This is a genomic window from Microbacterium paraoxydans, from assembly GCF_900105335.1.
GTDB lineage: Bacteria > Actinomycetota > Actinomycetes > Actinomycetales > Microbacteriaceae > Microbacterium > Microbacterium paraoxydans.
This window is the reverse complement of the sequence record NZ_LT629770.1, coordinates 2,510,469-2,623,102: the sequence shown is the minus strand read 5'-3', so window position 1 is coordinate 2,623,102 and position 112,634 is coordinate 2,510,469. Positions and strand designations below refer to the sequence as shown.

Annotated in this window: 106 protein-coding genes and 5 tRNA genes (2 of these 111 cut by a window edge); 46 read left to right on the top strand and 65 right to left on the bottom strand. The window is 70.1% G+C overall.

From position 1 onward, the window contains the following. Window positions 1–1,496, bottom strand: the 5' portion of a protein-coding gene (locus BLU02_RS12865) for a sodium-dependent transporter (protein ID WP_082749962.1). Its footprint begins 124 nt before the window's first position; the window shows 1,496 of its 1,620 coding nt (coding positions 1–1,496); the start codon lies at window positions 1,494–1,496; the stop codon falls past the left edge of the window. 50 nt (window positions 1,497–1,546) lie between these two features. Continuing rightward, a complete protein-coding gene (locus BLU02_RS12860) occupies window positions 1,547–2,338 on the bottom strand; it encodes an SDR family NAD(P)-dependent oxidoreductase (RefSeq protein WP_060921426.1) in 792 nt (263 codons plus the stop codon). A 116-nt stretch (window positions 2,339–2,454) separates the two neighbouring features. Here BLU02_RS12860 and BLU02_RS12855 point away from each other — a divergent pair, with 116 nt between their 5' ends. Continuing rightward, window positions 2,455–2,946 (top strand): MarR family winged helix-turn-helix transcriptional regulator, encoded by a 492-nt coding sequence (locus BLU02_RS12855; RefSeq protein WP_060921425.1) that lies wholly within the window; start codon window positions 2,455–2,457, stop codon window positions 2,944–2,946. 66 nt (window positions 2,947–3,012) lie between these two features. Here BLU02_RS12855 and BLU02_RS12850 read toward each other — a convergent pair. Next, a tRNA-Ser gene (locus BLU02_RS12850) sits at window positions 3,013–3,101 on the bottom strand. Between the two features lie 162 nt (window positions 3,102–3,263). On the opposite strand from BLU02_RS12850, the gene BLU02_RS12845 reads away from it, so the two are divergent. Beyond that, window positions 3,264–3,971: a potassium channel family protein gene (locus BLU02_RS12845; protein ID WP_082749959.1), complete on the top strand. Its 708-nt coding sequence runs from the start codon at window positions 3,264–3,266 to the stop codon at window positions 3,969–3,971. Between the two features lie 6 nt (window positions 3,972–3,977). Here BLU02_RS12845 and BLU02_RS12840 read toward each other — a convergent pair whose 3' ends face one another. Further along, window positions 3,978–4,982, bottom strand: a complete 1,005-nt coding sequence (locus tag BLU02_RS12840; protein WP_025104562.1) for a LacI family DNA-binding transcriptional regulator — start codon at window positions 4,980–4,982, stop codon at window positions 3,978–3,980. Window positions 4,983–5,130: 148 nt separating this feature from the next. On the opposite strand from BLU02_RS12840, the gene BLU02_RS12835 reads away from it, so the two are divergent. The 9 genes from BLU02_RS12835 to BLU02_RS12795 are packed head-to-tail and all read left to right on the top strand — an operon-like array spanning window position 5,131 to window position 15,768. After that, window positions 5,131–6,648 carry a sugar ABC transporter ATP-binding protein gene (locus BLU02_RS12835; RefSeq protein ID WP_060921424.1) on the top strand — a complete coding sequence of 506 codons (1,518 nt, stop codon included), beginning with the start codon at window positions 5,131–5,133 and terminating at the stop codon, window positions 6,646–6,648. After that, entirely contained in the window at window positions 6,645–7,664 is a 1,020-nt protein-coding gene (locus tag BLU02_RS12830) for an ABC transporter permease (RefSeq protein ID WP_060921423.1), read from the top strand. Before BLU02_RS12835 ends, BLU02_RS12830 begins: the two co-directional genes overlap by 4 nt. Then, a complete protein-coding gene (locus BLU02_RS12825) occupies window positions 7,661–8,764 on the top strand; it encodes an ABC transporter permease (RefSeq protein WP_060921422.1) in 1,104 nt (367 codons plus the stop codon). Before BLU02_RS12830 ends, BLU02_RS12825 begins: the two co-directional genes overlap by 4 nt. Beyond that, window positions 8,761–9,792: a rhamnose ABC transporter substrate-binding protein gene (gene rhaS, locus BLU02_RS12820; protein WP_025104566.1), complete on the top strand. Its 1,032-nt coding sequence runs from the start codon at window positions 8,761–8,763 to the stop codon at window positions 9,790–9,792. The genes BLU02_RS12825 and rhaS overlap by 4 nt, the downstream gene beginning before the upstream one ends. Window positions 9,793–9,848: 56 nt before the next feature. Beyond that, complete coding sequence (locus tag BLU02_RS12815; RefSeq protein ID WP_060921421.1) at window positions 9,849–10,229, top strand: L-rhamnose mutarotase; 381 nt, start codon at window positions 9,849–9,851, stop codon at window positions 10,227–10,229. Further along, on the top strand, window positions 10,226–11,392 hold the full coding sequence (gene rhaI / locus BLU02_RS12810; RefSeq protein WP_060921420.1) for an L-rhamnose isomerase: 1,167 nt from the start codon (window positions 10,226–10,228) through the stop codon (window positions 11,390–11,392). The genes BLU02_RS12815 and rhaI overlap by 4 nt, the downstream gene beginning before the upstream one ends. 4 nt (window positions 11,393–11,396) lie before the next feature. Continuing rightward, window positions 11,397–12,245: an alpha/beta hydrolase fold domain-containing protein gene (locus tag BLU02_RS12805; RefSeq protein WP_060921419.1), complete on the top strand. Its 849-nt coding sequence runs from the start codon at window positions 11,397–11,399 to the stop codon at window positions 12,243–12,245. 47 nt (window positions 12,246–12,292) lie between these two features. Next, entirely contained in the window at window positions 12,293–14,329 is a 2,037-nt protein-coding gene (locus tag BLU02_RS12800; RefSeq protein WP_060921418.1) for a bifunctional rhamnulose-1-phosphate aldolase/short-chain dehydrogenase, read from the top strand. After that, window positions 14,326–15,768: a rhamnulokinase gene (locus BLU02_RS12795; RefSeq protein ID WP_060921417.1), complete on the top strand. Its 1,443-nt coding sequence runs from the start codon at window positions 14,326–14,328 to the stop codon at window positions 15,766–15,768. Before BLU02_RS12800 ends, BLU02_RS12795 begins: the two co-directional genes overlap by 4 nt. 7 nt (window positions 15,769–15,775) lie before the next feature. On the opposite strand, the gene BLU02_RS12790 is transcribed toward BLU02_RS12795, so the two are convergent. The 4 genes from BLU02_RS12790 to serS form a co-directional block, all read right to left on the bottom strand. Beyond that, complete coding sequence (locus BLU02_RS12790; RefSeq protein WP_060921416.1) at window positions 15,776–17,035, bottom strand: LCP family protein; 1,260 nt, start codon at window positions 17,033–17,035, stop codon at window positions 15,776–15,778. A 47-nt stretch (window positions 17,036–17,082) separates the two neighbouring features. Continuing rightward, a tRNA-Ser gene (locus BLU02_RS12785) sits at window positions 17,083–17,167 on the bottom strand. Between the two features lie 42 nt (window positions 17,168–17,209). Then, entirely contained in the window at window positions 17,210–18,031 is an 822-nt protein-coding gene (locus BLU02_RS12780; protein WP_060921415.1) for an HAD family hydrolase, read from the bottom strand. After that, window positions 18,028–19,332 carry a serine--tRNA ligase gene (serS, locus tag BLU02_RS12775; RefSeq protein WP_060921414.1) on the bottom strand — a complete coding sequence of 435 codons (1,305 nt, stop codon included), beginning with the start codon at window positions 19,330–19,332 and terminating at the stop codon, window positions 18,028–18,030. Before serS ends, BLU02_RS12780 begins: the two co-directional genes overlap by 4 nt. A 97-nt stretch (window positions 19,333–19,429) precedes the next feature. Here serS and BLU02_RS12770 point away from each other — a divergent pair, with 97 nt between their 5' ends. Further along, window positions 19,430–20,428, top strand: coding sequence for a diacylglycerol/lipid kinase family protein (locus BLU02_RS12770; protein ID WP_060921413.1), 999 nt, complete (start codon window positions 19,430–19,432; stop codon window positions 20,426–20,428). Window positions 20,429–20,440: 12 nt separating this feature from the next. On the opposite strand, the gene BLU02_RS12765 is transcribed toward BLU02_RS12770, so the two are convergent. The 3 genes from BLU02_RS12765 to BLU02_RS17630 form a co-directional block, all read right to left on the bottom strand. Beyond that, window positions 20,441–21,187 (bottom strand): hypothetical protein, encoded by a 747-nt coding sequence (locus BLU02_RS12765; protein ID WP_060921412.1) that lies wholly within the window; start codon window positions 21,185–21,187, stop codon window positions 20,441–20,443. Window positions 21,188–21,244: 57 nt separating this feature from the next. Continuing rightward, window positions 21,245–22,705, bottom strand: a complete 1,461-nt coding sequence (gene cls, locus BLU02_RS12760; RefSeq protein ID WP_060921411.1) for a cardiolipin synthase — start codon at window positions 22,703–22,705, stop codon at window positions 21,245–21,247. Between the two features lie 89 nt (window positions 22,706–22,794). Further along, a complete protein-coding gene (locus BLU02_RS17630) occupies window positions 22,795–22,968 on the bottom strand; it encodes a hypothetical protein (RefSeq protein WP_167627854.1) in 174 nt (57 codons plus the stop codon). A 112-nt stretch (window positions 22,969–23,080) separates the two neighbouring features. Here BLU02_RS17630 and BLU02_RS12755 point away from each other — a divergent pair, with 112 nt between their 5' ends. Further along, window positions 23,081–24,196, top strand: coding sequence for a DUF4192 domain-containing protein (locus BLU02_RS12755; RefSeq protein ID WP_060921410.1), 1,116 nt, complete (start codon window positions 23,081–23,083; stop codon window positions 24,194–24,196). 11 nt (window positions 24,197–24,207) lie between these two features. Here BLU02_RS12755 and lysS read toward each other — a convergent pair whose 3' ends face one another. Further along, complete coding sequence (gene lysS, locus BLU02_RS12750) at window positions 24,208–25,740, bottom strand: lysine--tRNA ligase (RefSeq protein ID WP_060921409.1); 1,533 nt, start codon at window positions 25,738–25,740, stop codon at window positions 24,208–24,210. Between the two features lie 86 nt (window positions 25,741–25,826). On the opposite strand from lysS, the gene BLU02_RS12745 reads away from it, so the two are divergent. Continuing rightward, entirely contained in the window at window positions 25,827–27,680 is a 1,854-nt protein-coding gene (locus BLU02_RS12745) for a DUF2207 domain-containing protein (protein WP_060921408.1), read from the top strand. 52 nt (window positions 27,681–27,732) lie between these two features. Here the strand turns inward: BLU02_RS12745 and BLU02_RS12740 are convergent, their stop codons facing one another. The 10 genes from BLU02_RS12740 to hpt all read right to left on the bottom strand — a co-directional run bounded on the left by BLU02_RS12740 (window position 27,733) and on the right by hpt (window position 36,568). Then, complete coding sequence (locus tag BLU02_RS12740) at window positions 27,733–28,425, bottom strand: DUF2520 domain-containing protein (protein ID WP_060921443.1); 693 nt, start codon at window positions 28,423–28,425, stop codon at window positions 27,733–27,735. Window positions 28,426–28,427: 2 nt separating this feature from the next. Then, window positions 28,428–30,467 carry a PH domain-containing protein gene (locus tag BLU02_RS12735; protein WP_231919574.1) on the bottom strand — a complete coding sequence of 680 codons (2,040 nt, stop codon included), beginning with the start codon at window positions 30,465–30,467 and terminating at the stop codon, window positions 28,428–28,430. Beyond that, window positions 30,464–31,045, bottom strand: a complete 582-nt coding sequence (locus BLU02_RS12730) for a PH domain-containing protein (protein ID WP_060921542.1) — start codon at window positions 31,043–31,045, stop codon at window positions 30,464–30,466. Before BLU02_RS12730 ends, BLU02_RS12735 begins: the two co-directional genes overlap by 4 nt. Next, complete coding sequence (locus BLU02_RS12725; protein ID WP_025104584.1) at window positions 30,996–31,478, bottom strand: DUF3180 domain-containing protein; 483 nt, start codon at window positions 31,476–31,478, stop codon at window positions 30,996–30,998. Before BLU02_RS12725 ends, BLU02_RS12730 begins: the two co-directional genes overlap by 50 nt. Next, complete coding sequence (gene folK, locus BLU02_RS12720; RefSeq protein ID WP_060921543.1) at window positions 31,475–32,014, bottom strand: 2-amino-4-hydroxy-6-hydroxymethyldihydropteridine diphosphokinase; 540 nt, start codon at window positions 32,012–32,014, stop codon at window positions 31,475–31,477. Before folK ends, BLU02_RS12725 begins: the two co-directional genes overlap by 4 nt. Beyond that, a complete protein-coding gene (folB, locus tag BLU02_RS12715; RefSeq protein WP_060921544.1) occupies window positions 32,011–32,406 on the bottom strand; it encodes a dihydroneopterin aldolase in 396 nt (131 codons plus the stop codon). Before folB ends, folK begins: the two co-directional genes overlap by 4 nt. 34 nt (window positions 32,407–32,440) lie before the next feature. Further along, complete coding sequence (gene folP, locus BLU02_RS12710; protein WP_060921545.1) at window positions 32,441–33,250, bottom strand: dihydropteroate synthase; 810 nt, start codon at window positions 33,248–33,250, stop codon at window positions 32,441–32,443. Beyond that, window positions 33,247–33,858: a GTP cyclohydrolase I gene (folE, locus tag BLU02_RS12705; protein ID WP_025104588.1), complete on the bottom strand. Its 612-nt coding sequence runs from the start codon at window positions 33,856–33,858 to the stop codon at window positions 33,247–33,249. The genes folP and folE overlap by 4 nt, the downstream gene beginning before the upstream one ends. 1 nt (window position 33,859) lies before the next feature. Next, the gene (gene ftsH / locus BLU02_RS12700; RefSeq protein ID WP_025104589.1) at window positions 33,860–35,860 is read right to left on the bottom strand and encodes an ATP-dependent zinc metalloprotease FtsH; all 2,001 of its coding nucleotides are present in this window, start codon (window positions 35,858–35,860) and stop codon (window positions 33,860–33,862) included. A gap of 156 nt (window positions 35,861–36,016) precedes the next feature. Further along, complete coding sequence (gene hpt / locus BLU02_RS12695; protein WP_017204674.1) at window positions 36,017–36,568, bottom strand: hypoxanthine phosphoribosyltransferase; 552 nt, start codon at window positions 36,566–36,568, stop codon at window positions 36,017–36,019. A gap of 121 nt (window positions 36,569–36,689) precedes the next feature. Here hpt and BLU02_RS12690 point away from each other — a divergent pair, with 121 nt between their 5' ends. Continuing rightward, window positions 36,690–37,280, top strand: coding sequence for a DUF937 domain-containing protein (locus tag BLU02_RS12690; RefSeq protein ID WP_060921546.1), 591 nt, complete (start codon window positions 36,690–36,692; stop codon window positions 37,278–37,280). Window positions 37,281–37,306: 26 nt separating this feature from the next. On the opposite strand, the gene tilS is transcribed toward BLU02_RS12690, so the two are convergent. Beyond that, a complete protein-coding gene (tilS, locus tag BLU02_RS12685; protein ID WP_060921547.1) occupies window positions 37,307–38,299 on the bottom strand; it encodes a tRNA lysidine(34) synthetase TilS in 993 nt (330 codons plus the stop codon). Between the two features lie 101 nt (window positions 38,300–38,400). On the opposite strand from tilS, the gene ppa reads away from it, so the two are divergent. Continuing rightward, complete coding sequence (ppa, locus tag BLU02_RS12680) at window positions 38,401–38,892, top strand: inorganic diphosphatase (RefSeq protein WP_025104593.1); 492 nt, start codon at window positions 38,401–38,403, stop codon at window positions 38,890–38,892. A 173-nt stretch (window positions 38,893–39,065) separates the two neighbouring features. Here ppa and BLU02_RS12675 read toward each other — a convergent pair whose 3' ends face one another. Next, window positions 39,066–40,406 (bottom strand): M23 family metallopeptidase, encoded by a 1,341-nt coding sequence (locus tag BLU02_RS12675; RefSeq protein ID WP_060921548.1) that lies wholly within the window; start codon window positions 40,404–40,406, stop codon window positions 39,066–39,068. 211 nt (window positions 40,407–40,617) lie between these two features. Between BLU02_RS12675 and BLU02_RS12670 the strand changes: the two genes are divergently transcribed. The 5 genes from BLU02_RS12670 (at window position 40,618) to BLU02_RS12650 (ending at window position 42,266) form a co-directional block, all read left to right on the top strand. Then, window positions 40,618–40,690, top strand: a tRNA-Glu gene (locus tag BLU02_RS12670). A gap of 31 nt (window positions 40,691–40,721) precedes the next feature. Beyond that, window positions 40,722–40,795, top strand: a tRNA-Asp gene (locus BLU02_RS12665). A gap of 68 nt (window positions 40,796–40,863) precedes the next feature. After that, a tRNA-Phe gene (locus BLU02_RS12660) sits at window positions 40,864–40,936 on the top strand. A 170-nt stretch (window positions 40,937–41,106) separates the two neighbouring features. Further along, window positions 41,107–41,682 carry a helix-turn-helix domain-containing protein gene (locus tag BLU02_RS12655; protein ID WP_158698513.1) on the top strand — a complete coding sequence of 192 codons (576 nt, stop codon included), beginning with the start codon at window positions 41,107–41,109 and terminating at the stop codon, window positions 41,680–41,682. Beyond that, window positions 41,682–42,266 carry a hypothetical protein gene (locus BLU02_RS12650; RefSeq protein ID WP_060921550.1) on the top strand — a complete coding sequence of 195 codons (585 nt, stop codon included), beginning with the start codon at window positions 41,682–41,684 and terminating at the stop codon, window positions 42,264–42,266. The genes BLU02_RS12655 and BLU02_RS12650 overlap by 1 nt, the downstream gene beginning before the upstream one ends. A 53-nt stretch (window positions 42,267–42,319) precedes the next feature. Here BLU02_RS12650 and BLU02_RS12645 read toward each other — a convergent pair whose 3' ends face one another. Both BLU02_RS12645 and BLU02_RS12640 read right to left on the bottom strand, forming a co-directional pair. Then, entirely contained in the window at window positions 42,320–43,375 is a 1,056-nt protein-coding gene (locus tag BLU02_RS12645) for an alpha/beta hydrolase (protein ID WP_083371006.1), read from the bottom strand. A 36-nt stretch (window positions 43,376–43,411) separates the two neighbouring features. Beyond that, window positions 43,412–44,155 carry a phosphotransferase gene (locus BLU02_RS12640; RefSeq protein ID WP_060921552.1) on the bottom strand — a complete coding sequence of 248 codons (744 nt, stop codon included), beginning with the start codon at window positions 44,153–44,155 and terminating at the stop codon, window positions 43,412–43,414. Window positions 44,156–44,262: 107 nt separating this feature from the next. Here BLU02_RS12640 and BLU02_RS12635 point away from each other — a divergent pair, with 107 nt between their 5' ends. Then, window positions 44,263–44,700, top strand: a complete 438-nt coding sequence (locus tag BLU02_RS12635) for a hypothetical protein (protein WP_060921553.1) — start codon at window positions 44,263–44,265, stop codon at window positions 44,698–44,700. A gap of 6 nt (window positions 44,701–44,706) precedes the next feature. On the opposite strand, the gene BLU02_RS12630 is transcribed toward BLU02_RS12635, so the two are convergent. Beyond that, window positions 44,707–45,552, bottom strand: a complete 846-nt coding sequence (locus tag BLU02_RS12630) for a hypothetical protein (protein ID WP_060921554.1) — start codon at window positions 45,550–45,552, stop codon at window positions 44,707–44,709. A 44-nt stretch (window positions 45,553–45,596) separates the two neighbouring features. Next, window positions 45,597–46,922, bottom strand: coding sequence for a VCBS repeat domain-containing M23 family metallopeptidase (locus BLU02_RS12625; protein WP_060921555.1), 1,326 nt, complete (start codon window positions 46,920–46,922; stop codon window positions 45,597–45,599). Window positions 46,923–47,086: 164 nt separating this feature from the next. Here BLU02_RS12625 and BLU02_RS12620 point away from each other — a divergent pair, with 164 nt between their 5' ends. From BLU02_RS12620 to BLU02_RS12610, 3 genes are all read left to right on the top strand, one after another. After that, window positions 47,087–47,392, top strand: coding sequence for a DUF7882 family protein (locus BLU02_RS12620; RefSeq protein WP_060921556.1), 306 nt, complete (start codon window positions 47,087–47,089; stop codon window positions 47,390–47,392). 85 nt (window positions 47,393–47,477) lie between these two features. Then, window positions 47,478–47,951: a hypothetical protein gene (locus BLU02_RS12615; RefSeq protein WP_082749978.1), complete on the top strand. Its 474-nt coding sequence runs from the start codon at window positions 47,478–47,480 to the stop codon at window positions 47,949–47,951. Between the two features lie 197 nt (window positions 47,952–48,148). Then, entirely contained in the window at window positions 48,149–49,552 is a 1,404-nt protein-coding gene (locus tag BLU02_RS12610; RefSeq protein ID WP_060921558.1) for a coiled-coil domain-containing protein, read from the top strand. A 66-nt stretch (window positions 49,553–49,618) separates the two neighbouring features. Here the strand turns inward: BLU02_RS12610 and BLU02_RS12605 are convergent, their stop codons facing one another. The 3 genes from BLU02_RS12605 to BLU02_RS12595 all read right to left on the bottom strand — a co-directional run bounded on the left by BLU02_RS12605 (window position 49,619) and on the right by BLU02_RS12595 (window position 52,256). Then, a complete protein-coding gene (locus BLU02_RS12605) occupies window positions 49,619–50,731 on the bottom strand; it encodes a fatty acid desaturase family protein (RefSeq protein ID WP_060921571.1) in 1,113 nt (370 codons plus the stop codon). A 106-nt stretch (window positions 50,732–50,837) separates the two neighbouring features. After that, the gene (locus tag BLU02_RS12600) at window positions 50,838–51,116 is read right to left on the bottom strand and encodes a hypothetical protein (RefSeq protein WP_157547056.1); all 279 of its coding nucleotides are present in this window, start codon (window positions 51,114–51,116) and stop codon (window positions 50,838–50,840) included. 192 nt (window positions 51,117–51,308) lie between these two features. Next, window positions 51,309–52,256, bottom strand: a complete 948-nt coding sequence (locus BLU02_RS12595) for an intradiol ring-cleavage dioxygenase (protein WP_060921560.1) — start codon at window positions 52,254–52,256, stop codon at window positions 51,309–51,311. 367 nt (window positions 52,257–52,623) lie between these two features. Between BLU02_RS12595 and BLU02_RS12590 the strand changes: the two genes are divergently transcribed. Beyond that, a complete protein-coding gene (locus tag BLU02_RS12590) occupies window positions 52,624–53,238 on the top strand; it encodes a TetR/AcrR family transcriptional regulator (RefSeq protein WP_060921561.1) in 615 nt (204 codons plus the stop codon). A gap of 9 nt (window positions 53,239–53,247) precedes the next feature. Here BLU02_RS12590 and BLU02_RS12585 read toward each other — a convergent pair whose 3' ends face one another. Next, on the bottom strand, window positions 53,248–54,393 hold the full coding sequence (locus BLU02_RS12585; protein WP_060921562.1) for a low temperature requirement protein A: 1,146 nt from the start codon (window positions 54,391–54,393) through the stop codon (window positions 53,248–53,250). 358 nt (window positions 54,394–54,751) lie between these two features. On the opposite strand from BLU02_RS12585, the gene BLU02_RS12580 reads away from it, so the two are divergent. From BLU02_RS12580 to BLU02_RS12570, 3 genes are read left to right on the top strand one after another with little or no spacing between them, the layout of a single operon-like run. Then, window positions 54,752–56,278, top strand: a complete 1,527-nt coding sequence (locus BLU02_RS12580; RefSeq protein ID WP_060921563.1) for a sugar transferase — start codon at window positions 54,752–54,754, stop codon at window positions 56,276–56,278. Between the two features lie 4 nt (window positions 56,279–56,282). After that, window positions 56,283–57,476: a DUF1972 domain-containing protein gene (locus BLU02_RS12575; RefSeq protein WP_060921564.1), complete on the top strand. Its 1,194-nt coding sequence runs from the start codon at window positions 56,283–56,285 to the stop codon at window positions 57,474–57,476. After that, complete coding sequence (locus BLU02_RS12570; protein WP_060921565.1) at window positions 57,473–58,609, top strand: glycosyltransferase; 1,137 nt, start codon at window positions 57,473–57,475, stop codon at window positions 58,607–58,609. Before BLU02_RS12575 ends, BLU02_RS12570 begins: the two co-directional genes overlap by 4 nt. A gap of 21 nt (window positions 58,610–58,630) precedes the next feature. Here BLU02_RS12570 and BLU02_RS12565 read toward each other — a convergent pair whose 3' ends face one another. The 9 genes from BLU02_RS12565 to BLU02_RS12525 form a co-directional block, all read right to left on the bottom strand. Beyond that, complete coding sequence (locus tag BLU02_RS12565) at window positions 58,631–59,941, bottom strand: MATE family efflux transporter (protein ID WP_060921566.1); 1,311 nt, start codon at window positions 59,939–59,941, stop codon at window positions 58,631–58,633. 10 nt (window positions 59,942–59,951) lie between these two features. Continuing rightward, complete coding sequence (locus tag BLU02_RS12560) at window positions 59,952–62,513, bottom strand: right-handed parallel beta-helix repeat-containing protein (protein ID WP_231919572.1); 2,562 nt, start codon at window positions 62,511–62,513, stop codon at window positions 59,952–59,954. Between the two features lie 254 nt (window positions 62,514–62,767). Beyond that, complete coding sequence (locus BLU02_RS12555) at window positions 62,768–64,120, bottom strand: tyrosine-protein kinase domain-containing protein (protein WP_060921567.1); 1,353 nt, start codon at window positions 64,118–64,120, stop codon at window positions 62,768–62,770. 55 nt (window positions 64,121–64,175) lie between these two features. Continuing rightward, window positions 64,176–65,480, bottom strand: a complete 1,305-nt coding sequence (locus tag BLU02_RS12550; RefSeq protein ID WP_060921568.1) for a hypothetical protein — start codon at window positions 65,478–65,480, stop codon at window positions 64,176–64,178. An 11-nt stretch (window positions 65,481–65,491) separates the two neighbouring features. Continuing rightward, complete coding sequence (locus BLU02_RS17870; RefSeq protein WP_060921569.1) at window positions 65,492–70,213, bottom strand: PKD domain-containing protein; 4,722 nt, start codon at window positions 70,211–70,213, stop codon at window positions 65,492–65,494. Between the two features lie 75 nt (window positions 70,214–70,288). After that, window positions 70,289–70,822, bottom strand: coding sequence for a DUF4352 domain-containing protein (locus tag BLU02_RS12540; protein ID WP_060921570.1), 534 nt, complete (start codon window positions 70,820–70,822; stop codon window positions 70,289–70,291). Between the two features lie 197 nt (window positions 70,823–71,019). Next, window positions 71,020–71,637 carry an arsenate reductase/protein-tyrosine-phosphatase family protein gene (locus tag BLU02_RS12535; protein WP_083371005.1) on the bottom strand — a complete coding sequence of 206 codons (618 nt, stop codon included), beginning with the start codon at window positions 71,635–71,637 and terminating at the stop codon, window positions 71,020–71,022. Then, window positions 71,634–72,353, bottom strand: coding sequence for a CDP-alcohol phosphatidyltransferase family protein (locus BLU02_RS12530; RefSeq protein ID WP_060922258.1), 720 nt, complete (start codon window positions 72,351–72,353; stop codon window positions 71,634–71,636). Before BLU02_RS12530 ends, BLU02_RS12535 begins: the two co-directional genes overlap by 4 nt. After that, on the bottom strand, window positions 72,344–73,297 hold the full coding sequence (locus BLU02_RS12525; RefSeq protein ID WP_231919571.1) for a glycosyltransferase family 2 protein: 954 nt from the start codon (window positions 73,295–73,297) through the stop codon (window positions 72,344–72,346). The genes BLU02_RS12530 and BLU02_RS12525 overlap by 10 nt, the downstream gene beginning before the upstream one ends. Before the next feature lie 187 nt (window positions 73,298–73,484). On the opposite strand from BLU02_RS12525, the gene BLU02_RS17780 reads away from it, so the two are divergent. Next, entirely contained in the window at window positions 73,485–75,479 is a 1,995-nt protein-coding gene (locus tag BLU02_RS17780; protein ID WP_231919570.1) for a glycosyltransferase, read from the top strand. A 9-nt stretch (window positions 75,480–75,488) separates the two neighbouring features. Here BLU02_RS17780 and BLU02_RS12510 read toward each other — a convergent pair whose 3' ends face one another. Then, window positions 75,489–76,508 carry a glycosyltransferase family 4 protein gene (locus BLU02_RS12510; protein ID WP_060922261.1) on the bottom strand — a complete coding sequence of 340 codons (1,020 nt, stop codon included), beginning with the start codon at window positions 76,506–76,508 and terminating at the stop codon, window positions 75,489–75,491. Between the two features lie 150 nt (window positions 76,509–76,658). On the opposite strand from BLU02_RS12510, the gene rfbA reads away from it, so the two are divergent. Genes rfbA through BLU02_RS12495 form a run of 3 tightly spaced genes read left to right on the top strand, consistent with a single transcriptional unit; the run spans window position 76,659 to window position 79,941 of the window. After that, window positions 76,659–77,531, top strand: a complete 873-nt coding sequence (gene rfbA / locus BLU02_RS12505; RefSeq protein ID WP_060922257.1) for a glucose-1-phosphate thymidylyltransferase RfbA — start codon at window positions 76,659–76,661, stop codon at window positions 77,529–77,531. Beyond that, complete coding sequence (gene rfbB, locus BLU02_RS12500; protein ID WP_060922256.1) at window positions 77,528–78,526, top strand: dTDP-glucose 4,6-dehydratase; 999 nt, start codon at window positions 77,528–77,530, stop codon at window positions 78,524–78,526. Before rfbA ends, rfbB begins: the two co-directional genes overlap by 4 nt. After that, window positions 78,526–79,941: a sugar nucleotide-binding protein gene (locus tag BLU02_RS12495; protein ID WP_060922255.1), complete on the top strand. Its 1,416-nt coding sequence runs from the start codon at window positions 78,526–78,528 to the stop codon at window positions 79,939–79,941. Before rfbB ends, BLU02_RS12495 begins: the two co-directional genes overlap by 1 nt. On the opposite strand, the gene BLU02_RS12490 is transcribed toward BLU02_RS12495, so the two are convergent. Beyond that, window positions 79,938–81,116 carry a glycosyltransferase gene (locus BLU02_RS12490; RefSeq protein WP_060922254.1) on the bottom strand — a complete coding sequence of 393 codons (1,179 nt, stop codon included), beginning with the start codon at window positions 81,114–81,116 and terminating at the stop codon, window positions 79,938–79,940. The two genes, BLU02_RS12495 and BLU02_RS12490, sit on opposite strands and share 4 nt — an antisense overlap. Window positions 81,117–81,285: 169 nt before the next feature. Here BLU02_RS12490 and BLU02_RS12485 point away from each other — a divergent pair, with 169 nt between their 5' ends. Then, window positions 81,286–81,741 (top strand): FAD synthase family protein, encoded by a 456-nt coding sequence (locus tag BLU02_RS12485; RefSeq protein ID WP_060922253.1) that lies wholly within the window; start codon window positions 81,286–81,288, stop codon window positions 81,739–81,741. Between the two features lie 8 nt (window positions 81,742–81,749). Here the strand turns inward: BLU02_RS12485 and BLU02_RS12480 are convergent, their stop codons facing one another. After that, window positions 81,750–82,142: an SIP domain-containing protein gene (locus BLU02_RS12480; protein WP_060922252.1), complete on the bottom strand. Its 393-nt coding sequence runs from the start codon at window positions 82,140–82,142 to the stop codon at window positions 81,750–81,752. Between the two features lie 107 nt (window positions 82,143–82,249). On the opposite strand from BLU02_RS12480, the gene BLU02_RS12475 reads away from it, so the two are divergent. From BLU02_RS12475 to BLU02_RS12455, 5 genes are all read left to right on the top strand, one after another. Continuing rightward, entirely contained in the window at window positions 82,250–82,750 is a 501-nt protein-coding gene (locus tag BLU02_RS12475; protein ID WP_231919569.1) for a type 2 periplasmic-binding domain-containing protein, read from the top strand. After that, entirely contained in the window at window positions 82,747–83,724 is a 978-nt protein-coding gene (locus BLU02_RS12470) for a cation efflux transmembrane domain-containing protein (RefSeq protein WP_060922251.1), read from the top strand. The genes BLU02_RS12475 and BLU02_RS12470 overlap by 4 nt, the downstream gene beginning before the upstream one ends. Beyond that, entirely contained in the window at window positions 83,721–84,626 is a 906-nt protein-coding gene (locus BLU02_RS12465) for an alpha/beta fold hydrolase (protein ID WP_157547055.1), read from the top strand. The genes BLU02_RS12470 and BLU02_RS12465 overlap by 4 nt, the downstream gene beginning before the upstream one ends. Window positions 84,627–84,635: 9 nt before the next feature. After that, window positions 84,636–84,899, top strand: a complete 264-nt coding sequence (locus BLU02_RS12460) for a glutaredoxin family protein (RefSeq protein ID WP_025104627.1) — start codon at window positions 84,636–84,638, stop codon at window positions 84,897–84,899. Between the two features lie 67 nt (window positions 84,900–84,966). Then, window positions 84,967–86,730, top strand: coding sequence for an aldehyde dehydrogenase family protein (locus tag BLU02_RS12455; protein ID WP_060922250.1), 1,764 nt, complete (start codon window positions 84,967–84,969; stop codon window positions 86,728–86,730). Between the two features lie 10 nt (window positions 86,731–86,740). Here BLU02_RS12455 and pip read toward each other — a convergent pair whose 3' ends face one another. Together pip and ypfJ are read right to left on the bottom strand one after the other, a co-directional pair. Next, window positions 86,741–87,712 (bottom strand): prolyl aminopeptidase, encoded by a 972-nt coding sequence (gene pip, locus BLU02_RS12450; protein ID WP_060922249.1) that lies wholly within the window; start codon window positions 87,710–87,712, stop codon window positions 86,741–86,743. A 70-nt stretch (window positions 87,713–87,782) separates the two neighbouring features. Then, window positions 87,783–88,664 (bottom strand): KPN_02809 family neutral zinc metallopeptidase, encoded by an 882-nt coding sequence (gene ypfJ / locus BLU02_RS12445; RefSeq protein WP_060922248.1) that lies wholly within the window; start codon window positions 88,662–88,664, stop codon window positions 87,783–87,785. A gap of 51 nt (window positions 88,665–88,715) precedes the next feature. Here ypfJ and BLU02_RS12440 point away from each other — a divergent pair, with 51 nt between their 5' ends. The 6 genes from BLU02_RS12440 (at window position 88,716) to BLU02_RS12415 (ending at window position 92,566) form a co-directional block, all read left to right on the top strand. Next, on the top strand, window positions 88,716–89,705 hold the full coding sequence (locus BLU02_RS12440; RefSeq protein ID WP_060922247.1) for a malate dehydrogenase: 990 nt from the start codon (window positions 88,716–88,718) through the stop codon (window positions 89,703–89,705). A 53-nt stretch (window positions 89,706–89,758) separates the two neighbouring features. Further along, on the top strand, window positions 89,759–90,235 hold the full coding sequence (locus tag BLU02_RS12435; protein WP_060922246.1) for a recombinase family protein: 477 nt from the start codon (window positions 89,759–89,761) through the stop codon (window positions 90,233–90,235). Window positions 90,236–90,366: 131 nt separating this feature from the next. After that, window positions 90,367–90,627, top strand: coding sequence for a hypothetical protein (locus BLU02_RS12430; RefSeq protein WP_144880601.1), 261 nt, complete (start codon window positions 90,367–90,369; stop codon window positions 90,625–90,627). Beyond that, a complete protein-coding gene (locus BLU02_RS12425) occupies window positions 90,627–91,736 on the top strand; it encodes a WXG100 family type VII secretion target (protein WP_060922244.1) in 1,110 nt (369 codons plus the stop codon). Before BLU02_RS12430 ends, BLU02_RS12425 begins: the two co-directional genes overlap by 1 nt. Beyond that, window positions 91,733–92,143 (top strand): hypothetical protein, encoded by a 411-nt coding sequence (locus tag BLU02_RS12420; protein ID WP_060922243.1) that lies wholly within the window; start codon window positions 91,733–91,735, stop codon window positions 92,141–92,143. Before BLU02_RS12425 ends, BLU02_RS12420 begins: the two co-directional genes overlap by 4 nt. 69 nt (window positions 92,144–92,212) lie before the next feature. Next, window positions 92,213–92,566, top strand: coding sequence for a hypothetical protein (locus tag BLU02_RS12415; RefSeq protein ID WP_060922242.1), 354 nt, complete (start codon window positions 92,213–92,215; stop codon window positions 92,564–92,566). A 62-nt stretch (window positions 92,567–92,628) separates the two neighbouring features. Here BLU02_RS12415 and BLU02_RS12410 read toward each other — a convergent pair whose 3' ends face one another. The 19 genes from BLU02_RS12410 to BLU02_RS12315 form a co-directional block, all read right to left on the bottom strand. Next, entirely contained in the window at window positions 92,629–93,390 is a 762-nt protein-coding gene (locus BLU02_RS12410; RefSeq protein ID WP_060922241.1) for a hypothetical protein, read from the bottom strand. Next, window positions 93,387–94,598, bottom strand: a complete 1,212-nt coding sequence (locus BLU02_RS12405; RefSeq protein ID WP_025104634.1) for a hypothetical protein — start codon at window positions 94,596–94,598, stop codon at window positions 93,387–93,389. The genes BLU02_RS12410 and BLU02_RS12405 overlap by 4 nt, the downstream gene beginning before the upstream one ends. Beyond that, on the bottom strand, window positions 94,598–94,894 hold the full coding sequence (locus BLU02_RS12400) for a hypothetical protein (RefSeq protein WP_062635420.1): 297 nt from the start codon (window positions 94,892–94,894) through the stop codon (window positions 94,598–94,600). The genes BLU02_RS12405 and BLU02_RS12400 overlap by 1 nt, the downstream gene beginning before the upstream one ends. Next, complete coding sequence (locus BLU02_RS12395; RefSeq protein ID WP_060922239.1) at window positions 94,891–95,193, bottom strand: SAV_915 family protein; 303 nt, start codon at window positions 95,191–95,193, stop codon at window positions 94,891–94,893. Before BLU02_RS12395 ends, BLU02_RS12400 begins: the two co-directional genes overlap by 4 nt. A 19-nt stretch (window positions 95,194–95,212) precedes the next feature. Next, the gene (gene eccCa, locus BLU02_RS12390; protein WP_083371004.1) at window positions 95,213–99,187 is read right to left on the bottom strand and encodes a type VII secretion protein EccCa; all 3,975 of its coding nucleotides are present in this window, start codon (window positions 99,185–99,187) and stop codon (window positions 95,213–95,215) included. Next, window positions 99,184–100,419 (bottom strand): FHA domain-containing protein, encoded by a 1,236-nt coding sequence (locus BLU02_RS12385; protein WP_167627853.1) that lies wholly within the window; start codon window positions 100,417–100,419, stop codon window positions 99,184–99,186. The genes eccCa and BLU02_RS12385 overlap by 4 nt, the downstream gene beginning before the upstream one ends. Next, window positions 100,416–101,780: a hypothetical protein gene (locus BLU02_RS17625; RefSeq protein WP_167627852.1), complete on the bottom strand. Its 1,365-nt coding sequence runs from the start codon at window positions 101,778–101,780 to the stop codon at window positions 100,416–100,418. Before BLU02_RS17625 ends, BLU02_RS12385 begins: the two co-directional genes overlap by 4 nt. A gap of 64 nt (window positions 101,781–101,844) precedes the next feature. Beyond that, on the bottom strand, window positions 101,845–102,273 hold the full coding sequence (locus BLU02_RS12370) for a hypothetical protein (protein ID WP_060923469.1): 429 nt from the start codon (window positions 102,271–102,273) through the stop codon (window positions 101,845–101,847). Between the two features lie 26 nt (window positions 102,274–102,299). After that, entirely contained in the window at window positions 102,300–103,871 is a 1,572-nt protein-coding gene (locus tag BLU02_RS12365) for an alpha/beta hydrolase (RefSeq protein WP_060923470.1), read from the bottom strand. Further along, complete coding sequence (locus BLU02_RS12360) at window positions 103,868–104,200, bottom strand: hypothetical protein (RefSeq protein ID WP_060923471.1); 333 nt, start codon at window positions 104,198–104,200, stop codon at window positions 103,868–103,870. Before BLU02_RS12360 ends, BLU02_RS12365 begins: the two co-directional genes overlap by 4 nt. A 29-nt stretch (window positions 104,201–104,229) precedes the next feature. Continuing rightward, entirely contained in the window at window positions 104,230–104,520 is a 291-nt protein-coding gene (locus BLU02_RS12355; protein WP_060923472.1) for a WXG100 family type VII secretion target, read from the bottom strand. Further along, entirely contained in the window at window positions 104,520–104,924 is a 405-nt protein-coding gene (locus BLU02_RS12350) for a YbaB/EbfC family nucleoid-associated protein (RefSeq protein WP_060923473.1), read from the bottom strand. The genes BLU02_RS12355 and BLU02_RS12350 overlap by 1 nt, the downstream gene beginning before the upstream one ends. A gap of 48 nt (window positions 104,925–104,972) precedes the next feature. Continuing rightward, window positions 104,973–106,667: a S8 family peptidase gene (locus BLU02_RS12345; RefSeq protein WP_231919568.1), complete on the bottom strand. Its 1,695-nt coding sequence runs from the start codon at window positions 106,665–106,667 to the stop codon at window positions 104,973–104,975. 172 nt (window positions 106,668–106,839) lie between these two features. Continuing rightward, window positions 106,840–108,234 (bottom strand): hypothetical protein, encoded by a 1,395-nt coding sequence (locus BLU02_RS12340; protein WP_157547054.1) that lies wholly within the window; start codon window positions 108,232–108,234, stop codon window positions 106,840–106,842. Then, the gene (locus BLU02_RS12335) at window positions 108,224–109,555 is read right to left on the bottom strand and encodes a S8 family peptidase (RefSeq protein ID WP_231919567.1); all 1,332 of its coding nucleotides are present in this window, start codon (window positions 109,553–109,555) and stop codon (window positions 108,224–108,226) included. Before BLU02_RS12335 ends, BLU02_RS12340 begins: the two co-directional genes overlap by 11 nt. 11 nt (window positions 109,556–109,566) lie before the next feature. Then, complete coding sequence (locus tag BLU02_RS12330) at window positions 109,567–109,914, bottom strand: hypothetical protein (protein ID WP_060923659.1); 348 nt, start codon at window positions 109,912–109,914, stop codon at window positions 109,567–109,569. A gap of 124 nt (window positions 109,915–110,038) precedes the next feature. After that, window positions 110,039–110,320 carry a WXG100 family type VII secretion target gene (locus tag BLU02_RS12325; RefSeq protein WP_081811619.1) on the bottom strand — a complete coding sequence of 94 codons (282 nt, stop codon included), beginning with the start codon at window positions 110,318–110,320 and terminating at the stop codon, window positions 110,039–110,041. 41 nt (window positions 110,321–110,361) lie between these two features. Continuing rightward, window positions 110,362–110,676: a WXG100 family type VII secretion target gene (locus BLU02_RS12320; protein WP_025104644.1), complete on the bottom strand. Its 315-nt coding sequence runs from the start codon at window positions 110,674–110,676 to the stop codon at window positions 110,362–110,364. A 219-nt stretch (window positions 110,677–110,895) separates the two neighbouring features. Then, the gene (locus BLU02_RS12315; RefSeq protein ID WP_231919566.1) at window positions 110,896–112,263 is read right to left on the bottom strand and encodes a S8 family peptidase; all 1,368 of its coding nucleotides are present in this window, start codon (window positions 112,261–112,263) and stop codon (window positions 110,896–110,898) included. A gap of 156 nt (window positions 112,264–112,419) precedes the next feature. Between BLU02_RS12315 and eccD the strand changes: the two genes are divergently transcribed. Further along, window positions 112,420–112,634, top strand: the start of a protein-coding gene (eccD, locus tag BLU02_RS12310; RefSeq protein WP_060923226.1) for a type VII secretion integral membrane protein EccD. 1,120 nt of this gene lie beyond the right edge of the window; 215 of the gene's 1,335 nt are visible here — the first part of the coding sequence; the start codon lies at window positions 112,420–112,422; the stop codon falls past the right edge of the window.

The window sequence follows — 112,634 nt, the reverse complement described above, 5'->3', positions numbered from 1 at the left end:
CTGCTCCACGGCACCAGCGACAGCAACACTCCCCCGATGACCAGCGCGATGACCATGCCCCAGCCGAACAGGCCGAGGAACCAGCCGGGGTAGCCGCTGTACGGCTCGGCGATCTTCGTCAGGAGTTCCGTGATCAGCAGGTACCCGAGCACGAGCGGTGCGAGGACACCCACGAGCAGGCGCCAGAGCAGGCCGACGCGGAAGCTCGAACGGCGGTTCAGGTGGTCCTGCAGCTGCGGCAGCTTGTGCAGCACCCAGGCCACGACGATCACTGCGACGAGAGCGACCGCCATGATGCCGAAGGCGTTGACGAAGGCGTCGGTCGTGTCGAGGACCGACAGCGCGGTGGTGGTGGAGAACAGGGCGGCGGAGATGATGGCCAGCGGGATCGAGACGACGAGGGTGGTGCGCACCCGCGCCCAGCCGAGCTTGTCCTGCAGCGCCGCGACGATCACCTCCAAAATCGAGATCATCGAGGTGATCCCGGCGAAGACGAGGGCGCCGAAGAACAGCACGCCGATGATCGAGCCGCCGGTCGCCTGCGACACGATCGTGGGGAACGCGACGAACGCGAGACCGATACCCGAGGTGGCGACACCGGAGACATCCGTGCTCTGCGCCTGAGCCATGAACCCGAGGGCGGCGAACACGCCGATGCCGGCGAGGATCTCGAAGCCGGAGTTGGCGAACGCGACCACGAGACCGGACCCGGTGAGGTCGGTCTTGCGCTTGAGGTAGGACGCGTACGTCACCATGATCCCGAACGCGACGGACAGCGAGAAGAAGATGTGCCCGTAGGCGGAGGCCCACACGGCCGGGTCGGCGAGCGCTTCCCAGTTCGGCGTGAAGAACGCGTTGAGGCCGTCCAAGGCGCCAGGGAGGAAGAGGGCCTGCACGACGAGCACCGCGAACATGAGGGTGAGCAGCGGCATCAGGATCATGTTGGCGCGACCGATGCCGCGCTTGACGCCGAGCGCCATGATGATGATGACGATCAGCCACACCGCGATCAGCGGTAGGCCCACCTGCGGCACGAACTCGCCGGACAGGCCGACCTCCGCGACGTCGGCGGACTGCAGGAAGTCGACGAAGAAGAAGTCGTTCTCGTTGCCCGCGCCCCAGGTCAACTGCGCGGAGAACCAGGTGTACATGCCCGCCCACGCGACGATCACCGCGTAGTACACCGCGATGACGACGCAGATCAGCACCTGCCACCAGCCGAGCGGTTCGGCGGCCCGGTGCAGACGCCGGAACGCGAGGGGCGCGGAGCCCCGGAACCGGTGGCCGATCGCGTAGTCGAGGAACAGCAGCGGGATACCGGCGGTCAGCAGCGCGCACAGGTACGGAATGAGGAACGCACCGCCGCCGCCCTCGTAGGCGACGTAGGGGAAGCGCCAGATGTTCCCGAGACCCACGGCCGAGCCGATCGCCGAGAGGATGAACACGTTCCGCGAGCCGAAGGCCTCGCGCTGCGGCGTCTGGGTGGGTCTAGGCATGCCCGCGAGGATACCGGAAGCCATGGGCCCCGGCGAGTGACGCGCTCGGGTCAGAGCATCGCCGTCAGCACGCCCCCATCCGCCCGCAGCGCGGCGCCGTTCGTCGCGGAGGCCCGGACGCTGGAGAGGTAGACGACGAGGTCGGCGACCTCGGTCGGATCGAGGAAGCGCTCCAGGAGTGTGGTCGTGTTCTGTCCGATGATCGACTTTTTCATCAGGTCCACGGAGACGGACTGGGCTGCTGCGACGGCGGCGACGCTCGCCGCGACGCTCTCCGAGTAGGTCGGGCCACCCAGGACGGTGTTGACCGTCACGCCGGTGCCGCGGGTGAGCTTGGCCAACCCGTTGCCCAGGGCGATCATCGCCGCCTTCGTCACGCCGTAGTGCACCATGTCGGCCGGGACGTTGACGCCGGACTCGCTGCTGACGAAGACGATGCGCCCCCAGCCCCGTTCCCGCATCCCCGGCAGGAGAGAGCGGGAGAGACGCACTCCGCTCATCACGTTCACCTCGAAGTAGCGCGCCCAGTCCTCGTCGGTGATGTCGGCGAAGTCGGCGAGTCCGAAAAGACCGACGTTGTTGACGAGGACGTCGACGTCGCCGAGCTGCTCCGTCAGCCGCGCTACCTGCGACGGGTCGGTGAAGTCCGCGGCGATCCCGGACACGGTCACCTCCGGGTGCGCGAGGGCCAGCACGCGCACCGCCGCGTCGACCCGTCCCTCGTCACGACCGTTGATCACGACATCGACCCCCTCGGCGGCGAGAGTGGACGCGACCGCGTATCCGATCCCCTGGCTCGATCCGCTGATGAACGCCCTCTTGCCGCGCAGCCCCAGTTCCATCCGTCTCCCTCTCACTTCCGCGGACCACCCGCTTCACTTGCCTGAGCAAGTCATCCTAGTCTCCACTTACTTTCCCAAGCAAGCAAAGAGCACGGATCGACCGCTACGGTGGAGGAATGTCGCCATCCTCCCGCGCCCCCTTGAACGCCGACGAGATGGACGTCTGGTCGGCGCTCGCGACGCTCCTCGAACGGCTCCCCGCGGCCCTCGACGCGCAGCTGCAGCACGACAGCGGACTGACCCACTTCGAGCACGGCATCCTGTACGCCCTCGACGCTGCACCGGAGCGCACGCTCCGCCTCAGTGTCCTCGCCGGCTACGCGAACAGCACACTGTCCCGGCTCTCCCGTGCGGTCACCCGCCTGGAGGCGAAAGGCTGGATCCGGCGCGAGGTCGATGCGGAGGACGGGCGCTTCACCCTCGGCATCCTCACCGACGCGGGCCACCGGAAGGTCGAGGAGTCGACCCCCGCGCACCAGGCCCTCATCCGCCGCGTCGTCTTCGACACCCTGACCCCGGCGCAGGCCCGGCAGCTCGGCGCAGCCAGCCGGAAGATCTCAGCCGCGCTCTCCCCCGACCCGACCTGGGCGCCGGGGGCGAAGGCGTGAGGAGGGCCCGCCCGCACGCGAGAACACGAAAGCCCCGGCGAGCGGACTCGTCGGGGCTTCTCTGTGCGGAGACGAGGGGATTTGAACCCCTGGTCCCCGTAAGGGGACTCCACCTTAGCAGGGTGGTGCACTAGGCCGGACTATGCGACGTCTCCAGGCATCCGGCTCGAGAGCACGGATGCACCCCACCATCATAACGGGTCCGACGCGTGGTCACGAACCGCCGGTGTCGGATGCTCCCCGGAGCGGCCCGGTCGCCCTGCGATACTGGCCGCACGTTGCGAGGGTCCGGCCCCGCGGACGCGAGAGGAGTCGCCATGTCCGAGTCATCGGGAGCGCACGTCCGCGCGGGGTTCGCCGCCCCGGCCGACCCGAGGCGCGGCGCCCTGGGCTATGCCGCGGTGCTCGCCCTCCTCATCGTTTCGTACGGGCTGTGTGCGGCCCAGCCCGGCACGGTCCCCAGCCCCTGGGCGTTCCTCGCGATGCTGGTCACGGTCGCGATCGTGTTCCGCGTGACCAGGGCGCACGCCCTCGTGCAGCGGGTGTCGTGGGTCGTGCTCTCGGCCGCGGGCCTGGCCGCCCTTCTCGCGGCGTTCTTCGCCACGGACAGCCCCGCCCTCGCCGTCGCCCTCTCCGCCGCCTCCATGATCGCGCTGCTGGTCGCGCCGTGGGCCATCATCGCGCACCAGGTCACCCGCCGAGGCCTCGACGTCGAGGCGCTCCTGGCCGCGGTGACCGCGTACATCCTCGTCGGCATGTTCTTCGCCTTCGTCTACAACCTGCTGTCGCTGCTACTGCCGACCCCGCTGTTCGGGGATGCGGCGAACGACTCGCTCGGCAATCAGCTCTTCTTCTCGTTCACGGCACTGACCACGACGGGCTACGGGAACCTCGTCCCCGTCGGACCGGGCGTGCAGGCGGTGGCCGTCGCCGAGGGGATCACCGGGCAGCTCTTCCTCATCACCGCCGTCGCCCGCATCATGCGGGGTGCGAGCGCGCAACGCATCACCCCGACGCCGGCCTGATCGCGGTCACTCCCCGGTCGTCGAGCGGCGGGCGACGAGCTCCGGCCGGAACAGCACGTGCTCCGGCGCCGGTGCCACCTCGTCCTGTCCCCGCAGCAGCAGGTCGACGGCGGTCGAGCCGATGAGGGCGGCCGGCTGCCGCACCGAGCTGAGCGGGATCACGGCGGCCGCGGCGAAGTCGATGTCGTCGTAGCCCACGAGTGCGATGTCCTCGGGGACCCGGGCGTCGCCGGTCATCACCAGGCTCTGCAGGAGGCCCAGGGCCAGGAGGTCGTTCGCCGCGAAGACCGCGTCCGGCCGATCCCCCGGGGCACGGTCGAGGATCTGGGCGCCGGCCCGGCGCCCCTCCTCGACGGTGAGCGCGGAGGTCGGGATGAACTCCAGCCCGATCCCCGCCGCGGCTGCCGCGGCCTGCGCGCCGCTCAGGCGGTCGGAGACCTGGCGCAGCGCGACCGGGCCGCCGACGAAGGCGATCCGGCGACGGCCGACCGCCAGCAAGTGCTCGGTCGCGATGCGTCCGCCCTCGACGTCGTCGACGGCGACCGAGGCGAACCGCTCATCCTGCGATTCCCGGTCGACGAGCACCGCGTGCGTCCCGCGCTCGTGCATCCGCACCAACCGCGGCAGGGACTCCGCCACGGGAGTGACGAGCACGCCGGTCACCCGCTGCTCCTCGAAGAGATCGAGATGCATCGCCTCCCGCTCCTGCTTCTCGTCGCTGTTGGCGACGAGAACGGAGAGTCCGTGCTGGTCGGCGCGCTCCTCGGCTCCGCGGATGACCTCGGCGAAGAACGGGTTGCGGATGTCGAGCACGACGAGGCCGATCGTCCGGCTGCGCCCCGCCCGGAGCTGCCGCGCCGCATCGTTGCGCACGAACCCGAGGCGGTCGATGGATGCCTGCACACGCGCGACGGTCTCCGCGGCAACCTTCTCCGGCCGGTTGAGCACGTTCGATACGGTCCCGACGGAGACACCCGCGTCCTCGGCGACCTCCCGCACGCTGACGGCCATCGCGCCCTCCCTCCGGTTCCCGCCGCTGAAACGACTCATCCGCGGGGATCGCCTCAGACTCTCATGTCGTATTGACACGCGTCAACACAGCCCCTAGTCTCATCTGCATCAGGGTTTGAAACGATTCATTCCCTCAATGGAGAGAGAAATGATGTCCTCACCCACGACGGCGCCCGTGCTCGAGCTCGCCGACGTCCAGAAGGCGTTCGGGTCGGTGATCGCCCTGCGCTCCGGCACCATCGCCGTCCACCCCGGCTCCATCCACGCGCTCGTCGGCGAGAACGGGGCCGGCAAGTCCACGCTCGTGAAGATCGTCGCCGGCCTCTATCAGCGCGACGGCGGGGTCTTCCGCCTCCGCGGCGAGGAGGTCGACTTCACCTCGACCGCGCAGTCGAAGGCCGCCGGCGTCGCGGTCATCTACCAGGAGCCGACGCTCTTCCCCGATCTCTCCGTCACCGAGAACATCTTCATGGGGCGCCAGCCGACCGGGCGGTTCGGGCGGATCGACCGCAAGGCCATGCGCCACGAGGTCGAGCGCCTCTTCACCCGCCTCGGCGTCACCATCGACCCCGACCGCCCCGCCGAGGGCCTGTCGATCGCCGATCAGCAGGTCATCGAGATCGCCAAGGCGGTCTCCCTCGACGCCACGCTGCTCATCATGGACGAGCCCACCGCGGCGCTCTCCGGCGTGGAGGTGGAGCGGCTGTTCGCGATCGCCCGGAGCCTGCGCGATGAGGGACGCGGCCTCATCTTCATCTCACACCGGTTCGACGAGGTGTTCGCGCTCTGCGACACCGTGACGGTCATGCGGGACGGCGCGTACATCGCGACCTCCGCCATCGCCGACACCACGGTCGACGAACTCGTGCACCAGATGGTCGGCCGGGAGGTGTCCGAGCTGTTCCCGAAGCAGGAGGCGACGATCGGCGAGCCGCTGCTCGAGGTCGAGGGCCTCACGAGCCCCGGCCTCTTCCACGACATCTCGTTCTCCGTCCGTGCGGGCGAGATCGTCGGGCTCGCCGGCCTCGTCGGCGCCGGGCGCAGCGAGGTCGCCCGCGCGGTCTTCGGCGTGGACGGGTACCGCGAGGGCAGCGTGCGCATGAAGGGCCGCCGCATCCGCGCCCGCCGTCCGGTGGACGCGATGCGCGCCGGTCTCGCCCTCGTCCCCGAGGACCGCCGGAAGCAGGGCCTCGTCATCGAAGCCGGCGTCGGCGGGAACATCACCCTCGCGATCCGCCGGCGTCTCGCCCGCCTCGGCCTGCTCACCACCGCGATGGAGAACCGCGCCGCTCGGGAGTGGGCCTCGCGGCTCGAGGTGAAGACGCACGCCCTGGACACCGTCGCCGCGACGCTCTCCGGCGGCAACCAGCAGAAGGTCGTCCTCGCGAAGTGGCTCGCCACGCAGCCGCAGGTGCTGCTCATCGACGAGCCCACCCGCGGCATCGACGTCGGCACCAAGTCCGAGGTGCACCGCCTGCTGTCCCAGCTCGCCGGTCAGGGCATGGGCATCCTCATGATCTCGTCCGAGCTGCCCGAGGTACTCGGCATGGCCGACCGGGTGCTCGTGATGCGCGAAGGTCGCATCACGGCCGAGATCCCCCGCTCGGAGGCCACCTCCGAGAACGTCATGTTCGCCGCGACGCACGCATCGGAGCTCAGCTCGTGACCACCGCCATCCCCGTCTCCGCGCTCACCAAGCGCATCTCCGGTCTCGGCAGGGCCCGAGAGTTCGGCATCCTCCTCGCCCTCGTGCTCGTGGTCACCGCCGCGACCCTCAACAACCCGAAGTTCCTGTTCAGCGCCGACGGCTGGCGCGACCTGCTGCTGACGCCGTCGATCCTCGTGCTCGTCGCGGTGGGACAGGCCATCGTCCTCATCACGCGCAACGTCGACCTGTCCGTGGGTTCCGTGATGGGTCTGACCGCGTACCTGACCGGTCGGCTCTTCATCGACATCCCCGGCCTCCCGATCGTCCTGGTCGTGGTCGCCGCCGTGGTGCTCGGCGCCCTCCTCGGCCTCGTCAACGGCGCGCTCGTCGCGTACGCCAAGGTGCCGGCGATGGTGATCACCCTCGGCACCCTCTACGCCTACCGCGGCATCAACGTGCTGTGGACCGGCAGCGACCGCGTGAACGCCTCCGACATGCCGCGCGACTTCCTCGCCCTCGGCACAGGGCAGCTCCTCGGCATCCCGATCCTCGCGATCGTCGCGGTCCTCGTACTCGCCGTCGCCGCATGGTACATGAAGAACACCCGCGGCGGCCGGGAGTTCTACGCGATCGGCTCCGACCCCGCGGCGGCCGAGCTCTACGGCCTGCGCGTCACCCGCCGCGTGCTCACCGCGTTCGTCCTGTCGGGAGCTCTCGCCGGACTCGCCGGCGTCTTCTACGCGGCCCGGTACGGCACCATCAACTCCCAGGCGGGAGCGGGATGGGAGCTGGACGCGGTGGGCGCGGCCGTCATCGGCGGCGTCGCGATCACCGGCGGCATCGGCTCGGTGTGGGGCGCCGCGATCGGCGCCGTGCTGCTGCTGACCATCAACCGCGCACTGCCGATCCTCGGCATCCCCGACTTCTGGCAGCGTGCCGTCGTCGGCCTGCTCATCATCGGCGCCATCGTGCTCGACCGCGTGCTCGCGGTGCGGCAGAGACGGCGGCTCATCGAGGCGAGGGACGAATCATGACCACCGCGACCGCCACCGCGACCACCCGCGTCATCCGCGACTACGACAAGCCCCTGTGGCGCCGGCTCCTGCTCACGCGCGAGGCCGCGATCGTCGGCCTGCTCCTGCTCGTCGCGGTCGTCTCGGCCTCCAGCATCCGCGGGTTCGGACAGCCCATCACGCTGACCTACCTGCTGCTCGACATCGCGCCGATCCTCCTGATCGCCCTGCCGATGACCCTCATCATGATCACCGGCGAGATCGACCTCTCGGTGGGCAGCATGGTCGGGCTGTCCAGCGTCGTCACCGGCGCGCTGGTGCAGGCCGGGCTCCCGTTCGAGCTCGCCGCGCTCGCCGCGCTCGTCGTGGGCGTGGTCGGCGGAGCGTTCAACGGCTTCCTCGTGACCGTCGTCGGACTACCCTCGCTCGCCGTCACGATCGGCACGCTCGCCCTCTTCCGCGGCCTCGCCGTCGGGCTGCTGGGCACGGCCGCCGTCACCGACTTCCCGGAGTTCTGGACGGCTCTCGCCAAGGCGAAGATCGCAGGCACCCCGATCCCCGTCATCACGATCCCGTTCCTCCTGCTCGTCGCGGTCTTCGCGATCCTGCTGCACTTCACGCCGTTCGGCCGCGGGGTGTACGCGATCGGTCTGTCGAAGGACGCGGCGCACTTCTCCGGTGTGCACGTCGAGCGCACGAAGCTCATCCTGTTCGTGCTGTCCGGAGCGGTCGCCGCGTTCGCCGGCATCTTCTATACGCTCCGCTACGGCAGCGCCCGCGGCGACAACGCCACCGGCCTCGAGCTCCAGGTCATCGCGGCCGTCGTGCTCGGCGGGGTGTCGGTGTTCGGCGGTCGCGGCAAGATCTACGGCGTCATCGCCGCCGCCTTCCTCATCGGGGCGCTCGCGAGTGCACTCCGCCTGGTGAACGTCACCTCCGACGTCATCAACATCATCACCGGCACGCTCCTCGTGATCTCGGTGGTGGCCGCAAGCTTCCTGGCCTGGCTGCAGAAGGCACGCCGCCGACCGGGCAGACCCCCCGCCGGTGCCGCCACAGCGACGAAGGCACCGATGGACGCCGCGCCCGCGGCATCTCCCGACGAAAGGAACGAACAATGACGTTTGCACGCAAGCGTGTCACCGCCTTCGCCGCCCTCGCGGTGGCGGCGGCGGTCGCACTGACCGGCTGCGCCGGCTCCACCGACGGCGGAGGAGACGGCGGCGGCGACGGGGCGGACGCCTCGATCACCTTCTTGCCCAAGAACCTCGGCAACCCGTACTTCGACACGTCCAGCGAGGGCGGCAAGAAAGCCGTCGAGGAGTTCGGCGGCACGTTCTCCGAGGTCGGCCCTGCCGAGGCCACGCCCGACGCCCAGGTCAGCTACATCAACACGGCCACGCAGCAGGGTGTCGGCGCCCTCGTCGTCTCGGCCAACGACCCGCAGGCCATCTGCGACGCGCTGAACGAGGCCAGGGACGCCGGCGTCAAGGTCGTCACCTTCGACTCCGACACCAACACCGACTGCCGCGACCTGTTCATCAACCAGGCCGACTCCGAGGGCATCGCGAAGGTGCAGATCGACCTCATCGCCGAGCAGATCGGCGGCGCCGGGGAGATCGCCATCCTCTCCGCGTCGGCCAACGCCACGAACCAGAACGCCTGGATCGAGCTGATGGAGGAGTACGTCGCCAGCGAGTACCCCGACATCACGATCGTCGAGACGGTCTACGGCGACGACGACGACCAGACGTCGTTCGACAAGACGGCCGCGCTGCTGCAGACCCATCCGGACCTCAAGGGCATCGTCTCGCCCACCACGGTCGGCATCGCCGCCGCGGCGCGCTACCTGTCGACGTCCGACTTCAAGGGCCAGGTCGCGCTGACCGGACTCGGCACCCCCAACCAGATGCGCGAGTACGTGGAGGACGGCACCGTCACCGCCTTCGCGCTATGGAACCCGGCCGACCTCGGCTACCTGGCCGCTTACGCCGCCCAGGCCCTGATCGCCGGCGACATCACCGGCGAAGAGGGCGACACCTTCGAGGCCGGCGACCTCGGCGAGTACACCGTCGGCGCCGACGGCGTCGTCCTGCTGGGCGACCCGTTCGTGTTCGACGCCGACAACATCGGCGACTTCGACTTCTGAGTCGCCCTCCGGCCGGCGCTCCCTGCGGGCGCCGGCCGGACCCCGAGAGGAATCGCATGACCCGCGTCGCCTTCCAGCTCCAGGTGAAGCCCGAGCTGCTGCCCGAGTACCTCGCCCGTCACACACCGGTGCGCCCGGAGATGCTCCGCGAGATCGCGGCCGCCGGACGACGCGACTACAGCCTCTTCCTCGGAAGCGGTGGCGTGCTCTTCGGCTACTACGAGACCGATGACGACGCGGCCGCGCAGGCGTACCTCGCCGCCTCCCCCGTCGCCGCACGCTGGGAGGCCGAGATGGCCCCCTTCTTCCTCGACCTCGACGGCCGTCCCGATCAGGCCGCAACCCCTCTCACCGAGGTGTTCCACCTCGAAGACCAGCTCGCCGCCGCCGGCGAGAGCGCCACACCCGCCACCGACAACGAAGGCCGTGCATCGTGAGCATCCTCACCCCCGACATCCTCGCCGCGCTCGAGAAGCAGAGCATCGAGCTGCCCAGCTGGGCGTTCGGCAACTCCGGGACCCGGTTCAAGGTGTTCAGCACTCCCGGCACGCCCCGCGACCCGTACGAGAAGATCGCCGACGCCGCGCAGGTCCACGCCCACACGGGGCTCGCCCCGACCGTGGCGCTGCACATCCCGTGGGATCTGGTCGACTCGTTCGACGATCTGCGCCGTCATGCCGAGGACCACGGCGTCGCCCTCGGCACCGTGAACTCCAACACCTTCCAAGACGACGACTACAAGTTCGGCGCCCTCACCCACGAGGATGCGGCCGTGCGCCGCAAGGCCATCGACCACCACCTGGCCTGCATCGACGTCATGGACGCCACCGGCAGCCGCGACCTGAAGATCTGGCTGGCCGAGGGGTCGAACTACCCGGGTCAGGCCGACCTGCGTGGACGCCAGGATCGCCTGCACGACTCGTTGCAGCAGATCTACGCGCGTCTCGGCGACCACCAGCGCCTCGTGCTCGAGTACAAGTTCTTCGAGCCGGCGTTCTACCACACCGACGTCCCGGACTGGGGGACGTCCTACGTGCAGGTGACCGCCCTCGGCGACAAGGCGATGGTCTGCCTCGACACCGGTCACCATGCGCCGGGCACCAACATCGAGTTCATCGTGATGCAGCTGCTGCGCCTCGGCAAGCTCGGCTCGTTCGACTTCAACTCCCGCTTCTATGCGGACGACGACCTCATCGTGGGTGCCGCCGACCCGTTCCAGCTGTTCCGGATCCTGTTCGAGGTGATCCGGGGCGGCGGGCTGAACAACCCCGACGTGGCCTTCATGCTGGACCAGTGCCACAACATCGAGGACAAGATCCCCGGGCAGATCCGCTCCGTCCTGAATGTGCAGGAGATGACCGCGCGCGCCCTGCTCGTCGACCGCGAAGCGCTGGCGACCGCCCAGCGCAGCGGCGACGTGCTCGCGGCGAACGCCGTCTTCATGGACGCCTTCTCCACCGACGTCCGCCCGGCCCTGGCCGCGTGGCGAGAGGAGCGCGGGCTGCCTGTGGACCCGATGGCGGCGTACGCGGCCTCCGGGTACGGGCAGCGGATCGCGGAGGAGCGCGTGGGTGGCGTGCAGGCGGGCTGGGGAGCCTGAGCGTATGAGCGCGCACGACATCCACGATCACGTCTTCGACGGGCCGCACGGGCCGCTGCGCGTGCGCGTCTACTCCCCGGAGTCGCCGAGCGGCCACGGCTTGGTGTGGGCTCACGGCGGCGGATTCGCGGGCGGGGACATCGACATGCCGGAGGCCGACGCCGTCGCACGGGCGTTCGCAGATCGCGGAATCGCGGTCATGAGCGTGGACTACGCCCTCGCCCCGATGACAGCCGAGTGGAGCGCACGCCTCGGCGCGGAGAGGCGCGGCGGCGTGCACTACCCCGTCGCGCACGAGGAGATGGTCTCCGCGTTCCGCTGGGCCGCCATGTCGGACGTCGCGTCGCGAGGTTGGGCGATCGGCGGAGCCAGCGCAGGCGGCAATCTCGCCACCGGCGCGGCGCTCCGCCTCGCGCACGAGGGCGGCGCCGTGCCCGCACTCGCCGTCCTCGCGTACCCGACCCTGCAAGCGGTGCAGGCCGCTCCCGACCCGGAGCTGCGTGCCCTGCTCGACGGAGATCCCTCCGCGGACGTGTTCACCCCCGATTTCGTGCGCGGCATGTACGAGAACTACCTCGGGAGCGACCCCGACACGGCGGACGTCTATGCCGTCCCCGGCACCGCAGAGCCCGCAGCACTCTCCTCCTTCCCGCCCACCATCATGGTCAACGACGAGACCGACGAGCTCCGAGTATCCGGCGAGGCGTTCGCCCGCTCCCTCGCCGCTGCCGGCGTCGAGGTCGAAGTCGTCGTCGAGCCGGGCACCACCCACGGCCACCTCAATCGCCCCGAGGAATCCGCTTTCGCCGCGACGATCGATCGGTTCGCGGCTCGGATCCTGCAACTCCCCTGACTCTCCGGCGTCGACCGGGCATCTTCACTCACGAACCGAGGACTCACATGACGAACCCCACCGCCGCCGAACTGATCGCGCGGAGCAACCGCCTGGGCGCCGACCCGAAGAACACGAACTACGCGGGCGGCAACACCTCCGCCAAGGGCACCGAGATCGACCCGGTGACGGGGCAGCCGGTCGAGCTCCTCTGGGTGAAGGGCTCCGGCGGTGATCTCGGCACCCTGACCGAGGCCGGCCTCGCGGTCCTCCGCCTCGACCGTATGCGCGCGCTCGTCGACGTCTATCCGGGGGTCGAGCGGGAGGACGAGATGGTCGCCGCGTTCGACTACTGCCTGCACGGCAAGGGCGGCGCCGCCCCCTCGATCGACACCGCGATGCACGGCCTGGTCGACGCCCCGCACGTGGATCACCTCCACCCCGACTCGGGCATCGCGATCGCCACCGCGGCCGACGGCGAGGAGCTCACGACGACGATCTTCGGCGATCGGGTCGTCTGGGTGCCGTGGCGCCGCCCCGGCTTCCAGCTCGGACTGGACATCGCGCAGATCAAGGCGGAGAACCCGCAGGCCATCGGCACGATCCTCGGCGGCCACGGCATCACGGCGTGGGGCGACACCTCGGAGGAGGCGGAGGCGAACTCCCGGTGGATGATCGACACCGCCGCCGCCCACATCGCGGAGCACGGCTCCCCCACACCGTTCGGCGGCACGCGATCGGGCTTCGAGGCCCTGCCGGAGCCGGAGCGCCGCGCACGGGCGGCCGCCCTCGCCGGCACCATCCGCGGGCTCGCGTCGACGGACAAGCCGATGGTCGGCCACTTCACGGACAGCGACGTGGTCCTCGACTTCCTGGCCTCCGAGAAGGCTCCGGCCCTCGCCGCTCTCGGCACGAGCTGCCCCGACCACTTCCTGCGCACCAAGGTCAAGCCGCTCCTCCTCGACCTGCCCACCACCGCGACCCTGGAGGAGCAGACGGAACGCCTGCGGGAGCTCCACGCCGCCTACCGCGCCGACTACCAGGCCTACTACGACGCCTACGCGACCGCCGAATCCCCCGCGATCCGAGGTGCGGATCCACTCATCGTCCTCGTGCCCGGCGTCGGGATGTTCTCGTACGGAGCGAACAAGCAGACCGCACGGGTCGCCGGAGAGTTCTACGTCAACGCGATCAACGTCATGCGCGGTGCCGAGGCCTTGTCGGCCTACACCCCCATCTCCGACGCGGAGAAGTTCCGCATCGAGTACTGGGCGCTGGAGGAGGCGAAGCTGCAGCGGATGCCGAAGCCGAAATCCCACCAGGGCCGCATCGCCCTCGTCACCGGTGCCGCGAGCGGGATCGGCAAGGCCATCGCGACGCGCCTCGCCGCGGAGGGCGCCTGCGTCGTCATCGCCGACCTCGACCTGGACAAGGCCAGAGCCGCGGCCGCCGAGCTCGGGAACGAGGACGTCGCCATCGGCGTGGCCGCCGATGTCGCCGACGCCGACGCGGTGCAGGCGGCGATCGACGAGGCGGTGCTCGCGTTCGGCGGCCTCGACCTCGTCGTGAACAACGCGGGTCTCTCGCTGTCGAAGCCGCTGTTGGAGACGACCGAGAAGGACTGGGATCTCCAGCACGACGTGATGGCGAAGGGCTCGTTCCTCGTCTCGAAGGCGGCAGCCCGGGTGCTCATCGATCAGGGACTCGGCGGCGACATCATCTACATCTCCTCCAAGAACTCCGTCTTCGCCGGTCCGAACAACATCGCGTACTCGGCGACGAAGGCCGACCAGGCGCACCAGGTGCGACTGCTCGCGGTGGAACTCGGCGAGCACGGCATCCGGGTCAACGGGATCAACCCCGACGGCGTGGTCCGCGGTTCCGGCATCTTCGCCTCCGGGTGGGGAGCGAACCGGGCGGCCACCTACGGCGTCAAGGAAGAAGACCTGGGCCAGTTCTACGCCAACCGCACCATCCTCAAGCGCGAGGTCGTCCCCGAGAACGTCGCGGACGCCGTCTTCGTGTTGACCGGTCCCGAGCTGAGCCGGACCACCGGTCTGCACATCCCCGTCGATTCCGGCGTCGCCGCGGCGTTCCTGCGATGACCGACGACCGCTCGCCCGCGACCGCACGACACGTCCGTGCGGTCGCGGCGGTGGATCTCGGCGCCACGAGCGGCCGCGTGATGATCGGCCGGGTGGGGCCGGGCGTCCTGGAGCTCGAGCCGGTCTCCCGCTTCCCGAACGGCCCAGTCACCCGCGCCGACGGTCTGCACTGGGACTTCGACGCGCTCGTCGCCCATGTGCTCGACGGCCTGGCCGAAGCGGTCAGCCGGGAACCGGGGATCGAGTCGATCGGGATCGACTCGTGGGCCGTCGACTACGGCCTCCTCCGCGCCGGAGAGCTGCTCGCGGAGCCGTTCCACTACCGTGACGATCGCACCGCTCGAGGGGTGGCCGAGGTGCACGCCCTCGTCCCGTTCGACGACCTCCACGCGCGCAACGGCCTGCAGTTCCTCCCGTTCAACACGCTCTACCAGCTCCGGGCGGACGAACTCCGGCACGACGCCGACACCGCACTCCTCATCCCGGACCTCCTCGCCTTCCTCCTCACCGGCGCCCGCGTCGCCGAACGGACCAACGCCTCGACGACGGGGCTGCTGGATGTGGAGTCCGGCACCTGGGACCGGTCGCTCGCGACCCGCCTCGGCATCGACGCCTCCCTCCTGCCGGACCTCGTCGACCCCGGCATGGTCATCGGTCGGCTGCGCCCCGAGGTCGCGGAGCGCATCGGCGCGGATCTGCCGGTGATCGCCGTGGGTTCGCACGACACCGCCTCGGCGGTGGTCGCCGTCCCGATGACCTCGCCCCGTGCCGCGTACATCTCCTGCGGCACCTGGGGGCTGGTCGGGGTCGAGCGGGTCGAGCCGATCCTCACGGGGGCGGCAAGGGACGCCAACTTCACCAACGAACGCGGCGTGGACGACCGCTTCCGCGTCCTCCACAACGTGACCGGACTCTGGCTCCTCAGCGAGACCGTGCGAGCCTGGGAAGACGAGGACGGAGCGCCCATCGACCTGTCGGGGCTGCTCGCCGAAGCTGCTGCCGCGGCGCCGCCGTCGGGGGTGTTCGATGCGAACGACCCCGCGCTCTCGGCCCCCGGCGATATGCCTGCGCGTATCAGCGATCTCCTGCGTTCCCGCGGCACCACCGTCCCCGCCTCGCGTCCCGCGTTCGTCCGGCTCGTCGTGGAGAGCATCGCCACCGCGTTCGCCGACGCCGTCCGGACGGCGGGCGGTCTCGCCGGGCACCCCGTCGACGTCATCCACCTCGTCGGGGGCGGGTCCCTCAACCGGCTCCTGTGCCAGGCGACGGCGGACCGCACCGGGGTTCCCGTCCTGGCCGGCCCCGTCGAGGCGACGGCCCTCGGCAACGTCCTCATGCAGGCGCGGGCGCTCGGCGCGGCGCCTGCCGAGCTCTCGGAGCTTCGCGCCCTCGTGGCGACGACGCACCCGCCGACGGTCTACCGCCCGCGGAGCGCCTGAGCGCTGATCAGCGCACGTTGCCGTTCGAGCACGTCTGCTGCGCGGCGGAGTTGCCCTTGATCGAATCGGGCAGCGCCACGACGTCCGGAGCGGTCGTCGGGGTCGGCGTCGCCTCCTGCGTCGGGGTGGTGGGCTCGGCGGGCTCGGTGGGTGTCGTCGGCTCCTGCACGACGACACCGTCGTTGCTGGTGTTCTCGTGCGTGATCTGCAGCTGGGCGTTGGCCTCGATCGCGTCCCAGAGCGCCGCGGCGGCCTCGTCGTTCGGCACGACCTTGTTCGGGTCGTCCCAGTCCTCCAGGGTCGGGTACTGCACGAACACGATGTCCTCGAACGGCACCGACTTCACGGCGAGCGCGATCTTCACCATCGTCATCGGATCGGCGAGCGACGTGCTCGTCTCCAGGTTCTGGATGCCCGTGTTGGCGAGCTTCAGCATCACCGGCACGTTGCCCAGCACCTCGCCGCTGATGAGCTTGCGGGCGAGGCTCGACATGTACTGCTGCTGGTTGCCGATGCGGCCCAGGTCGCTGCCGTCGCCGACGCCGTGACGGGTGCGGAGGAACTGCAGAGCCTCGAGCCCCTGGACGGTGTGCGTGCCGGCTGCCATGTCGAGACCCGTGTAGCGGTCGCGGATCGGGTTGGCGAGGCAGACGTCGACGCCGCCGATCGCGTTGGTGATCTCGATGACGCCGCCGAACGTCACGGAGGCGGCGAACTGCACCTCCTGGTCCGTGAGGGCCGATATCGTGCGGACGACGCAGTTCAGTCCGCCGTCGGTGTAAGCGACGTTCAGGGGCTGCTTGCTCATCGCGGCGGTGGCGTTGCCGTCCTCGTCCTCACAGGACGGGATGGGGATCATCAGGTCGCGCGGGAAGCTGACGACCGTGATCCGCCGCGGCTCCTCCGAGACGTGCACGAGCAGATTCACGTCGTTGAGGGTGCCCTCGGCATCCCCGCCGGTGCACCGATCGCCGAAGTACTGCTTGTAGTCGTCCTCGCACGTGTCGACGCCGGTGAGGACGAGGTTGAAGCCGCCCTTGTACTCTCCGATGTCCGGCGGCACGTCTTCCTGCCCGTCGAGGTCGACGGCGTTCGCCGAGACGGTGCTGGAGAAATCGAGGTAGAAGTAGGCCGCGACGCCGATGCCGCTGACGAGGACCACCGCCATGCTGATCGCGAGAAGCCGGAGGAGCTGGCTGACGGCGCCGGGCGAACGCAGCTGACCATGTCGCGCGACGGTGCGGCGGCGGCGGGTGTTGTCGCTCACTCGGGCCCTTTCGGATTCAGCGCGGCGGGGGTACCGCGCTCAGGAAGCGGAGGGTGTGGGATTCGAACCCACGAGACATCTCTGCCCACTGGTTTTCAAGACCAGCTCCATCGGCCGCTCGGACAACCCTCCCGACAGAAGCATCTGTCGACCAGGCGCGAGTCTAGCCGAGTTCTATTCTCCGGCGTCGACCTGGGCGGGCGCTGGAAGCGTGTCCAGGGCGCTGGCGAGCCCTCCCTGCTCCACGTCGGCGGTAATCTCCCCCGCGGCGTCCTTCACCTCGACCGGCGCCTGACCCATCGCCACGGCGCGCCCACCGCCGCTGCGCGCCCAGCCGAACATGCCGATGTCGTTGCGTCCGTCTCCGGCGACGAGCACGCGCGCGGCGTCGAGACCGAGCTCGTCGCGCACGCGTTCCAGGGCCGTGCCCTTGTCCACTCCCTGCGGTGCGATGTCCAGCCAGGCCGTCCAGCCGATCGCATACGAGACCTCGTTGAGCCCGGCATCGGCGACGAGCCGGTGGAAGTCGTCCTCGTCGTGCCCGGGCGAAACGACGACGATCCGGGAGACGGGGAGGGCCCCGAGCTCCTCGAAGTCGACCTGACGGCCGCCGTCGAGCGTCCAGTCGTCGAGCTGCTCGGTGAACAGCCGCTGCCCCGAGCCGAGCTCCACCATGTACCGCGCGTCCGGGAGCCGGTCCCGCAACAGCGCCAGCACGGGTGTCGGGTCGAAGGTCTCGACGTGCCAGCGCTCCCAGTCGTCCCCGTCGCGGCGCATCGTGACGGCGCCGTTGGAGCACACCACGTACTCGGCGGTGAGGCCGAGCTCCTCCACGTAGCGACGGGTCGCCATCCAGCTGCGACCGGTCGCGATGGTCACCACGTGTCCCGCGTCGCGGACGCGGGCGACGGCCTCAGGAACACCGGGGCTCATCGTCTCGTCCTGCAGGAGGATGGTCCCGTCGACGTCGAGGCCGACCAGCCAGGGCGCCGTCACCGGGTGCTCTGCTCGTCGGCGAGCGGGCGGATCACCTCGAGTCCGCCGAGGTAGGGGCGCAGGACCTCGGGAACCCGCACCGAGCCGTCCGCCTGCTGGTGCGTCTCGAGCAGGGCGACGATCCAGCGCGTCGTCGCGAGCGTGCCGTTGAGGGTCGCGACGTGCTGGGTCTTCGGCGCCGTACCGCCCTCCTCCACGGCAGGGCGGTAGCGCACGTCCAGACGACGCGCCTGGAAGGTCGTGCAGTTCGAGGTGGAGGTCAGCTCGCGGAACGCGCCCTGTGTGGGCACCCAGGCCTCGATGTCGTACTTCCGCGCCGCGCTCGACCCGAGGTCTCCCGCGGCGACGTCGATCACCCGGTATGCGAGGCCGAGCGAGGTCAGCATCTCCTCCTGCAGCGCGACGAGGCGCAGGTGCTCGGCCTCGGCGTCCTCAGCCGTGGTGTAGACGAACATCTCCAGCTTGTTGAACTGATGCACGCGGATGATGCCCCGGGTGTCCTTGCCGTGCGAGCCGGCTTCCCGGCGGTAGCACGTGGACCATCCGGCATAACGGAGGGCCCCGCTTGCGAGGTCCACGATCTCGTCCTTGTGATACCCGGCAAGAGCGACCTCGCTGGTGCCGACGAGGTAGAGGTCGTCGTCCTTGTCGAGGTGGTACACCTCATCGGCGTGCTCCCCCAGGAACCCCGTGCCCTGCATGATCTCAGGGCGCACGAGGGTGGGCGTGATGAGGGGGACGAAGCCGTTCTGCAACGCCTTGTCGAGAGCGAGGTTCATGAGCGCGATCTCGAGTCGGGCACCGATCCCGCGCAGGAAGTAGAAGCGCGCACCGGAGACCTTGGCCCCCCGCTCCATGTCGATGGCGCCGAGAAGCTCACCGAGCTCGAGGTGGTCGCGCGGCTCGAAGTCGAACGCCGGGACCTCGCCCACGCGACGGAGCTCGACGAAGTCCTCCTCGCCGCCGGCCGGGACGCCGTCGATCACGACGTTCTCGATCCGCGCGAGTGCCGTGGCAGCGGCCTCGGCCGCTTCGTTCGCCGCGTGCTGGGCCTGCTTGACGCGGTCCGCGAGGTCTTTGGCCTGCGCGACGAGGGCCGCCTTCTCCTCCTTGGGCGCCTTCGCCACCTGCTTGCCGAACGCGTTCTGCTCGGCGCGCAGCTCCTCGAACGCGGCGAGCGCGGCGCGGCGCGATCGGTCGGCCTCGAGTGCGACGTCGACGGTGCTCTGGTCATTGCCACGGGCAGCCTGCGAACGGCGGACGATCTCCGGGTTGTCGCGGAGGAGTGCGAGGTCGATCATGCCGCAAGTCTACGAGGTGTGCGCCCGGGGACCGGGCTGCCGGGTATCCCTCCACCCGTGCTGCTCTCCTCGGACGATGCCGGTCTAGAGTAGCGCCATGACCACGAGTCCTCCCGTTCTGAAGCAGGCGGCGCTCGTGTACAACCCGGTGAAGATCGACGGGAAGCGTCTGCGCGCCCAGGTCCGCGACCTGTCCCGCGAGGCCGGATGGGACCACCCCGCCTTCTACCCCACGACCGTGGAGGACGCGGGGCAGGGAGCGACGGCGGAAGCGCTCGCGCGCGGGGTGGACGTCGTGCTCGTGGCCGGCGGCGACGGCACGGTGCGGGCGGTCGCCGAAGCCATCGCCAATACGGGCGTGCCACTCGCGATCCTCCCGAGCGGCACCGGGAACCTTCTCGCGCGCAACCTCGGTCTCCCGCTGGCCGACCCCGCGGAGATGATCCGTGCCGCCCTCGGCGACTTCCACCACCCCATCGACATCGGCTGGGCCCGGATGACCAGGGAGGACGGCGGCGAGGAGGAGCATGCGTTCGTCGTGCTCGCCGGCATCGGCCTGGACGCCGACATGATCGCGAACACCCGTGCCGATCTGAAGAAGTCCGTCGGCTGGATCGCCTACGTCGACGGCGCCGCCCGGTCACTCCCCCGCGCGAAGCCCTTCCGCGCGGTCTACCAGATCGGCACAGGGCGCCTGCACTCCACGAAGGTGCACAGCATCCTGTTCGCGAACTGCGGCACCCTTCCGGCCGGCATCTCCCTGATCCCCGACGCGTCGATCACCGACGCGACCCTCGACGTCGCGGTCATCCAGCCGACCGGCGTCCTCGGCTGGCTCGGCGTCTGGCGCAAGATCTGGTGGGACAACTCCGTGCTGCGCCGGTTCCGTGCCGGACGGCTCGTGCTCGAGCGCCGTGGCACGGACGCGTCCGTCCATTACTTCCGGGGCGCCCGCGCCGAAGCTGCGGCGCCCGCCCCCACGCCCATCGAGCTCGACGGCGACGAGTTCGGCGAGGCCGTGCGCGTCACCTGCCGTGCCGACCCCGGCGCACTCCTGCTGGCTCTGCCCACCGGGCACCCGGTGCACATCCTCTGAGGAGTCGCCTCCTCAGCGCACGTCGACAGTGCCCTCCAGACCGCCGCCGACCAAGGTCAGCTGGAACGGACCATCATCATCGACCTCGTCCTCGGCGAACTCGATCACCGTGCCCCGCGGCGCCATGTCCATGGTGCACACCTGGTTCTCGTCGGTGACGAACGTGACGGTCCCCGTGGACCCGTCGGCCTCGACGGACTCGACGACCGGAGCACAGCTGGAGGATCCCCAGGTCAGGAGGACGAGCCCACCGTCGTCGAACCAGCCGGCCGAAGGCTGATACTCGGTCGACGATCCCGGTGTCGCCGTGGCGTCGGGATCGGCATCGACGTCGATCTCGTCGAGCAGGTCCCCGTACGTCACGACGAGAGTGATGTCCTTCGTCGGGTCGACCCCCTCGGGCAGCGCGCCCAGGCTCGCGCGCGGTGCGAGGTCGGCCGTGCAGGCCTGTTCCGTCGCACCATCGGCGTCCGGCTCGACGAGGGTGACCGAGACCCGCTGTCCCTCGGCGGTGATGTCGTCGACCTGGGGCAGGCACGTCGAGGATCCCCAGCTCACGATGGCGAACATCCGTCCGTCGTCGAGGAGCGTCGCGTCCATGTCGTCCTGGTCGTCGCTGCTCCCCGCACTCCCGGGACCGCTGGACGGGTCGGACGTCGAGTGCGGTGCCGCTCCGCCGGGACCGACCGTGCAGCCGGCGAGGACGAGAGCGGCGGCGAGCGCGGAGGACACGGCGATCACAAGCCTGCGGGGAGTCATGCCCTCAGGCTAGCGGCGGGTTCCCCCGCCCGAAATGGGGCTTGACGAAATGCGCGGTCACTGCAGCGCGGAGGTCAGCCGTGCCAGGTTGTCGAGCACGGTGGAGCGCAGGGGCTGCTGCATCCATTCCTCGAGGGTCAGCTCCCGGCTCAACGACCGGTACTTGTCCTCGACCTCGCGCATCTCGGCGACGAACTCCTGGCCGCGGACGAGCATCGAGACCTCGAGGTTCAGGCCGAACGAGCGCATGTCCATGTTGCTCGACCCGATGACGGCCACCTCATCGTCGATCGTGAGGCTCTTCGTGTGGAGGATGTAGGGCTTCCGGTACATCCAGATCCGCACCCCCGCGCGCAGCAGCGCTTCGTAGTAGCTCCGCTGGGCGTGGTAGACCATCGCCTGGTCGCCCTCCTCAGAGACGAACAGCTGCACCTCGACACCGCGGTCCACGGCCGCGGTGACCGCCAGCAGCAGAGCCTCGTCCGGGACGAAGTACGGGCTGACGATCATGATCTGCTTCTTCGCCGCGTAGAGGAGCGCGAGGAACAGGCGCAGGTTGTTCTCGACCTCGAAGCCGGGACCGGACGGCACCACCTGGCAGTCCAGGTCCCCCGATCCGATGTTGGCGTGAGAGATGTCGATCTCCTCCAGCACGACATCGGTCTCGCTGTACCAGTCGCTGAGGAAGATCGCGTTGACGCTCAAGACCACCGGTCCGTCGAGCCTCACCATCAGATCGACCCAGTGCAGACCGCGTCGGATGTTCTTCGGCAGGTTGTAGGTGGAGTCGGTGATGTTCTGCGATCCCAGGAAGGCGATGTTGCCGTCCACGACGAGCAGCTTGCGGTGATTGCGCAGATCAGGGCGCTGCATCTTGCCCTTGAGTGGCTGCACCGGGAGCATCAGATGCCACTCGGCGCCCATCTCGTTGAGACGGGCGATGGTCTGGCGGTAGCGCGGCTTGCCGCGGTTCGCCCAGTGGTCGAGGAGCACGCGCACGGCCACACCCCGAGCAGCCACCTCTTCGAGGGCGCGGAAGAAGTTGTCCGTCGAGTCGTCGGACTGCAGGATGTAGAACTCGACGTGCACGTAGTCCTGCGCCGTGCGGATCGCCTCCGCCATCTCGTCCAGTGATTCCTGGTAGTCGGAGATGAGGTGCGCGCCGTTGTCGCCGGAGAGCGGCAGAGCGCCGAGGCGCTGATTCATCTGCACGATCGGCCCGAACCAGGCGGGGGCGTTCGGCCGGAGCGTCCCGAAGTGGAGGTGCTCGCTGGTCTCCGCGATGTACTCGTTGATCTGCTCCTGCTTGCGGCGCCGCGCACGCGGCAGGCGGGGGTTGCCGATCAGCAGGAACAGGAAGACGCCGACCACCGGGATGAAGAACACGGCGAGGAGCCAGGCCATCGCCGCGGTGGGCCGGCGGTTGCGCGGGATGACGATGATCGCGGTGACGCGGATGATGATGTCGAGCACCAGCACGAAGGCGGCGACCCACCAGCCCCAGGACTCCGCGGTCATCACGCCCCCTCACCTACACCGGGGATCGTCGTCACCCCGGGTCGCGCCGGACCCGGCGCGCTCGCTTCACAGTAGCGGATGGGGCGGACTCAGGCCCGCGGAGGCAGTCCGCGCGCGGCGCGTTCCTCGGCCTCGATCTGCGCGTGGACCTTCCGCTCCGTGCGGTCGAACCGGAGGATGCCGCGGAGAACGACGAAGAAGACGATGCTGACGCCGACCGTCGGCAGGAGCGACCATGCCGCGGCGAGCCAGAAGTTGTCCATGCCTCCATCGTACGCGAGCGACTACTCGTGCACAGGCGCCGCTTCACAGGAATCTCGTCCACATCGCGCCGGACCCGCTCCGACGGAGACGGGGGCACGCGAACCTATCCTCATGACAACCGTGCTCCGCGCCTCCGACTCCGCCCAGTTCCTCGGCATCGTGCCCGCCCTCGCAGGGTTCACGCCGCACGAGAGCATCGCCCTCCTCCCGTTCCACGGCAGCCGCAGCGACGGGGCGATGCGCCTCGATCTGCCCGACGCCGCCGTTCCTCCCCTGCATTACGCCGCCGCGGCCGTCGAGTTGCTCGGCCGCGTCCCCGGTACGGATGCGCTGGCCGTCGTCGTGTACACCGATGAACCACCCCAGACGACGCCAGATGGCCTCGTCCTCCCTCAGGCTGTGACGGTGGACACCCTTCTCGGATGTGCCGAGGAAGCGGGGCTGCGTACCGTCGAGGCCCTGTGTGTGACGCCCGAGGGATGGGCCCGGTATGACGACGAGGATCCGACGCTGCATCCCTTGTCGGACATCGTTCCGCCGCCGGATGCCTCCTCCCTCGGCGACGTCTCCGGCGATCAGTTCTCCGGCGCGGGGCTCCCGCCGGTCTCCGCCGCGGAGGAGGACCAGATGGCGCGCATCCTGCGCGGGCTCGACGCCGCCCTCGCGCCAGGGCAGGCCGACCCCTCTCGTTCCGCAGAGCCGGAGGTGATCTCGGCGTGCGCGCTCCTCGACGACATCCCCGCCTTCCTCGAGTCAGTGGTCCATCACCACGACAGTCTGCGGCCGTTCGACACCGCAGCGCTCGTGTGGTGTCTCGGACGTCCGCCGGTGCGCGATGCGGCGATCGCCCAGTGGGCCACCGATCACCGTCGGGGCATTCGCACCATGGAGGCGCAGCTGGCTTTCGCCGCCTCCGGCGCGCCGGTGCCCGACGACATCGGACGAGTGTTCCTCGGCCGCGGCCCGGCGCCGGACGGGGAGCGCCTCCGCGCGGCGCTGCACGCCGTCCGAGACGCCACCGCCCTGGCACCGCGGGCAGCACGCCCCGGCCCGCTCACGGTCGCGGCCTGGCTCTCCTGGGCGCTCGGCCGGGCCACGCACGCAGGTCGCTACCTCGACATGGCGAGGGAGATCGATCCCGGGTACAGCCTCGCGCTGCTGCTGGACACCATGATGTGCGGCGCCGTTCTGCCGGAGTGGGCGTTCCACGGGCGGCGTGGAGCGTGAGCGCGTCGCTTCTACTTGACCAGCGGGAAGAGGATGGTCTCGCGGATCCCGAGGCCGGTGATCGCCATCAGGAGTCGATCGATGCCCATCCCCATGCCCCCGGACGGCGGCATGCCGTGCTCGAGAGCCCGCAGGAACTCCTCGTCGATCGGCATGGCCTCGACATCGCCTCGCGCGGCGAGCTTCGCCTGCTCGACGAAGCGTTCGCGCTGGATGACGGGGTCCACGAGCTCGGAGTAGCCGGTCGCCAGCTCGAAGCCCCGGATGTAGAGGTCCCACTTCTCCACGACGCCCTCGACGGACCGGTGTTCGCGCACGAGGGGAGACGTGTCGACGGGGAAGTCCATGACGAAGGTCGGCCGCACGAGGTCACCCTTCACGAAGTGCTCCCAGAGCTCCTCGACCAGCTTCCCGTGCGTGGCCTGAGGCGGCACGTCGACCCCGTTCGCCTCAGCGAAGGCGATCAGGTCGTCGACGGAGTCCGCGGGCGTGACCGTCCGTCCGGAGGCGGCGGAAAGGGACTCGTACATCGAGATGCGGTCCCACTCGCCGCCCAGGTCGTACTCGGTGCCGTCCGCCCAGGTAACCGTGGTCGACCCGGCGACGGCGACCGCGGCCTGCTGGACGAGTTCCTGCGTGAGGGCCGCCATCTGGTTGTAGTCGCCGTAGGCCTGGTAGGCCTCGAGCATCGCGAACTCCGGGCTGTGCGTCGAGTCGGCGCCCTCGTTGCGGAAGTTCCGGTTGATCTCGAACACCCGCTCGATCCCGCCCACGACCGCGCGCTTCAGGTACAGCTCCGGCGCGATGCGGAGGTAGAGCTCGGTGTCGAACGCATTGGAGTGGGTGACGAAGGGGCGGGCGGATGCACCGCCGTGCTGCACCTGCAGCATCGGCGTCTCCACTTCGAGGTACCCGTGGGCGGCGAAGGTCGCCCGCAGGCTCGCGTTCACCGCCGCGCGCGCACGCACGGTCGTCCGCGCCTGCTCACGCACGATCAGGTCGAGGTAGCGGCTGCGCACACGCCCCTCTTCGCTGAGCTCGGCGTAGGCGTTGGGCAGCGGCAGGATCGCCTTCGACGCGATGGTCCAGTCGTCCGCCATGATCGACAGCTCACCGCGGCGGCTGGAGATGACCTCGCCGTGCACGAAGACATGGTCACCGAGGTCGACGTACTCCTTCCAGTCGGCGAGCGACTCCTCGCCGACATTGGCAAGGGAGATCATCGCCTGGAGGCGGGTGCCGTCGCCGGCCTGGAGCGTGGCGAAGCAGAGCTTGCCGGTGTTGCGGCTGAACACCACGCGCCCCGCGACGCCGACGACCACGCCGGTCTCGGCGCCGGGCTCGAGGTCGCCGTACTCCGCACGCAGTGCGGGGATGCTGTGCGTCACCGGCACCGCGACAGGGAAGGCGCCGCCGCCGGCGTCCGAGCGCTTCTCGATCAGACGCTCGCGCTTGGCGAGGCGGACGGCCTTCTGCTCGTGGATGTCCTCTTCGGTGGAAGGGGCGGCCGAGGCCGTTTCGGGCGCGGCGGGCGCATCAGTCATGTGCGGGGCTCCTTGGAAGTCCTCCCCAGTTTACCGAGATGGCGCGGGACGTCCTCGCCGCGCGGCGTGCTGGGTAGCCTCGAAGCATGGCCCCCACTCGGATCCTCCGTGCGAGCGCCGTCCTCGCTCTCGCCACCGTTCCTGTCCTCGCGCCGGAAGTCGCCGTCGCGGCGACCCCGGCGACCGCGACCACCGTCGTCTCCGCCGCCGATGTGGACGAGTTCTCCTACGCCTCGTGGGACGCGGTGTACGACGTCGGGCTCGACGATGACGGCCGGGCCCACATGCAGGTGAGGGAGACGCTCGTCGCGCGATTCCCCGACGCCGACCAGAACCGCGGCATCGTGCGCGGCCTGGCGACGGCATACAAGAACGCTGACATCGACACCCGGGTGCTCGCGGTCACCGATGAGGACGGAGCCGCCGTCCCGTATGAGACCGACGAGGATGACGGGACGCTCTTCATCCTCACCGGCGACGACGACTTCGTCCACGGCCTCACCACCTACGTCATCGAGTACGAGATGCGCGACATCATCGTCGGGAGCGCACCCGACCCGTCCGGCACCCACGCCGCAGACGAGTTCTACTGGGATCTCCTCCCGCTCGACAGCACGCAACCGATCGAGGCGTTCCAGGCCGACATCCGGTTCGACGCCGTGCTGACCGCCCATCTCACCGGCGCGACGAAGTGCTACATCGGCCCCTCCGGATCCACCGAGCCCTGCGACCTGGAGGGCCCGATCGCGGACGGAGAAGCCGCTTCCTTCCACGTCGAAGCCGGGCCTCTGCCCGCCGCGGACGGTGTGACGGTGGCCGTCGGCTTCGATCCCGGCTCAGTGACTCAGCCCGCTGCCCGCATGCCCGACGCGGTCGCCGATCTCGGGCCTGCCGTCGCCGCCGCCGGCGCCGTGGGTCTGTCCGCGGTCGGATGGGCAGTCGCCGTGGGCGCTGCACGACGTCGGCGTCGCGCCACCGGGATCATCGTGGCGCAGTACGACGTCCCCGACGACCAGCCGCCCCTCCTCGCCGCCGCGATCCTGCCCGGAGCCGAGAACGTGATCCCTGCCGAGATCGTGCACCTCGCCGTCCGCGGCGCGCTGCGCATCGAGGACGGGACGTCGACCGGAGCACCACGGCTTCGACGACGGCCCCACGGCAGCGCGCCGAGTCCCCTCGATCAGGCTGCGCTCGACGCGCTCTTCCTCCACGCGGGTGCGGACGGCGTCGTGGACCTGCCGGCCGAGAGTGAGGCATTCGCAACGCGGATGACGGCGCTGACGACGAACGGACGCGAAGAGGCCGCCCGCCGGGGCCTGACGACCAGGGTGCGCAGCCGCGCGGCCGTCATCCTGCAGTCCGTGGCGATCGCCCTCGCCGTCGCCGGTCTCGTCGTCGCCGTCGTCGCCGTCGCATCCGGACGGTTGTCCGCCGGCCCCGCGCTTCTGGCCATCTCCGTCGGAGCCCTCCTCGTCGCGGCCTCCAGCTTCTTCACCTTCTCGCGGCACACGGTCCTGACTCCGGAGGGAGCACAGGCGTACGAACACCTGCAGGGGGTGCGCGAGTTCATCCGCGTCGCCGAGGAGGACCGGCTGCGGATGCTGCAGTCCTACACCGGGGCGGAACGACGTACCGACGAGGGCGTGGACGTCATCCACATCTACGAGCGCCTCCTCCCCTACGCGATGCTGTTCGGCATGGAGGAGGAGTGGGGCCGCGTGCTCGAGACGGCATACAGCCAGGAGACGCACGGCCCATCCTGGATCGGCGACCCCGCATCCTTCGCGCTTCGCACCTCGCTCGTGGCGTTCATGAGTTCCTCCACGGCGGCGGCGACGTACTCCGCACCGTCCACCGGCACATCATCCAGCAGCGGCGGTTCGTTCGGCGGCGGATTCTCCGGTGGCGGTGGCGGCGGCGGCTTCTCCGGAGGACGCTGAGCCGGGAAGCGGTCGGCTGGCGCTGCGCGCACGATCACACGCCCGCACCCGATCAGACGAGTGGCGGCGGTTCCGAGGCGTCGCGCAGCGCCCGCTCGACGGTCGACTGCACCAGCGCGGAGAGGAACCCGCCCGGATTCTCGACGCCGATCTCACGGAGCCGCGAGGTCGACTGGCCGATGATCGAGCGGGAGAACTCCGTGGCCGTGGCGATCGCATCGGCATAGGCGGGACGGTCGGCCTCGGCGATGACGACCGGTTCGCACCCCATCTCCACAGCCAGCGCCTGGGCGATCGGGAGCACGGCGGCGGGAGCGGTGACCGCCGCGAATCCCGCCTGCAGCTGTCGGAGATCGATCGAGGTCCCGGTGAACGTGATCGCCGGATGCACCGCCAACGGGATGGCACCGCGCTCCGCCGCCGGGCGCAGGACCTCGATGCCCTGCGCCGGATCGGTGTGCAGGACGAGCTGGCCGATCTGCCACCCGCCCAGCTCCGCGATGCCCGAGACGAGGGCCGGAAGCTCGGCGGAGGGGACCGCGAGGACCACCAGTTCGGCGCGCCGCACGACCTCCTGGGTGTCCAGCACCGGGACGCCCGGGAGAACCGCGGACGCACGCTCGTCGTCCGATCCGCTCGTGATCCCGACGATCGCATGTCCGGCTCCGGCCAACGCGGCGCCGACAACAGGGCCCACACGCCCCGCGCCGACGATGCCGACGCCGAGACGGCCGTCACGCACCACGCTCACTCCTCGCGCGGCGCGTCCGGTCGCGCCGGCGGGATCGGTGGCGTCGGAGGCACGACCGAGCCGGGCGGCGCCGGCGGGGCGGACGGGGCCGCCGTCTGCGGCGGTGGCGGCGCCACCGGTGGAACGGAGGGCGGAGCGACCGGAGGCGCCGTGACCGGAGGCGCCGGCGGCGGCGTCACCGGAGGCGTCCGGACGGGCGGGACCGGAGGCGGCGGCGTCGCCGGCCCCGGAACGCCCGCGGGCGGAGCGGGCGGAGCGGGCGGAGCGGACGGAGCGGATGCCGCCCCTCCGAACGCGGGAGACGTCGGCGTCGCAGGACCGCCGAACACCGGCGGAGCGGGCGGTGCGACCGGAACTCCGGCCGCGGCGTGCTCGCTCCAGCGGTGGGTGTGGTCGCGGGACGCCGCCTCGGCCGCGGCGACGCTGACCTCGTTGAGCAGCGCAAGGGCGTCGGCGCGCTCGAGCCCCGAGAGGAGGCCGGTGATCGGCCCGGGCACGGTGTGCACCTGTGCACCGGAGACCCCCTGGGCCCGGTCGATAGGCCCCTGGCTCAGCGAAACGCCCTGGAGACGCGCGAGCGGGAAGACCGCGAGCTTGCGCCACACGATGCCGCGGCGCAGGAGCAGGCCGTCCGTCGTCACCGTATAGCCGTGGCGCTTCCAGGAGAACGGTCGCCGCCACCAGGCCCGGCGCGGCATCGTCCGGTAGGGGTCGGCGTCGGTCGGACCGACGACGCCCTGGTCCCACAGCGCGGGGATGCTCTCAGCCGGCACGTCGGGCAGCACGAGCGACAGCACCCGCTCCACGTCTGCGCGCTTGCCGACCGGAAGCACGACGTTGAACTGCTGACCGCTGCTCGACGACTGCTGCGCGGCACTCTTGCCGCTCATCCGGTTGATCTTGATGGTCCACCAGCCGAACGGCCGCCAGAGCAGGGACTGCGACACCTCGACCGCGAAGATGCGGCCGGGCGGCAGGGTCTCGGTGACGGTGGTGAGCAGCCCGTAGGTGATGCGCACGCCGTCGGGGGTGGGCGCGATGGAGTAGCGCAGCGACTTGGAGATCTGCGCCCACGTGATACCGACCACGGCGATGACCATGGGGACGCCCATGCCGAGACCGATGCCGAGGAGGACGATCCCGCCGTCGGGATCGCCGTCGACGAGGATGCCGATGAGGGTGCTGCCGATCGCGATCGCGAAAATCACGCCGAAGAAGACCAGCCACAGCAGCCCGGAGATGAGCTGCGAGCCGATCAGCCGGCCGGCCGGGATCTTGACGACGCTCTCGGGGACGACGTCCTGCAGGTCCACACCGGCGAGCAGGCCGTTGACGCCCTCGTTCATCGAGCCGACGAGCTGTGCCCGGGTGGAAGCCGGAGCGGTCCCGCCCGGCGTCGCTGCGCCCTGCGGATCCGACGCCGCGTGCCGCGCGGCACGAGCCCCGGAAGCCAGGCGCAGGATCTCGGCGCGCACGCCTTCGGCACGTGGCGTCGCCAGGTACTCGAGCGCGACGTTCGCGTCGGTGCCCGCGCCGACGACCTCGAGCTTCGCGAGGCCGATGATGCGTGCCGGGAACGGCCGCGTGAGGTTCACACCCTGCACGCGGTCGAGGGGAGCACGGCGATGGGAACGGAAGATGATGCCCTTGCGCACCTCGACATGGTCGCCGGTGATGCGGAACTGCTGGAAGCGCCAGATGAACCAGAAGATCGCCACGAGCACCACGACGAGCGCCAGGACACCCAGCAGCGCGATGAGCGCGAAGTTGTTCGCGAGCACCCAGTCCACCGGGTCGCCGCCGGTGTAGTCGTCGTAGTGCGCTTCCTCGGGCGCGAACTGCCCGACGAGCCAGGCGATGACCCGGTCGCGCATGTTCGCGATCACGATGCCACCCACGATGATGAGCGCCAGGCCGCCCTTGAAGAGCGGCGTGAGCGGATGCATCCGGTGCCATTCACCGTCCGCGAGGTGCGTCGACGGTGTGCCCGCGGAGGTCTGCCCCGGCGCGGCGGTGGGGAGCTGCGACTCGCTCACAGGCCGGTCCGGCGGGTCTCGGCGACCTGGATGAGCGTGTCGCGCAGCGCCTCGGCCGCCGCCTGGGTGAGGCCGGGGATCTGCACACCGGTGGTCGCCGCGGCGGTGACCATCTTGAGCTGGGAGATGCCGAACGCCCGGTCGAGCGGCCCCTGGGTGATGTCGACGAGCTGCATGCGGCCATACGGCACCGCGATCATGCGCTGCCACAGGATGCCCTTGCGGAACACGATGTCGTCCGCCCGCAGCATGTAGCCGATCGCCCGCGCCTGACGCGGGAGGATGACCAGCGTCACGAGCGTGATGAGGATGATGACCCCGGCCGGGATCCACACCCAGTCCTGTTCGAGCACGATGTTCAGCACGACGGCCGCCGCCACGACGATCGCCAGGAAGATGACGTTCTGCACGATCTGCGACACCACGTAGCGCGGCGAGATCTGGTGCCAGGTGCCGTCGAGCTCGAGGCGGGCCTCGTTGCGCGCCGTGCGCAGGCCCGTGTAGGTGCCCTGGTCGAGGGCGCCGAGGTCAGTGCCCTCCGCCGGGTTCAGGGGCGCGGTCTCTGGGTTCTGAGTCATCAGGATCCTTCGGCAGGGTGCAGAACTGTTCGGCTACGAGAGCGGCGATGACGAGCACGACCGCACTCGCGATCAGCGCCACCATGGCCACAGTCGACCCTATCGGGGGATCGATGGGGCGCGTGAGGAGGAAGGCCAGCAGTCCTGCCCCGAAGCCCGCCAGGATCGCCCCCAGCAGACTGGACGCCCGCGCGAGGGTCGCGGCCCGGAGGGCACGGAACGGGTCGATGCGCACCCCGGAGCGGACGCTGCGCCGCACCGGCCAGGCCACCCCGAGCGATGCGCCCGCGATGAGGACGAGCAGCACCGGGAGGAAGAGGGACGGCGTGAACGTGGCCCGCCCCGTCGCCGTGAGCATCTGGTCGAGGATGAAGCCGGCCCCGGCGCCGACGAGCGCGAGGACGGCGAGAAGTCCGGCGGAGGTGCGCTTCATCCCTCGCCTCGCGCGCGAAGGTCCGCCGCCAGATCGGCGACCCGGCCGCACCCCACGAGCTCGGCGTCGGGGTCGATGTCGAGCCACGGCTCCAGGACGAACAGCCGCTCCGCCGCCCGCGGATGGGGCAGCTGGATCCGGGGGTCGTCCGAGACGACGTCGCCGTAGGCGATGAGGTCGAGGTCGAGGGTGCGGTCGCCCCACCGCTCGCCGCGCACGCGGCCGTTCTCGTCCTCGATGGCGTGCAGCATGCCGAGGAGGATCTCGGGAGCGAGCCGGGTGGTCACCAGAGCCACCGCGTTCACATACCCGGGGGCGTCCGGATCGGGGCCGTCCACACGGAGCGCCACCGTCTCGAACAGGCGCGACAGGCGCACGTCCGAGACGAGCGGGAGCCGCCCGATGCGCGCGGCCGCGGCGCGGATCGTGTCCTCTCGGTCTCCGAGGTTGGCGCCGAGCGCGACGACCGCCACCGTCTCGGGGCGCGGAGCTCGGGGGCCCGGCACCTCCGGCGGGCGGGTGAGGTTGCGGCTCATGTGGTGATGTCCTCCAGCGACTCCGGAGCCCGCGTCCGATGCACCGTCACGGCCACGTCGTCGAAGGTCAGGGCGATCGGTGCCTGCGGCTTGTGCACCGTCACGGTCACCTGCTGCACGCGGCGGTCGCCGAGGGCGACGTCCGCGATCCGCTCGGCCAGGGTCTCGATGAGGTTCACCGGCTCCCCCGCGACGACGGCGGCCACCCGCTCCGCGAGCTCGCCATAGTGCACGGTGTCGGCCACTTCGTCGGACGCGGCGGCCTGTTCGAGGGAGAGCCGCAACCGGAGGTCGACCGTGAACTCCTGCCCGTTCTCCCGCTCGTGCGGGTAGACGCCGTGGTGGCCGAACACGGTCAGCCCTGTCAGCACGATCTCGTCGAGGAAGTCCATGCCTCTAGGGTACGGCGACGCTCCGACCTCGCACTCAGCCTTCCCAGGCGCGGGTGATCGCGAGGGCGTCGCGGGTGGCCGCGACGTCGTGCACGCGCACCGCCCAGGCGCCGGCGCGCATCGCGAGCGCACTCGTCACCGCGGTCGCCAGGTCCCGGCGCTCCTCGGAGACGCCGTCACCGCCCGGGGCCGCCTCCTGCAGCACGTCGGCGAGGAAGCGCTTGCGCGACGTCCCGACCAGCACGCGGAAACCGAGGCCCACGATCTCGTCGAGGCCCCTCAGCACGTCCCAGTTCTGGGCACCGGCCTTGGCGAACCCGATACCGGGGTCGACGATCAGGCGGGAGGGCGCGATCCCGGCGGCGGCCGCCTCCCCGATGCGCTCGCGCAGCTCGCCGGCCACCTCTCGGGCGACGCGCCGGTAGTCGGCGTTCGCATACATGTCGGCGGAGAAGCCCCGCCAGTGCCCGATCGCGAAGTCGGCACCCGACTCCGCCACCGCGGCGCGCATGTCGGGGTCGGCGAGTCCGCCGGAGACGTCGTTGACGATGCGCGCCCCTGCGCGGACGGCCGCCACGGCGGTCGACGCGTTGAGGGTGTCGATGCTGACGACGGCACCGGCCGCGGCGAGCTGTTCGACGACCGGGAGGACGCGGCGCTGCTCCTCGTCCACCCCGACGCGCTCCGCGCCCGGCCGGGTCGACTCGCCCCCGACGTCGAGGACGGACGCTCCTTCCGCGCGCAGACGGAGGCCGTGGGCGACCGCGCGGTCCGCGTCGAGGTACCGCCCGCCGTCGCTGAACGAGTCGGGGGTGACGTTGACGATGCCCCAGATGCCGGTCATGCGCGCGACGTCCCGGCCCCCGGCACGGTCATGCCGATCAGGGTCACCAACTCCGCGCGTGCCACGGGATCCGTGTAGACCCCGCGCGCTGCGATGGTCAGGGTCGAGGCTTCGGTCTGCCGTCCGCCCCGCATCGTCACGCAGCCGTGGCTGGCATCGAGAACGACGAGCACGCCGCGCGCGTCGAGGTTCTCGGCGATCGTGTCGGCGATCTGCTCCCCCAGCCGCTCCTGCACCTGCGGCCGCGCGGCGAGGATCTCCACGACGCGCACGAGCGCACCGAGACCGACGACCTGCTCGCCCGGAAGGTAGGCGATGTGCGCGTGTCCCGCGAAGGGCAGGAGGTGGTGCTCGCACACCGAGCGGAAGCGGATGTCGCGCAGCAGCACGGCACCGGACGGCAGGGTGTCCGGCGCCGGCCCGCGGGTGACGCTGATCGTGTGGGCGAGCGGTTCGGCGGGATCCTCGCCCACCCCCGCGAAGAACTCCGCGTAGAGCTCGGCCATCCGGGAGGGCGTCTGCTTGATCCCCGGACGATCGGGGTCCTCGCCGATCGCCTCCAGGAGTTCCCTGGTGAGCCGTTCGACGCGCCCCTTGTCGACGGTCACGTCACGCCGTCGCGGGACGAGGGTTGCCCGCTCCGGCGGAGCCCTGCTGCGGACGCGGCGGGGCCGTCGGCGCCTCGACGGAGGCGGCGAGCGAGACGTCCTTCTTCGGGACCTCGATCGGCGGCCGCTCCGAGACCGGGCGGTCCTCGCTGGACAGCCACAGCGGACGCTCGGGGAGCTTCTTCACCTCGGTGAAGATCTCCGCGATGCGGTTATGGTCGAGGGTCTCCTCCTCGAGGAGCGCGAGGGCGAGACGGTCGAGGATGTCCCGGTTCTCGCTGAGCACCGCGTACGCCTCGTTGTGCGCCTGCTCGATGAGCGCCCGCACCTCGGCATCGACACGCTCCGCGACCTTCTCGGAGTACTCGCGGCCACGGCCCATGTCGCGCGCGACGAACATGTCGCCGCCCTCGGTGCCGAGCTTGACCGGACCGACCTGCGTCGTCATGCCGTACTCGATGACCATCTTTCGGGCGATCGAGGTCGCCTTCTCGATGTCGTTGGACGCACCGGTGGTGGGGTCGTGGAAGACGAGCTCCTCGGCGACGCGACCGCCCATGGCGTAGGTGAGCTGGTCCTGCAGCTCGTTGCGGGTCACCGAGTACTTGTCGTCCAGCGGCAGCACCATCGTGTAGCCGAGCGCCTTGCCGCGGGGCAGGATCGTGATCTTCGTCACGGGGTCGGTGTAGTTCATCGCCGCCGCCGCGAGCGCGTGTCCGCCCTCGTGATACGCCGTGATGAGCTTCTCCTTGTCCTTCATCACGCGAGTGCGACGCTGCGGACCGGCGATCACGCGGTCGATGGCCTCGTCGAGGGCACGGTTGTCGATGAGCTGCGCGTTCGAGCGGGCCGTGAGCAGCGCGGCCTCGTTGAGCACGTTCGCCAAATCGGCACCGGTGAAGCCGGGGGTCTTGCGGGCGACGACCTCGAGGTCGACGTTTTTCGACAGCGGCTTGCCCTTGCTGTGCACCTCGAGGATCTTCTGGCGGCCCTTGAGGTCGGGGGCGTCGACACCGATCTGACGGTCGAAGCGGCCGGGGCGCAGCAGCGCGGGGTCGAGGATGTCGGGACGGTTGGTGGCCGCGATCACGATGACGTTCGCGTTCGGGTCGAAGCCGTCCATCTCGACGAGCATCTGGTTCAGCGTCTGCTCGCGCTCGTCGTTGCCGCCGCCCATGCCGGCGCCGCGGTGACGGCCGACGGCGTCGATCTCGTCGATGAAGATGATCGCCGGGGCGTTCTCCTTGGCCTGGCTGAACAGGTCGCGCACGCGGGAGGCACCGACGCCGACGAACATCTCGACGAAGTCGGATCCGGAGATGGAGTAGAACGGGGCACCGGCCTCGCCGGCGACGGCACGGGCGAGGAGGGTCTTTCCGGTTCCGGGAGGGCCGTACAGCAGCACGCCCTTCGGGATGCGGGCGCCGATGGCCTGGAACTTCGCCGGGTCCTGCAGGAACTCCTTGATCTCGTGGAGCTCCTCGATGGCCTCGTCGGCACCGGCGACGTCGGCGAAGGTGACCGTCGGGGTCTCCTTGTTGACGAGCTTGGCCTTGGACTTGCCGAACTGCATGACCTTGCCGCCGCCGCCCTGCATGGACGACAGGAGCCACCAGAACAGCAGGCCGAGCAGCACGAGGGGAAGCAGCAGGGAGAGGAAGCCGTCGAACCAGGTCGCGCGCGGCACGGCGTCGTTGAAGCCGTCCTTCGGCGCGGCCGCATCGATCGCGGAGACCACCTCGTCGGCGCGGGCCTCGACGTAGTAGAACTGGACGTTCTCGGAGCCCTCGAACGGCTTCGACAGCGTCATGTCTACGCGCTGATCGCCGTCGGTGGTGACGACCTCGGTCACGGTCTTGCCGGAGAGCAGCTCGAGCCCCTCCTGCGTCGTGATCTGCTTCGGCGCACCGAGGTTCGAGATCAGCAGGAATCCGCCGAAGAGCAGCACGCCGATCAGAGCGACGTAGATCAGCGGATTGCGGGTGAGCTTCTTCACATCCATGGTCGGATCAGCGTATCGCCTCCGTGCTAGGGGGCCGCTGTGCGTTCACCCACGGCGCAACGCCGTCGGCGCTGCCGCCTCGGTGGCTGAGCCCACCCGGGTCGCTGACCCTGCCCGGCTTCTGAGCCCGCCTGGGTCGCTGAGCCTGTCGAAGCGTCAGCTGTAGACGTGCGGTGCCAGCACGGCGACGTCGCGGAGGTTGCGGTAGCGCTCCGCGTAGTCGAGTCCGTAGCCGACGACGAATTCCACGGGGATGTCGAAGCCGACGTACTTGCAGTCGATCTCGACCTTCGCGGCCTCCGGCTTGCGCAGCAGCGCCAGGACCTCGATCGACTCCGCACCGCGGGACTCGAAGTTCTCCAGGAGCCAGCTCAGGGTGAGGCCGGAGTCGATGATGTCCTCGACGATGAGCACGTGCTTGCCGTGCAGGTCGGTGTCGAGGTCCTTCCGGATCTGCACGACACCGCTCGACTTCGTGCTGGCGCCGTAGCTCGACACCGCCATCCAGTCCATCGGCGCGTGGAACGGCAGCGCTCGCGCGAAGTCCGCCATGACCATGACCGCGCCCTTTAGCACGCCGACGAGGATGAGGTCCTTGCCCTCGTAATCCTTCGCGACCTGCGCCGCGAGCTCGTCGAGCTTGGCGTGGATCTCCTCCTCGGTGACGAGGATCTGTGCAAGGTCGTCCTGGATCTCCGCGGCGCGCATGGATCGATTTTAGGTGACGTGACCGTGTGCTCCGGTCGCGGGCGCGTACCCTCCCCCGCAGGACGACGCCGCACTACTCTGACGGTGACGCGGGCGCACGCCCCGACGGAAGGAGATCCCCATGGCGACTCACGACATCCTCAGCCAGGTCCCCCTCGACGACATCGCGCAGAAGCTCGGAGTGTCGCGCGACGAGGCCAAGGTCGCGGTCGAGCAGGGCGGCGCCGTGCTGCTCGGCGGGCTGGCCAAGAACGCGGAGAGTTCCGAGGGATCGGCGGCCATCGAGAAGGCCCTCGGCAAGCACCGCGGTGCGTCGAGCCCGGCGACGGTCGACGACATCGACCAGGAAGACGGCGAGAAGATCGTCTCCCACATCCTCGGCGGGAAGGAGAAGGAGGTCACGAAGGAGCTGACGGAGTCGAAGGCGACCCCGGGCATCGACTTCGGGAAGCTCCTCCCCATCCTCGCGCCGATCGTGATGGGTCTCATCGCCAACGCGACCAAGGACAAGACGGCGAAGGCGGACGCGGGCGCGGAGGGCTCCGGCGGGATCGGCGACGTCATCGGCGGCATCCTCGGCGGCGGCGACTCGGGCTCCGGCGGCGGGTTGGGTGACGTGCTGGGTGGCCTCCTCGGCGGCGGTAAGAGCGGCTCCGGCGGCGGCATCGACCTCGGAGGCATCCTCGGCGGCCTCTTCGGCGGCAAGAAGTAGAACGCGACGCCGCCGCGGCCTGCGATTCAGCGGGTCGCGGCGGTGAACACGATCCGGCCGCCCTGACGCACGGCGGCGCACCCCGGCAGATCGATCGGGCCCTGACCCGACCAGTCGGTCACGAGGCGGGCGACCTCGATCGTCTGCGCGCGGCTCAGGCTCGCCCCGAACTCGCTGTCGACCACGAGCCGGATGATGCGGTTGCGCAGCGCGGCCGGGTTGGCGGCGAGCGCGGCGACGCTCACGGAGATCCCGGCCTCGGCGTGCTCGACGATGTCCTCGATCGTCTCGTGGATCATCTCGTCGAACGCCTCCGCGTCCTCCCGGAGCTGCTCGGCGGTGCGCGCCAACGCCTCGGCGATACCCGGGCCGAGCTGCGTCTCCAGCACCGGGAGCACGTGGCGACGCACCCGCACCCGCGTGTAGCGGTCGTCGGTGTTGTGCGGGTCTTCCCACGGCTGCAGCTCCGCCGCGCCGCAGAACGCACGGGTGGTCTCGCGGCGCACGCCGAGCAGCGGACGCAGCCACCGGAGGCCGTCGTCGTCCTCCCGGTCCGGCGCCATGCCCTGCAGGCTCGTCGCCCCGGAGCCGCGGGCGAGTCCGAGCAGGACCGTCTCGGCCTGGTCGTCGAGGGTGTGTCCGAGCAGGACCGCCCGCGCGCCGATCTCGCCCGCCGCGTCCCGGAGCACGCGGTAGCGCGCATCCCGCGCGGCCGCCTCCGGACCCCCGTCGCCGTCGACCTCGACGCGGAGGACGAGCGCCTCCAATCCGAGCCGTCCGGCGATGCGTCCCGTCTCGGCGGCGACCTCGGCGGACCCCTGCTGCAGACCGTGGTCGACCGTCACCGCGGTCGCACGCACCCCGACTTTCGCGGCCTCGAACGCGGTGGCCGCCGCCAGTGCGAGCGAGTCGGCACCGCCGGACACCGCGACGACGACGGTCGAGCCCTCGGGCAGGTCGGCGAGCGCGGTGCGCACGGCGAGGCGGATCTCGGCGACGGCGGGGTCGAGGGAAGGCATCCCTCCACGCTAGGGCACCGCCTCCTCCGTCACGGTCGGATCCGCGGCCCCCGAGTAGGCTGGTCCGCGGCATCCAACCGATCTTCCTGAGGAGCACACGCATGGGCGCACACGACGCCGTCATCGAGATCCCGCGCGGCAGCCGCGTGAAGTACGAGGTCGACCACGAGACCGGGCGAGTGCACCTCGACCGCGTGCTCTACACGACCTTCGGCTACCCGGCCGACTACGGCTACTTCGACAACACGCTCGGCGAGGACGGCGACCCGCTCGACGTGCTGGTGCTCCTCGACCACCAGATCTACCCCGGCGTCGTCGTCGAGGTCCGCCCGGTCGCCGTACTGAAGATGAGCGACGAGGCCGGCGGAGACGACAAGCTCGTCGCCGTGCTCTCCAAGGACCCGCGCTGGGCCCACATCCAGGACATCGACGACGTGCCGGAGTACACGAAGAAGGAGATCGCGCACTTCTTCGAGCACTACAAGGACCTCGAGCCCAACAAGTGGGTCAAGGTCGACGAGTGGGGCAACGCCGCCGAGGCGCAGCGCATTCTCGACGAGGCCATCGTCCGCTTCGGCGAGCAGGGCCACTGACCGGACCCATCTGGGTCGCCGACCTCTCTGGGGCGCTGACCTATCTCGGTCGCCGACCTTCTCTGGGTCGCCGACCTCTCTCGGTCGCCGACCTTCTCTGGTTCGCTGAGCCTGTCGAAGCGAAGACCCCCGGACGCCATGCGTCCGGGGGTCTTCCGCTATCCAGCCGTCCGTCAGACGGAGATGCCCTTGCTCGCCATGAAGTCGATGGGGTTCGTGTAGCGGCCGTTGATGTAGACCTCGAAGTGCAGGTGGCAGCCGAAGGAGCCGCCGGTGTTGCCCGCATACGCGATGACCTGGCCGGCGCGCACCCACTGGCCGTTCCGGACCGCGAAGCCGCCGGGCTTGATGTGCGCGTAGCCGGTCGCGATGCCGCCGCGGTGCTGGATCCGGACGTAGTTGCCGTACCCGCCGTTGTAGAACGCGGCATCGACAGTGCCCGAGTGCGCCGCGTAGATCGCCGCGCCGCAGCCGTTCGCGAGGTCGACGCCGTAGTGCCAGCTCGACGAGCAGCCGTTGGCGTTGCACTGCTGGGAGCGCGGGCCGTAGCCGGAGCTGCGGTAACCGCCATGCGGACGCACCCAGCCGCCGCTTCCCGGGGTCCCGCCGCCGCCGCTGTTGCCGCCGGCATTCGCGGCGGCTTCGGCGGCCTCGCGGCGCTTACGCTCCTTCTCGCGCTCCTCGACGCCCTTCTGGTAGCCGGCGACGGTGGTCGCGGTGGTGTCCTTCAGCGCGGCGAGCTGCGCCTGCATCGTGGCGAGGTTCGCCGACTGCTCGTCGAGAGCGGCCTGGGCGGCGTCGGCGGCCTGCTGCGCCGCGACCATCTTCTCCTCGGCGATCTTCTGGAGCCGGTCGCGCTCGTCCCGGGCGACGACCGCCTGATCGCTGAGCGACTGGGCGGAGTTCCGCGCGGCGACCGCGTCGTTGTAGACGGTCTGGTTGTACTCGAGGAGCTTGTCCATCGAGCCGAGGCGGGCGAGGAGCTCGTCGGCGTTGGCTGCGGAGCCCGCGAAGAACAGCTCCAGCGAGGTGTCGTCGCCGCCGTTGCGGTAGAGCTGGGCGGCGACCTGACCGGCCTTGCGGGCGGACTCGTCGGCGACGGCGGCCTGCGCGTCCGCCTTCTCCTGCAGCGAGTCGGCCTCCGCGATCGCGGCGAAGTAGGCCTGCTGCGCGTTGTAGAACTCGGTCGAGGCGACCTCGGCGGCGGCCTGCGTCTCGGAGACCTTCTGCGTGAGCGACTGGATCAGCCCCTCGATGCGCTTCACCTCAGCAGCCTTGGAGGCCTCGTTCTGCTTGGCCTTCTGCACGTCGTCCCAGCTCGGGTACGACGCGGCGTGGGCGGCCGTGACGCCAGACGAGATGCCGAACGCGCTGAGGGCGACGACGCTGAGCGCGCCGAGTCCGAGAGCGCCGCGGCGGCTGATGCCGTCACCGAAGAGGGCACGGCGCTCCGTCGGGGTGGGCGCACACCCGCAGTCCGCGGATGCCGCATCCTGCGTGGTCTTGTCGTTCACACGGCCCCTTCCGCCGGTTTCACAGATGCCACAGTAACAACAACTTTCACACCAGCACCAGACTCCTGGAGCGGCGTGAACGGCATCCCCGGCCCCTCCATGGTCCCGCTCGAACACGCCCGGGGGAAGCGGGTTCCGGCCTCGATTCGCGATTTGCCCGAATGATCCCTTATGCTTGAGCGTCGGCAAGGAAGTCCCCCGGGACTGACTCGGCCCCATCGTTTAGCGGCCTAGGACGCCGCCCTTTCACGGCGGTAGCACGGGTTCGAATCCCGTTGGGGTCACTCCATCCGATACAATTGAAAACACCAGTATGGCCCTGTAGCGCAGTTGGTTAGCGTGCCGCCCTGTCACGGCGGAGGTCGCGGGTTCAAGTCCCGTCAGGGTCGCTCCGTGCGACGAGCTCTTTCTTCGGAGAGGGCTCTTCGTCTAGGACGCGGCAGCATCATCGCCGCGCGGCTCTGTAGCTCAGTTGGTAGAGCGTTCGACTGAAAATCGAAAGGTCACCGGATCGATGCCGGTCGGAGCCACACGGCTGATCATTACAATCAGCCCAGAAACCCTCGCCTAGCTTCTACATGGCGGGGGTTTTGCTTTGCCCTGGAACGAACAGGACGCGGCTTCCCGGATCTGAGGCGTCGCATCCTGATCCCAGCCGACGTAGAATATGGCTCAGAGGACATTTCTACGGGGAGGCGACGTGACCAACGCATCAGTGCTCGTGCGCGCTGCGCGGAAGAGCAGCGGGCTCACGCAGAAGGATCTCGCCGAGCGAACCAACGTCGATCAAGGCCGCGTATCTCGAGTGGAAGGTGGCCGCGAGGCTGAGTTCAGCACAGTCGAACGCTTCCTCCGTGGCGCCGGCTATCGCCTGTACTCCGCACCGACGCGACGGGACGACGCGGCGACCATCGCGGCGGCGATCCGCGGGTACCTGCGAGCGGGCGACAAGCACAGCGCGCTTCGCGAGTTCATCCAGCTGAGCGACAACCTCAACGCCGAGCACGGCCTCGTACGCGGGGTTCTCGGTCTCGCGGAACCCGAGCCGACCGGTGACCGCGTCTGGGATGCCGCCCTGGCAGCGCTCGTGGATCTTCGCCTCCGCGAGGAGGGGCTCCCCACCCCGGCGTGGGTCGACGGCCCGAACAGGAGGGTCCAGGTACCCCGAACCCTGGACGTCGATCCGGCGGATCCGATCCCGGCGCCCGACGACGTGCCCACGGAGTTCCTCGAGCGTGGTGTCCTTGTCTGGCAAGACACGCTGACGAGCGTCTGATGGCTGACGCCCTGAACCGCGACGACATCATCGCCGGCCTCCGCGACCTGGTCGGCGAGCTTCATGCCGCTGGCGAAGTCGCAGGCATCCGACTCGTCGGCGGCGCTGCGCTCGTCATCAGGTACTTCGACCGCCGTACCACCGGAGACCTCGATTCCCTTCACATCAACCCTGGAAGTGACGAAGCCGTTCTCGCCGCGGCCTCGCGCGTCGGAGACCGACGAGGGTGGAGCGTCGGCTGGTTCAACTTCGCTGTGGAGCACGCCGATTCCGTACCGACGTTCGGGCGTCGAACTGTCGAGTGGGAGACGATCTACGACCGAGACGGCGTCATAATCCAGGTCGCCTCGAAGGACGCGCTTCTCGCCATGAAGCTCCGCGCCAACCGGCCAGGACGCGACGTCGACGACATCCGTCAGTTGCTCACCCTCTGCGGCATCACCACGTTGGAAGCGGCGGAGGCTCACTACGAGGACTTCTACCCGGGCGACGGTCTCAGCGACCGCGCTATCGGCATCGTCCAGCGGATCCTCGATAGCGGCCTGCCGACAGCGGTTCCCTCCCCCGGCCCCATTCATCTCTGACGCGATAACGGAGCGGGTGAAGAGAGCAGAACGGGAGGCGGCGACCCGCAGACTCACGCCGGCACAAGTGAGTCCGTCGAGCCGTCCGCCCTCGCGTTCCCCGCCGCGACCGCGTGCGGCAGCGCATGGGCCACGAGGCTCACCAGGAACTTCCCGGGCTCCTCGAACATGCACAGGTGCGCGGAGTTCTCGAACCACACGACGTGCGTCGCGGGCGCCGTCACGGTCTCCAGCCAGCGGGCGACCGGTCCGGTGGGGGTCGTCCAGTCGTGCCGTCCGAGGAACTGGAGCATCGGCACCTCGAACGCCGTCTGGTCGCGGGCGTCGAAGCCGAACAGGGCGGGCAGCACCGCGGGCATGGTCGCCCGCTGCCCGACGCCGATGAGGCCCAGGTCGGCGTCCGTGTAATACGGGGACAGCTCCTGCGACTCGGTGAAGTACGCGAAGTCGGAGCGATACGCCGAGAGGCCGCCGTAGTACTGCGCCCATCTCCGGCAGGTCACGATGCGTTCGACGGTCAACGGCTCCTCACCGGGGTACTCCCCGAGCGCCTGCAACTCGGAGACCGCCTGCTCGTTGCGATCCGCGACGGCACTCCGCATCGCGTGGCGGAAGCTCTCTTCCTCGTTCTCGGGACCGGAGATGACCTGGCCGACGCCGATGTAGGCCCACAGCAGGTCGGGACGCCGCCGGGCGAGGGTGAGCCCGAGGACCGTCCCCCAGCTGTGCCCGAGCACCCCGACCTTCTGCACGCCCAGCTCGCCCTGGAGCCACGCGATCAGCTCCGCGAGATCGTCGACGTACCGGTCGACGCTGAGGTCCATGTCCTCAGACACGGACCCTGCGGACTTGCCACTCGCACGCTGGTCGTAGTTGACGACCGTGAAGTAGTCCTCCACGCCGCGTTGCCAGACCCACGACGAGGGCAGCGACGGCAGGGCCGGGCCGCCGTGGCAGACGACGAGTACGGGGTTCCGTGTGCTGCGCCCGCGGATCGAGACGAACTGGGGGACACCGCCGAGGTCGACGTACGCCGTCCGGTCGATCGACTCCGGGTTCGGGATCCGGCACAGATCCGCGATCACTGCGCGGCCGAGGTCGTCACTCATGTCGATCACCCTAGGAGAAGCGGACCGGCGAAGCGGTCACGCCAGGGCGCGCTGCCACACACCCCGATGCGCGGTGACATAGTCGAGCACCGCCGCCCAGTGCGCCCCGTGACCCGTGCTGTACATGGTCCCCCACGGCTCGCGCCCCGCCTCCGCGGACGAGCGCAGCAGGTCGAGCATCGCCTGCGTGCGCCGGCGCATCATGTCCGGGAGCACCGCGCGCAGTTCCTCGTCGGCGCCGTATCCGTCGACGAACGCTGCGAGGTCGTCGGCGGAGCGCTCCGGGTCGCTGGTCGGATCCGGAAGCGCGAACGTCTGCGCGGAGAAGGCGAGGTCCCACGACCGGGTGCTCGGGGAGGCGCCGTCCCAGTCGATGAAGACCCAGCGGTCGCCGAGCATCAGATTCCACGGCGCCAGGTCGTTGTGGCAGATGAGCTCCTGCGCGGGCGCCGAGAGGGGTGGTTCCCAGATCGCGTCGGCAGCAGGGACGTACCGCGCCGAGACGTCATGGATCCAGCGGACCATGTCGCCCACGCGGCCGAGCTCGGCGGCGGAGAGCGGTGCGGCATCCATCGCGAGCGCGCCGGGGATGAACTCGATGATCTGCCGCCCCTGCGCGTCTCTGCCGAGCGGCTCGGGCGCATCCACTCCGCCGTCCCGCATCGCCCGCACGTAGGCGACGATGTGCGGGGTCGCGGCTGTCCACGCCTTGCGGACGGTGTCCCCGACCCGCACGACGGGTCCGCTCGCGTTGCCGCCCTCGAGGACTTCCTCCCGCATCCCCCGAGGCTATCGGAGGCGCCTGCAGCAGAGATCACTCCTCCGGGTGACGAGGGATACCTCCCCCGACGGACGCCGTCCGCGAGCCTCGCCAGCAGAGTGGAAGTATGACACGACGACACCTCCTCCCCGCCGCCGCCCTGCTCCTCGGCGGCACCCTGCTGCTCGGTGGATGCGCCGCCGTGGAGGGTCTCGTGCACAAGCAGTCGACCAGGACGTTCGACGACGCCGATGCCTTCCGCGCGGACGCGCCGATCGATGCGGACTGGGTTCCGGAAGACGCGACCGCCCTCACGCTGAGGACGTCGACCCTCGAGGACGCGGACGACGCCGTCCTCCTGCTGGCGAGCACGACAGCGCTGCCGGACGACTGCGTGGAGACGGAGCGGACCTCCGCCCCGACGTGGACCCTGGATGACGGCCCGTCCGCATACGAGGCGAAGACCGTCTTCGTCTGCGGCGACTGGAGCGTCATCCCGGCCGACGACGGCTGGTTCGGATGGACGCCGAACTCCCCTGAGGAGAAAGCCGCCGCCCGGGGCTGAGACCGCTCAGAGGTCGGCGAGCGCCGCGCGCGCCGCCTGCACGGCCTCGGCGGCGGCATCCTTCTTCTCCACGGCCGCGGTGCGCCGCTCCTCCGCGGCGGGACGGTCGCGCCCGACGCGGTCGGCTTCCTGATGCAGCTTCTCGATCTGCGCCTCCAGCTCGGCGATGCCGTCGGCCAGCTCCTCCGCGCGATCGCTCAGCGCCTGCATCACCTCGTCCTCCTTCGCGAGGGCCCGCTCCGCCGCCGCGAGGTCCTTCTCCGCAGCCGCCAGCTGACGCTCGGCATCCCGGCGTTTCCGACGCTCGTGCAGTTCGTCCGGAGGACGCGGGGGTTGGGGCTGCAGTGCGGGGAGCGTTCCGGCCACCGCGTCGCGGATGTCGTCCGCCGTGCCCGAAGGCTCCAATGCCCGCACGAGACGCCCCGAGGCCACGGCGGCCGCCGCGTCCGGGTCGAAGAATGCCGCGGAGATCGTCTGCTCGACCGCATCCCGCGTCGCCGCCGTCACTCGTTCGCCTCGGGAGCCCGCAAGGTCCGCGGCGGTCTCGGCGAGCCGCCGGGTCAGCGCGCGCCGCTCCCGGCCGAGCTTCGCCAACGCCGCGGCGTCCAGCTCCGCCTGCGCCTCGCGCAGCTCCGCCGCCAGCGCCAGGGCCTCCCCGAGCTGCGCGGCACGCTCCTGCGCGAAGACGTTGACGACCCAGGCAGCCACTGCCGGCTTGCGCAGCGCCTTCACCTCCGCGGCGAGCGCGCGATCGTCGAGGTCCTTCGCCCGTGCGTTCCGGGCGGTCGTGAACTCCTCGGGCGGCCCTGCGTACAGCGCCGCCGCGATGTCATCGAGGGTCGGAGCGGCCATGCGCCCACGATACGCGTCGGCCGGTGCCCGCTACGCGACCCGCGCTATTCGATCGCGAGGTAGTCCGCCGCATCCGAGGCCATGAGGATCTTGGTGCCGAACCCTCCCGCGCCGTTGCCGGGATAGAGGTAGAGCTGTCCTGCCGCCGTGCGGGCGACCAGGTCCGCACGACCGTCCCCGTTGTAGTCCGCGCCGCCGGTGACCTCGGTGAACTCCTGCCAGCCGGTCCCGGCCTGACGCCAGGTGCGCAGGCCGGACGCGCCGGTGTAGAGCCTCAGCACGCCATCACCGGCGACCCCGATGAGGTCACCCCGTCCGTCGCCGTCGAAGTCTCCGGCGACGAGGTAGTGGAAACCCTCCCAGCCGTTGCCCACGGTGACGTTCGGAGTGCGGAAGCCGCCGGCCCCGTTGCCGGGGAAGATCACGAGAGTCCCGGCCGGGGACACTCCGATGACGTCCTGCCGTCCGTCCCCGGTGAAGTCCGCACCGGAAGTGACGTGACGCATCCCGTACCAGCCGGCTCCCGGGGTGGTCGCTGCACGGAAGCCGCCGGCGCCGTTCCCGGCGTAGTACTCCAGGGCGCCGTCGGAGCGCGCCACGAGGATGTCCGCGTTGCCGTCTCCGTTGAAGTCCGAGTGCGTGATGTGCCGTCGTGAGTTCCCCCACCCGCCTCCGAACAGGGTGGTCGGTCCGGCGAGGCCGCTGCGGCCGTCCCCCGCTCGCAGTCTGAGATCCCCGTTGCCCGCGACGACGAGAAGATCGGCCTTACCGTTACCGGTGAAGTCGGCGGTGTCGATGCCCGCCGAGTCGCTCGCCCCGAGACCGGGGAAGAACAGCGGGATCGTCCCTCCCCGCGTGACGTTCGACAGGCAGGTGAATCCGTCGTTGATCTGGGAGTAGACCTTGCCGTTCAGCCACACCTCGAAATGCAGGTGGTACGCGGCGGAGTTGCCGGTGTTCCCGACGACGCCGATCTGCTGCCCGCGCAGAACCTTCGTCCCCGGTGCGTACCAGCCGGATGCCGCCATGTGGGCGTATCGGGTGACATAGCCGCCCGGGTGCTGCACATCGACGTAGTTGCCGTAGCCGCCGTTCGACGTGCGGCTCTTGATCACGCCGTCATACGCCGCCAGGATCGGCGTCCCGCCGTTCCGCGAGATGTCGATGCCGTCGTGCGCACGATAGTTGCCGAGGCAGCCGTCGCCGACCTTGGACTGGATGTTGCCCGAAGCCGGGTAGACCATGTAGCCGTCGGACGCCGCGCTCGCGGAACCGGTCGTGGTGAGGGCCGGCGTCAGCGATCCCAGCACGATCGCGAGCACGGCGACGATCCCGATGCGACCAAGACGCAAGCGGGACGTGCGCTTCATCTCGAAGTTCTCTCTTGCTCGGCGGCCCCAGGGGACGTGGTGTCCTCCGCGGTCACCGTACCAAGGCCAGGCGCTCCGCCCCGCGAACGCCACCCCCTTCGCCTCGTTCCGCGGGGTCTCACGTCGGTGATCGTGAGACCCCGCAGGGGTGTACCGTCAGCACCATGGGAAGACTCCGGTACGACGGGCACTCGGATCCGATCCTCGTCGAGGACGAGACGCTCGCGCATCTGAAGATCGTCATCGCCACCAAGCTGCGTCGTCAGGAGAGCTTCATGATGACCTGGCAGCCTCCCGAGGGCGGCATCGACCGGCGAGCGAGCGTCTGGATCCATCCCGCGATCCCCCTGCAGTTCGGCTTCGACGAGGCGGAGCCGCCGGCCGTGGACCCGCAACGCATCCAGGAGATCATGCAGGCACTCAACGCCACCGGCGACCTTCAGCTGGACCATCTCACCGGCCCGCGCTGACGCGCACCGACGTTCAGCACGGAAGGTCGCTGCCCTGGACACCGCTCTGATCCTCGTCCTCTTCCTGGTCATCCTCAGCCTCATCGTGGGAGCCGCCTTCCTGCGCGGCTGGGTGCGGCGCAGCGCATCGTCGGCCGGCGAGCGCGCGGGAGCCCGGTACACCGCCGCGCGGATGGAGGAGATCTTCGCCGACCTCGGAGCCACTCTCCTCGTCCACGCCTCCCCGACGGCCACGGCGGAGCTGCTGCGCGTGATCGTCGAGGAGCGAGGCAGGAGCTTCTCGCTACTCCCGGACGGCGCGCTGGGCGTCCGCTTCGTCGAACCGGACGACACCGTCGCGCGATTGGTTCCCGGCAGCGCGGGGACTCTCGTGCGCGTCGAGACCTTCCGCGAGTACCTCGGCTTCCCGCAGACCGCACCCCTCTGGCGGGAGCTGCGCGCCCTGGTGTCCGCCGAGGCCGCGACCCGCGGGATCGAGGTGGCCGACGGGCCCGTCTCCCTGTTCGAGCGCGGGCCGGAGCTCGACGACCGCAACGCGCGCTGGTTCCGCCGGGTCTGATCGTCGCTCGCAGGGCCTGGAATTAGGGGTCACGATTCCCAGGTGACGCAATTAGGCTAGACGCGCGCCGCGCCCCGCAGGGACGGATGACGACCCGGTCGTGGCGCATGCCGGGGGCCTCCTCCCCCGAGCTTGCGATCCCGTCCACGAAACGAAGTCCGCTTCGTGTCGCGGACACGCCAGAAAGGCTTGAACCCATGAGCGATTCCTCGGGCACACCCCGCGACGACGAGCGGTCGCCGGACTTCTTCGATCAGCTGATCGAGACGGCTCCCCGCGACACGTCGTCCACGTCCACGTCGGCGTTCACCATCGGATTCCGCGGCTACGACAAGGGCGAGGTCGACGCCGCGCTCGCATCGATGCGCGCCCAGCTCCAGCAAGCCGCCGATGAGGTCGCCGAGGCGAAGGCCCGCGAGGCCGAATCGGTCGAAGCTCTCAAAGCCGAGGAGCGCGAGGCACGCGAGGCCCTGGAAGCCGAGCTCGCCGCCGCGAACGCCAAGGCCGCGGATGCCGAGCAGCAGGTGGCGACGCTCACCTCCGAGCTCGTCGACATGCCGCAGGCCGATGGGGAGGAAGCGCCCTCCCGCCAGCAGTTCGAGGCGATCCTGCGGGTGGCCGAGGAGCAGGCGAACGTCCTCATCCAGAACGCCGCCGTGCAGGCCGACCGCCTGATGACCTCGGCCCGCGAAGAGGTCGCCGCGCAGCGCGCCGAGGCCGAGGCGGATGCCGAGCGCATCATCTCCCAGGCTCAGCGCGACGCCGATCAGGTGCGGCTGAAGATGGAGACCGAGTACACGGCCCACGAGGCGCGCATCGAGCGCGAGGCCGCCCACGCCGCGGAGAAGGTCAGCCAGGCGTCCCAGGAGGCCACGGCGATCCGCACCGAGGCCGAGAAGGGCGCCGCCGCACTGCGCTCCCTCGTCACGCGTGAGACCACCCAGCTGCGGGCGGACGCCGAGCGCGAGGTGCGTGAGATGAACGCCCGCGTGCTGGAGTTCGAGGAGACCCTCACCCGTCGTCAGGACGACGCGCAGCAGGAGTTCCTCGTGCTGCACAATCAGGCGGTCGCACACGCCGAGCGCATCACGACCGACGCGAACGAGCAGGTCACCGCCTCACTGGAGCACGCCCAGCGCATCTCCGCGAAGGCCGACGGCTACGAGAAGCTCATGCGCTCGCAGGCACAGGCGATCGAGGCCGACGCGCAGGTCCGTGCCAGGGACATCCTCGAGCGCGCCCGCGTGAAGTCTCAGAAGATCGTCGACGCGGTGACCGGCCACACCTCCACCGTCCTCCGCGACGCCGAGGATCGTGCCCGTCAGCTGCGGTGGCAGCAGCAGCAGCTCACCAGCTTCATGGCCGAGGTGCGCGAGCTCATCCGCCCCGACGGCATCTTCAGCGACGACAACCTCCCCGCGGAGATCGCGCTGACGGAGGCCACGATCGACGAGGATGACGACGAGAACGAGGACGACGTCGTCGAGGCGTCCGTCGAGAGCTTCCGAGGCGACGAGGTCCTCGACGACGAGCTCGACGACGACCGTCCGCTGGAGAAGATCACGATCGACGTCATCGAGTCGGACGACTCGAAGCGCTGATCCGGCGCGGACACGACGAAGGGGCGAGCAGCTGTCTGCTCGCCCCTTCGTCGTATCGGTGAGGCTTCAGGCGCGGCGGAGCTGTGCGGCCGCCGGGCAGTCGAACGGGTCGCGCGCCGCCAGACCGACCCGGTTGAGGTAGGCGATGACGATCGCGTACGACTGTCCGAGGCTTGTCTCGGTGTAGGGGATGCTGTTCGCGGCGCAGTAGTCGCGCACGATGCCGCGCGCCTTCGACAGGTGCAGCCGCGACATGTTCGGGAACAGGTGGTGCTCCACCTGGTGGTTGAGGCCGCCCATCAGCCCCGTCACCCACCATCCGCCGCGGATGTTGCGCGACGTGCGCACCTGCTTCGAGAAGAAGTCGAGCTTCGCGTCGGGAGCGATGACCGGCATTCCCTTGTGGTTGGGGGCGAAGGATGCGCCCATGTAGACGCCGAAGACCGCGAGCTGCACACCCAGGAACGCGAAGGCCATGCCGACGGGAAGCAAGAGGAACAGCGGCACGAGGATGACGGCGAACCGGAGGACGATGAGACCGAGTTCGATCCAGCGCCCCTTCACGTTCTTCCTCGTCATCAGGTGCTTCAGACCGAGGTAGTGCAGGTTGAGCCCCTCGAGCGTCAGGAGGGGGAAGAAGAGCCACCCCTGCTTGCGCGTGATGAGCCGGACGATGCCACGCGACTGCGCCGCATCCTCCTCCAGGAAGGAGATGGTATCGACCTGGATGTCGGGGTCCTTGCCGACCTGGTTCGGGTTGCCGTGGTGCCGGGTGTGCTTGGAGTCCCACCAGTGATAGCTCATGCCGATGATGCCGGCGAGCACGCGGGCCAGGCGGAAGTTCGCCGGCCCCGTGGAGAGGATCTGACGGTGCGCCGCCTCATGGGCGAGGAAGGCGACCTGCGTGAAGACGATCCCGAGGGCGGCGGCGATGAGGAGCTGGAACCAGCTGTCACCGAGGAGGAGGAAGCCCGCGACGCAGCCGGCGAAGGCGACGACGAGGGCCGCGCCGATCAGTGTGTAGAACACAGGAGTGCGCTGCAGGAGCCCGGTCTCCTTCACGACCTGCTGCACATCGCGGTAGGCCCGGGTGAGCGGGGGGAACTCGGCGTTCCCGGCGTAGGTCTGACGAACCGGCCCGAGGGTGGCGGTGACGGTCGGGGAGGATGTGCGGGAGATGATGCTCTCCTGTCGATCGGGAGCCCTTGAGCTGAAGAAGCCAAGGGCGGTTGCCGATCGCTGTGGCCACACTAACCGCGCTCGCATACGCGAGGCGGCATACGACTCAGGCCCGCGCTCGACGCGGCCGCCGACCGCGCGTCCGAGGGAGGGCCGGTGATGCCGCCGGCCGGGCGGGCTGCTGCGCGGCGGCGAGCGCACGGAAGGCGTCGTCGAGCGACGGGAACGACCCGAGGTCGGTGCCGCGCTCGTCGCGCAGCCGGTGCGCGGATCCGTCGAACTCGACGAATCCGGCGAACTCACCGCTGCGGGTGGCGACGTGCACGTCGACGTCGGCCTGTTTCCAGGTGAGAGGGATGGAGGAAGGGACGGTGGTGGTACTCATGTTCATGCTCATTGCTGTGGGGCGGGCGCGCTCGCGCTCCGCACGTGAAGAGACCGAGGGCGGATTCCGCGCGCGTCGATGTGCGTGGTCCGTGGATGGCCCTGATCAGTGGCGACGAGGCGGCCGAGAGGGGGCGAAACGCACACGTTGCACGATCAGCTTAGCAGATCCACGAACCACGCGCCGAGAGCCTCAGCTGCCGGGCGGACGACCGCCGCCGCTTCCGGGCGCGGATCCGGCGCTCGGGGTGGTCGTCGTGTCGACGCCGACCACGAGGGTCGCGGTGTATCCGCCGGTGACGCTCCCCGTCGTCGTGGCGAGCTGCGACACCCCGCCGTCGTCGCCGAAGACGTTGTCGGAGGTCAGGGAGATTCGCGCCAGGTTGTCCGCCGATCCGGAGTACGCCGTCTCCGCATAGACCGCACGGCAGGCGTCCTCGGGCAGCGCGAGCTGGGACGTGGCGATCGCGTTCGACGCGTCGGTGATCGCGGTCGCATCCGGATAGACCTCGAAGTGAATGTGCGGCCAGCGCCCGGAGTAGCACCCGGGGAAGACGGAGGTGAAGGACACCTTCCCGTCGTCGTCGGCGACCTGCACCCCGCGCAGATAGGAGACGTCCTCGAGCCCGGACGAGTACAGGGAGTACTCCCCCTGCGCGTTGCAGTGCCACGCGTAGACCGCCACGCCGGCGAACGGCACCCCGCCGTTCGCCAGGTCGAGGATCTGGAGCTCGAAGGAGAGCGGGACGCCGTCGGCCGTGGCCCCGCCGTCGATGGACGAACGGATGTCCTGGCGGATGATCCCGGCCTCGTCGAGGACGTCCGGGCCGTTCGAGCCGTCGCCCGGGTAGGGGCCGGCGGTCTCGTCGGGGATCTCCGAGACCGCATCCGACGCCGTGCCGGTGGCGCTGGGCGTGGGGGTGGCGGTCGTCGACGATCCTGTGGCGGCGGGCGCGCAGGCGGCGAGAACGACAGCGCCGAGGCCGAGCCCGCCACCGATGAGGAGCCCGCGGCGGCTCATCAGCGTCCGGAGATCGAAGGCCACGCCCTGGTCGACCACCTCCTCGTCCGCGCGATCCAGCAGTCGTCCTTCGTACATGGGCCCCTGTGGCGTGGGGGTCGGTTCGGGGATGCGGCTCATGATGTGCTCCTCTCGAGCGTCGGCGGCGTTGCCCCCATGCTCGCGGGGCGATCAATCAGGGAGCTATGCGTGACCGATGAGAATTCTTCGGGAGGAGGGCAGAGCGGAGGATGCGGGGACATCGCTCCGCTCTGCAGCGCTGGCGCTCGAAGAACTCGGCGGACAACGCAGGGCCGGGGCGATGGGGGAATCGCTCGGACGGCCACGAAGACGGCCGGCACGCAGGGGACATGCGCGGCCGTGGCGCATCCAGTGCAGCACGCGACTTGGCACCTGTCAAGTTTTCCCCGGACACCTGTCCAGATCCGCCCACATGCCATAGCATTACCCGCACCGATCCCGACGGGGACGAGACCGGGGGCACAGCATGACGACGGCGACCAAGCGGGCCGAACGCGCAGGGGTGGACAGGTTCGCGCTCCGCCGACGAGCACTGGCCGAGGCAGCCCTGGAGGCGATCGCCGAGCGCGGGTTCGCCCGGACGGGGCTTCGCGAGATCGCCCAGCACTCAGAGCTCTCCCACGGTTCCCTCCATTACTACTTCACCGACAAGAACGATCTCATCGCGGAGGCGGTGCGGATCTCGAAGGGCGGACTCGGCGACCGCTACCTCGCCGTTCTGCAGAACGCGGAGACCGCGGAGGACCTCGCGGCAGGGGCCGCGGCGGAGCTCGCCCGGAGCGTGGAGCAGGACTCCCGGCTGCACCGGCTCTGGTACGACCTCCGCAATCAGTCCCTGTTCGAGTCGGGCTTCGGCGACACCATCGCGGAGGTGGAGGCCGACCTCCAGGAGGCGATCTGGCGGGTGGTCGAACGCTACTCCGAGCTGCGAGGACGGCCCTGCCGCTTCACACCGCTCTTCGCGTATGCGCTCACGGACGGCATGATGCAGCATGCTCTCATCCGTCACCTCCGCGGCGACACCGAGGCGATCGCCCGCCTGCGCACCGAATGCCTGGACCTCTTCGCCGCGAGCGTCTGACCGAGGCGCTCAGGCATCCGTCGCCCCGGCACCGCGAGGGATCGGCGGCCGCATCACGAGCACGACCACGATCGCGACCATCACCGCTGCCGTCAGCGCCACCGGCACGGGCACGAACGGGTCGAGCAGGACGAGCAGCGCCCCCACCGGGATGACGGTGTTGACGACCCTGTCGGCGTTGTCCCGGATGGCGACCCACCAGATGCCGATGAGGAACACCGCGATCGGCACGGACACCGTGAACGTGGCGGCCATCGGAGCGAGGTGGCTCTCCCCCGTCAGCACGTCCAGCTCCACCTCGATGCCGGCGGAGAAGGCGGCAGCCGCCGCGAACACGAAGTAGTGGGTGTAGCCGTAGCGCAGGGAACGGCCGAGGGTGGTGATGGACCGGTGGTGGGGCGGCCAGAAGTAGATCCACCACAGGGCCGCCGTCACGACGAATGCGAGGGCCGAGATCGCCAGGAGCGGCCCCAGGGCCTCGACCTCATCCACCGCGTCGATGATCGCGTTGGCAGAGGCGAGAAGGCTCTCACCGAGCACGATGAGGGTGAACAGACCGTAGCGCTCGGTGATGTGGTGCGGGTGCCACGGCGTCTGGTGGCGGCGCTCGGCGACCACCGGGACGGCGATCTCGATGAGGGCGAAGACGATGAAGGCCGCGAGCTGGACCGGCCCCGAGGGGACGAGCAGGAACAGGATCCACAGCACCTGCACGGCGGCGATGCCGCCGGCGTATCGCAGCGCGACGGAACGGAGCGGCCCCGCGGTCCGGGACGCGCGCAGCCACTGCGCGACCACGGCGACGCGCATCACGACGTAGCCGATCACCGGGAGTGTGAAGTCTCCCTCGTTGAAGGCCCCGGGGATCCCTGCGGCCAGGACGAGGACGCCCGCCATCTGGACGAAGGTGGCGATCCGGTACGGCCAGTCGTCGGTGTCGAAGGACGTGGCGAACCAGGTGAAGTTCATCCACGCCCACCAGATCGCGAAGAAGAGCATCGCATACGAGGTGATCCCGTGGAGGAAGTCGCCGTGACTCAGGGCGTGATGCAGCTGCGCCGACGCGATGCTCACCGCTACCACGAAGACGAGATCGAAGAAGAGCTCCAGCGGACTCGCGGCGCGGTGCGGCTGACCGGGGTCGCGCGGCCGCATGGGCTGCAGACGGAAGCGAGGAGTCGAAGTCGGGTGCGCAGTCACCGCGACAGACTAGCTCCCGGCTCCCTCTCCCCGGGCGGTATGCCGGAACGGATCTCCCTCCGGCGCGGGATGCGCTTCCGTCCGGCGGCCGAATCCGCTACAGTGATGACCGTCTGCAGTGCCTGCTGCACGCCTCGTCGGTTTGGGACGACGAGGACACCTTCTCGATGTGGGATCGGGAAGCACCAGCAGGACCCGAGGGGTCGGGACGCAGACGTGTCCGTGAACGTGGGGTTCATGGTCTGGGGAAAACTGGGGAAACGATGGCGCACTGGGGTTATCTGCGTACATTCACGGCTCAAGGGGCCTCGGCATGACTTCCGTCGAGGATGCTCTGAGCATCGCTCGCACGGGTTTCACGCCGATCACGGCACCGCGAGCGACCGCGTCGGTGACGCCTGCGGCGAGCACGCCGCGTGTGTCGGCGACGCTCGAACGACGCCGCCAGTGGGAGCGTCGCTATCGGATGCGGCTGCGGATCACGGATGCGGCTGTCATCCTGATTGCGGTCGCACTGACGGCGACGGTCCAGCTGGTCTCCGGCGTCTCGGTGATCGAGGCCGTGCGCAACGCCGCATTGCTGGGTCTCGCCTGGTACCTGATGCTGTCGGCGCTCAACAGCCGAGCCGCCGCCATCTTCGGGTCCGGGGCCACGGAGTACCGTCGCGTCGCGCACGCGGCGGGACTCGCCTTCGGCATCACCGCCATCGCGGGCGTGCTCCTGGAGTGGGAAGGACTGCAGCCGCTGTTCTTCATCGCCCTCCCGGTCGGCATGCTCGGTCTCCTCTTCGCCCGCTGGACCTGGCGCCGCTGGCTGCAGCGGCAGCGCCTGTCCGGGCGGTTCGCGTCGAGGACACTGGTGGTCGGCGCCACCGAGGACGTCGAGTATGTGATCGACTCCCTGCAGAAGGGCGGGGAGAACGGCTATCACGTCGTGGGGACGACGCTGCTGGATCGCACTGCCGGCGCGCTCAGGATCGGGGAGAGCATCTACCCGGTCGTGGGCGATCTGGACACCGTCGCCGCGGCGGCGGCACAACTCGGGGCGGACACCATCATCGTGGCGAGCCGCCCCGAGGGGTCCCCCGACTTCGTCAAGCAGCTCAGCTGGCAGCTCGAGGGCACCGCCGCCGAGCTCGTCCTCTCCAGCCGCCTGACGGACGTCGCGGGCCCGCGCATCTCGCTGCGCCAGGTCGACGGCCTGCCGCTGATCCAGGTGAAGATCCCGACATACGAGGGCGGGGTCCACCTTCTCAAGCGCGCCCTCGATGTCGTCGTGGCCACCGTCGCGCTCATCCCGATCGCGCTGCTCACCCCCGTGCTCAGCGCACTCATCAAGCTCGACTCGCCCGGCCCGGTGTTCTTCTTCCAGGAGCGCGTGGGACGGGACGGCCGCCGGTTCAAGATGGTGAAGTTCCGCTCGATGCGCACCGACGCCGAGAAGCAGCTCGCGGCGCTCAAGGAGCAGAACGAGGGCGCCGGCCTGCTGTTCAAGATGAAGGACGACCCGCGCGTGACCCGCGTCGGGAAGGTGCTGCGCAAGCTGTCGCTGGACGAGCTCCCGCAGTTCTGGAACGTGCTCGTCGGCGACATGAGCGTCGTCGGCCCTCGTCCGCCGCTGCCCAGCGAGGTCACCGCCTACGACGGCACCGTGTTCCGCCGTCTCTACATCAAGCCCGGCATCACGGGCCTGTGGCAGGTCTCCGGACGCAGCGACCTCTCGTGGGACGAGAGCGTGCGGCTCGACCTGCGGTACGTGGAGAACTGGTCGGTCATGAACGATCTGCAGATCATGTGGCGCACCGCGAAGGTCATGGCGCAGCCGAGCGGGGCATACTGAGCGGATGAGCACTACGACACCCCTCACGATCGCGATGGTGGGGACCCGCGGCGTGCCTGCCGCGTACGGCGGGTTCGAGACGGCCATCGAGGAGGTCGGCCGCCGCCTGGCCGACCGCGGGCACGACGTCGTCGTGTACACCCGCGGTTCCGAGCACCGGGAGAAGGAGTACCTCGGCATGCGCGTGGTGCACCTCCCCGCCGTCCCCGTGAAGCAGGTCGAGACGCTCAGCCACACCGGGCTCTCGGCCCTGCACCTGCTCTTCCACCGCCGCCCCGACGCGACCTTCGTCTTCAACGCCGCGAACTCGCCGTTCCTGCCGCTGCTCCGGCTGCGCCGGGCGCCCGTCGCCCTGCACATGGACGGTCTCGAGTGGCGTCGCTCGAAGTGGGGGCCGCGCGGCAAGGCCTACTACCGCTGGGCCGAGCAGTTCGGCGTCCGCACCGCAGACGCGCTCATCGCCGATGCCCCCGGCATCTCCGACTACTACCGCCACCAGTTCGACGTCCCGACGGAGCTGATCCGTTATGGCGCGCCGATCCTCGACGAGCCGCCGACGCATCATCTGGCCGAGATGGAACTCGCCCCCGGCGGCTACCACCTCGTCGTCGCGCGGTTCGAGCCGGAGAACCATGTGCTCGAGATCGTCCGCGGCTACCGGGCCAGCGCCGCGCGCCTCCCGCTCGTGGTCGTCGGGTCCGCGCCGTACGCCGCCGGGTACATCCAGGAGATCCGGAACGCCGCCGAGGGCGACGAGCGCATCCGCCTCGTCGGCGGCGTCTACGACCAGGAGCTCCTCGACGCGCTCTACGCTCACGCCGCCACCTACCTGCACGGTCACTCCGTCGGCGGCACCAACCCGTCGCTCCTCCGCGCCATGGGAGCGGGCACGGCCGTGATCGGCTACGAGGTGCCCTTCAACCGCGAGGTCCTCGACGGCAACGGGTGGTTCTTCGCCGATGCGGACGACGTCGCCGCGCATGTGACCGCCGCCGAGGGCGATGCGGCCACGCGCGATGCGCATGCCGCAGCAGTGCAGGAGATCGCCCGGACACGATTCCGGTGGGACGACGTGGCCGACGAATACGAAGACCTCGCTCGCCGCCTCGCCGAGGGCTCCAGCGTCCATTCCTCCGCCCGGCGCGCACGCCGACGGAGCGCGGACTGGGCCCCCACCCCCGCGGACGCCGCCCGATGACCGCGAGGGAGAACCGTAAGACCGTCCTCCTGGTGCATCCCGGCGCGGAGATGTTCGGGTCCGACCGCATGCTCCTCGAGAGCGCGACCGGTCTCGTCGAGGCGGGCGCCCGCGTCGTGGTCGCCCTGCCGAGCACGGGTCTCCTCGTCGCGCCGCTGCGAGAGGCCGGCGCGGAGGTCGTCATCCTGCCGATGCTCGTGCTGCGCAAGGTCCTGCTCACCCCGCGGGGACTGCCGCGCCTCTTCCGCGACACGTTCCGCGGTCTCGGCTCCGCGTGGCGGCTGATCGGACGCCTCCGCCCCGACGCGGTCTACGTGTCGACCATCATCATTCCGCAGTGGCCTCTCATCGCCCGGCTCCGGGGCACGCGCGCGGTCAGCCACGTGCATGAGGCCGAGGCCTCCGGCAACACGCTGGTGAACCGGCTTCTCTATGCGCCGCACCTCGCCTCCGCCCGGACCCTGGTGAACAGTCGGTTCAGCCTGGACACGATCCGGCGCGCGCTCCCCGCCCTCGCCGACCGGACCCGCGTGGTCGCCAACGGCGTCGCATCACCCGAGCACCCGGCTCCGCCGCGCTCCCGCCTCGATGGTCCCCTCCGTGTGCTCTACGTGGGCCGGCTCTCGCCGCGGAAGGGCCCCGACCTCGTCATCGACGCCGCCGCCGCGCTTCAAGCGGCGGGCCGTCCGGTCGAGGTCACGCTGCTCGGCGCGGTCTTCGAGGGGTACGAGTGGTTCGAGCGCGATCTGCGCGCGCGCGCCGACGAGACCGGCGTCCCTGTCACCTTCGCCGGTTTCCACCCCGACATCTGGCCCTTCCTCGCCGAGGCCGACGTCCTGGTCGTGCCGTCCCGGGTGGACGAGCCGTTCGGCAACACGGCCGTCGAGGGCGTGCTCGGACTCCGCCCGGTCATCGCGAGCGACAGCAGCGGCCTGCGGGAGGCCGCGGGCGGATACGCCACTGCGCAACTGGTCGCTCCGGACGATGCTGACGCGATCGCGACCGCGCTCGAGGAGGTCCGCGAGCGCTGGGACGACCATGTGGCCGGCGTCACCGCGAGTCGGGACGAGGCCCTGCGTCGGCACGCTCCCGCGGTCTACCGCGCCGGCGTCACCGCAGGCGTCCTGGACTGACCCGCGAGGAGCGCCCGCGGATCACACCGATGCGCGGGTGTCGGCGGTCAGCCGCGCCCGGTTGCGCACGATGTAGATCGAGAACGGGATCAGCTGGCAGACCAGCAGCGCGAACGCGACCCCGATCAGCGGTCCGACGATGCCGAGGATCGGCGTGAGCACGAACGCGAGGACGATCCCGACCGCGGCCATGCTGAGCGTCGGGATCACCTGGAAACGGATCCCGGGCTTGTCCATGATGAACATGCCCAGTGGATACACGGCCGCCGTGAGCATGATCATGAGCCCGAACGCGAAGATCGTGGTCGGCCGCACCTCCAGCTCCCCCTGGGTGATGAATCCGAACAGCCACGGACCGACGAGCCACACCACGACCGTCGCGAGGGCGACCGCCGTGGCGAACAGGGCGGAGAGCAGGAAGGGCCCGCGGCGCAGGTCACCCTGGTGCCGCATCCGCGCGAAGTGCGGCCAGAGGGCGAGTCCACCGGCCATCACGAGACCGTTGAGCGCGAAGAACACCTGGCCGGCCACCCCGTACTCCGCGACGTCGGTCGGGCCGCCGAGCTGGGCGATCACATAGCGCTGCGACCCCACCGCGATGGGATAGGTCACCATCTGCGCCAGCATCGGCCAGCCGACATCCATGACCCGGACGCCGGGGAACCGTCGCGGCCGCAGCACCATGCGTGCGGCCTCGGGGATCAGCGGAGAGGTGGTGCGCGCCGTGATGAGCACGCCCAGGATCGAGACGATGAGAGACGCCGCGAAGGAGGCCATCGCCGCATAGGAGTGGAGGTCGTCGCCGCCGAACGTGAGGAGCAACCAGACGCCGGCAAGGGTGAGGGGCGAGATGAGACCCTGCAGCAGGATCACGATGTGGTTCTTTCGCTGCCCGAGCATGATCCGCGCCCAGATCCCGAGCGGGATCCCGAGGCAGAAGATTGTGACGCAGAAGAACGCCGCGAGCGACGCCCCGGGCTGCTGCCCGGCGTCACCGAAGATGAGCTCCCAGGCTCCGGTGGCGAGGAGCACGGTGTTGATCGCCATCGCGGAGGCGGCGAACAGCAGCAGCACACGCCCGACGGAGGTCAGCTGGTAGCGCAGCTTCTCGTCCGTCCGGACGTCGTCGCTCGTGGCCACGGCGTTCACGAGCACGGCGCCGCTGCCGAGATCGGTGAACGTCAGCAGCGACGGGATCGTGGTGAGCAGCGTATAGAGGGCGAAGCTGCCGACGCCCGCGTCCCCGATGATCATCCGTGTCGTGAGAACGCCGCAGACCAGCGCGATGACCATCGTCAGCGCGCGGGCGCCGACAGCGAGAAGAGAACCCATACCTAGATCGTCACCGCGGCAGGGCTCCCAGCGTCGCGCTGTTGCCGGGGAGTCGCGATACCGAGGCGATATCCGCGGGAACCGGCACTGCCACTGCGGCCTGCCGCTGCGCCTGCGCGGGGATCAGTGCGTATGTCGCGGACACCACGGAGGCTCCCTGCACGAACTGCGAGCGGCGGTCCTGGCCCGTCGCCGCCGTGAAGGCCGCGAGGGTGTCGGCCACCGCCGGATCCCGCGAGACGGATCCCTTCGACCACGCCGAGAACCACCGGGGTGTGCCCGGGGCGGTGCGGTGGTACAGGTTGCCGTTCACGCTCGACATCATCTGCGCACCCGTGAAGGTGGTCGAGTAGTCCTGCACGCAGACGAGGCAGTTGCCGGCGCTCTCCGCCATGACGTTGTTCGACATCACGGTGTTGCGCACGATCCATGGCGCCAGCGGCGCGTACCGCGTGCGTGGATCATGGCCGGCCGCGTTCGGGTCGGAGGCTCGGCGAGCGTCCTGACCGATGCTGACATTCCGGTTGGCATTGCCCACGAAGGTGTTGTTCCAGATCTTCACGTTCCCGGAGTTCAGGACGAAGAGTCCGAAATCGCCGTTGCGCGCGATGATGTTGTCCGCGACGACCGCCCGCTCGGAGAGTTCGACCATGACGCCGTGACCGGTGTTGCCGATCACGTCGTTGCCCGTGAAGACGATGTCGATCACCGACTCGTCGAACCAGGGACCACGCCCGGCGTTCCCGGTGAAGGCGCTGTCGGACACGGTCACGCCCCGCGTCCGGGTGACCTTGAACGCGCCGGATACCGGGGAGTGGTTGAAGCGCTCGGCGTTGTTGCCGACGGAGAGCATCTGCTTCACCTTCAAGCCGTCGGCCTGGCTGGCTCCACCGCCGAGAAGCCCGTTGCCGATCAACGAGACCCGCGTCAGCGTCGTCCGGGGCGCCCAGGAGTAGAAGCCGGTCGTCGAGTTGTCCCGGATGGTCACGTCGGCCAGGGTGATGTCGCTCGCCGCGGCGATGACCGTCCCCATCTGGGGCACGCTGGTGGCGTATCGCCGCACGCCGATGCCACGCACCTCGGATCCGGCGGAGCGGATCGAGAGCGCCTGAGTCAGAACGCTCGCCTCCACGGACTTGCCCGTGGGATCCGTGCCGATCACGAGCCGCTTCGCCCTGTCGTCGACGAAGAACGTCCCGGCGACCACCTGTGCCGCGGAACCGACCTCCCGGAGCTGCACGCCCGCGACCCACACCTGATCCGGATGCGCAGCCATGGGATACGCGGGATCGACGAAGCGCCACTCCGCCTGGGCGTTGTCGGGCGCGCCCTTCGTGTAGGTGGGGCTCGAGTCGAGCGCCGTCCCCCACCCGTCCACCGTCCAGGTGTTCCCTGCGGCCTTCCAGCCGGTGACGGCCTTCGCCCCGTCCATCCAGACCGCCTCGTTCGGAGCCGGCTGGATCGTGACCCGCTTCTGCGGCGGCACGATGACCTCTTCGTGGTAGGTCCCGCCCCGGAGCACGATGGTGCCTCCGTTCGGCACGAGCCGCAGCGCCGCCGCGATCGTGCGCACCGGCGCCTTCTGCGTGCCGGCGGCATTGTCGGATCCGCCCGGCGCCGCGTAGATCGCGGTCGCGGGAGCCGGGTACGACAGCGCGCCGGGGGCAGCAGCACCTGGCTTTCCGCGAACACCGGCCGGAGTCGCCGGCGGGGCGGGCGTGACCGGGTTCGTCGGGTTCGCCGGCGGAGCCGGAGCCGGGTTCGGTGCGGGCGCAGGGGTCGGCGTCGGAGTCGGCGTCGGAGTCGGTGCAGGAGTCGGTACAGGAGTCGGCGACGGCGCGGTGACCAGGAGGTCGTCGAGCGCCAGCGGAGCGGCTGCCTTCGCCCCGGACGAGGTGTACAGCGCGAAGCCGTAACCCCCCGCGGCGGTGATCCGGGCCGCCGAGGAATCGGTGTGCGTCACCTGCCACGCGGAGGGCTCGGCCGCCCCTGCCACCCAGGCCTTGGCCGCGAGCGTCACCGGGCTGGTCCCCGTCACATCAAGCGCGACGCGCAGCGACATGCCCTTCGTCACTGCGAACGGGAGTCGCCGCTCACTCAAGTTCTGCACCGTCGTGAGATCGGTCATCCGGACGACGGAGACGTAGGCGGAGCCGTCGGGGTGCACCCGCAGCCGCACGCCGTACGAGTCCTTGCCGACGATGCGGACGGCTTGGGCGAGGTACAGGGGGCCACCGACGGGGAGGGCGGGGACGGTCACCGTGTAACGGCTGGACACGTCCGCCGCGGACACCCCGGCCACGGTCGCCCGCGCCGTGATCCCGGGCTTCCGGCTGGCGAGCATCCCCCGCCCGTTCGTGACGCTCGACGTGCCCTCGACCACGCGCCAGGCGCCGACGGGAGCCGCGCCCCAGCCGGAGGCGACGGTGCGGTTCATGTCGTCCGAGAGCAGAGGCGCCGCAGACGTGGCTGCCGGCCGGACGGACGGTGAGGCGGCGACCGCCGCGGACGCCGGTGCGGCGACCAGCGCTCCGGAGAGCGCGACGGCGATGCCGAGGACGCCAGCGAGCATGCGATGGCGACGCCGCAGCGCGGCGGGCGCTACGGAAGACGAGGGACGAACAGGGAACGGAAAGGACACGATGTCACCGTTTCTGGGGCAGACTGCACGATCAACCCACGCTTCGCCGCAGTTTCAACCCCGGCGACAAAGAGCGAGCCCCCCTCGCAACCCATGAAGAATAACCGCCTCTCCAGGCGATGGCAAACGTTTCGAGCCCCTCCGCCGATATGCTGCGTGCCCGCGCACAGCGGACCGCGAGCTGGTCACTCGCTGTAGTACTCGCTGCGGTGACGATCGGGACGTGCGCGGTTGAGGACCGTGCCGAGGATGCGTGCGCCGCCCGATTCCAGCGATTTGATGCTCTTCTCCAACGCTGCGCGCCTCGTCTTCGTGGCGTCGACGACGAGGATCACGCCGTCCGTCTGGGTGGCCAGGAGATTGGCGTCCGCGACGCTGAGCGTCGGGGGCGAGTCGATCACGACGTAGTCGTAGTCCGCGGCCGCGAAGTCGAGAAGCTGCGCCATGCGGGCCGACGTGAGCAGCTCGGCAGGGTTCGGCGGGATGGTGCCGGCCGGGAGGATGTCGAGCGTGGTGTCCGCGACACGATGCTTCGCCACCTCGAACTCGACCTCGTCGAGCAGCACACTGGTGAGTCCGACCGAACCGTCGATGCCGGCGTGCTCGTGGGCGCGCGGGCGCCGCATGTCCGCGTCGATCAGGAGGACGGAGTTGCGGAGCGCCGCGAGGGTCATCGCGAGGTTCACCGACACGGTCGACTTGCCCTCGGCTGGCATGCCGGAAGTCACCAGCAGCACCTTCACCCGGGACGAGACGTTCGCATACGCGAGCGCCGACCGGATGCGCCGGAACTCCTCGGACGTGTGGCCGAGCGGCTCCTGGGCGACGGCGATTCCCCGCGCCTCCAGCAACGGCGACTTGGAGACGACGCCGAGCACGGGATCTCCCCCGGCCTGCGTCAGCGCCTCCTCGTTGCGGACCCGCGTGTCCAGCACTCCGATGAGCACAGCGGCCGCGAGGCCCAGCACGCCACCGAGGAACCCGCCGAGCGCTGCATCCCTCGGCTTGCTCGGGGTGAACTGGAACTCCGGGACCACCGCGTCGTCGATGACCTCGGCCGTGATCGTGGACTCGCCCTGCGGGTCCTTCGGGGCGACGTCCTTCACGACCGTGATGAGCTGCTCGGCGACCGCGTTCGCGAGCTCGGCAGCGGACTCAGGGTCGTCGGTGATGCCGGTGACGCGCAGCGTGACCGTGCTCTGCGGGATGGTGACCTCGATGTCTCTGGCGAGCGCGCGAGGTGTCGTGTCGAGACCGAGCTCCTCGATCACCGGGTCGAGCACCCGCGAGCTCGTCGCCAGCTGGGCGAAGGAGAGCATCTGGCTCTGGGTGTACACGGACCCCTGGTTGAGATCGGAGGCACTCGTACCCTGGTTGAGCGCGAAGTAGAGCGAGGTGGTCGCCTGGAACAACGGCGTCTGCAGCGACGCGTATCCGTATGACCCGGCGGCGCCCACCACGCCGCACAGCACGATCAACCACCAGAACTTACGCAGTGAGCCCGCGATGACACGCAGGCTGACCCGGCTCTCGGCCATGACTCCCCATTCCCCCTGAGGTCTCGATTCTAGAGGAGCCATCTGCACGTCTCCCTCACGTCTGCCGCACCTGTGGAGCGGCTCGGGCCGGCGGCGGCGCCGACGTGTCAAGATCGCGCAGGAATGCCGTGTCGGCCGCGGTGGATCGTGTCCCCGCGTCTCGGGCCCAGGTCACCGCGAGCCCCACGCAGAACCACAGGAACATGCTGTACTGCGTGATGAGGGCGACGACGACCAGGCTCGGAAGCTGCCCGACGACAGCGAGGGCGGCAGGACTCCGCGTCGACCGCCGCACGGCCAGGAGCGCCGCGCAGACGACGGCCGCCATGATGAGCAGCGTCGGCACGTAGCCGTACCGGAGGAGCGTGAGCACGAGGGCGTTGTCCACCGAGCGCGCGAAGTACCCCAGGTAGTAGTCGCCGGAGACGAGGGAGTGCCAGTCGCCGGGGTTGCCGAACAGCTGCACCTGCTCCAGGAGGACCAGGAGGTCGGTGCGGTAGTCGGCGCTGCCTCCGGCCTCATCCCCCGCCGCACCGAACACGGAATCGATGACGGGGATGACGATCGCGGCGCCGATCACGCCGGCGACCGCCACCGTCACCCGGAAGCGGGTCGAGACGCCGACGATGAGGAAGGTGGACAGGACCAGGGTGAGCACCAGCGTGAGCAGGCCGGCACGACTGAAAGTGAAGACCGTGGCGGTGGCGATGAGCACGATGCCGGTGATCTTCGGGAACAGCCGCCACCGCGTCGCCACGACGAACGCGGAGGACATCGCGAGCGCGGCGCCGAGCGCGATCGAGTGCCCCCAGGCGCCTTCCGCACGCAGCACCCCACCGCGCTCCTGCAGCGGACTCCACGTCTCGTACACCACACCCGACCCGGGGATGAGGACGAAGGGGTTGAAGGACGTGAGGAACTCCACCACAGCGAGCGCCGCAGCCACGATGGCCACGACCGCGATCGTGGACGTGATCCAGTCGGTCGTCACACGCGCGAGCACCACGCGCCCCCAGATGTACGGGATCACCCACTCCAGGAGCGAGGCGACGAGGGAGGCGAGGTCGACAGTGCCGAACCCGTACAGGCCGACCACGACGAGGACGAACGCCGCGACCCAGGCGTCGGCGGCGCGCAGCGGCACGACCGACCAGTTCACGATGATCAGCAGGACGGTGAGCAGGGTGATCCCCGCCCAGTAGAACCCGAGGTTGACACCCACCCAGAGCGGCACGAAGAACAGCACGACGGCCCACACCGCGAAGGCGGCGCGCGGAAGCAGCCGGAGGGCGAACACGACGATGGCCACTGCCGCGATTCCGCCGAAGGCGAGGAGCGCGATCGGGACAGCAGTGGCCATGCGTCAGGATCTTACTGCGGTGCGGTGACGCGGAACGAATCGAACGACACGCCCAACGGCGCGGTCGCGCTGCCGGAGCGGTTGCCGCTCAGACCCACCGCGCCGGCGCCCAGGGGCGCCGCGTCGGTCGTGGTGATCTGCCAGGCTGCCGGCTTCGTGTTGTCCGTCGGCCAGAACTTGGCGGACAGCGTCGCCGACGTCGTCCCGGTCACGGACACCTCGAGGTTGTAGGAGGTGTCCGCCGCCCAGACCAGCCCGGGTACGGCCTGCGTGCGCAGGACGGTCCCTTCACGGTGCACGACGAGCCAGACCGTGCCGTCAGGACGCAGCCAGGCGCGGACGAAGTACTTCCCGGCCGCCGACTGCCGCGCGATCACGCCGATGTAGGCGCCACCCGCCGCGGGGGCCTGGTCGACCCGGAACTGCGTCTCGAGCACCGTGTCGGCGGCCGACGTGGTGTTGAGCGTCGCGTGGCGGGTGTCCCCGGCGATGAGGTTCAGCTTGGCCTGACCGTCGGCCACCGTCGCCGCCGCCTGCGAACCGCCCGCGATCGTCCACGCCCCGCCGACCGTGGCGGTGCCCCAGCCGGGTCCCGCCGTGCGATCGAAGCCGTCGTCCGCCACCGGAGCCGGCTGCGGCTCGGGCTCGGGCTCGGGCTCCGGCTCGACGGGAGGCGCAGTCACGGTCACCGGCTTGGTGGTGGTGTGCGTGGCACCCTTGTCGTCCTTCACCGTGAGGGTGACGGTGTAGGTCCCCGCCGCGGTGTAGGTGCGGCTGCTCGTCGCACTCGTCCCGGTCGTCCCGTCGCCGAAGTTCCAGGCGTACGAGGCGATCGTGCCGTCGGAGTCGGTCGAGGCGCTGCCGTCCACGGCGACCGTGAGGTTGGTCGCGGTCGCGGTGAAGGCAGCCACCGGAGCGACATTCGCGGGCTCCGGTTCGGGCTGCGGCTCGGGCTCAGGGGCCGGCGTGCCGAGGTTCTTCAGCGTGAAGTCGTCGAAGCTGGCGAGGTTGGTGCCGGTGGCGCTGCCCGCGCGGTAGGAGAACACGGTCGGGGCGCCGGCGACCTGGAGGGCCGGAGTCGCATCCGTCGTGGTGAGCTGCCAGTTCGCGGGCTCCGCCGACCCCGACGCCCACAGCTTGGCGCGGATGGTCGTCGTGGACGACCCGGTCGTCTCCATCAGGAGCGTGAACGAGCTGCCCGCGCTCCAGGTGAGCCCGGAGACGGCGGTGCTGGCGATCGCGGTGCCGTTGCGGTGGATCACGAGCCAGGTCGTGCCGTCGGCCCGGTGCCAGGCGAGCGCTCGGTAGCCGGAGGACCCGGAACGGCGGGCGCCCAGTCCTTCGTATGCCACCCCGGTGGAGGGACCGGACGCGAGGGTGTAGCTGATGCGCGCGGAGGAGTCGAGGACCGACGTGCCCTGCAGCAGCATCTCCCTCGTCTCACCCGGCGTCAGGTTCACCTTGCCCACGCCGTCGCCGACGGAGAGCACCGCGGCGGAGCCGCTCACCGGCGCCCAGGTGCCTCCCTTGTCGGCGGCACCCCAGCCGCTCGAGACGACACGGCCGAAGGCATCGGATGCCGCGAACACCTGAGCGGTCAGCGTCACCGTCTTGGTGGCCGTCGCCGTCGACCCGAGGCTGTCGGTCACCGTCAGGGTGATCTCGCGCGCCCCGGCGCTCGCGTACGTGTGGCCGGCGGAGGCTCCGGAGCCCGCAGGGGATCCGTCACCCCAGTTCCACGAGTAGGTCAAAGTCGCGCCGTCGGACGCGCTCGAACCCGCGGCGGAGACGTTGACGTTCAGCCCCGAGGCCGTCGCCGTGAAGGCCGCCACCGGGTCGGCATGCGTGGTCGTCACCTGTCGAGTGGTGGACGCGCTGCCGCCGCGATCGTCGGTGACGGTCAGAGTCACCGTGCGGGTGCCGGCGGTGGCGTACACGTGCGTGGCGACCTGCCCGGTCGACGTCGTGCCGTCCCCCCAGTTCCAGGCGTAGGAGGCGAGGGAGCCGTCCGAGTCCGCCGAGGCGGACGCGTCGGCCGAGACCGTCAGGCCGTTCGCGGTCGTCTCGAAGGCAGCCGTCGGAAGGACGTTCGGTGCCTGCACCACGACCTGCTTCTGCGCCGTGCTGGCGAGCCCGTTGCTGTCCGTCACCGTCAGCGTCACCGTGTAGGTGCCGGACTTCTCGTACGTGTGGCTCGTCGTCTTGCCGGTCGCCGTGGCCGAGTCGTCGCCGAAGTCCCACCGGTAGCCGGCGATCGTCGCCGACCCCGCGGGCGCCGAGGCCTCCGCGTCGAACGCGACGGCGAGGTCGGTCGGGGTGGCGGAGAAGGCCGCCGTCGGGGCCTGGAAGCCCTTGCCGATGCCGTAGTGCGTCTTCACCTGCGTCGGGGTGAGAGCGAATGGATAGACCGCGACCTCGTCCAGGGACCCCTTGAAGTACTTGGAACTGGGCTCGGACGGCCAGCCGGCGAGGTTGTCCCCGCCGATACGCCAATATCCCGTGTAGTTCTCCGCGGTCGTGGCCCCGGCGAGCGACGACACGAGCTGGCCGTCGACGTAGAGCTTCATCCCGTCCGCGCTCTGCGTCGCGACGGCATGGTGCCACTGGTTGTCGTTGAGCGCCGCGCCGTTCTGCACCGTCTGCGTGCTGCCGTTGTAGGTACCGAAGACGAGGCGGCCGTTGTTGGTCATGTAGATGTGACGGTCGTAGCTGGTCGACTCACCCGACGCCGCAGCGCCGTAGCCCATCAGCTTGCCACCGCTGGTCGTGTTGGTCTTGAACCACAGTTCGGTCGAGAACTCGGAAGGCGCGGCGATCTTGCTTCCGGAGGCCACACGGCCCGTGTTCGTCCCGGTGAAGGTCGAGGCGCCGGTCGCGGTGTTCTCCACACCGGACGTCGATGCGGTAACTCCCGTGCCGAACACGGGGGTGTTGGATCCGGCCCAGTCCTGCGCGGCGGTGCCGAGCGGGTAGTAGAGCTGCGGTCCGTCCGCCGTGACGGCGTTGACGTAGTTCGACACCGCACCGGCCGCGATGGTCACGCTCATCGCCTGGCTGGAGACGGAGTTGCCCGCGCTGTCCTTCGCGACGACGGTGTACTCCTGCGTCGACCCGGGAGCTGCGGCCTTGTCCTCGAGGTTCACCGAGGGGCGGTCCCACCAGGTGCCGCGGGCGGTGGCGGTGGCCACCGGTGCGGTGGTCCCCGTCCGACGCAGCTCATAGGTCAGCGTGAGGTCGTCACGATCCCAGTTCGCGGGGATCGAGATCCGCGCACGCCCGGGGATGAACGACTGCGCCGTGCCGGTCCAATTGGCACCCGACAGCCGAGGGCCGTCCTTCGCGCCGCCGGGCGGGTTGGTGGAGAAGCGCACGAGCCCCTCGAATCGGCCGTTGTTCACGGAGCGGAACTCACCGCCGATCGAGATCATGTTCCCGGCACCGGTGATCGAGAGTCCGGCCTGACCCATCCCCGTGGTCACGCCCACGGCCCAGTCCGGCGTCCAGGCGTAGGCCGAGGGCGCCGGCGTCCCGGCCCAGTTCTTGTACGTGCCACCGGCCGCGGGCTGGTTGCCCAGCAGACCGCGGGCGTCCGCCGTGTACGCCTCCGAGTACCGGTGCGTACGCGGGTTCTGCTCCGGGTGCATACCCATGGTGCTGCAGGCATGGGTGTGGCTGGTCGTGTAGACCGTCTTGCCGGTCGAGTAGACGCCGTAGTGGTCGCCGAGGCAGTCCGCGATCCAGCGGACCTGGCCGCTTCCGGCCTCTGCCGCGAAGGTACCCTCGAGGTTGCCCGTGGCCGCGTCCGCGTACACCCACCCGGTGCCGTACACGGCGCCGGCGTCGGCCGCGAGTCCGAAGATCCCCGCCTTGCCCGAGTTCGCCCCGGTGTTCGAGCCGTTCTTCACCGTCTGCGGCAGCGCCCATCCGCTGTCCACCGCGCCGGTCGTCTTGTCGAGCGCGACGGTGCCGCGCATCGTCAGGTCGCCGTTGACCTGCGAGAAACGACCGGCGGCGATGACGTTCTGACCCGCCGGGTCCATCACCATGGCGTCGACCTGAAGGTCCGTCTGCGGCGCCCAGCTGAGCAGCGCGCCGTTCGTCGAGGAGAAGGCCGCGAGGTTCTTGCGCGGGGTCGCGTTGCCCTGCGTGAAGAGACCTCCGACGTAGACGCTCGAGCCCGAGGTGGCGAGGGCATACACGCCGCTGCCGCCGATCGAGGGCGAGAAGCCGGGCACGAGCTGTCCGGTCACGGCGTCCAGCGCGGCGAAGTTCCAGCGCGTCTGACCATTGACGGCGTTGAAGGAGCCGCCGATGTAGATGCGGCTGCCGTCCGGCGAAGCGGCCACGGCCTTGATCACGCCGTTCACCTGCGGTGCGAAGGAGAGCAGCTGACCCGTGTTGATGTCATACGCGAGGACGTTGGAACGGGCGGTCAGGCTCGTCCCCGGCGCGGCGAGCGGTGCGCGGGCGTTGTCGAACTTGCCCACCGCGTAGACGGTCGAGCCGATCGTCGTCTGCGCCCACACATACCCGTTGTCTATCTGCACGGTCGGGATCGGGTCCGACGTCACCACGTCGTCGTTCCGCTGCAGAAGCGGCGGTGGCGTCGGCGGTGTATCGGCCGCTGCCGCCCCGGTCGCCCCCAGCGTGGTCATGCCCGTGATCAGCAGCGCCGCCGTCACGACCGACGCGAGTGCGCTCAGCGCCCGCCTCGAAGTGGATGTCTTACCCATGTTGCTCCCCAGCCCCAGATTTCTTCTTCGAAAGTGTCACGTACGAGACGCGGCGGAAGTCGTCGCGTCCACAGCTCAGGAGAGCTCGCCCGCGAAGGTCGCCACCGGCTCACCGGCGGCATAGTTCACACTGATCTTCACGGCGCGACCCTTCGTGGGGTCGAGCATGAAGACGTAGGTGCCCGTGGCGTCGTCGCCGGCGGCCAGCTCCCCGTGGAGCGGCTCGTTCGGACCCGCGGTGGTGGCCACCCCCACGTCGCCGTCGTCGGTGACGAGGCTGACGACGGCGGAGTCGATGCTCTGCGCCCGCTTCGACTCGTTCGCGACCTTCACGGTCACCACCACGGCGGAGCCGGCATACTCGCCCGGCGTCTCGGGGGTGATCTCGGTGGTCGAGATGTCGTCGACGGTCACGACCATGTCGGTGGACAGGGCGATCTCCGCGTCCAGCGCGCCGCTCTCCTCGGTCAACGCGGGGGCCTCGGTGGGCCCTTGGGCCTCGGGATCGGCCGGCGGCGTCCAGTCGGTCGTGCTGATGCCCTCGGGCTCCGGCGACGCCGCGGTATCCGGTGCCGCCGTGCAGCCGGCGAAGGCGAGCGCGAGCGCCACGACTGGCGCGATGAACAGCGCACGTCGTGCGCGAGATGAGCCGTCCCCAGAACGGCATGCTGAAACAGTGAACACTGCAGCTCCCCAGAACCCAGATTCCCCAGCCAGAGCCCCCTCGGCTCCGGTTTCCCCCCAGCCGTGCAGAACACGGCGTCGGCTAATGGTAGTGCGGACCGTGGAAAACCACAACCCTCGGCTCAGGAGGAATGTCGGCGGTGCCCGCCGAGCTGCCCGGCGATCGCATCGACGGCCTGCTCGACCTCGGTGATGGTGTCGGTGTGTCCCCGACTCCCGTGCCGATCGGCGATGGACGCCGGGTCCTGGGCGGAGCGCCGGTCGAGGAGACGACGGAGCGCACCGCCGCGACGCGGCGGGCCGCCGAGCGGCACGGCGCGTGTCCGCGCCCGATCGAGGTGCGCGAGGTAGTCGGCGACCACGTCGGACCCCCCGGACGGGAAGCCGATCCCGAGGTGCGCCGCCTCGCGCAGCGTGAACATCCGGTCGCGGTACTCGGGCGCGGCCCGCACCAGGTCCCCCCGGACATCGCGCGAGGCGGTCAGCACGAGGTCCGCCTCGGCGAGCATCTCAGTCGTGACCTCCTGGGCTCGATGCGCCCGCGATTGCGCCTGCCAGCCTTCGTCGGTGTGCCGCGCGGCGACCTCAGCGCAGATCGGGTCGCCGTCGTGGGCGCGCACGCCGGCGCTGCGCACCACGAGCGCGGACCCCTCCCCCAGCCCGCGCCGCAGCGCCAGCTCGGCCAGGGGGGAGCGGCAGACGTTGGCCGCGCACACGATGAGGATCGAGCCGCCGGTCATGCCGCGTCACCCAGCCTTCCGATCTCGCGGAACCACTTCACCGCGGCGAGCACGAGGAACAGCACCGCAGCGGCACAGAGCGCGCTGTAGGCGACGAGGAACACCGGCGTCCAGCCCCAGAGGACGAAGACGAGGCAGACCAGCCCGAAGTCGGTCGGCAGCAGCACGAGCGAGCGTCGGAGGGTGCCTCCGCCACGCTCGTGCGTGGACGCCACGGAATGCTTGCCCTTGAGGAGGTCGTTCAGGAGCATGCCCGAGAACGTGGTCGTGGCGACGATGCTGAACACGATGGGGATCAGCAGCAGCGACGGCGTCTCCGGGAGGACCCGGTACAGGCCGATCAGCACGGCCAGATGCAGGGACGCGATCTTGAGCGTGTCGATGAAGTGGTCCAGCCACTCGCCCTGCGGGCTCCCGCCGCCGCGGAGCCGGGCGACCTGACCGTCCGCGGAGTCCCACGCGTAGCCGAGGACGAGGAGGAGCGCGATGAGCAGCCCCAACGGCACGGTGACCGGGGCGAAGGCGATGAGACCGATCGCCGCGAACGAATGGACGGCGCTGATGATCGACACCTGGTTCGGCGTGAGGCCGAGCCGGAACGCCACCGCGGCGAGCACGCGTCCGAGCCGGCGGTTCACGTAGACCGAATAGGCCGGTGCGCCACGCGCGTGCCCCTTCTGCGCCCGTGCGAGCTGTCGGTAGGCGTCTACGACCATGTCGTTCCCTTCGGGTCCGTGCCGGAGAGTCGCGCGATCCGCCGGGCCTCGCGCACCCCGCGGACGTAGGCGCGGAGCGGAGCGGCGGAGTGCAGCAGCTGTCGGCGGCCGCCGCGGAGGATCACCTCGCGGGCGGTACGGGGTATCGACCGGCGCCAGCGATGCACGGCCTCGTCGTCGAGGTGCCGGACCGCGTACAGCATCCGGTTGCGGATGTTGTAGAAGTAGTAGCCCTCCGACTTCGCCCTCGCGAGCTGGGGCTCGGCGCGTTGCGTGCCGCCCTCGTCGTGCACGGCCGTCGCCTCCTCGACGAGGACGAGGGTGCCTCCGGCCGAGACCACGCGGCGGGAGAAGTCGACGTCCTCCCAGTAGAGGAAGTACTCGTCGTCGAAGCCTCCCGAGAGCGCCCACACCTCGCGGGTGATCCACAGGCAGGCGCCGCTCAGCCACGGCTCATAGGGGCGCACGTCGTCCGCCCGGCGTTTGCGGCGCGCGCGCATCGTGCCGTCGTCGAGCAGGAGGTCGATGCCGGCGAACCAGGTGCGTCCGTCGGAGTCGGTGATCACCGGCGAGGCGAGGGTCGTGCGCGAGGCCGCGGTGACCGCGGCCAGGCGCGCCAGCGACGCTCGGTCGATATGGGCGTCCGGGTTGATCACGAGGACGTCGGTCGCGCCGTCGGCGAGCGCTCGGGCGACCCCGATGTTGACGCCGCCGCCGAATCCGCTGTTCGTCTCAGGGGTGATGAGAGTCCATCCGTGCGCCTGTGCGGCGGCGACGGCGGCCTCGCGCTCCGCGGTACCCGCCCAGTTGTCGACGACGACGATCAGCGTCTCCTCGTCGACGGCGCGGGCCTCGCGCTCCACGAGCACCAGGTTGCGCTCGAGCAGCCGCGCCGAGGCGTAGTTCACGACGACGACGGCCAGCCGTCCGTGCACGATTGACACGCGATCCTCCCCCCGGATCCGCCCACACGGTCCGCTCGGGTCGCCGGTCGAATTCCCCAGAGTCGCGACCGGCGTCGACTCCCAGGACACCGACTATACGCCAGAGCCGGCTCGGCGCACCCGCCGTTCACGGTACGATGAGCCGGCGCGGGGACACAGGCGCACGACTGCCATGGGGATGAGGCGGATGAAGAGGGGACCGGGGACGGGCGACGCGATCGCCGTGACGATCGGCGTGCCCACCTACCGACGGCCGGAGCTGCTGGCGGCGCTGCTGCGCGCACTCCCCGACCGGATCGCGGAGTGTGCGGACCTCGGCGTGGACGTGGAGGTGCTGGTCGTCGACAACGACGCCGCGGGCTCCGCGCGCGAGGTGGCCGCGAGCGCCGCCCTGCCTGTCCGCTACGTCGTCGAGCCGACGCCGGGCATCGTCGCGGCCCGGAACCGGCTGCTCGACGAGTGCGCCGGCCGCGATCTGCTGGCCTTCATCGATGACGACGAGGTTCCTCGCGCCGGCTGGCTCGCAGAGCTGATCACGACGTGGCGGGCCTTCGACGCCGATGCCGTCATGGGCCGCGTCATCTCCGTGTTCGACGACGACGTCGATCCGTGGCTGCTCGCCTCGGGAACGTTCCGTCGTCCACCGCGTCCGACCGGCACCGTGCTCCCGGTCGCCGCCGCGGGAAACCTCCTTCTCGATCTCCGCGCGGTGCGCCGCTTCGGTGTGCGATTCGACCCGTCCCTCGGGCTCGGCGGCGGCGAGGACACGCTCTTCACCCGCGAGCTCGTCGATCGCGGCGGCCGCATCGTCTGGTGCAACGAGTCCGAGACGGAAGACCTCGTCGTCGCCGCCCGACTCACCCGAGCGTGGGCAGCGCAGCGGGCGTTCAGCTCGGCGAACGCCGGCACCCGCATCGCGGTGAAGCTCGCGCACGGGAGGATGCGCCGCGGGGCGCTCCGCGTGCGCGCCGCCCTCGGCGGCATCGCCCGGATCGTCGTCGGTGCGGCGCGCCGGGCCCTCGGCGCCGTCACCTCGAACATCTCCCATCACGCCCGCGGCACCCGCCTGATCCATCGCGGTCGCGGCACCATCGCGGCCGCCTTCGGGCGCCGCTACGACGAGTACCGTCGCCCCTCGGAGGACAACACGATGACCGAATCCGCGTCGAGCATCCGCGTGATGCAGTCCCTGGGCGCGCCGCGCCCCACGACGAATCCGTACAACAAGATGCTCGACGAGGCTCTCGGGACGACGGAGGGCCTGGAACACCTCCGGTTCTCCTGGAAGACCGCGCTCTTCGGCCGCTACGACGCCTTCCACTGGCACTGGCCCGAGGCGAAGCTCCACGGATCCACCTGGTGGAAGTCCGCGGGGAAGTTCGCGCTCACGACGGCGCTCGCCTTCCGGCACCGGTTGTCGCGGCGGATAGCCGTGGTGCGGACCGTGCACAACCTGGAGCTCCCCGACGACAACGCCCCGCGGCTCTGGCTGCTGCGCTTCATCGATCGGCACACCGACTACCGGATCGTCATCAACGAGACCACACCGCTGCCGGCCGGGACCCCGCACAGTCTCATCCTGCACGGGCACTACCGCGACTGGTACGCGGTCTACCCGTCCGCGGAGCGCGTGCACGGACGGCTGGGGTCGTTCGGCGGAATCCGAAGGTACAAGGGCCTCGACGGGTTCATCGACGCCTACGGCGAGGCCGTCGCTATCGAGCCGGCGCTGAGCCTGCGCATCGGCGGGCGTCCGTCCACGCCGGAGCTCGCCGACGACCTCCGCGCACGCACCGCCACGCTCCCCGGAGTCGACCTGCACCTCGACTTCCTCAGTGACGCCGAGCTCGTGGAGCTCGCGACGTCGTCCGAGCTGATCGTGCTCGCGTACCGCTTCATGCACAACTCGGGCAGCGTCCTGGCCGCCCTGTCGATGGGCCGCCCGGTGCTGGTGCCGCGGAACCAGGCGAACGAAGCCCTCGCCCGCGAGGTGGGCGCCGAGTGGGTGCACATGTACGACGGGGACGACCTCGATGCCGAGACGCTCGTCTCGTCCTGGCGGGCGGCGTCCGCCCTCGCGGGGACCCCCGGCCTCTCCCGTCGCGAGTGGGCCGATGCGGGTCGCGCGCACCGCGACGCCTTCCGAGCCGCCGTGCGCGTCAAGCGCCGGGGACGGGACTGATCCGCCCCCTCAGACGTCGGCTCGGAGACCCCGGACGAGCGCGTCGACCATCGTCCTCGTCGTGAACCGCTGCTCGACCTCGATCCGTCCCTGCTGCCCGAGCGCGGCCGCGCGGTCAGGATCGTCGAGCATCCCGATCAGCGCCTCCGCCAGAGCCTCCGGCTCCCCCGGCGGGACGAGGGCGCCGGTGCGGGTGCTGACGTAGTCACGCATGCCCGGGGTGTCCGAGACGACCACGGGACGCGCGGTGGCGAGCGCTTCGAGGGCGACCGTCATCCCGGATGCGTGCAGGTTCGGGCGGGTCGCGGTCACCACGACACTCGCTGTCGCGTAGAGATCGCGGAGTTCGGTGTGCGGCAGTCGGCGCACGAGCCGGACGCCCTCCGGAGGCGGCAACGCGGAGGGCGACTGGACGACGACGTCGACGCCCGGGCGCGCGGCGAGGACCAGGGCGAGCGCGGCGTACAACGTCGCGGGATCCCGGTCCCTGTCGTTGCCCGCGCTGACGATCCGGGGGGTGGCCGTCGGCGGGTGCGCGGAGAAGAACTCGTGGTCGATCCCGAACGGGACGACGAAGACCCGCGGCCCGCCGGACCCGAGGAGCCGCTGCAGCGGGACCACCTGCGCCTCGCTGAGCACCCAGAGCGCCGTGGCCGCCCGCAGCATCGTCACCAATCGACCGGGTGCGGCACCGGCCGCCGCCATGTCGGTGAGCCAGATGACCCCCGCGGCGTACCGCGTCCGCGGCCGCAGGATCTGGAGGCGGTAGGCGGTGTTCTCATCCCAGGCGATGGCGAGCCCCGCGCGGGGTCGGGGGCCGAGGCCGGCGCGTGCGCGGAGCCGTGCGATCCGACCGGGATCGGGGAGTTCGTCCACCTCCACCACGGCATGGTCGCGGAGAGCGTCCAGCCCATACGGCCAGACGCTCGGAACCTCTCCCCTGGCGTGTGCGCGCGCCCAGACGGAGGCCGACTGCTCGGCACGATGCGCCCAGGTGACGGACAGCGCCGGGCTGTCCTCGGATACCACGAGGCCCACTATGGCCCTCGGCCCGGGCGGTGTAAAGGGCGACTTCTCCGCTAGAGTCGAGCGTACGACTGTGGGGGTCGTCGGACGGCAGGGGATGGCCGTCCTCTCAGTGACGCCGCCACGAGCATCGATGTTTCACGAGGGGGATACATGAAGGGCATCATTCTGGCGGGCGGCTCGGGGACGCGGCTGCACCCCATCACGCTGGGGGTCTCGAAGCAGCTGATCCCGGTCTACGACAAGCCGATGGTGTACTACCCGCTGTCGACGCTGATGCTTGCCGGGATCCGCGAGATCCTGGTCATCACGACGCCACACGACGCCGCGCACTTCGAGCGGCTGCTCGGGGACGGCTCGCAGTTCGGCGTCTCCCTCTCGTTCGCTCAGCAGGAGTCGCCGGACGGCCTTGCACAGGCTTTCACGATCGGCGCGGACTTCATCGGGGACGACAGCGTCGCCCTCGTCCTGGGGGACAACCTCCTCTACGGGCCGGGCCTGGGCACGCAGCTCAAGCGCTTCGCCGACATCGACGGCGGCGCGGTCTTCGCCTACTGGGTGGCGGAGCCGGAGGCGTACGGGGTCGTGGCGTTCGACGCCGACGGCCAGGCCGTCTCCCTGGAGGAGAAGCCCACCGCGCCGCAGAGCAACTACGCGGTGCCCGGCCTGTACTTCTACGACAACGATGTCATCGAGATCGCCCGCAACCTCGCGCCGAGCGCCCGCGGGGAGTACGAGATCACGGACGTGAACCGGGCCTACCTCGAGCGCGGCAAGCTCCAGGTCGAGGTGCTTCCGCGCGGGACCGCATGGCTGGACACCGGGACATTCGACCAGATGACCGACGCCGCCGACTATGTGCGCACGATGGAGCGACGCACGGGGATGAAGATCGGCGTGCCGGAGGAGGTCGCCTGGCGTCAGGGCTTCCTCGACGACGAGGCCCTGCGCACGCGCGCGGATGCCCTCGTCAAGTCGGGCTACGGAACCTATCTCCTCGGATTGCTCGAAAGGGGCGCTCGATGACCCGCCTGCTCGTGACCGGCGGCGCCGGCTTCATCGGATCGAACTTCGTCCACCACGTCGTCGCGCACACGGACGCACAGGTGACGGTGCTGGACAAGCTCACCTATGCCGGCAACCGCGCCTCGCTCGCGGGTCTGCCCGCCGACCGGGTCGAGCTCGTGGAGGGGGACATCGCCGACGCGGCGCTCGTCGACAGCCTGTTCGCCCGGACCGACGCCGTCGTCCACTACGCCGCCGAGTCCCACAACGACAACTCGCTGCACGACCCGCGGCCGTTCCTCGACACGAACATCATCGGCACCTACACGCTGTTGGAGGCCGCCCGCCGACACGATCGCCGGTTCCACCACATCTCCACCGACGAGGTCTACGGAGATCTGGAGCTGGACGACCCGGCACGGTTCACGGAGCAGACTCCGTACAACCCCTCGTCGCCGTACTCGTCCACGAAGGCCGGCAGCGACCTGCTGGTGCGCGCCTGGGTGCGCTCGTTCGGGGTGCAGGCGACGATCTCGAACTGCTCGAACAACTACGGCCCCTACCAGCACGTGGAGAAGTTCATCCCGCGCCAGATCACGAACGTGCTGCGCGGGATCCGGCCCAAGCTGTACGGCGCCGGGCAGAACGTGCGCGACTGGATCCACGCCGACGACCACTCCTCGGCCGTCCTCACGATCCTGGAGAAGGGCGAGATCGGCCAGACGTACCTGATCGGCGCCGACGGCGAGAAGGACAACAAGTCGGTCGTCGAGCTGATCCTCACGCAGATGGGCCAGCCCGCCGACGCCTACGACCATGTCACCGACCGCGCCGGTCACGACCTGCGCTACGCGATCGACTCCACGAAGCTGCGCACCGAGCTCGGCTGGGCGCCGCGATTCTCCGACTTCGAGTCGGGCCTGGCCTCGACCATCGAGTGGTATCGCGAGAACGAGGACTGGTGGGCGCCGGCCAAGGACGCCACGGAATCGTTCTACGCCGCCAGGGGGCAGTGATGACCGCGTTCGGCAAGGCGCTCACGATCACGGAGACGCCGATCCCCGGCCTGCTCCTCGTCGACCTCCCCGTGCACGGCGACACCCGCGGCTGGTTCAAGGAGAACTGGCAGCGCGAGAAGATGGTCGCCGCCGGTCTTCCGGACTTCGGCCCCGTGCAGAACAACATCTCGTTCAACGACGCGATTGGCACCACCCGCGGCATCCACGCCGAGCCGTGGGACAAGTGGGTCTCCGTCGCCACCGGCCGGATCTTCGGCGCCTGGGTCGACCTGCGGGCGGGCGAGACCTTCGGGCGCGTCTTCACGACGGAGATCGACCCGTCGCGCGCCATCCTCGTGCCGCGCGGCGTCGGCAACTCGTACCAGACGCTCGAAGCGGACACCGCCTACACCTACCTGGTGAACGACCATTGGTCGCCCGACGCGGCGTACTCCTTCCTGAACCTGGCCGACGAGACGGCGGCCATCGCGTGGCCGATCCCCCTCGACCGGGTCGAGATCTCTCCGAAGGACCGGGCGCATCCTCGACTGGCCGAGGTGACTCCGATCGGCCCGCGGAAGATCCTCGTCGTCGGGGCATCCGGTCAGCTCGGCCTGGCGCTGCGCAGGTCCTTCGGCGATGCGGATCACGTCGAGTACACGACCCGCGAGACGCTGGACCTCCGCGACCCCGGGCTGACCGGCGCACGGCGCTGGCGCGACTACGGAGCGATCATCAATGCGGCCGCTTACACGGCCGTCGACCGCGCCGAGACGGAGGGGGGCCGCGCGGAAGCCTGGGCGGCGAACGTCACCGGCGTGTCCGCGCTCGCCCGGGTCGCGACCGAGAACGGCCTCACGCTCGTGCACGTGTCCAGCGACTACGTGTTCGACGGCACGAAGGACGAGCCGTACACGGAGACGGACGGGGTGCGCCCGCTGGGGGTGTACGGCCAGACGAAGGCGGCTGGAGACGCGATCGTGGCGACCGTGCCCCGCCACTACATCCTGCGCACCTCCTGGGTGATCGGCGACGGTCACAACTTCGTGCGCACGATGGCCTCGCTGGCCGGGCGGGGCGTCGCCCCGCGTGTGGTGGGCGACCAGATCGGACGACTCACCTTCACGACCGACCTCGCGGAGGCCATCCGGCATCTGCTCGACGTGTCGGCGCCGTTCGGGCTCTACAACGTGACCGGGGGCGGCGAACCGCGCTCCTGGGCCGACATCGCACGCGCGGTCTACCGGCTGACCGGGCACGACCCGGCCGCGGTCACCTCGGTGACGACGGAGGAGTACTTCGCCGACCAGGCCGGACCGATCGCGCCGCGTCCGCGCAACAGCGTTCTGGACCTCGCCCGGATCACGGCCACCGCCTGGACGCCGCGGGACGCGGATGCGGCCCTCGCCGACTACCTGTCCGCAGACGCCTAGAGCTCGCCCGGCTTCATCGCCTCCGCGTCGATGGCGCGGATGATGCGCAGGGTCGCGGTGTCCGGCTCCGGCTCGCCCGCGGCCTGCCGCTCCTCCCGACGCCGACGGGGCGCGTACACGACGAGCGAGTGGAACAGGAACCGGGCGAAGAAGGCCACGACGAGGGAGAGGGCCGTCGCGAGCACGCTGGAGATGTGCCAGGTCTCGACCATGAGCGCCATCACCGGGATGCGCAGCGCCGCCTCGACGTTGTTGAACGTGAACGAGGCCGCGAAGCGCACGGCGGCGCTGCGGGCATCGGTGCGCATGTCGGCGAAGACGAAACGCTCCTGCAGCAGGAAGTTGCCGATGATCGTGACCTCGGCGCCGATGATCGCCGCCCACACGTAGGGCACGCCCGCGGCGGTCAGCGCCCACATGATCGCGAGGTTCGCTATGGCCCCGAGGACGCCGATCGCGGCGAACAACGACATCTTGCCGAAGCGCAGCCGCGCCAGGTGGGCGATGAACGTGGCCCCCTGCCGGAGGCTCGCCTTCGAGGTGCCGTGTCGACGCTCGGCGAACTCCATCGGGACCTCCGCGATCCGCAGATCCGTCCGCGCGAGGATCTCCAGGAGGATCTTGAACCCTTGCGGCCGGAGGGCGGCCAGGTCGAGCCGGCGCCGGTCGACGAGGAAGAACCCGGTCATCGGATCGGTGCTCCGGGCGAGCCGTCGGGGGAACATCGCGCGGGTCAGCCAGGTGGCGGCGCGGGACACCCCGAAGCGCATGGCCGTGCCGAGGCCGCTGGTGTCGCCGCCGCCGATGTAGCGGGAGGCGCCGACGACGTCCGCGTCCCCCGCCGCATAGCGGTCGAGCAGGGCCGGCAGGAGCTCGGGCGGATGCTGGAGGTCGCCGTCCATCACGATGCAGACATCGGCGTCCGCGGCTCCCAGGCCGACGACGACCGCCCCGCCGAGGCCTCCGACGTTGTCCGAGCGATGGATCACCCGCACCGGGATCGGGGCGTCGACCGCGACGCGCTCCACCTCGGCCGTGGTGTCGTCGCTGCTGTCGTCGACGAAGAGGACCTCGGCGTCCCTTCCCGCCAACGCCGTGGCCGTGCGCTCCACGAGCTCGGCGACGTTGTCGCGCTCGTTGTAGGTCGGCACGATGACCGTGACCCCTGCCCCCAACGTGGTCCCCTTCGTCGTTCCGCAGCCCCATCGGCTCCGACATCCATCGTTCCATGGGTTCCTATGGGCTGCAGGACACGTTCCTGCTAGAGTGTCGTCTGCGGCTGTGGGAGTCGCGCCGAACGGGTGGGGATCCGTTCGACTGGGGAATGATCGATCTGGGGAGATCATGGGGACGCGTATCGGCTATGCCGTCGGAGCTTTCGACCTGTTTCACGTCGGGCACCTCAATCTGCTGCGACACGCCAAACAGCACTGCGACATCCTGATCGCCGGTGTCGTGAGCGACGAGATGCTGCGTCAGGTCAAGGGGATCGAGCCGGTCATCCCGACCGCCGAGCGTGCCGAGATCGTCCGGCACATCTCCTTCGTCGACGACGTGTACGTCGAGACGACGCCGTCGAAGATGGACTCGTGGCGCGACGTGCGCTTCACGCACTTCTTCAAGGGCGATGACTGGCGCGGCACCGAGAAGGGCCTGCGGCTGGAGAGCGAGTTCGCGGAGGTGGGTGTCGAGGTCGTCTACTTCCCGTACACCGCACACACGTCGAGCTCGGCGCTCCGCCGCGCGCTCGACGCGATCACCGCCAACGCCACGGCATCCGCCGTCGGCGCGACGCGCTGAGCCGGGACTCAGTTCGCGACGCCGAGGAGGCTGCGCGCCATCCGCGCCACGTGCGGCGGAGTGTGCGGGCCGAGCCACACCGTCCAGTGCTCCGGGGGCTCGCTGCACGTCCACTCCAGGCACCACGCATAGACGGCGTTCGCCAACCGCTCGCCCCGCGTGTGAGCATGCGCGCCCTCCGCGCGAACCAGCCAGCGGACCGACACCCCCTGCGGCACGTCGATGTGGCGGAACTGGATGCGGGCGGCGGCCTCGATGAGGATGACGCCCTGCGCATCCCACGGGAGCCGGGACGCGACGCGAGCGATGGCTCCGACGTCGGCCGCATCCCCGGCGATGAGCACCGCTCCTTCCATCGCTTCCCAGTCCGGATCCTCCAGGTGCTCACACGCGCTGCTCATGCATCCACTATAGGAAAGGCTATCCTTACCCTCAAGGGTGGTTAGTCCTCTTCCATAGCACCGTCAACGCCGTTGCCCGCGTCGCGGCTGTGCGCCATCCTGAGGCCGTGAGCAGTGACAGGATTCGACGGACATCCGCCGGACGACGCCTGATCGGCGCCCTGGCCGGCCTCCTCGTGGCCACGGCCCTCGGCGGATGCGGGATGACGGTCCCCGCGGACCCGGACGGCACCCTGGACCGGGTCACGGGCGGGGAGCTGCGGGTCGGCACCTCGCCCGAGCCCGGCCTCGTCGAGATCGACCGCGGCGAGCCGCGCGGGCCGGTCGTGGATCTCGTCGACGACTTCGCCGCGAGCATCGACGCGAACGTCACCTGGACGGTCGCGACCGAGGAGAGCCTGGTGGGCATGCTGGAGACGGGCGACCTCGACCTCGTGGCCGGCGGACTGACGCCGGACACCCCGTGGATCGACAAGGCGGGCGTGACCCGCGGCTATCCGGGGATCGAGGGCGCGGGCGATCGGGAACTCGTCATGCTCGTCCCCCTCGGAGAGAATGCCTTTCTCTCGGCCCTCGAGGCCTCCCTCGACGAGGAGGTCGCTCGATGACCGGGACGAAGCAGTTCGGGCGCACCGAGCTCCCCGACGAACAGCAGCGGGCCACGCGCAAGGCCGTGCGCTGGGAGATCTTCACGATCGTCTACACCTCGATCACGATCACCGTGATCGCCCTCGTCGTGGGCGAGTCCCAGGCGATGCGCACGGCGTGGATCGAGGACATGCTGTCGCTCATCCCGCAGTTCGCCTTCCTCCTCGCGCTCCTGTTCGTGCGGCGACGCCCCACCCGGAAGCACCCCTACGGCCTGCACCGGGCGATGGGCGTCGGCCACCTCGTCGCCGGTGTCGCGCTCCTCGCGGTCGGCCTGAACCTCGCCGCCGAGGCCGTGGCCGGGCTCATCCGCGGGGAGCATCCGACCATCGGCACCGTGCAGGTTTTCGGCCAGACGATCTGGCTCGGCTGGCTGATGGTCGCCGTCATGGCCGTCGTGATCGTCGGGCCGGTGTTCTTCTACGGTCCGGCCAAGGCCAAGCTCGCCCCCGTCCTGCACAACAAGCTGCTCTACGCCGACGCCGACATGGCGAAGGCGGACTGGCAGACGACGGTCGCCTCCATCGTCGGCGTGCTGGGCGTGGGCGCCGGCGTCTGGTGGCTCGACGGTGCTGCGGCACTCTTCATCTCGCTCGGCATCATCTGGGACGGCTTCCGCAACACGAAGACCGCGATCGTCGACCTCATGGACCAGCGGGCACGCACCTTCGACAGCGCGGAGCCGCACCCGCTGGCCCGCGATGTCGTCTCCTACCTGCGCAGCCGCCCCTGGGTGGATCAGGCTGCCGTGCGCATGCGGGATCAGGGCCAGGTTTTCCACATCGAGGCGTTCGTGGTGCCGCATCATCGTGGCGTCCGTACGGCCGACCTGACCGCCGCGTCCGAGGGGATCGCCGACCTGGACTGGAAGGTGCAGGACGTGGTGATCGTCCCGGTCGAGAAGCTGCCGGACGAAGCGGACCCCGGTCGATGAGCAGCTCCGACGAGGCACTGTTCCCCGGCTTCACGACCACGCGGATCCCGACCGCCGAGGCGGACATCCTCGTGCGCCACGGCGGCTCGGGGCCGCCCATGGTGCTGCTGCACGGCCACCCCCGCACCTCGGCGACCTGGCATCGGGTGGCCCCGCTTCTCGTCGACCGCGGCTTCACGGTGATCTGCCCCGATCTGCGGGGCTACGGACGCTCCCGCGGCCCGGCGCCCACCGCCGATCATTCCGCCCATTCCAAACGCGCCGTCGCCCGAGACATCCGCACCGTCGCCGAGCGACTCGGCCATGAGCGCTTCCGCCTGGTCGGGCATGACCGCGGCAGCTACGTCGCGCTCCGACTCGCCCTCGATCACCCGGAGGCCGTCGAACAGGTCGCCCTGCTGGACTGCCTGCCGATCTCGGAGCACCTCCGTCGCTGCGACGCGACCTTCGCCGCGCACTGGTGGCACTGGTTCTTCTTCGCCCAGCCGGACGTCCCGGAGCGCGTCATCGGCGCGGACCCGGAGGCCTGGTACACCCCCAAGGCCGACCCGGCGACGATGGGCGCGGCCAACCATGCCGAGTTCCTGCGCGCGGTGCGCCAGCCGTCGGTCGTCCGGGCGATGCTCGAGGACTACCGCGCCGGCCTCACGATCGACCGCGCGCACGAGGAGGCGGATCGCGCCGCCGGGCGTCGGCTCCAAATGCCGACGCTCGTGCTGTGGTCCCGACGCGACGATCTCGAAGAGCTCTACGGCGACCCCCTCCGCATCTGGCGGGACTGGGCCGACGATGTGCGCGGCCACGGCATCGACAGCGGGCACCACATGGCGGAGGAGGCGCCGGAGGCCCTCGCCGCCGCCCTCACGGGCTTCTTCGGAGCCACCCGTCCCTCGCAGACGTAGGCTGGAGCCATGACCAACCCCGCTTCCGACACCATCACGATGTTCGGCGCCGACTGGTGCCGCGACTGCATCCGCACGAAGAAGCAGCTCGACGAGCTCGGCGTCGCGTACACGTACGTCGACCTGGTCGCCGACCCCGCCGCCGCGGACATCGCGAAGGACATCTCCGGCCGCACGAACATCCCCGTCGTGGTCTACCCCGACGCCTCGCACCACGTCGAGCCGTCGAATGCCGACGTGGAGTCGAAGCTGCGCGAACTCTCGATCATCTGATCGTCCTCGCACTCGGCGGATCTCCGCGCGGACGCCTAAGCTGAAAGCCCGTTCGAAGGAGACGCCGATGACTTCTGCGCCCACGACCGCGCCCGCCACCCCCGCCCTCGGCGAGGGCGAAACGGAACGGCTCGACGCCGCCGTCGCCGATCTGCAGACGGGGACCGCGGTGTGGACCGCGCTCACCGTGGCGCAGCGCGCGACGCTGCTCCGGCAGGTCCGCACGAGCGTCGCCGCGACCGCGGAGGACTGGGCGACGATCGCCGCCGCCTCCAAGGGCCTGGACGCGCGGCATCCGCTCCGCGGCGAGGAGTGGCTGAGCGGCCCGTACAGCGTCCTCGGAGCACTCGACGCCTCGATCACCACGCTCACCCGCATCGCGAACGGCGCGAATCCGCTCGACGGCATCCGGGTCGACCGCGCACCCGGGGGCCGCGCGCGCGTGCACGCCTTCCCCCTCACCGGCATCGACCGGTTCCTGCTGTCCGGCTTCACCGGCGAGGTCTGGCTCGAACCGGGGACCACGCCGAACACCGCCCGCGCAACCGCCGGTCTGGCACAGCGCACGCCGACGGTGTCCGGGGGCGTCGGACTCGTGCTCGGCGCCGGGAACGTGACCTCCATCCCCGTGCTGGACGTGCTGTACGAACTGCTCGCCCATAACCGCACCGTCCTGCTGAAGGTGAACCCCACGCAGGATGCGCTGGTCCCCGTCTACAAGCGCGCGCTCGCCCCGCTCATCGAGCCGGGACTGCTGCGGATCGTGCGCGGGGGCCCGGCCGCCGGCGCCTACCTCACCCAGCACCCCGGCCTCGCCCACGTGCACATCACCGGCTCTGCGGCGACCTTCGACACCATCGTCTGGGGACCGTCGACCGGCGAGGGGGCCTCCGCGACGAAGCGCCGCCGCCGCGAGAACCGGCCGCTGCTGAAGAAGCCCATCACCGCGGAGCTCGGCGGAGTCTCCCCCATCATCGTCGTTCCGGGGAAGTGGACGGCCGCCGACCTCACGTATCAGGCCGAGCACATCGCGACCATGCGCCTGCAGAACAGCGGCCACAACTGCATCGCGGGGCAGGTCGTCATCCTCTCCGCGGACTGGGACCAGGCCGACGCCTTCCGCGCCGAACTGCGCCGCGCCTACGCCACCGCTCCGGAGCGCCCCATCTGGTATCCCGGTGCCCCCTCCCGCATGCAGACCGCCGCGGACGACTACCCGGACGCCCTCGTGCTCGGCGACCGGCTCCTCGTCGAGGTCGATGCCGACGACGACCCCTCAGCCCTGGAGAACACCGAGTACTTCGCGCCGGTCCTCGGCGTGGTGAGCCTGCCCGGCACGGGCCAGGAGTTCCTCGACGCCGCGGTCACCCACGCGAATGAGAAGCTGCAGGGCACACTCGGCGCCAACCTGCTCATCGACCCGGCGACCGAGAAGGCGCTCGGCAGCGGGTTCGAGCGCGCTCTCACCGCCCTGCACTACGGCTCGATCGCGATCAACGGCTGGACCGCCTTCGGGTTCATCACGCCGACGCTCACGTGGGGCGCGTTCCCCGGCGGCACGATCGATGACGTCGGCAGCGGCATCGGCGTCGTCCACAACGCCCTGCTCCTGGATCGGGTGGAGCGCTCCGTGCTGCGCGGCCCCTTCCGGCCGTTCCCGCGCTCGCTTCCCGTCGCGAACGGCGGCGGACGGATGACGATCCTCCCGAAGCCGCCGTGGTTCGCCTCCTCCCGCACCGGCGCCGCCGTGAGCGAGGGCCTCACCCGTCATCGCGCGGACGGCGGCACCGTCGGCCTCGCGAAGACACTGCTGCGCGCGCTCCGCGCCTGACGGGAACGCGTCAGGCCTCGGGGCGGAACCGATCGGTCGCGGCGCGGAGAGCCGCACGGATGCCGGGTTCAGCGGCGGAGTGCCCCGCGTCGTCGATCACCTGGAAGTCGGCTTCCGGCCAGGCACGGTGCAGGTCCCACGCCGTCATCATCGGCGTGACCACGTCGTGGCGGCCCTGCACGATCACGGTCGGGATGTGCCGGATGGCGTCGATCCCCGCGAGCAGCTGCCCCTCGGCCCACCAGCCGCGGTGCACGAAGAAGTGGTTCTCGATGCGTGCGAAAGCGACGGCCCGGCGGGGATCGGCCATCGCCGCGATCTGCTCCGGGTCGGGGCGCAGCGTGACGGTCGCCGCCTCCCACGCCGCCCACGCGAGGGCCGCCGGTTCATGGACCGCCGGGTCCGGGTCGAACAGCCGCCGGTGGTACGCCTCGATCATCCGGGAGCGCTCCAGGACCGGGATCGGCGCGATGAAGTCCTCCCACAGGTCCGGGAAGAGCGCCGCCGCCCCGCCCTCGTAGAACCACTCGAGCTCGGCGCGACGGAGCGTGAAGATCCCGCGCAGGATCAGCTCGGAGACCACGTCGGGGTGGGCCTGGGCGTAGGCGAGCGCGAGGGCGCTGCCCCAGGATCCGCCGAACACCTGCCACGCCTCGATGCCGAGATTCTTGCGCAGCAGCTCGAGGTCGGCGATGAGGTGCGCGGTGGTGATGTGCCGGAGATCGGCCTCCGGCTCCGCGGCGGACGGCGTGCTCCGACCGCATCCGCGCTGATCGAGGAGGACGATCCGGTAGACGTCAGGGTCGAAGAACTGCCGCTGCCACGGGGAGGTGCCGCTGCCGGGGCCTCCGTGGAGGAACACGACGGGTTTGCCGTCGGGGTTGCCGCTGATCTCCCAGGCCACGCGGTGCCCGTCGCCGACGAGCAGCACTCCGGTCTCGTGCGGCTCGATGGGCGGATAGAGCCCCTCGGTGTTCGTCATGTTCGGTCCCCCAACCGGTCGTGCGGTCCTGCCGAGTCCACGTTATCTGATACCGGCGGGACCACCGGGCCTACGGGTCGAGCTGATCGGCGGGGAGGGTGAACACCTGCCCGCACGCATCGAGCCCGTTCTGGTATCCCTCCGCGAACCAGCGCTGACGCTGCTCGCTGGAGCCGTGGGTCCAGGTCTCCGGGTTCACCTGCCCGGACTGCTCCTGGATGTGATCGTCGCCGACGGTCGACGCTGCGTTCAGGGCGTCGCGGATCTGCTCCTCCGTCGGCTTCTCGAGGTACGGATCGCCGTCGGCGTCGGTCTGCTCGGTCGCGCGGCCGAGCCAGCCGCCGGCATAGCAGTCGGCCTGCAGCTCCATGCGCACGCCGTTGCTGCCGGGGCCCGTCCCGTTGTTCGGGTACTCCTCCATCGCCCCGAGGAGGTTCTGGATGTGGTGACCCCACTCGTGCCCGACGATGTAGAGCTGCGCGAGGTTCCCGGCCGAGGCCCCGAACTGCTGCTGCATGAGCTGGAAGAACGTGGGGTCGATGTAGACGGTCTCCTCCGGGGGGCAGTAGAACGGGCCGACCGCGTTGGAGGCGGTACCGCACTGCGTGGAGGTCGCTCCGTCGACGACGATGAGCTGCGGAGCCTGGTACCCCTCCACGTTGTCCTCCCAGAAGGCGTCGAGCGCGAGCTGCGCCCCCGCCATGCGGCAGTCGACGTTCGCGTTCGCGTCCGCGCCGCTGTCGCAGTTCTCGATGGCCGAACCGGCGCCGGGCTCGCTCCCGCCCCCGGGCGCGCCGCCGACGAGTCCGCTCAGGTCGATGCCCAGCAGCGGGCCGGCGATGAGGGCGAGGAGGGCGAGCACGCCGACGCCGGAGCCGCCCGCGATCGCCGCCGTGCGTCCGCGGCGACGCGTGGTGTTGCGGGAGAGGTCGGCGTCGGGATTGAACGTCATGCGTCGAGGGTACTCCGCGCGCCGACACCGCGACGGACGTAGGCTCGTGACATGGCCACCACGATCACCATCACCGGCGCGGGCGGACAGATCGGCTACGCGCTCCTCTTCCGCATCGCCGCCGGCGACATGCTCGGTCCGGATGAGAAGGTGCGGCTGCGGCTGCTGGAGATCCCGCAGGGGCTCGGCGCGGCAGAGGGTGCGGCGCTGGAGCTCCAGGACGGCGCATTCGACCTGCTCGAGCACGTGGAGGTGACCGATGACGCCGCGGTCGGCTTCGACGGCTGCGACCTCGCCCTGCTCGTGGGCGCCCGCCCCCGCGGTCCCGGCATGGAGCGCGGCGACCTGCTGGCCGCGAACGGCGGTATCTTCGGGCCGCAGGGCGCCGCCATCGCCGCGAACGCCGCCCCCGGCGTCCGCGTGACCGTGGTGGGCAACCCCGCCAACACGAACGCCCTGATCGCCTCGGCGGCGGCCGACGGCGTGCCCGCCGACCGCTTCACCGCCCTCACGCGGCTGGACGAGAACCGCGCACGGGCTCAGCTCGCCCAGACGCTCGGCGCCCCCGTGCACACGGTGCGGCGGGTGCCCATCTGGGGCAACCACTCGGCCACGCAGTTCCCCGACGTGTCGCACGCGACCGTCGGCGGGAAGCCCGTGCAGGACGCGCTGGAACAGATCGTCGGCGACGTCCCGGCGTGGCTGGACCAGACGTTCATCCCCCGCGTGGCCAAGCGCGGCGCGGAGATCATCGAGGTCCGCGGGTCGTCCTCCGTCGCCTCCGCGGCGAGCGCGACGATCGACCATGTGCGCGACTGGGTCCGCGGGACCGAGGACTGGACATCCGCCGCCGTCGTCTCGCGCGGGGAGTACGGTGTCCCGGAGGGCCTCGTCTCGTCGTTCCCCGTGCAGTCCGTCGACGGCGAGTGGCACATCGTGGAGGGCCTGGAGATCGACGACCGTGCCCGCGCACGCATCGACGCCTCGGTCGCGGAGCTCGTGGAGGAGCGGGACGCGGTCCGAGCCCTCGGACTGCTCTGATCCGGTCGCCGCGGGACACCTGGGCAGGGCAGAATAGAGGGCGGAGGTGCGGGATGAGCGACACGATTGACCCGGCGGGAACGACGCCGTCTCTCGACGATGCGCTGACGAGCCCGCTCCACCTCCCGCACGACGCAGCGAAGTGCCCGAAGTGCTTCACGGAGCTGCAGCAGAACCGCAACTTCTGGACCGCGCGTCCCGCGGGCTCCCGCCTGGTCGGCCTCGTCGTCGCCCGCGAGGGCATGCCGTCGGTCGTCGAGCAGCGCGCCGACCTCACCCGCTTCGGCGTGCCCATCGAGGGCTTCCGTCACCCGGCGCCGGACATCCTGGAGAGCTGGAACGACCGCCTCGCGCGGCTCATCTCGACGCTCCGGACCGGAGACGTGGTCGTGGTGGCGAACATCCGGGCTCTGGGGCTCGACGCCGAGGAGGGCGCGCGCACGGTCGCCGAGCTCCGGCGCCACGGCATCATCGTGAAGGTCCTCGGCCACGAGGCGCGTCATCTCGCCGACGCCGCCGTCGCCCGCTGAGCCACCGGTATACAGCGTCCCCGTTCTCTTCACCGTCGTCCTCTCTCCTCGTTAGCCTGGATCCGGGGCGGGGGTCTCCGGGGGAAACAGTGCGCAACGCTCTTCACATCGACGTCAGAGGCATGCGCGGAGTGGCGCGCTCGCTCCATGACATCTCTCACGGCAAAGCACGTCTCGATGGCGGATTTGACCTCACGGAAGCGCTCAGCGACCTGGTCTCGTCCGGTGCGGAGATGTTCGTGTCTACGTGGTTCGAAGCGCATGGTGTCCTCATGCTCTCCAGTCGAGGCCTGGCGAGCGGAGTGGACGACACGGCGCAGGATTTTCTCGCCACGGAGCAGGCGCACGTCGATGCCGTGACGGCCTTCATCGAGGCGCTGGAAGTCCGGTAGTGCCGAACTGGACGAGGTTCGACCCTGGCGCCGGCGACCTGACCGCGTGCGACAGGGCGAAGCAGTGGACGGACTCGCAGGCGTCGGGCCTCGCGGACGCGAGATCGGCCGTGTCCGCCATTCTCCGCGACCTCGACGACATCTGGGCCGGGGAGAGCGCCGACGCGTTCCGCGCCCGCATCCTCGAGTTCCACGACCGTCTGGAGGCCTCCGAGGAGGCGATGCGGATCGCCGGCAAAGGGATCCTCGCCTACGCTGATACGGTGGCCGAGATCGCTCGCCGAGCCGCACCTCTGAAGCACCGACTCGAAGCTGCCGAGCACATCCTCAACGGTGTCCACAGCGAGACCCTCTTCGGCACAGACCCCGAGGGACTCGCGCGGCGGTTCGCTGCCGAGCAGCAGGCGACGATCGATGCGCAGGATGCAGCCGACGAACTCGCCCGCCTCGCCGATGCCCGTGAGAAGGCGGACCAGGTCCTCGCCGCCCTGCTTGCCAGAACCGCGTCGGAAGCCTGGGGAGCTCTCGACTGCACCGCCAGCCCGTCTGGCAAAAGCCCGCGGGAGCTCGCCAACGGACGTGTAGGGGATCTGCTCAGTGACTTCCTCAGTGGCCGTGACGGTGCGAGCGGGGTCGTCCTCGGCCCAGACGATCCGTTTGTTGCAACCCTGATGCACAGCGACCACATCAACGGTGCCCGCACCGAGGTGGTTGATGCGCTCCGCAGTGGGAGATTAGTCGAGGGTGGGATACCCCTTTATTACGATCGGGTCATCAGCGACAACCCCTGGGTTCTCGTTCAGGACGGTTTCAACGTCTTCACGAGCGGGGTTCCCAGCTCCCTACTCGGAGGCCAAAACCTGCCCGAGTCCTTTCTCGGCTCATATGAGCTGGAGGTGCACGCCGGAGAGTCCCAGCCAGACGGAGGCGTGGCAGTCACGTACATCATTAACAACGACACGACCATCGACTCCGCAACGCGCATCCCCGGCACGGGTGGCGCGCACGTGCCCCTCGTGGAGGCCGCCATGACGTCGGCCTACGCTAGTCACGGAGAGTTCGCGCCCCAGCATCAGACCATCGTCTGGACCGAAACGGTGTACTCATGACTTTCATCCTCCGCGCCCGCTCAGCAATCGCGGCGGTTGCTCTTCCCCTTCTCACGATACTCACCCTCGCCAGCTGTGCCCCCGCCCCCGCCGTCACCTCTCCCATCGGCGTCTGGGAAGCGGTCGGCGACGACAACGGCACCCTCACAATCAACCGCGACGGCACATTCACGATGACCGATGCCTCCTTTGACCCCATCTGGCGCACTGATTCGGCCGATTTCCACGGACGAGGAACCTGGCAGACGTTCTCTGACGACCCACCGCTTGTCCTACGATTCGACGAAGCCACCAACGACGGCTTCGCCGTTGACCCCGCGGGACTGCAAGTCGACTTCACGTCGGGCACGATCCGGTTCGAGGACCCGGAACAAACCGTGAACATCGAATTCCGTCTCGCGAACTGACACCTCATGGCTCACCTCCGAGGCTCATTTCCGAATGCCGTATTGTCGCCCGTACTCGTCCTTGCCACCATGCTCGGCCTCGCCAGCTGCACCCCCGCCCCACATGTCACCTCTCCCGTCGGCGTGTGGGAAGCGGTTGGCGACGACAACGGCACCCTCACGATCAACCGCGACGGCACATTCACGATGAGCGACGCCTCCTTTAATCCCCTCCAGTACCGAGACACGCAAGACAACTTCCGCGGCTCCGGTGTCTGGGAAACCTTCTCCGACGACCCCCCGCTTGTTCTACGGTTCGACGAGGCCACGAACGACGGCTTCCCTGTCGACCCCGCAGACTTACAAGTCGATTTCACCTCCGGCTCGATCCGGTTCGAGGATCCGGAGCTGACGGCGAGCATCGAGTTCCGCCTCACGGACTGACGCCCTGGCGACGATCCCTGAGGATCACACCGTCGAACCCTCGCGTGTACGGAAACGTCTTGCTAGAACTCCCCGGACCGCAGACGGGCCAGCGTGCCCGCGCCGATCTCGGCACGGGCGTCGGGACGGTTCGCGTAGAAGGTGACCAGCTCGGCCAGGAGCACAGGGTCGCTGGCGAGGTCGGCCGCCGCCCACGAGGACGGCTGCGCGGTCGCCGTCCGCAGCACCACGCGGTTGCCTTCCAGGCCGGCGCCGACGACCTCGTCCCATGCCACGGCCACGTTGTTGCGCGGGATCCGGAGTTGCAGCCCGTCGGGGCGCAGCGTCAGGCGATGGGCGGAGGGAGCCCGGAACCACGACCGGATGCCGGCGACCGTCATGATCAGCGCGACCACCGGGAGGAGGAGCAGGGTGAGGAGCGGCAGTCGGTCTGCGGGCACCGTGAAGATGCTCCATGCCCACGCCGCGAGGAGCAGGGCCCCCACGGGCGCGAGGGCGCGCAGCGGCCAGACGATTCCCGCGGCCCCGCCGAACGCGATCGCCGGACCGTCGACGACCGGCCGGACGACTCGGACCCGGGAGACGCGGGCGTGCGCCACCATCAGCCAGACGCCCACGGCGACGGCCGCGAGCACACCGATCCCCAGAGCCTTCATCGCCGGAGCCGGATCGGCGAACAGGATCAGGCTGAACAGCAGGACCACGATGGCGAACACGACGCCGAACACGGTGAGTGCCGTGGTCGCCCGCTGCTGCCCCTGCCACCCCGGATGACCGGGCACCCAGATCGTCTCCGGAGACGTCGACTGCTGCTGCCCTGTCACCCGAACAGTCCCTTCCACGCCTTGCCGATGTTGTGCCCCGCGTCGCCCACGAAGTCGGTCGTGTTCTCCCAGGCGTCCTCCGCGAAGTCCGTCGTGGCGTCCCACGCATCCGCCATGCCGGCGTCGATCGACTCCCGGACGTCCTGCGGGACCCAGTTCTCGTAGGCCCACACCGCACCGGCACCGACCGCCACCGCGGCCCCGCCCACGACGACCGCCGTGCCCCACACGGGGAGCGTGACGACACCGGCCGCTGCGAGCGCGGCGACACCGGCAGCCGCAGCGGCGCCACCCGCCGCACCGCCGATGATCTCCACCGCGGTGGACGACGGGTCGTCGCCCGACGACATCGCCGAGCCCAGATTCCAGGCGTCGACGCCCCAGCCGATGAACGGCACCGCCCGACTCGCGCGAGAGAGTCCGCGGGCCAGATCCTCGGCCTCGTCCGCCGCCCACCGCATGCCGGTGGGGTTGGCGGCCTCGGCAGCGGCCTTGACGGCGGGATTGCCGGAGCGCAGCTCGCGAACGAAGTCCGATGCTCCGAGACGCAGATCCTCCGCGTGGGAGGTGAGCTCGGCCGCCGTCTCCGCCCACGCCAGGCCCTGGCCCTCGAGGTAGATCTTCGGGACCTCGCCGCTCGCCTCCCGCAGACCGGACAGGATCTTGTCCGCCGTGGACTGGCTCGGCATGGTCCCGAGGAATCCGTCGAGGTTCTCGCTGATCCAGACCTCGAGCTCGCCCCACCAGGAGCCGACGTCGGCGGCGATCTCGTTGTACAGCTCGATGCGGTCGAGGTGTTCCTGCCACTCGTCCCAGTAGGGGTCGTCCCGCGAGGTGGGGCACACCGGGATCAGGGACACCGGCCGGCCGATGATCATGCCGTTGACCGGGAGCCCCGCCGCCCTCGCATTGTCGCGGTGCGTCGCGAAGTCCTCCTTCATGCGCCGCAGCTGCCCGGCGTACGACCGGAGCTTCTCGGCGGCGTCACGGGCGAGGTCCTTGATCTCCTTCGCGGCGTCGGTCGTGCGCGAGAGGATCGTGACGTAGTCGTCCGCCGACTCGCCGTACCAGTGCCCGCGCACCCCGGTCGGGATGAAGGTCGTGACGTTGGAGGAGACGTCTGCGGCGTCCTTCAGGTCGGGGTCGAGCCAGTCCGCGGCCGCCTGCACCTGGTCGGCGTCGCCGTACGTGGTCGTGTCGATCGTCATCAGAGGTCCTCGACGATGGCCGCGACCGGGTCGAGCTGGTCGATCACGTCCTGCTCGTTCGTCTCCGCGTCGTCGGCGATGGCGCGGACGATCTCTCCGAGGGTGCCGTTGATCCGGTAGAGGGCGTCGACGCCCTCCCCCACCCGCTGCATGATCGCGGCGACCGTGTCGGAGGCGAGTCCGCCGTCGACGGCCGTCGGAATGCCGGAGAGCTTCGTCTCGATGAGCTCGACCGCCTCCTCGTGCATGTCCGCGTGGACGGCCATTACCTCCGGGTCCATCGCGATGCGGCTCATGCGATGGCTCCGTTCCGGCGGTAGGACGCGGGCACGTCGAGGTCGAAGATCACGACATCGTAGGGCTGCGCCTCCTTGATCTGACCGAGGTCCTCGGTGCGCACCAGCACCCAGGGCTGCCGCTCGCCGGCGAGCTCCAGCAGCCGGTCGAGGGCGGTGTAGGCGAGCAGTGCACGCCGCCCGTCCTTCAACTCCCTGATCTCGACGAGCTGCTCCTCGGGCGTCGACGTCACGCCTAGGGGCAGGTACAGCACGGGTGGGACCATCGGCGCTGCGGCCGGCGTCGGTTCGAAGGTCATCTCGGTCTCTCCTCGGTTGTCACTCGTAGCTCGGCGGCACCCACAGCAGCTGCGCGGAGACGAGGCCCCGATCGCGACTGACGATCTGCGCACGGCCCGGGATCGCGGGAACGGCCTTCACCTTGCCGATGAGCTGGCCCTCCTCGGGGCTGCCCGAGAGCAGGATGCCGGTCGCACCCAGGTCGGTCATGCGCTGGATGATGGGATCGTACGCGGCGCGGCTCGCCCCGCCGGTGCGGCGGGTGAGGATCACGTGGAGGCCGAGGTCGGCCGCCTGCGCGAGCAGCGGCGCGAGGACCGCGACCGGGTTGCCCTGCGAGGTCGCCACGAGGTCGTAGTCGTCGATGAGGACGAATCCCTCCGCACCCTTCCACCACGACCGGCTGCGGAGCTGGTCGGGCGTGACGTCGGGTCCGGGGATGCGGCTCCGGAAGAACTGGGCGAGCTCGTTCATCCCGCCCTCGGTCATCTCGTGCGACGTGAGGTAGGCGCCGAGGTATTCCTGCGGGATCTCGCCGAGCAGGGCACGACGGTAGTCGACGACGAAGATCTTCGCCTCGGTCGGCCCGTACAGGCGCGTGATCTCGTGCACGACGCCGCGGAGCATCGATGACTTGCCGGAGTCCGCGTCGCCGTACAGATACAGCAGCGGCTCGGCGACCGGATCGATCGAGAACGGGGCGAGGTTCGCCTCGTCGATGCCCAGCAGGAGTTCGCGGGGCTCCGTGCCGTCCGGCGACTGCGCGGCCGCGACGGCGCGCAGGTCGGCATGGCTGATGCGCGAGGGCAGCAGCCGCAGCTTGGGCCCTGCCGGACCGTGCCACGCCGCCGCGACCCGTGCCACGAGGTCGTCGATCCCGTTCGGCAGGCTCGACGCGTCGTCCACGCCGTCGACACGCGGCAGCGCCGTGAGCATCTGCAGACCGCGGTCGTTGAGACCGCGGCCGGGGATGGCCGTGACGTTCTCCGCCGCCTTGCGGTTGACCTCGGAATCCGTCGGGTCGCCGAGACGCAGCTCGATGCGGGTGCCGATGAGGTCTTTGATGTTGGCCCGGATCTCCATCCAGCGCGCCGCCGTGATCACGACGTGGACGCCGTAGGTGAGACCGCGGGCCGCGATCGCCTGGATCTGCGGCTCGAGCATCTCGAACTCGGCGCGCAGCGTGCCCCATCCGTCCACGATGAGGAAGATGTCGCCGTAGCCGTCGTCGGCCAGTCCCTGCCCGCGGCGCTGCCGGTAGGCGTCGATCGAGTCGATGCCGTGCTGCCGGAAGTACACCTCGCGGGCGTTCAGCAGGCTGGTGACCTCAGCCACCGTGCGGCGGACGACGTCCGGCTCGGACCGCGTCGCGACGCCACTGATGTGCGTGAAGTCCTGCATGCCGGTGAAGCTGCCGCCGCCGAAGTCGATGACGAAGAACTGCACCTCCTGCGGCGTGTGCGTGAGCGCCAGGGCGGCGACCGTCGTCCGCGCGAGCGTGCTCTTACCGCTCAGGGGCGCGCCGACGATGGCCATGTGTCCGGCCGCGCCGCCGAGCGAGACCGCGAGGTTCTCGCGGCGCTGCTCCAGCGGCACGTCGACGATGCCGAGCGGGACCGTGAGCGCTCCCGCCTTCCGCCAGCGCGGGGAGACGAGACCGAGCGACGGGTCCTCGACGAGGTCGCCGAAGAGCTGGTCGAGGGTGGCCGGTGTCACCAGCGGCGGCAGCCACACCTGGTGCGCCGCGGGGCCGCGTCCCTTCATGGACTCGACCGCGATCTCGAAGGTGTTGCGCTTCTCCTCCGGCTCGGCGTCGACCACGACCTCCGGCTCGTCCACCGGTGCCTCCGCCCGCCACACCGGCGCGGCGGTGAACAGCTCGACCGCGGTCGAACCCGTGCTCTGGCCGGAGCAGGACGAGGCCCGACGACGACGACGCGGCGGTGGTCCGGACACGTACGCGGCGCGGAACTGGGTCATGGTCTCGGTGTCGGACTTCAGGATGCCGGCGCCCGGCTGCGTGGGCAGGTGATAGGCGTCCGGCACGCCGAGGACCGTGCGGGACTCGGCCGCCGAGAACGTCCGAAGCCCGATGCGGTAGGAGAGGTGCGTGTCGAGGCCGCGCAGCTTGCCCTCCTCCAGCCGCTGGGAGGACAGCAGCAGGTGCACCTGCAGCGAGCGGCCGAGCCGGCCGATGTTGACGAACGTGTCGACGAACTCCGGCTTGGCCGACAGGAGCTCGGAGAACTCGTCGGCGACGATGAGCAGGGCCGGCAGCGGCGCCAGGTCGGTGCGGCCGCCGCGACGCGCCTTCTCGTAGTCGGCCACGTTGGCGAACGGACCGGTGGCCCGCAGCAGCTCCTGTCGGCGCACCATCTCGCCCTGGAGCGCGTCCTGCATGCGGTCGACGAGGGAGATCTCCTCGCCGAGGTTCGTGATGATGGCCGAGACGTGCGGCATGTCGGCCATGCCGGCGAACGTCGCGCCACCCTTGAAGTCGACGAGCACGAAGTTGAGCTGCTCCGGCGAGTGGGTCATCGCGAGCGCGAGCACGAGCGTGCGGAGCACCTCCGACTTCCCCGAGCCTGTGGCACCGATGATGAGGCCGTGCGGGCCCATACCCTGCTGTGCCGACTCCTTGATGTCGAGGATGAGCGGGCTGCCGTCCTCGGTCTGGCCGATCGGCACGCGGAGCCGGTCGCGCTCCAGGCGCGGTGCCCAGGCGGCGTCGAGGTCGAGGTCGCGCACATCGGGAAGACCGAGGAGCTCGACGAGCTCGGCCTGGCCGGTCGCGCTCTTCTTGCTCGCGATCGCCGTGCCGCCCGAGTACAGGGCGATGAGCCGGCGGGCGGTCGCCTCGGCCTCGACGATGGTGATCGCGTCGGCCTCGAACGGGCGTGCGGGCACCTGCAGGCTGACGAGCTCGGCGCGTGTGCTCGCACCGCCGGTCTCGAACGCGATGCGCAGGGCGTTCGGGTCGTCGAGGTCGCCCCACCGGGCGGGCAGGTCGATCACGGTGACACCCTGGACGCCGTCGCCGGTGACGAGGGCGTCGTTGAACGACGTCGTGGCGCCGTCCGTGACGATGACGATGTGCGGCGTCTTCGGTCCGGAGCCGTCGCGGGCGAAGCGCGAGCGCTCGCGCACCTCGGGCGGCAGCATGTCCTCGAGCTCGGACAGCTGCGAGCCGATCATCCGGGCGGCGCCGAGGCCGTCCCGCACGGTGCGCGAGTGCGTGTGCGGCAGCCACTTCGCCCACTCCCATTGCGGGAGCACTCCGGTGTCCGCGGCGATGACGATCTGCAGCACGTCGGGGTCGTGCATGGTGGCCGCGTGCAGCAGCATGGCCCTGGCCAGCGCCCGGGTCTCGTCCTCGTCACCGGTGATCTCGATGCGGGCGTAGTCGCGGAGGGTGACGCCGAGCGGGAGGTTCTTCTGGACCTCGTGCGTCAGCATGAAGCGGTGCGCGGCCGAGGCGGCGACGGGGTCGAGCTGCGCCAGCGGCGGGAGCTCCGGAGCTTCGAGCGTGACGCACAGCGGCTGATCGGTGACGCCCACGCGGACCGACAGGAAGTCGGGGTCGTTGACGCCGCGCTCCCAGACGCGGGTGCGCTCCTCCGCGAGGTACGGCAGGGTCGACGGCGCCGGCAGGTGCCAGTTCGCGGAGCGGCGCTGCTGCCGGGCGGCGACGCGGACGGTCTGCCGCAGCTCGGTCAGGTACGCCAGGTACTCGCGACGGGCACCGAGCGTGGCCGCCTGCCGCTGAGAGCGCTGCCGCCAGCCGTTGACGGCGACGAAGCCGAGCGAGGACAGCAGGAACATGCCGCCGGTCAGCAGACCCGTGACGGACTGGTTCGACATGGTGACCATGACGATCGCGCCGACGCTGCCGAGCATGGGCAGCAGCGACCCGAGGATCCCGATGCCGCCATCGTTCGGCTGCAGCTCCGGCGGGGCCTGGACCGGGAGCCTCCCGGAGGGGACACGGGGCGGGGCGAGACGGGGTCCTGTCATGCTCTCTCTCCGGCGCTGCTGTCTGTACCTAGCAGGAGGCTGATGGTGAAGCTGCGGTTGCCCATGCGGACGCGGTCGGCGTCGTCGAGGAGCACGCGCTCGCCGGCGACCAGCTCGGTCGTCTGTCCGTCGTCGCTGCGGACGTCGGAGCCGTTCGTGGAACCGAAGTCAGTCACCCACGTGCGGCCGCGGGAGTGCTCGATGCGCAGATGGGTCTTCGAGACCGAAGCATCGGGGTCGGTGACGACGATGAGGCGGTCGTCGTGGGCGCTGGCGACGGGGCCGCGCCCGAGGTTCGCGGCCACGGGGAGGGCGAGCTGCACCCGCTGGCCGGTGTCGAAGATGAGCAGCAGCGCCCCGGTCTCGGGGGCGGGGGCCTCGGCACCCGTCTGCGGCGCCGGGGCGGGGGCGACCGTGAAGAGCGGCCGATCCGATCCGGGTGCTGCCGGTTCCGGGGTCTCGGTACGGCGGGAGGCGGCGCGGGCGTCGGTGGGCTGGGAGTCCTCGTCCACGACGGACGGCGACGCCACCAGCGGCACGACCTGCGGCGGAGCGAGCGGAGCGGCCTCCCCCGGGGCGGGAGCCGGCGGAGCCTCGACGGCCGCCTTCGCGGGCACGGCGACCACGACGGTGCCGGCGACGCGGTCGGCCCAGGACTGCCGTCTGCCGCCGCGATCCCAGGCGCTGGAGGCGACGACGACCCAGCTGCCGACAGCCACGAGGAAGCCGGCGCCGGTGACGATACCGCGGACGAACTGGCGCCCGATCCCCGGCGACCACGGCCGGTCGGCGCGCGCGCTGCGCAGGCGCAGCACGGCGTTGCCGAGGGTGAGGCCGGTGCGCGCTTCCAGCACCCAGAGGAACAGGGCGAGTTCGAAGACGGTGAGGCCGGCGAGCAGCACGCTCTGGGTCAGCACGAGGACGACGGCGGAGGCGAGGAACACGGCGGCCGCGTCGAGGGTGAAGGCCGCGATCCGCTGAACGGTGCCGGCGGGGGCTCCGCGGAAGGCGGGGCCGAGTCCCTCGGCCGGCCGAGGGACGGTGCGCCGCGACGAGGCGATCGGCGTGGGCGGCGCGGGCGTCTGGCGCAGCGGCGTGCCGTCGACACCGGGGGGCGCCGCGATCAGGGCGGGCGGCAGCGCAGGGATCTCCCCCGGACGGTCTCCGCCGGGCGCCATCGGCGGGATCGGACCCCCGCTCGGCCAGGACTGTGATGGGCCGTTCCCGCTCATCCGGCCATCATTCCACGAACCAGGGAGAGCGCATTCGCGTACAGCAGGGCCGACGGCAGGGCGAGCGCGACGGCGAGCCATTCGAACGCGTCTCCGACCCGCGACCAGACCAGCGACTTCGCGCCCTTGGACACCGGGATGACGACGGCGACCGCCGCCAACCCGACGAGGAACAGCAGGGCCGCTCCCAGCAAATGGAAGCCGCTCCCGAGGGCCGCCGCGACCTGGATGCCGGCGACGAGGCAGACCACGGCGGCCGCGGCGCTGGGGAACCATCGGAGGAGGCGGGAGGTGGTGTGCCGCGGCGTGAGCAGCAGGGCGAGCGCGAGGCAGCAGAGCAGGGCGATCCCGCCGGAGACCACGAACGCATCGTCGGGCCAGGGCCGCAGGAACGCGACCGGAGCCATCACCGCGGCCACGATGCTGAGCACGGCGGTGCCCGCGATGAGCCGCGCGGAGGAATCGTCGACGACCGCGGTGATGCGCTCCGGATGCAGCAGCCCGACCGACTCGGGGATGGCTCCGCGCACGGTCCACCGGCTGGTCATGAAGTGCTTGTAGTCGATGAAGTAGCCCTCGGGGAGGTTGACGAGGCTGCTCGGGAGCGCGCGCAGGCCCAGCGGCACGAGCCCGAGCGAGAGGGCGGCGGCCTCCGCCTCCCCCCACCGCAGCAGCAGGGCGAGGCCCCAGACGGCGGCCAGGCCCACGAGCAGCACCGTCGCCGTCCCCGCCGCGGCGCGCATCGGCCGGGCCCTGGCCGTGACGGCGATGATCGCGGTGGTGATGCCGGCCGCGAGGAACCCGGTGGCGGTCGACAGGTGCGACGCGTCCTCCAGCCCGGCCGGGATGAGGAGAGCGCCGGCCGCGAACGACAGCAGCACGGGCGCGAGCACCCCGAGGATGCCGCGCACTCCCGCCGCGGAGTCGCGTCGCGCCCACGCGACGGCGCCGCCGACCGCACCCGCGGCGACGAGGAGGGCGACGAGCAGCCGGATCAGAGGATCGACGGCGCCCTGGGCGAAGACCGCGACGAGCAGCATCCCGCTCACGGCCAGCAGCCACCACCGTGCGCCGTGGTCGGTGCGCGTCGGGCCCGTCGCCTTCTCTGCCGGGCGCGCCTGCGGAGCCAGAGCCGTGCGGTCGATGAGCGCATAGAGGCCGCCGTCGACGAGGTCTTCGCACTCGGTGTCGCCGGGGATCTCGTATCCCCCGGGTCCGATCGTGACGAACCGGTTTGCGTCGGGGATCCCGCTCAGGGTGAGGGCGTCCTCCAGCGTCTCGTCGAGCGGCAGGGAGAGGTCGATGCGGCGGTCTTCGCTCTGGAGGACGATCCGACGCCGCTCTACGATCTCGACTGACACACCTGCACCCTATCCACTGCGCGAGACTCTCGCCGCGCGGCGCCGCCGCCGGAGGTCCGGAGGGTCACGATGACCCCGCTTCGACGGCATCGATGATCTCGCGTGCGCCGTCGGTCGTGAGCGTGACGTGCCCATACACAGACGTGTCAACGACTCCCGGGACCAACCGCTCCATCATCGACTCGAGGTCGATGGCCTCACCGTCGACGTCACGGACCGCAAGCTCGATGTCATCGGTCGGCAGATCGTTCTCATCGATGATGATCTGAAGAACCGACGCGAGGTCCGACTCGGTGAACTCCGCATCATCGAGATAAACGCCGACCGACAGCTCGAAGGAGAGTCCGCTCGTCGCCTTCTCTGCAAACGCCTCGGTGACTCCGACATCGGAGGCCAAGAGCGCCGCGGGGATCTCCTCGACCTCGTCGTCGGCCAGATCGCCAGCTACCAGCGAGCAACCGGTAACGGAAAAGACCGCCCCTGTGAGAAGCACGGCGGTGATGATTTCGCGACGACGCCTCAAAGCTCCACCCCCGAATACACCTGGTGGTCGATGACCTGCCCCCCGAGTCCGGCGAGATCCCAGGGGTCTTCGCCATCGTTCTCTGACCGATAGTGTCGTTCCCACGCGGCGACGGATTCCGCGTACGCATCATTGTCGTGCGCATCGAAGAGGTGTTTCCCTGGCGGGTCGGGGAGCGTGATCTGGTGCATGTTCGGCGGCAGAACCGTGATCGGCGTGTGCGGCACATCGATCGGTGCGATGCCGGGAAGACCCGGCAGCGCGATCGCGCTTCCATCGGTCATCGGCACGATGTCCGACGCGTGCTGGAACGCATAGACGGGGACGTGCGGCGGCACCGCGAAGTTGTCGACGGGCGAGCCGTTCGTCACCACCGCGAGCGGCTTGTAAGGGAAGGTCGGGTCCGCAGCGAGGTTGGCCGCCATGATGCCGCCCTGGCTGAAACCGGTCAGGACGACATCAGCTCCGGCGGGAATCCCCGCCTCCTGCATCGCCTGCAGGACCGCGCGCTCGTACTGGCCACGGAAGACCGGGTTGTCCATCATGAGAGCCAGGTTGCTGTCGCGGTCGTTCATCGCACCGTGCGGCCCGTCGAACTCCCACGGCTGCGTCGAGGGCAGCGACACCACCCAGTGGGTCGAACCGTCCGCCGCCCGCACCTGCTTGATGTCGATGACCGTCGCGTCCTGACCACCCATGGCGTCCGTCGTCGTGTTCACCGCGACGAGATCCGAGAGGGAGCGCAGGTCGGTGACTTCGTGCGCCTCGATCCACGCGAGGAGCGCCCTCCCGCTCAGGTCATCCGGGTCGATCTCCCGCACGTTCACGTCCGTGTCGAGGAAGTCGTCCAGCACGTTCCCGCCCGGGATCCCGAGCGGGCCGCCGAACAGTCCCCCGAGCACCGGCATCATGTCGGCGACCACTCCGCGGAGCCGCTGCAGCGCGTCGCCGACCAGCGGGACGAGCTTGTACAGCAGTTCCGCGAGCGAGACGACGGCGCTGATCAGGTTCTTCACGAGCGCGCCGCCGACCGTGACGAACTCCGCGGCGGAGTTCGCGAACCGCTCGAGGTCCTTGAGCTTCGACAGCGGGTTCACCGACCATCCGAAGAGGTCCTCGGCGAATCGGCTGAGACGGCCGAGGAAGTCGCAGATCAGCACGCGAGTGGACTCGATGATGTGCGAGACCGCACGCACGGCGCTCGCAGTCGCGCCCGTCCACTGCACGCCGTCCTCGCTCACGGAGAGCACATCGGAGAAGCGCTCGCGCAACGCCCTGACCGTGCGGCCGTCCAGGTCGACCAGCCGACGATCAGCGTCGCTGAGCATCGCGTGCGTCCTTCCGAGCGCGCGCTCCGCGTCCTCCCAGCGGGCCGCGAAGGCGCCGACGGTGCCCGGGTCGCCGAGCAGATCGTCGAACCACTCGCGGAGGGGCTGGATGTACTGGATCAGCAGACCGGCGATGCCGGGGATGCTCGCACAATCGGCCTGCGCCGACGTGTAGCCCGCAGCGCCCGCTGCCCAGGACCCGGATCGCACCTGGCCGCTGATCGCGGCGACCGCGGTCACAGCGCCTGTCCTTCGATCGCGCGGAAGGTCGTCACGGCGGTCTCCTCCACCTCGCGGAACTGTCCGACAGTGGCCGCGAGAGCCGCAGACGTCAGTGCCGAGAGCGCGCTCGCCGTCGCGAGCGTCGACCGGGATGCCTCTGCGAGTGCCGACACCGCCGGGCCGAGCAGGGGGGCGCACAGGGCCCCGAACGCCTCTCCGCCCACGCCGCCGGCCGCGTTCGCCGCGGCGCCGCGCAGGATATCCGCGGCATCAGAGAGCGCCCGCACATGAGCCTGCAGCAGATCCGCGTCGACGACGATCTGCTGGTTCGCCGCTCCCGTGGTCATTTCCATCCTCCCGACATCGTCATGTTCAGCTACCCCCCGAGTGCGCGCTGGCCGGCCAGGTCCGTCTCGGAGTACGACGTCGCGAGATCGTCCAGGGTGGTCGCGATGGCGTCGACGAGGGCGCTGCGCTCCCGCATCGACAGGTCGAAGCGCCCGTGCGCGGAGTCGAACGCGGACTGGGCCTCCCCCGACCACGAATCCCGCAGCACGCCGGCGATCCCGACGAGCTGCTCCAGGGCGGCATCGATGTTCGCCGACGCATCGCCGATGGAGCGCGCAGCCGCGGCCAGGCGGGACGGGTTGACCTCGATCGTGGCCATCAGCGGTACCCGAGGGTGTCGTCGCCCGGGGCCGGAAACGCGGCCTGGACGTCGCGCCGGACCGCGTCGACCAGCCCGGAATCCGCGCCGAGCGTCTGCGCCAGGGACTCGACCACGGCGTCGGCCGCCGCGCGCTGAGCCGCGGCGATCGTATCGGTGATCGTCGCGCCGAGCGCGATCGCATCGTCGATGGCGCTCGACAGCCGCACCTCGGCGATCGCCCCGGTCGGCTGCGCCACCACCGTGACCCGACCATCCGACGACGTGACCGTCGCCGTGGTCTGCGTCGCCTCGGCAGACACCCGCGCCGCTTCCTCCGCGAGCACGCGCGAACGCGCGATCTGCGCATCGATCTTCGCGTTCAACGCCTCCATCGACGCGAGAACGTCATTTCCCTCCGGCATCTTCTTCCCCCTCCGTTCGGTCACAACGAGTCGAGTGACCGATTGCGCTTAGTGCTCATGCTTTCCCCCTTGCGCGGCGGTCTGTCGTCGTGACGAGCTGGTCAGCACTACGGCAAGGACGACCCCGCCGATGACGAGGATGGCGAGCACGGCCCCACCGCCGATCAGCAGCGGCGCGAGACCTGTCCCGGCAGTACCCGAGTCAGATCCCGCCTCACTCGTCGGCTGCGGAGAAGCGCTCGCGGCGAGCAGCGCGGCTTCCTCGTCCACGTTGGCCTGCTGGGGAACAGCGTTCTCATCGTCGGCGTCCCAGAGCGGGTTCACATCCGGGTACTTCGTCGGATCGACAGCCAGCATGCCGGAGAGCGATATCGCCCCGTACCCGCCGCTGTTGTTCCACTTCGGTTCGTGCTCGCCCTTCGTCCCGGTGTTGTGGATCATGCTCTGGATGAGCTGATTGGACGTCGCCTCCGGGTACTTCTGCTTCACGACCGCCAGGAAGCCCGCCGCGATCGGCGTCGCCAATGAGGTCCCTGAACGCAGTTGCTGCGCGTCCCACGAGTCCGCGGTGCCCTGCGCGATGATCTCCAGCCCCGGAGACGCCACCTTCACGTCCTCACTCAGGTTCGGCGAGGGCTCGGCGAGCACCGGATCGTACGTCGAGTACTGGATCTTGCCGTCGGGACCGAACGCCTGCACGGCGACGACACCGTTGTAGCTCGAAGGCCAGTCGCCGACCCCGCCCACATTCGGCAGCGAACCCAACACCACGACTCCGGCCGCATGAGCCTTCGCCACCGAATCCGCGGCGTCGACCAGCCCGCCCAGCGAAACCGAGATGATATCCGCACCGTCGTCCACCGCCGCCGAGATCGCCTTTGCCAGGCCGGAGGGGCGGCGCATTCCCTCATCGCTCAGATCGTCGTTGATCAGCTCGCCGTTCTCCTGCAGGCAGGTGGACTCGACGTCGTTCCCCTCCGGCGCGCTGGTGGTGATCATCGAGTTGTAATAGAGCACCGTCGCGCCCGGCGCCACGCCCTTGATGGGGGTGCCGCCGACCGCCTCTCCCGTGCCCAGGATCATCGAGGCGACGTTCGTGCCGTGATTCGCCGCGACATAGTCCGAGGAGATCGCGTCATACCGCTTTCCCGACTCGTCGAAACAGAACGACTCCTCCCGCACCTGGAGGTCAGCGCCCCGCAGACCGGGAGCATCCGGATTCACCTGGGTGTCGATCACGGCGATCGTCACTCCGGAACCGTCGAGGCCGGCGTCCTGTGCGGCCTGCACCTTGCCCCGGTTGAAATACCACAGCCCGCCCTCGGACGCATCCGATGCGGCCGCCTCACCGGAGGCCCGAGGCTCGGTACTCGGCTGGGCGACAGGGCCGTCGCAGGTGATCGATCCGGTCAACGTCGCGGGGTACCGCTCGGCATCATCAGCCGTGACATTCACATCGTCACCGGGTTCCCATCCCTCGACGAGGGATACTTCGCCGCCGGACTCTCCGATGGTGAGCACGGTATCTGAGGCGCTGAGGTGGAGTTCCGTTCCTTCGAAGAGCACCAGCCCCTCATCGCTACCCGCGCCGACCGATCCACGGCGGTCGCTGTCGAGCCGGATCGAAAAGCGTCCCTGTGGATCGTTCGAGATCGCAAGCCCGTGCGCACTGTCCGAGTCGCAGCTGATCTGGTCCGGCTTTAACGTCAGAGTCTGCTCTCCGCCGTCTGTCGCGTAGGTCACAGTGAGCACCGTCGCGCCGCTCGGGGCGCAGGCCGCAAGCCAAGCGCGGTCAACGCCGTAGCAAGGAACGCTGCCGCTGCCCGCCGCATCCCGGAAACGGCGCGCCCACGGGTCAGCTCACTGCGTCCACTCATCCCCCGTACCGCGCCTTCTCGGACCAGAGCGGCGTCATTCAGTTGTTGGGCTCGTCGCGGGATCCGGCGCGGGCGCCCTTGGCGCGGGGGCCAACTTCCTCGTCGTCCTCCAGCTTCGGCGCGATAGGACCACCGAGGCCCGAACGCTTCGCCTTCTCCTCCTCGTCCGCGCCTCCGGCGCCGCCCATCATGCCCATGCCGGGTCGGCCACCGGCACCTGCCGCGCCGGAAGACCCGGTGCCCGAGGCACCCGCCCCGCCGACGCCGCCGGCACCGGCCATACCGCCCGCACCACCGACGCCGCCGACGCCGCCGCCGACCGCGGAATTGCCGAGCAGACCGCCACCGGCCTTGAGTCCGGCACCGGCACCCGGGCCCAGGCCCGCACCGCCGAGTCCGCCCATGCTGCCGAAGCCGGCTATCTTCGAGCTCGCCGCGATCGCCGCCGCACCGGCGCCACCGCCCACGATGCCGCCGAGACCCCCGCTACCGCCGGGGAAGACGCCGCCCGGGAGGGCGCCGCCGGGAAGCGAGCCGGAGCCCGAGCCGCCGGGACCACCGGAACCGCCAGGAAGACCGCCACCGGGCCCGCCCGGAAGGAGACCACCGCCGGGAGAGTCGATCGAGGGATCATCGATACCCACATCGCCCGGACGATCGCCGGGACCCTCCGGAACCCATCCTCCATCGCCCGGCCCGGCGGGGACCGAGGGCACCGCAGGGTTCGTCGGGACCGGGGGATGATACTCGCCGACACCGCCGCCGGGAGGAGTGACACCTCCGACACCGGGTGCGGAGCCGGACGGGCCTCCGATGCCGCTCGGATACGAGATCCGTGGAGCCGTCACCCCGGGATCGGATCCGCCGGGCTGGTCATCCGTGCCGCCAGGCACGGTGACGTCCATGTTGAACGACGCCACCCGCTCTGAGGACTCAAGGAGTTCCTTGGCCGGCTCCTGGAGCGACGCCTCGACCCGCTCGACGATCTTTCGGGCCTCTTCTTCCCGCTTGTTGCCGAGGAAGTTCCCGATGGCATCGAGTGCGGTGTCGGCGGCAAGCGGCCCCAACACGGGGTGGACGACCACCGAACCGACGCGCGCAGCGTTCGCCCAGAAGGAATCGACCTGCGCGCTCGGAAGCTCTGCCGCTGCGGTCTCCCGGCGGATCGAGTTCGCCGTGTCGATGACCCGCGTGATGTGTGAAACGTGCGCTTCTACGTTGCGGAACTGCGCGCGGAGGGTGTTCAGCGACGTCTTGGCGCTCTCGGCAGCGCTCCCCTCCCAGGCGGACGATGCGAGCACAGCAGCAAGCGCACTGTCCAACGACCGCAGCGCGTTCTGAAGCGCAGGAGCCTTCGGGATGCGCCAGTCCTCAACAGCTCGGATGCGATTGAGTTCCGCTTCGTAACCGCCACCAGCCTGCTTACCGGCCATGGGCTCCCCCTTGCTCGTTGTTCCGTCGTCGTGAAGATCGTGTGAGCACCACCGCGAGAATGATGCCGCCCACAAGAAGGACAGCGACCAGGATCCCGCCCCCGACCAGCAGCGGCACCAAGGCGTCCTGCGTGGACGAAGTCTCGCCAGGCTCATCGCTGTCGGCGGTCGGCGCCGGTGTCGCCGAAGCAGCAGCGCGAACGTCGGCCGCCGACGGCCGGGCGTCCGGATCGTCTGCATCGAAGATCGGGTTGACATCCGGGTACGCCGTCGGATCGACAGCGAGCATCCCCGTCAGCGAGACCGCTCCATAACCCACGCTGTCGTTCCACTCCGGCTCGTGCTCACCCTTGGTGCCCGTGTTGCGGATGAGACTCTGCAGCAGCTGACCCGAGGTGGCATCCGGGTACTTCTGTTTCACCACGGCAAGAAAGCCCGCCGCGATCGGCGTCGCATACGACGTGCCGGTGAGGAGGACCTGCTCGTCCCAGGAGTTCTCGCTGCCCTGCCCGAGCACACCCACTCCGGGCGCCGCCACGATCACATGGTCGCTCTGGTTCGGGAAAGGCTCACCCCCTTCAATGGGCGTAGAGCTCTGGATCTTGCCGTCGGCCCCGAACGACTGCACCGCGACGACGCCGTTCCCCCCGGCAGGCTGCACGGCGAACCTGGAGTCGTTCGGGAGCGCCGCCACGACGATCACGCCTGCAGCCTCCGCCTTGGCGAGCGCTTTGGTCACGTCCGTGCCGCCGAGGGAGATCGAGATGATGTCCGCGCCATCCTCCACCGCGTCCTCGATCGCGCGTGACATCCCGTTCGTACCATCAGCCATGACCGTGCTGCCGTCCTCGAGCAGGCACTGCTCATCGGACCTCTCACCCATCGCGGTATCGAACACCCCATCAGTGACGATCGCCGGGTAGTAGAGGATCTTCGCACCAGGCGCGGCCCCGGTGACGGGAACGCCGCCCGCCGGGGCATCTCCGGTCCCCGCGATCATCGAGACGACGTGCGTCCCGTGCGATGCCGCCACATAATCGGTCGACGTCGCCGGCACCGGGTCTCCCGCGGCGTCGCGACAGTAGGAGTCCTTCACCTCGAGATCCGCGCCGCGGAGACCGACGACGTCGGGATTGATCTGACCGTCGATGACCGCGACGGTGACACCCGTCCCGTCGAAGCCCGCATCGTGCGCTGCCTGCACCTTGCCGCGATCGAACCACCACAGACCCGACTCCAGCGTCGCTGCGTGAGCGGAAGCAGGGAGGAGAAGCGCCAGCGCGACGATCGACGCGACCGCGCCGGATGCGCTGGCTGGCACACCGCGTCGCATCAGTAGTCGGCCTCCGGATTCGTTTCTCCATCGCTCTGCGCGACGGCAGAGTCGAGAAGCGACAGGATTAGCTTCGATTCATCAGCGATGGCTGCATCCTGCTCCGCGATCATCATCACGGCCTGGCGGATGGTCTCCTGCGTCGCATTCAACGAATCGACGGCGTTCTGGGTCGCCATGCCCAGGCGCTCGGCCGCGACGGCCACCGCGGTGCGCAGCTCATCCGTCGCCTTCGACGTGCCACCCTCGGACACGGCGACTTCGTTCGCGGCAGGAAAAGCCGCTGCTTCACGGGCCAGCCGCTTGAGCTCAGCCATGATCTGATCGAAGTCGATTCCGATGGTCATCGACGCCCCCTCTTCTTTCCTCCGGCGATCCCGTCACGCCTGCTGTACCGTCCGGTGGCTCACCGAAAAGCACAGCAGACGGCGCGGGCCCGACGCATCTCTGCGCCAGACCCGTGCCCCGGGTTCACGCGCCGAAGCGCCCCGCAGCCGACTTGTCGGTCTGCACGTACTGACCCGAGATCTCCTCGGTCTTCCCGGCGATCTGCGTGAGCAGCTGCTGCATCTCGCTCAGCGAGCGGTTCCACTTGGCCTGCGCCTGGTCGTAGGCCTGCTGCGCGGCACCATCCCACGCCGCACGAAGCTTGCTGACCTCGGACTCGAGGCGGTCCAGCTCGGAACGAATACCCTGCGACCCGCTGCGGATCTGCGCCGCGAGAGCGTTGACCTGCTCCGGGCGAACGGACATCGACTGCATCATGTTCTCCTTGAAATCTCTGCGGACTGCGCTCAGGCGCCCATCATCGAGCCGAGGCCCGCGATGGTCTGCTGGTGGGATTCTTCGGTCGCGGCCTGGTCGCGCTCGGTGCCGGCGAGGGCATCCTCGAGCGTCACGAGGACCTCGTTGAGCTGACGAGCCTGCTCGTCCCACCGCGACATCAGCGTGGTGAACGATGCGGCGGCCGCACCCGTCCAGAACCCGCGCAGCTGCTCGATCTCACCGCGGACCTTCTTGGTCTGCTGATCGATCCCGGACTTCGTCTCCCGCACGGCCTGGGCTCCGCGACGCAGAGCCCCCTCTTCTGCGGAGATGACATCAGCCATTACTCACTCCCTCCGGTCCCCATGAGGACACACGCGGGGGAGCGCCTTCCCGATACGGGACGACTTCGGAACAACCCCCGACAATCTGTTTCCGCACATAGGCTAAAGCAGGTCGGTGCCCATTTCCAACGGCCTGGACAGATCCGTATCGAAATTTCTACGTTCGATCGATGAATGGCCTGAAGCATCGGCACGCCACTTCCGCTGATGCCCGGCGCCCTACCGGTCTTGCGCGCCTCGGTGCTCGTTGTTCCGTCGTCGTGAAGATCGCGCGAGCACGACCGCGAGAATGATGCCGCCCACAAGAAGGACAGCGACCAGGACCCCGCCCCCGATCAGCAGCGGCACCAATGCGCCCTGCGTGGACGAGGCCTCGCCAGGCTCGTCGCTGTCGGCGGTCGGCGCCGGCCGCGCAGCAGCAGCAGCGGCAGCAGCGCGGACGTCGGCCGCCGACGGCCGGGCGTCCGGATCGTCTGCATCGAAGATCGGGTTGACATCCGGGTACGCCGTCGGATCGACAGCGAGCATCCCCGTCAGCGAGACCGCTCCATAACCCACGCTGTCGTTCCACTCCGGCTCGTGCTCACCCTTGGTGCCCGTGTTGCGGATGAGACTCTGCAGCAGCTGACCCGAGGTGGCATCCGGGTACTTCTGTTTCACCACGGCAAGAAAGCCCGCCGCGATCGGCGTCGCATACGACGTGCCGGTGAGGAGGACCTGCTCGTCCCAGGAGTTCTCGCTGCCCTGCCCGAGCACACCCATCCCCGGCGCAGCGACGATCACGTCGTCGCTCTGATTCGGCGAAGGCTCGCCCACGCCCTCGATGGTGGTGGAGCTCTGGATCTTCCCATCGGCACCGAACGACTGCACTGCGACGACGCCGTTGCCCGACGCAGGCTGCGAGGCCACCCCGGAGTTGTTCGGAAGAGCCGCCACCACGATCACGCCGGCGGCCTCCGCCTTGGCGAGGGCGTCGGTCAGATCGAAGCCCCCGAGGGAGATGGAGATGATGTCGGCGCCATCCTCTACCGCATCCTCGATCGCACGCGACACCCCGGTCGTCCCATCAGCCATGACCGTGCTGCCGTCTTCGAGCAGACACTGCTCGTCGAACTTCTCCCCCATCGCGGTGTCGAACACCCCATCGGTGACGATCGCCGGGTAGTAGAGGATCTTCGCACCAGGCGCGGCCCCGGTGACGGGAACGCCGCCTGCCGGGGCATCTCCGGTCCCCGCGATCATCGAGACGACGTGCGTCCCGTGCGATGCCGCCACATAATCGGTCGACGTTGCCGGCACCGGGTCTCCCGCGGCGTCGCGACAGTAGGAGTCCTTCACCTCGAGATCCGCGCCGCGGAGACCGACGATGTCGGGATTGATCTGACCGTCGATGACCGCGACGGTGACACCCGTCCCGTCGAAGCCCGCATCGTGCGCTGCCTGCACCTTGCCGCGATCGAACCACCACAGACCTGACTCCAGCGTCGCTGCGTGAGCTGCCGCGGGCGCGACCAATGCCATCACCGTTCCCAGCGTTCCCATCCACACGAGCAGCCGCCGCACGCCGCGGACACGTCCAACCTGCATGATCCCCTCCGTTACCCTCCGCCGCGCGAGACCGTCGCCCCTGCCCGCGCGTGCGCAACAGATAGTATCTGGCCTGTCAACTAGAGTGAGTCCGGGCCGGACCCCCGCAATGCCTGCGGCGGGAGAGCATCACACACGTGGGGGGACACCACCGATATGAGCCAGAGCGGCACCGTGGCAGGAACCGTGCTGCGGATCTCCGTGGTCAGCGACGACCGCAGGCTCGACGTGGGGGTGCCGTCGCAGGTCCCCCTGGTCGAGATCATCCCCGGCTTCGCCCGCAGTCTCGGCGTGCTGGACCCGACCCTCACGCACGGCGGATACGCGCTGCAGCGGGCGGACGGCACGCCCCTCGACCCCGCTCGTGGCGC

Excerpts from the sequence above, each read along its gene's own strand:
- BLU02_RS12860 (WP_060921426.1), bottom strand. The coding sequence starts at position 2,338 with ATGGAACTGGGGCTGCGCGGCAAGAGGGCGTTCATCAGCGGATCGAGC.
- BLU02_RS12855 (WP_060921425.1), top strand. The coding sequence starts at position 2,455 with ATGTCGCCATCCTCCCGCGCCCCCTTGAACGCCGACGAGATGGACGTC.
- BLU02_RS12845 (WP_082749959.1), top strand. The coding sequence starts at position 3,264 with ATGTCCGAGTCATCGGGAGCGCACGTCCGCGCGGGGTTCGCCGCCCCG.
- BLU02_RS12840 (WP_025104562.1), bottom strand. The coding sequence starts at position 4,982 with ATGGCCGTCAGCGTGCGGGAGGTCGCCGAGGACGCGGGTGTCTCCGTC.
- BLU02_RS12835 (WP_060921424.1), top strand. The coding sequence starts at position 5,131 with ATGATGTCCTCACCCACGACGGCGCCCGTGCTCGAGCTCGCCGACGTC.
- BLU02_RS12825 (WP_060921422.1), top strand. The coding sequence starts at position 7,661 with ATGACCACCGCGACCGCCACCGCGACCACCCGCGTCATCCGCGACTAC.
- rhaS (WP_025104566.1), top strand. The coding sequence starts at position 8,761 with ATGACGTTTGCACGCAAGCGTGTCACCGCCTTCGCCGCCCTCGCGGTG.
- BLU02_RS12815 (WP_060921421.1), top strand. The coding sequence starts at position 9,849 with ATGACCCGCGTCGCCTTCCAGCTCCAGGTGAAGCCCGAGCTGCTGCCC.
- BLU02_RS12805 (WP_060921419.1), top strand. The coding sequence starts at position 11,397 with ATGAGCGCGCACGACATCCACGATCACGTCTTCGACGGGCCGCACGGG.
- BLU02_RS12800 (WP_060921418.1), top strand. The coding sequence starts at position 12,293 with ATGACGAACCCCACCGCCGCCGAACTGATCGCGCGGAGCAACCGCCTG.
- BLU02_RS12795 (WP_060921417.1), top strand. The coding sequence starts at position 14,326 with ATGACCGACGACCGCTCGCCCGCGACCGCACGACACGTCCGTGCGGTC.
- serS (WP_060921414.1), bottom strand. The coding sequence starts at position 19,332 with ATGATCGACCTCGCACTCCTCCGCGACAACCCGGAGATCGTCCGCCGT.
- BLU02_RS12770 (WP_060921413.1), top strand. The coding sequence starts at position 19,430 with ATGACCACGAGTCCTCCCGTTCTGAAGCAGGCGGCGCTCGTGTACAAC.
- BLU02_RS12765 (WP_060921412.1), bottom strand. The coding sequence starts at position 21,187 with ATGACTCCCCGCAGGCTTGTGATCGCCGTGTCCTCCGCGCTCGCCGCC.
- cls (WP_060921411.1), bottom strand. The coding sequence starts at position 22,705 with ATGACCGCGGAGTCCTGGGGCTGGTGGGTCGCCGCCTTCGTGCTGGTG.
- BLU02_RS17630 (WP_167627854.1), bottom strand. The coding sequence starts at position 22,968 with ATGGACAACTTCTGGCTCGCCGCGGCATGGTCGCTCCTGCCGACGGTC.
- BLU02_RS12755 (WP_060921410.1), top strand. The coding sequence starts at position 23,081 with ATGACAACCGTGCTCCGCGCCTCCGACTCCGCCCAGTTCCTCGGCATC.
- lysS (WP_060921409.1), bottom strand. The coding sequence starts at position 25,740 with ATGACTGATGCGCCCGCCGCGCCCGAAACGGCCTCGGCCGCCCCTTCC.
- BLU02_RS12745 (WP_060921408.1), top strand. The coding sequence starts at position 25,827 with ATGGCCCCCACTCGGATCCTCCGTGCGAGCGCCGTCCTCGCTCTCGCC.
- BLU02_RS12730 (WP_060921542.1), bottom strand. The coding sequence starts at position 31,045 with ATGACTCAGAACCCAGAGACCGCGCCCCTGAACCCGGCGGAGGGCACT.
- BLU02_RS12725 (WP_025104584.1), bottom strand. The coding sequence starts at position 31,478 with ATGAAGCGCACCTCCGCCGGACTTCTCGCCGTCCTCGCGCTCGTCGGC.
- folK (WP_060921543.1), bottom strand. The coding sequence starts at position 32,014 with ATGAGCCGCAACCTCACCCGCCCGCCGGAGGTGCCGGGCCCCCGAGCT.
- folB (WP_060921544.1), bottom strand. The coding sequence starts at position 32,406 with ATGGACTTCCTCGACGAGATCGTGCTGACAGGGCTGACCGTGTTCGGC.
- folP (WP_060921545.1), bottom strand. The coding sequence starts at position 33,250 with ATGACCGGCATCTGGGGCATCGTCAACGTCACCCCCGACTCGTTCAGC.
- ftsH (WP_025104589.1), bottom strand. The coding sequence starts at position 35,860 with ATGGATGTGAAGAAGCTCACCCGCAATCCGCTGATCTACGTCGCTCTG.
- hpt (WP_017204674.1), bottom strand. The coding sequence starts at position 36,568 with ATGCGCGCCGCGGAGATCCAGGACGACCTTGCACAGATCCTCGTCACC.
- BLU02_RS12690 (WP_060921546.1), top strand. The coding sequence starts at position 36,690 with ATGGCGACTCACGACATCCTCAGCCAGGTCCCCCTCGACGACATCGCG.
- tilS (WP_060921547.1), bottom strand. The coding sequence starts at position 38,299 with ATGCCTTCCCTCGACCCCGCCGTCGCCGAGATCCGCCTCGCCGTGCGC.
- ppa (WP_025104593.1), top strand. The coding sequence starts at position 38,401 with ATGGGCGCACACGACGCCGTCATCGAGATCCCGCGCGGCAGCCGCGTG.
- BLU02_RS12650 (WP_060921550.1), top strand. The coding sequence starts at position 41,682 with ATGGCTGACGCCCTGAACCGCGACGACATCATCGCCGGCCTCCGCGAC.
- BLU02_RS12645 (WP_083371006.1), bottom strand. The coding sequence starts at position 43,375 with ATGAGTGACGACCTCGGCCGCGCAGTGATCGCGGATCTGTGCCGGATC.
- BLU02_RS12640 (WP_060921552.1), bottom strand. The coding sequence starts at position 44,155 with ATGCGGGAGGAAGTCCTCGAGGGCGGCAACGCGAGCGGACCCGTCGTG.
- BLU02_RS12635 (WP_060921553.1), top strand. The coding sequence starts at position 44,263 with ATGACACGACGACACCTCCTCCCCGCCGCCGCCCTGCTCCTCGGCGGC.
- BLU02_RS12630 (WP_060921554.1), bottom strand. The coding sequence starts at position 45,552 with ATGGCCGCTCCGACCCTCGATGACATCGCGGCGGCGCTGTACGCAGGG.
- BLU02_RS12625 (WP_060921555.1), bottom strand. The coding sequence starts at position 46,922 with ATGAAGCGCACGTCCCGCTTGCGTCTTGGTCGCATCGGGATCGTCGCC.
- BLU02_RS12620 (WP_060921556.1), top strand. The coding sequence starts at position 47,087 with ATGGGAAGACTCCGGTACGACGGGCACTCGGATCCGATCCTCGTCGAG.
- BLU02_RS12610 (WP_060921558.1), top strand. The coding sequence starts at position 48,149 with ATGAGCGATTCCTCGGGCACACCCCGCGACGACGAGCGGTCGCCGGAC.
- BLU02_RS12600 (WP_157547056.1), bottom strand. The coding sequence starts at position 51,116 with ATGAGTACCACCACCGTCCCTTCCTCCATCCCTCTCACCTGGAAACAG.
- BLU02_RS12595 (WP_060921560.1), bottom strand. The coding sequence starts at position 52,256 with ATGAGCCGCATCCCCGAACCGACCCCCACGCCACAGGGGCCCATGTAC.
- BLU02_RS12590 (WP_060921561.1), top strand. The coding sequence starts at position 52,624 with ATGACGACGGCGACCAAGCGGGCCGAACGCGCAGGGGTGGACAGGTTC.
- BLU02_RS12585 (WP_060921562.1), bottom strand. The coding sequence starts at position 54,393 with ATGCGGCCGCGCGACCCCGGTCAGCCGCACCGCGCCGCGAGTCCGCTG.
- BLU02_RS12580 (WP_060921563.1), top strand. The coding sequence starts at position 54,752 with ATGACTTCCGTCGAGGATGCTCTGAGCATCGCTCGCACGGGTTTCACG.
- BLU02_RS12575 (WP_060921564.1), top strand. The coding sequence starts at position 56,283 with ATGAGCACTACGACACCCCTCACGATCGCGATGGTGGGGACCCGCGGC.
- BLU02_RS12570 (WP_060921565.1), top strand. The coding sequence starts at position 57,473 with ATGACCGCGAGGGAGAACCGTAAGACCGTCCTCCTGGTGCATCCCGGC.
- BLU02_RS12565 (WP_060921566.1), bottom strand. The coding sequence starts at position 59,941 with ATGGGTTCTCTTCTCGCTGTCGGCGCCCGCGCGCTGACGATGGTCATC.
- BLU02_RS12560 (WP_231919572.1), bottom strand. The coding sequence starts at position 62,513 with ATGCTCGCTGGCGTCCTCGGCATCGCCGTCGCGCTCTCCGGAGCGCTG.
- BLU02_RS12555 (WP_060921567.1), bottom strand. The coding sequence starts at position 64,120 with ATGGCCGAGAGCCGGGTCAGCCTGCGTGTCATCGCGGGCTCACTGCGT.
- BLU02_RS12550 (WP_060921568.1), bottom strand. The coding sequence starts at position 65,480 with ATGGCCACTGCTGTCCCGATCGCGCTCCTCGCCTTCGGCGGAATCGCG.
- BLU02_RS17870 (WP_060921569.1), bottom strand. The coding sequence starts at position 70,213 with ATGGGTAAGACATCCACTTCGAGGCGGGCGCTGAGCGCACTCGCGTCG.
- BLU02_RS12535 (WP_083371005.1), bottom strand. The coding sequence starts at position 71,637 with ATGACCGGCGGCTCGATCCTCATCGTGTGCGCGGCCAACGTCTGCCGC.
- BLU02_RS12530 (WP_060922258.1), bottom strand. The coding sequence starts at position 72,353 with ATGGTCGTAGACGCCTACCGACAGCTCGCACGGGCGCAGAAGGGGCAC.
- BLU02_RS17780 (WP_231919570.1), top strand. The coding sequence starts at position 73,485 with ATGAAGAGGGGACCGGGGACGGGCGACGCGATCGCCGTGACGATCGGC.
- rfbA (WP_060922257.1), top strand. The coding sequence starts at position 76,659 with ATGAAGGGCATCATTCTGGCGGGCGGCTCGGGGACGCGGCTGCACCCC.
- rfbB (WP_060922256.1), top strand. The coding sequence starts at position 77,528 with ATGACCCGCCTGCTCGTGACCGGCGGCGCCGGCTTCATCGGATCGAAC.
- BLU02_RS12495 (WP_060922255.1), top strand. The coding sequence starts at position 78,526 with ATGACCGCGTTCGGCAAGGCGCTCACGATCACGGAGACGCCGATCCCC.
- BLU02_RS12485 (WP_060922253.1), top strand. The coding sequence starts at position 81,286 with ATGGGGACGCGTATCGGCTATGCCGTCGGAGCTTTCGACCTGTTTCAC.
- BLU02_RS12480 (WP_060922252.1), bottom strand. The coding sequence starts at position 82,142 with ATGAGCAGCGCGTGTGAGCACCTGGAGGATCCGGACTGGGAAGCGATG.
- BLU02_RS12470 (WP_060922251.1), top strand. The coding sequence starts at position 82,747 with ATGACCGGGACGAAGCAGTTCGGGCGCACCGAGCTCCCCGACGAACAG.
- BLU02_RS12465 (WP_157547055.1), top strand. The coding sequence starts at position 83,721 with ATGAGCAGCTCCGACGAGGCACTGTTCCCCGGCTTCACGACCACGCGG.
- BLU02_RS12460 (WP_025104627.1), top strand. The coding sequence starts at position 84,636 with ATGACCAACCCCGCTTCCGACACCATCACGATGTTCGGCGCCGACTGG.
- BLU02_RS12455 (WP_060922250.1), top strand. The coding sequence starts at position 84,967 with ATGACTTCTGCGCCCACGACCGCGCCCGCCACCCCCGCCCTCGGCGAG.
- pip (WP_060922249.1), bottom strand. The coding sequence starts at position 87,712 with ATGACGAACACCGAGGGGCTCTATCCGCCCATCGAGCCGCACGAGACC.
- ypfJ (WP_060922248.1), bottom strand. The coding sequence starts at position 88,664 with ATGACGTTCAATCCCGACGCCGACCTCTCCCGCAACACCACGCGTCGC.
- BLU02_RS12440 (WP_060922247.1), top strand. The coding sequence starts at position 88,716 with ATGGCCACCACGATCACCATCACCGGCGCGGGCGGACAGATCGGCTAC.
- BLU02_RS12435 (WP_060922246.1), top strand. The coding sequence starts at position 89,759 with ATGAGCGACACGATTGACCCGGCGGGAACGACGCCGTCTCTCGACGAT.
- BLU02_RS12420 (WP_060922243.1), top strand. The coding sequence starts at position 91,733 with ATGACTTTCATCCTCCGCGCCCGCTCAGCAATCGCGGCGGTTGCTCTT.
- BLU02_RS12415 (WP_060922242.1), top strand. The coding sequence starts at position 92,213 with ATGCTCGGCCTCGCCAGCTGCACCCCCGCCCCACATGTCACCTCTCCC.
- BLU02_RS12405 (WP_025104634.1), bottom strand. The coding sequence starts at position 94,598 with ATGACGATCGACACGACCACGTACGGCGACGCCGACCAGGTGCAGGCG.
- BLU02_RS12400 (WP_062635420.1), bottom strand. The coding sequence starts at position 94,894 with ATGAGCCGCATCGCGATGGACCCGGAGGTAATGGCCGTCCACGCGGAC.
- BLU02_RS12395 (WP_060922239.1), bottom strand. The coding sequence starts at position 95,193 with ATGACCTTCGAACCGACGCCGGCCGCAGCGCCGATGGTCCCACCCGTG.
- eccCa (WP_083371004.1), bottom strand. The coding sequence starts at position 99,187 with ATGACAGGACCCCGTCTCGCCCCGCCCCGTGTCCCCTCCGGGAGGCTC.
- BLU02_RS12385 (WP_167627853.1), bottom strand. The coding sequence starts at position 100,419 with ATGAGCGGGAACGGCCCATCACAGTCCTGGCCGAGCGGGGGTCCGATC.
- BLU02_RS12360 (WP_060923471.1), bottom strand. The coding sequence starts at position 104,200 with ATGACCACGGGAGCGGCGAACCAGCAGATCGTCGTCGACGCGGATCTG.
- BLU02_RS12355 (WP_060923472.1), bottom strand. The coding sequence starts at position 104,520 with ATGGCCACGATCGAGGTCAACCCGTCCCGCCTGGCCGCGGCTGCGCGC.
- BLU02_RS12350 (WP_060923473.1), bottom strand. The coding sequence starts at position 104,924 with ATGCCGGAGGGAAATGACGTTCTCGCGTCGATGGAGGCGTTGAACGCG.
- BLU02_RS12340 (WP_157547054.1), bottom strand. The coding sequence starts at position 108,234 with ATGGCCGGTAAGCAGGCTGGTGGCGGTTACGAAGCGGAACTCAATCGC.
- BLU02_RS12330 (WP_060923659.1), bottom strand. The coding sequence starts at position 109,914 with ATGACCATCGGAATCGACTTCGATCAGATCATGGCTGAGCTCAAGCGG.
- BLU02_RS12325 (WP_081811619.1), bottom strand. The coding sequence starts at position 110,320 with ATGTCCGTTCGCCCGGAGCAGGTCAACGCTCTCGCGGCGCAGATCCGC.
- BLU02_RS12320 (WP_025104644.1), bottom strand. The coding sequence starts at position 110,676 with ATGGCTGATGTCATCTCCGCAGAAGAGGGGGCTCTGCGTCGCGGAGCC.
- BLU02_RS12315 (WP_231919566.1), bottom strand. The coding sequence starts at position 112,263 with ATGCAGGTTGGACGTGTCCGCGGCGTGCGGCGGCTGCTCGTGTGGATG.